The organism is Pseudomonas sp. TMB3-21 (genome assembly GCF_054898145.1).
This window is the reverse complement of the sequence record NZ_CM142718.1, coordinates 679,909-794,555: the sequence shown is the minus strand read 5'-3', so window position 1 is coordinate 794,555 and position 114,647 is coordinate 679,909. Positions and strand designations below refer to the sequence as shown.

At 58.1% G+C, this 114,647-nt stretch carries 100 protein-coding genes, 3 tRNA genes, 1 other RNA gene and 2 pseudogenes (2 of these 106 only partly in view); 66 read left to right on the top strand and 40 right to left on the bottom strand.

Annotation, left to right across the window (positions count from 1 at the left end; translation table 11 throughout):
- The 15 genes from ACYZTS_RS03785 to ACYZTS_RS03715 form a co-directional block, all read left to right on the top strand.
- Positions 1–1,378 carry the final stretch of a phage tail tape measure protein gene (locus ACYZTS_RS03785; protein ID WP_461994108.1) on the top strand. Its footprint begins 2,288 nt before the window's first position, so only the last 1,378 of its 3,666 coding nucleotides appear in the window; its start codon lies off the left edge, out of view; its stop codon occupies positions 1,376–1,378.
- Between the two features lie 50 nt (positions 1,379–1,428).
- Complete coding sequence (locus ACYZTS_RS03780) at positions 1,429–1,941, top strand: hypothetical protein (protein WP_461994106.1); 513 nt, start codon at positions 1,429–1,431, stop codon at positions 1,939–1,941.
- The gene (locus ACYZTS_RS03775) at positions 1,941–3,662 is read left to right on the top strand and encodes a hypothetical protein (RefSeq protein WP_461994104.1); all 1,722 of its coding nucleotides are present in this window, start codon (positions 1,941–1,943) and stop codon (positions 3,660–3,662) included. Before ACYZTS_RS03780 ends, ACYZTS_RS03775 begins: the two co-directional genes overlap by 1 nt.
- A 2-nt stretch (positions 3,663–3,664) precedes the next feature.
- Complete coding sequence (locus tag ACYZTS_RS03770) at positions 3,665–4,129, top strand: hypothetical protein (protein ID WP_461994102.1); 465 nt, start codon at positions 3,665–3,667, stop codon at positions 4,127–4,129.
- Between the two features lie 12 nt (positions 4,130–4,141).
- The gene (locus tag ACYZTS_RS03765) at positions 4,142–4,681 is read left to right on the top strand and encodes a hypothetical protein (protein ID WP_461994100.1); all 540 of its coding nucleotides are present in this window, start codon (positions 4,142–4,144) and stop codon (positions 4,679–4,681) included.
- A gap of 60 nt (positions 4,682–4,741) precedes the next feature.
- Complete coding sequence (locus tag ACYZTS_RS03760; protein ID WP_461994099.1) at positions 4,742–5,563, top strand: hypothetical protein; 822 nt, start codon at positions 4,742–4,744, stop codon at positions 5,561–5,563.
- 7 nt (positions 5,564–5,570) lie between these two features.
- Entirely contained in the window at positions 5,571–7,097 is a 1,527-nt protein-coding gene (locus tag ACYZTS_RS03755) for a hypothetical protein (RefSeq protein WP_461994097.1), read from the top strand.
- Between the two features lie 33 nt (positions 7,098–7,130).
- Positions 7,131–7,682: a hypothetical protein gene (locus tag ACYZTS_RS03750; RefSeq protein ID WP_461994095.1), complete on the top strand. Its 552-nt coding sequence runs from the start codon at positions 7,131–7,133 to the stop codon at positions 7,680–7,682.
- The gene (locus ACYZTS_RS03745; protein ID WP_461994093.1) at positions 7,679–7,933 is read left to right on the top strand and encodes a hypothetical protein; all 255 of its coding nucleotides are present in this window, start codon (positions 7,679–7,681) and stop codon (positions 7,931–7,933) included. Before ACYZTS_RS03750 ends, ACYZTS_RS03745 begins: the two co-directional genes overlap by 4 nt.
- Before the next feature lie 2 nt (positions 7,934–7,935).
- Positions 7,936–8,481, top strand: coding sequence for a hypothetical protein (locus ACYZTS_RS03740; RefSeq protein ID WP_461994091.1), 546 nt, complete (start codon positions 7,936–7,938; stop codon positions 8,479–8,481).
- Positions 8,482–8,484: 3 nt separating this feature from the next.
- On the top strand, positions 8,485–9,699 hold the full coding sequence (locus ACYZTS_RS03735) for a pyocin knob domain-containing protein (RefSeq protein ID WP_461994089.1): 1,215 nt from the start codon (positions 8,485–8,487) through the stop codon (positions 9,697–9,699).
- On the top strand, positions 9,699–10,025 hold the full coding sequence (locus tag ACYZTS_RS03730) for a hypothetical protein (protein ID WP_461994087.1): 327 nt from the start codon (positions 9,699–9,701) through the stop codon (positions 10,023–10,025). The genes ACYZTS_RS03735 and ACYZTS_RS03730 overlap by 1 nt, the downstream gene beginning before the upstream one ends.
- A complete protein-coding gene (locus tag ACYZTS_RS03725) occupies positions 10,022–10,405 on the top strand; it encodes a DUF4376 domain-containing protein (protein ID WP_461994085.1) in 384 nt (127 codons plus the stop codon). The genes ACYZTS_RS03730 and ACYZTS_RS03725 overlap by 4 nt, the downstream gene beginning before the upstream one ends.
- Before the next feature lie 67 nt (positions 10,406–10,472).
- Positions 10,473–10,910, top strand: coding sequence for a cell wall hydrolase (locus ACYZTS_RS03720; RefSeq protein WP_461994083.1), 438 nt, complete (start codon positions 10,473–10,475; stop codon positions 10,908–10,910).
- 288 nt (positions 10,911–11,198) lie between these two features.
- Entirely contained in the window at positions 11,199–11,615 is a 417-nt protein-coding gene (locus ACYZTS_RS03715; protein ID WP_461996339.1) for a response regulator, read from the top strand.
- A gap of 489 nt (positions 11,616–12,104) precedes the next feature.
- Here ACYZTS_RS03715 and ACYZTS_RS03710 read toward each other — a convergent pair whose 3' ends face one another.
- The 14 genes from ACYZTS_RS03710 to ACYZTS_RS03645 form a co-directional block, all read right to left on the bottom strand.
- Positions 12,105–12,614: a ferritin-like domain-containing protein gene (locus ACYZTS_RS03710; RefSeq protein WP_461994081.1), complete on the bottom strand. Its 510-nt coding sequence runs from the start codon at positions 12,612–12,614 to the stop codon at positions 12,105–12,107.
- 899 nt (positions 12,615–13,513) lie between these two features.
- Complete coding sequence (locus ACYZTS_RS03705) at positions 13,514–13,723, bottom strand: hypothetical protein (protein ID WP_461994079.1); 210 nt, start codon at positions 13,721–13,723, stop codon at positions 13,514–13,516.
- A gap of 49 nt (positions 13,724–13,772) precedes the next feature.
- A complete protein-coding gene (locus ACYZTS_RS03700; RefSeq protein ID WP_461994077.1) occupies positions 13,773–13,958 on the bottom strand; it encodes a helix-turn-helix transcriptional regulator in 186 nt (61 codons plus the stop codon).
- Positions 13,959–14,221: 263 nt separating this feature from the next.
- Positions 14,222–14,647, bottom strand: a complete 426-nt coding sequence (locus tag ACYZTS_RS03695) for a hypothetical protein (protein WP_461994075.1) — start codon at positions 14,645–14,647, stop codon at positions 14,222–14,224.
- A gap of 429 nt (positions 14,648–15,076) precedes the next feature.
- The gene (locus ACYZTS_RS03690) at positions 15,077–15,658 is read right to left on the bottom strand and encodes a hypothetical protein (RefSeq protein ID WP_461994073.1); all 582 of its coding nucleotides are present in this window, start codon (positions 15,656–15,658) and stop codon (positions 15,077–15,079) included.
- 114 nt (positions 15,659–15,772) lie between these two features.
- Positions 15,773–16,180, bottom strand: a complete 408-nt coding sequence (locus tag ACYZTS_RS03685; RefSeq protein WP_461994071.1) for a hypothetical protein — start codon at positions 16,178–16,180, stop codon at positions 15,773–15,775.
- Complete coding sequence (locus ACYZTS_RS03680; protein WP_461994069.1) at positions 16,164–16,988, bottom strand: hypothetical protein; 825 nt, start codon at positions 16,986–16,988, stop codon at positions 16,164–16,166. Before ACYZTS_RS03680 ends, ACYZTS_RS03685 begins: the two co-directional genes overlap by 17 nt.
- A 202-nt stretch (positions 16,989–17,190) precedes the next feature.
- Positions 17,191–17,584: a transfer-messenger RNA gene (gene ssrA, locus ACYZTS_RS03675) on the bottom strand.
- Positions 17,585–17,684: 100 nt separating this feature from the next.
- Positions 17,685–17,963, bottom strand: a complete 279-nt coding sequence (locus ACYZTS_RS03670) for a hypothetical protein (protein ID WP_028624572.1) — start codon at positions 17,961–17,963, stop codon at positions 17,685–17,687.
- 129 nt (positions 17,964–18,092) lie between these two features.
- On the bottom strand, positions 18,093–20,903 hold the full coding sequence (locus tag ACYZTS_RS03665) for an FAD-binding and (Fe-S)-binding domain-containing protein (RefSeq protein ID WP_461994067.1): 2,811 nt from the start codon (positions 20,901–20,903) through the stop codon (positions 18,093–18,095).
- Entirely contained in the window at positions 20,900–21,571 is a 672-nt protein-coding gene (locus ACYZTS_RS03660) for a LutC/YkgG family protein (RefSeq protein ID WP_461994065.1), read from the bottom strand. Before ACYZTS_RS03660 ends, ACYZTS_RS03665 begins: the two co-directional genes overlap by 4 nt.
- Positions 21,568–23,025, bottom strand: a complete 1,458-nt coding sequence (locus tag ACYZTS_RS03655; protein ID WP_461994063.1) for a LutB/LldF family L-lactate oxidation iron-sulfur protein — start codon at positions 23,023–23,025, stop codon at positions 21,568–21,570. Before ACYZTS_RS03655 ends, ACYZTS_RS03660 begins: the two co-directional genes overlap by 4 nt.
- Complete coding sequence (locus tag ACYZTS_RS03650; protein WP_461994061.1) at positions 23,022–23,846, bottom strand: (Fe-S)-binding protein; 825 nt, start codon at positions 23,844–23,846, stop codon at positions 23,022–23,024. Before ACYZTS_RS03650 ends, ACYZTS_RS03655 begins: the two co-directional genes overlap by 4 nt.
- A 148-nt stretch (positions 23,847–23,994) precedes the next feature.
- Positions 23,995–25,689, bottom strand: coding sequence for a lactate permease LctP family transporter (locus ACYZTS_RS03645; protein ID WP_461994059.1), 1,695 nt, complete (start codon positions 25,687–25,689; stop codon positions 23,995–23,997).
- A gap of 261 nt (positions 25,690–25,950) precedes the next feature.
- On the opposite strand from ACYZTS_RS03645, the gene ACYZTS_RS03640 reads away from it, so the two are divergent.
- Entirely contained in the window at positions 25,951–26,718 is a 768-nt protein-coding gene (locus ACYZTS_RS03640; protein WP_461994057.1) for an FCD domain-containing protein, read from the top strand.
- 133 nt (positions 26,719–26,851) lie between these two features.
- Here the strand turns inward: ACYZTS_RS03640 and smpB are convergent, their stop codons facing one another.
- The gene (gene smpB, locus ACYZTS_RS03635) at positions 26,852–27,334 is read right to left on the bottom strand and encodes an SsrA-binding protein SmpB (RefSeq protein WP_461996337.1); all 483 of its coding nucleotides are present in this window, start codon (positions 27,332–27,334) and stop codon (positions 26,852–26,854) included.
- 118 nt (positions 27,335–27,452) lie between these two features.
- On the opposite strand from smpB, the gene ACYZTS_RS03630 reads away from it, so the two are divergent.
- The 3 genes from ACYZTS_RS03630 to ACYZTS_RS03620 are packed head-to-tail and all read left to right on the top strand — an operon-like array spanning position 27,453 to position 29,605.
- Positions 27,453–28,856 (top strand): sodium-dependent transporter, encoded by a 1,404-nt coding sequence (locus ACYZTS_RS03630; RefSeq protein ID WP_461994055.1) that lies wholly within the window; start codon positions 27,453–27,455, stop codon positions 28,854–28,856.
- A gap of 7 nt (positions 28,857–28,863) precedes the next feature.
- Positions 28,864–29,298: a type II toxin-antitoxin system RatA family toxin gene (locus ACYZTS_RS03625; RefSeq protein ID WP_028623115.1), complete on the top strand. Its 435-nt coding sequence runs from the start codon at positions 28,864–28,866 to the stop codon at positions 29,296–29,298.
- Positions 29,291–29,605 carry an RnfH family protein gene (locus tag ACYZTS_RS03620; RefSeq protein WP_028623116.1) on the top strand — a complete coding sequence of 105 codons (315 nt, stop codon included), beginning with the start codon at positions 29,291–29,293 and terminating at the stop codon, positions 29,603–29,605. Before ACYZTS_RS03625 ends, ACYZTS_RS03620 begins: the two co-directional genes overlap by 8 nt.
- A 62-nt stretch (positions 29,606–29,667) precedes the next feature.
- Here ACYZTS_RS03620 and ACYZTS_RS03615 read toward each other — a convergent pair whose 3' ends face one another.
- Positions 29,668–30,195, bottom strand: coding sequence for an outer membrane protein assembly factor BamE (locus tag ACYZTS_RS03615; RefSeq protein WP_028623117.1), 528 nt, complete (start codon positions 30,193–30,195; stop codon positions 29,668–29,670).
- Positions 30,196–30,292: 97 nt separating this feature from the next.
- Here ACYZTS_RS03615 and fur point away from each other — a divergent pair, with 97 nt between their 5' ends.
- Positions 30,293–30,697, top strand: a complete 405-nt coding sequence (fur, locus tag ACYZTS_RS03610) for a ferric iron uptake transcriptional regulator (RefSeq protein WP_003197684.1) — start codon at positions 30,293–30,295, stop codon at positions 30,695–30,697.
- A 75-nt stretch (positions 30,698–30,772) separates the two neighbouring features.
- Here fur and recN read toward each other — a convergent pair whose 3' ends face one another.
- The gene (gene recN / locus ACYZTS_RS03605) at positions 30,773–32,446 is read right to left on the bottom strand and encodes a DNA repair protein RecN (protein ID WP_461994052.1); all 1,674 of its coding nucleotides are present in this window, start codon (positions 32,444–32,446) and stop codon (positions 30,773–30,775) included.
- A 236-nt stretch (positions 32,447–32,682) separates the two neighbouring features.
- On the opposite strand from recN, the gene grpE reads away from it, so the two are divergent.
- The 7 genes from grpE to greA all read left to right on the top strand — a co-directional run bounded on the left by grpE (position 32,683) and on the right by greA (position 42,715).
- On the top strand, positions 32,683–33,249 hold the full coding sequence (gene grpE, locus ACYZTS_RS03600) for a nucleotide exchange factor GrpE (RefSeq protein WP_461994050.1): 567 nt from the start codon (positions 32,683–32,685) through the stop codon (positions 33,247–33,249).
- Between the two features lie 102 nt (positions 33,250–33,351).
- Positions 33,352–35,268 carry a molecular chaperone DnaK gene (dnaK, locus tag ACYZTS_RS03595; RefSeq protein WP_461994048.1) on the top strand — a complete coding sequence of 639 codons (1,917 nt, stop codon included), beginning with the start codon at positions 33,352–33,354 and terminating at the stop codon, positions 35,266–35,268.
- 298 nt (positions 35,269–35,566) lie between these two features.
- The gene (gene dnaJ / locus ACYZTS_RS03590) at positions 35,567–36,691 is read left to right on the top strand and encodes a molecular chaperone DnaJ (RefSeq protein ID WP_033050695.1); all 1,125 of its coding nucleotides are present in this window, start codon (positions 35,567–35,569) and stop codon (positions 36,689–36,691) included.
- 9 nt (positions 36,692–36,700) lie between these two features.
- Entirely contained in the window at positions 36,701–37,507 is an 807-nt protein-coding gene (gene dapB, locus ACYZTS_RS03585) for a 4-hydroxy-tetrahydrodipicolinate reductase (protein ID WP_028623122.1), read from the top strand.
- A gap of 258 nt (positions 37,508–37,765) precedes the next feature.
- Positions 37,766–38,902: a glutamine-hydrolyzing carbamoyl-phosphate synthase small subunit gene (gene carA / locus ACYZTS_RS03580; RefSeq protein WP_028623123.1), complete on the top strand. Its 1,137-nt coding sequence runs from the start codon at positions 37,766–37,768 to the stop codon at positions 38,900–38,902.
- Between the two features lie 118 nt (positions 38,903–39,020).
- Positions 39,021–42,242 (top strand): carbamoyl-phosphate synthase large subunit, encoded by a 3,222-nt coding sequence (gene carB, locus ACYZTS_RS03575; protein ID WP_461994045.1) that lies wholly within the window; start codon positions 39,021–39,023, stop codon positions 42,240–42,242.
- Entirely contained in the window at positions 42,239–42,715 is a 477-nt protein-coding gene (gene greA, locus ACYZTS_RS03570; protein ID WP_028623125.1) for a transcription elongation factor GreA, read from the top strand. Before carB ends, greA begins: the two co-directional genes overlap by 4 nt.
- A 141-nt stretch (positions 42,716–42,856) precedes the next feature.
- On the opposite strand, the gene ACYZTS_RS03565 is transcribed toward greA, so the two are convergent.
- Positions 42,857–43,165 carry a YhbY family RNA-binding protein gene (locus tag ACYZTS_RS03565; RefSeq protein WP_461994043.1) on the bottom strand — a complete coding sequence of 103 codons (309 nt, stop codon included), beginning with the start codon at positions 43,163–43,165 and terminating at the stop codon, positions 42,857–42,859.
- A 105-nt stretch (positions 43,166–43,270) separates the two neighbouring features.
- Here ACYZTS_RS03565 and rlmE point away from each other — a divergent pair, with 105 nt between their 5' ends.
- From rlmE to ACYZTS_RS03480, 17 genes are all read left to right on the top strand, one after another.
- Entirely contained in the window at positions 43,271–43,900 is a 630-nt protein-coding gene (rlmE, locus tag ACYZTS_RS03560; RefSeq protein WP_461994042.1) for a 23S rRNA (uridine(2552)-2'-O)-methyltransferase RlmE, read from the top strand.
- A gap of 202 nt (positions 43,901–44,102) precedes the next feature.
- A complete protein-coding gene (gene ftsH / locus ACYZTS_RS03555) occupies positions 44,103–46,013 on the top strand; it encodes an ATP-dependent zinc metalloprotease FtsH (protein ID WP_028623128.1) in 1,911 nt (636 codons plus the stop codon).
- A gap of 8 nt (positions 46,014–46,021) precedes the next feature.
- On the top strand, positions 46,022–46,873 hold the full coding sequence (gene folP, locus ACYZTS_RS03550; protein WP_461994040.1) for a dihydropteroate synthase: 852 nt from the start codon (positions 46,022–46,024) through the stop codon (positions 46,871–46,873).
- A 16-nt stretch (positions 46,874–46,889) separates the two neighbouring features.
- Positions 46,890–48,227, top strand: coding sequence for a phosphoglucosamine mutase (glmM, locus tag ACYZTS_RS03545; protein ID WP_461994029.1), 1,338 nt, complete (start codon positions 46,890–46,892; stop codon positions 48,225–48,227).
- Between the two features lie 66 nt (positions 48,228–48,293).
- A complete protein-coding gene (gene tpiA, locus ACYZTS_RS03540; RefSeq protein ID WP_461994027.1) occupies positions 48,294–49,049 on the top strand; it encodes a triose-phosphate isomerase in 756 nt (251 codons plus the stop codon).
- A 4-nt stretch (positions 49,050–49,053) separates the two neighbouring features.
- Complete coding sequence (gene secG, locus ACYZTS_RS03535; protein ID WP_010463489.1) at positions 49,054–49,437, top strand: preprotein translocase subunit SecG; 384 nt, start codon at positions 49,054–49,056, stop codon at positions 49,435–49,437.
- Positions 49,438–49,458: 21 nt separating this feature from the next.
- Positions 49,459–49,544 (top strand) — tRNA-Leu (locus tag ACYZTS_RS03530).
- Positions 49,545–49,640: 96 nt separating this feature from the next.
- A tRNA-Met gene (locus ACYZTS_RS03525) sits at positions 49,641–49,717 on the top strand.
- A 138-nt stretch (positions 49,718–49,855) separates the two neighbouring features.
- The gene (gene rimP / locus ACYZTS_RS03520; RefSeq protein WP_010463487.1) at positions 49,856–50,314 is read left to right on the top strand and encodes a ribosome maturation factor RimP; all 459 of its coding nucleotides are present in this window, start codon (positions 49,856–49,858) and stop codon (positions 50,312–50,314) included.
- Positions 50,315–50,373: 59 nt separating this feature from the next.
- Positions 50,374–51,855 (top strand): transcription termination factor NusA, encoded by a 1,482-nt coding sequence (gene nusA, locus ACYZTS_RS03515; RefSeq protein WP_028623132.1) that lies wholly within the window; start codon positions 50,374–50,376, stop codon positions 51,853–51,855.
- A 27-nt stretch (positions 51,856–51,882) separates the two neighbouring features.
- Positions 51,883–54,414 carry a translation initiation factor IF-2 gene (gene infB, locus ACYZTS_RS03510; protein WP_028623133.1) on the top strand — a complete coding sequence of 844 codons (2,532 nt, stop codon included), beginning with the start codon at positions 51,883–51,885 and terminating at the stop codon, positions 54,412–54,414.
- A 159-nt stretch (positions 54,415–54,573) separates the two neighbouring features.
- The gene (gene rbfA / locus ACYZTS_RS03505; protein WP_028623134.1) at positions 54,574–54,975 is read left to right on the top strand and encodes a 30S ribosome-binding factor RbfA; all 402 of its coding nucleotides are present in this window, start codon (positions 54,574–54,576) and stop codon (positions 54,973–54,975) included.
- A gap of 3 nt (positions 54,976–54,978) precedes the next feature.
- Complete coding sequence (gene truB / locus ACYZTS_RS03500; RefSeq protein ID WP_461994025.1) at positions 54,979–55,896, top strand: tRNA pseudouridine(55) synthase TruB; 918 nt, start codon at positions 54,979–54,981, stop codon at positions 55,894–55,896.
- A gap of 142 nt (positions 55,897–56,038) precedes the next feature.
- Complete coding sequence (gene rpsO, locus ACYZTS_RS03495; protein WP_028623136.1) at positions 56,039–56,308, top strand: 30S ribosomal protein S15; 270 nt, start codon at positions 56,039–56,041, stop codon at positions 56,306–56,308.
- A 195-nt stretch (positions 56,309–56,503) separates the two neighbouring features.
- Positions 56,504–58,609: a polyribonucleotide nucleotidyltransferase gene (pnp, locus tag ACYZTS_RS03490; protein WP_461994023.1), complete on the top strand. Its 2,106-nt coding sequence runs from the start codon at positions 56,504–56,506 to the stop codon at positions 58,607–58,609.
- Between the two features lie 145 nt (positions 58,610–58,754).
- Positions 58,755–58,827 (top strand) — tRNA-Thr (locus tag ACYZTS_RS03485).
- Positions 58,828–58,966: 139 nt separating this feature from the next.
- Positions 58,967–59,272, top strand: coding sequence for a DUF6388 family protein (locus ACYZTS_RS03480; RefSeq protein WP_028623138.1), 306 nt, complete (start codon positions 58,967–58,969; stop codon positions 59,270–59,272).
- A gap of 117 nt (positions 59,273–59,389) precedes the next feature.
- Here the strand turns inward: ACYZTS_RS03480 and nadC are convergent, their stop codons facing one another.
- Positions 59,390–60,238, bottom strand: coding sequence for a carboxylating nicotinate-nucleotide diphosphorylase (gene nadC / locus ACYZTS_RS03475; RefSeq protein ID WP_028623139.1), 849 nt, complete (start codon positions 60,236–60,238; stop codon positions 59,390–59,392).
- A gap of 289 nt (positions 60,239–60,527) precedes the next feature.
- Between nadC and ACYZTS_RS03470 the strand changes: the two genes are divergently transcribed.
- From ACYZTS_RS03470 to ACYZTS_RS03450, 5 genes and pseudogenes are all read left to right on the top strand, one after another.
- Positions 60,528–62,720, top strand: coding sequence for a DUF1631 domain-containing protein (locus tag ACYZTS_RS03470; RefSeq protein WP_461994020.1), 2,193 nt, complete (start codon positions 60,528–60,530; stop codon positions 62,718–62,720).
- Positions 62,721–62,783: 63 nt separating this feature from the next.
- Complete coding sequence (gene ampD / locus ACYZTS_RS03465; RefSeq protein ID WP_028623141.1) at positions 62,784–63,359, top strand: 1,6-anhydro-N-acetylmuramyl-L-alanine amidase AmpD; 576 nt, start codon at positions 62,784–62,786, stop codon at positions 63,357–63,359.
- Positions 63,356–64,192 carry a regulatory signaling modulator protein AmpE gene (gene ampE / locus ACYZTS_RS03460; protein ID WP_461994018.1) on the top strand — a complete coding sequence of 279 codons (837 nt, stop codon included), beginning with the start codon at positions 63,356–63,358 and terminating at the stop codon, positions 64,190–64,192. Before ampD ends, ampE begins: the two co-directional genes overlap by 4 nt.
- 330 nt (positions 64,193–64,522) lie before the next feature.
- Positions 64,523–65,662, top strand: a pseudogene (locus ACYZTS_RS03455) (HAMP domain-containing protein); the annotation flags it as partial.
- Between the two features lie 144 nt (positions 65,663–65,806).
- Positions 65,807–66,520, top strand: a complete 714-nt coding sequence (locus tag ACYZTS_RS03450; RefSeq protein WP_412072145.1) for a methyl-accepting chemotaxis protein — start codon at positions 65,807–65,809, stop codon at positions 66,518–66,520.
- A 129-nt stretch (positions 66,521–66,649) separates the two neighbouring features.
- On the opposite strand, the gene ACYZTS_RS03445 is transcribed toward ACYZTS_RS03450, so the two are convergent.
- Positions 66,650–67,426 (bottom strand): TatD family hydrolase, encoded by a 777-nt coding sequence (locus ACYZTS_RS03445; protein ID WP_461994016.1) that lies wholly within the window; start codon positions 67,424–67,426, stop codon positions 66,650–66,652.
- 3 nt (positions 67,427–67,429) lie between these two features.
- Entirely contained in the window at positions 67,430–68,425 is a 996-nt protein-coding gene (cra, locus tag ACYZTS_RS03440; protein ID WP_461994014.1) for a catabolite repressor/activator, read from the bottom strand.
- A gap of 288 nt (positions 68,426–68,713) precedes the next feature.
- Here cra and ptsP point away from each other — a divergent pair, with 288 nt between their 5' ends.
- From ptsP to ACYZTS_RS03420, 4 genes are all read left to right on the top strand, one after another.
- Positions 68,714–71,575, top strand: coding sequence for a phosphoenolpyruvate--protein phosphotransferase (gene ptsP, locus ACYZTS_RS03435; protein WP_461994012.1), 2,862 nt, complete (start codon positions 68,714–68,716; stop codon positions 71,573–71,575).
- Positions 71,575–72,516: a 1-phosphofructokinase gene (gene pfkB, locus ACYZTS_RS03430; RefSeq protein ID WP_461994010.1), complete on the top strand. Its 942-nt coding sequence runs from the start codon at positions 71,575–71,577 to the stop codon at positions 72,514–72,516. The genes ptsP and pfkB overlap by 1 nt, the downstream gene beginning before the upstream one ends.
- 11 nt (positions 72,517–72,527) lie before the next feature.
- Positions 72,528–74,267: a PTS fructose-like transporter subunit IIB gene (locus ACYZTS_RS03425; RefSeq protein WP_461994008.1), complete on the top strand. Its 1,740-nt coding sequence runs from the start codon at positions 72,528–72,530 to the stop codon at positions 74,265–74,267.
- Between the two features lie 144 nt (positions 74,268–74,411).
- The gene (locus ACYZTS_RS03420; protein WP_461994006.1) at positions 74,412–74,822 is read left to right on the top strand and encodes a hypothetical protein; all 411 of its coding nucleotides are present in this window, start codon (positions 74,412–74,414) and stop codon (positions 74,820–74,822) included.
- A gap of 61 nt (positions 74,823–74,883) precedes the next feature.
- Here ACYZTS_RS03420 and ACYZTS_RS03415 read toward each other — a convergent pair whose 3' ends face one another.
- Entirely contained in the window at positions 74,884–77,412 is a 2,529-nt protein-coding gene (locus ACYZTS_RS03415) for a PepSY domain-containing protein (protein ID WP_461994004.1), read from the bottom strand.
- Between the two features lie 242 nt (positions 77,413–77,654).
- Positions 77,655–79,970 carry a TonB-dependent receptor gene (locus ACYZTS_RS03410; protein WP_461994002.1) on the bottom strand — a complete coding sequence of 772 codons (2,316 nt, stop codon included), beginning with the start codon at positions 79,968–79,970 and terminating at the stop codon, positions 77,655–77,657.
- Positions 79,971–80,177: 207 nt separating this feature from the next.
- Between ACYZTS_RS03410 and ACYZTS_RS03405 the strand changes: the two genes are divergently transcribed.
- Both ACYZTS_RS03405 and ACYZTS_RS03400 read left to right on the top strand, forming a co-directional pair.
- Positions 80,178–80,858, top strand: a complete 681-nt coding sequence (locus ACYZTS_RS03405; protein WP_028623152.1) for a Fe2+-dependent dioxygenase — start codon at positions 80,178–80,180, stop codon at positions 80,856–80,858.
- Complete coding sequence (locus tag ACYZTS_RS03400; RefSeq protein WP_461994000.1) at positions 80,855–81,622, top strand: tetratricopeptide repeat protein; 768 nt, start codon at positions 80,855–80,857, stop codon at positions 81,620–81,622. Before ACYZTS_RS03405 ends, ACYZTS_RS03400 begins: the two co-directional genes overlap by 4 nt.
- Before the next feature lie 156 nt (positions 81,623–81,778).
- Here ACYZTS_RS03400 and ACYZTS_RS03395 read toward each other — a convergent pair whose 3' ends face one another.
- The 5 genes from ACYZTS_RS03395 to ACYZTS_RS03375 form a co-directional block, all read right to left on the bottom strand.
- On the bottom strand, positions 81,779–82,942 hold the full coding sequence (locus tag ACYZTS_RS03395; protein WP_028623154.1) for a type III PLP-dependent enzyme: 1,164 nt from the start codon (positions 82,940–82,942) through the stop codon (positions 81,779–81,781).
- Between the two features lie 496 nt (positions 82,943–83,438).
- On the bottom strand, positions 83,439–84,590 hold the full coding sequence (locus ACYZTS_RS03390; protein ID WP_028624148.1) for an osmoprotectant ABC transporter ATP-binding protein OsmV: 1,152 nt from the start codon (positions 84,588–84,590) through the stop codon (positions 83,439–83,441).
- Entirely contained in the window at positions 84,587–85,240 is a 654-nt protein-coding gene (locus ACYZTS_RS03385; RefSeq protein WP_028624147.1) for an ABC transporter permease, read from the bottom strand. Before ACYZTS_RS03385 ends, ACYZTS_RS03390 begins: the two co-directional genes overlap by 4 nt.
- A 12-nt stretch (positions 85,241–85,252) precedes the next feature.
- The gene (locus ACYZTS_RS03380) at positions 85,253–86,146 is read right to left on the bottom strand and encodes a glycine betaine ABC transporter substrate-binding protein (protein WP_461993997.1); all 894 of its coding nucleotides are present in this window, start codon (positions 86,144–86,146) and stop codon (positions 85,253–85,255) included.
- A 20-nt stretch (positions 86,147–86,166) separates the two neighbouring features.
- Complete coding sequence (locus ACYZTS_RS03375; RefSeq protein WP_028624145.1) at positions 86,167–86,883, bottom strand: ABC transporter permease; 717 nt, start codon at positions 86,881–86,883, stop codon at positions 86,167–86,169.
- Between the two features lie 454 nt (positions 86,884–87,337).
- Here ACYZTS_RS03375 and ACYZTS_RS03370 point away from each other — a divergent pair, with 454 nt between their 5' ends.
- Positions 87,338–88,921 carry a peptide chain release factor 3 gene (locus ACYZTS_RS03370; RefSeq protein ID WP_028624144.1) on the top strand — a complete coding sequence of 528 codons (1,584 nt, stop codon included), beginning with the start codon at positions 87,338–87,340 and terminating at the stop codon, positions 88,919–88,921.
- Between the two features lie 123 nt (positions 88,922–89,044).
- On the opposite strand, the gene ACYZTS_RS03365 is transcribed toward ACYZTS_RS03370, so the two are convergent.
- Positions 89,045–89,413: a nuclear transport factor 2 family protein gene (locus tag ACYZTS_RS03365; protein ID WP_028624143.1), complete on the bottom strand. Its 369-nt coding sequence runs from the start codon at positions 89,411–89,413 to the stop codon at positions 89,045–89,047.
- Between the two features lie 218 nt (positions 89,414–89,631).
- On the opposite strand from ACYZTS_RS03365, the pseudogene ACYZTS_RS03360 reads away from it, so the two are divergent.
- The 4 genes and pseudogenes from ACYZTS_RS03360 (at position 89,632) to ACYZTS_RS03345 (ending at position 93,690) form a co-directional block, all read left to right on the top strand.
- A pseudogene (locus ACYZTS_RS03360) lies at positions 89,632–91,071 on the top strand (DUF6002 family protein).
- The gene (locus ACYZTS_RS03355; protein ID WP_461993994.1) at positions 91,068–91,916 is read left to right on the top strand and encodes a hypothetical protein; all 849 of its coding nucleotides are present in this window, start codon (positions 91,068–91,070) and stop codon (positions 91,914–91,916) included. The pseudogene ACYZTS_RS03360 and the gene ACYZTS_RS03355 overlap by 4 nt, the downstream one beginning before the upstream one ends.
- 196 nt (positions 91,917–92,112) lie before the next feature.
- Positions 92,113–93,315: an MFS transporter gene (locus ACYZTS_RS03350; RefSeq protein ID WP_461993992.1), complete on the top strand. Its 1,203-nt coding sequence runs from the start codon at positions 92,113–92,115 to the stop codon at positions 93,313–93,315.
- A 156-nt stretch (positions 93,316–93,471) separates the two neighbouring features.
- Complete coding sequence (locus ACYZTS_RS03345; RefSeq protein WP_461993990.1) at positions 93,472–93,690, top strand: hypothetical protein; 219 nt, start codon at positions 93,472–93,474, stop codon at positions 93,688–93,690.
- A 201-nt stretch (positions 93,691–93,891) separates the two neighbouring features.
- Here ACYZTS_RS03345 and ACYZTS_RS03340 read toward each other — a convergent pair whose 3' ends face one another.
- The 9 genes from ACYZTS_RS03340 to ACYZTS_RS03300 form a co-directional block, all read right to left on the bottom strand.
- On the bottom strand, positions 93,892–94,872 hold the full coding sequence (locus ACYZTS_RS03340) for a peptide ABC transporter ATP-binding protein (protein WP_028624138.1): 981 nt from the start codon (positions 94,870–94,872) through the stop codon (positions 93,892–93,894).
- On the bottom strand, positions 94,872–95,840 hold the full coding sequence (locus ACYZTS_RS03335) for an ABC transporter ATP-binding protein (protein ID WP_028624137.1): 969 nt from the start codon (positions 95,838–95,840) through the stop codon (positions 94,872–94,874). The genes ACYZTS_RS03340 and ACYZTS_RS03335 overlap by 1 nt, the downstream gene beginning before the upstream one ends.
- A gap of 12 nt (positions 95,841–95,852) precedes the next feature.
- The gene (locus ACYZTS_RS03330; RefSeq protein WP_028624136.1) at positions 95,853–96,764 is read right to left on the bottom strand and encodes an ABC transporter permease subunit; all 912 of its coding nucleotides are present in this window, start codon (positions 96,762–96,764) and stop codon (positions 95,853–95,855) included.
- Between the two features lie 10 nt (positions 96,765–96,774).
- Positions 96,775–97,785 (bottom strand): ABC transporter permease subunit, encoded by a 1,011-nt coding sequence (locus ACYZTS_RS03325; protein WP_028624135.1) that lies wholly within the window; start codon positions 97,783–97,785, stop codon positions 96,775–96,777.
- A 74-nt stretch (positions 97,786–97,859) separates the two neighbouring features.
- Positions 97,860–99,455 carry an ABC transporter substrate-binding protein gene (locus tag ACYZTS_RS03320; protein ID WP_461993987.1) on the bottom strand — a complete coding sequence of 532 codons (1,596 nt, stop codon included), beginning with the start codon at positions 99,453–99,455 and terminating at the stop codon, positions 97,860–97,862.
- Between the two features lie 78 nt (positions 99,456–99,533).
- Positions 99,534–100,967 (bottom strand): OprD family porin, encoded by a 1,434-nt coding sequence (locus ACYZTS_RS03315; RefSeq protein ID WP_461993985.1) that lies wholly within the window; start codon positions 100,965–100,967, stop codon positions 99,534–99,536.
- 168 nt (positions 100,968–101,135) lie between these two features.
- Positions 101,136–102,737, bottom strand: coding sequence for an ABC transporter substrate-binding protein (locus ACYZTS_RS03310; protein ID WP_461993983.1), 1,602 nt, complete (start codon positions 102,735–102,737; stop codon positions 101,136–101,138).
- A gap of 302 nt (positions 102,738–103,039) precedes the next feature.
- The gene (locus ACYZTS_RS03305) at positions 103,040–104,665 is read right to left on the bottom strand and encodes an ABC transporter substrate-binding protein (RefSeq protein ID WP_028624131.1); all 1,626 of its coding nucleotides are present in this window, start codon (positions 104,663–104,665) and stop codon (positions 103,040–103,042) included.
- A gap of 827 nt (positions 104,666–105,492) precedes the next feature.
- Entirely contained in the window at positions 105,493–106,209 is a 717-nt protein-coding gene (locus tag ACYZTS_RS03300; RefSeq protein ID WP_028624130.1) for an SIMPL domain-containing protein, read from the bottom strand.
- Between the two features lie 373 nt (positions 106,210–106,582).
- On the opposite strand from ACYZTS_RS03300, the gene ACYZTS_RS03295 reads away from it, so the two are divergent.
- From ACYZTS_RS03295 to ACYZTS_RS03285, 3 genes are all read left to right on the top strand, one after another.
- Complete coding sequence (locus ACYZTS_RS03295; protein WP_461993980.1) at positions 106,583–107,845, top strand: ATP-binding protein; 1,263 nt, start codon at positions 106,583–106,585, stop codon at positions 107,843–107,845.
- Positions 107,838–108,398 (top strand): response regulator transcription factor, encoded by a 561-nt coding sequence (locus ACYZTS_RS03290; protein WP_007901386.1) that lies wholly within the window; start codon positions 107,838–107,840, stop codon positions 108,396–108,398. The genes ACYZTS_RS03295 and ACYZTS_RS03290 overlap by 8 nt, the downstream gene beginning before the upstream one ends.
- A gap of 97 nt (positions 108,399–108,495) precedes the next feature.
- Positions 108,496–110,223 carry an ABC transporter ATP-binding protein/permease gene (locus ACYZTS_RS03285; protein ID WP_461993978.1) on the top strand — a complete coding sequence of 576 codons (1,728 nt, stop codon included), beginning with the start codon at positions 108,496–108,498 and terminating at the stop codon, positions 110,221–110,223.
- 120 nt (positions 110,224–110,343) lie between these two features.
- On the opposite strand, the gene ACYZTS_RS03280 is transcribed toward ACYZTS_RS03285, so the two are convergent.
- Entirely contained in the window at positions 110,344–110,694 is a 351-nt protein-coding gene (locus ACYZTS_RS03280; RefSeq protein WP_461993976.1) for a hypothetical protein, read from the bottom strand.
- Positions 110,695–110,926: 232 nt separating this feature from the next.
- Between ACYZTS_RS03280 and ACYZTS_RS03275 the strand changes: the two genes are divergently transcribed.
- A complete protein-coding gene (locus tag ACYZTS_RS03275) occupies positions 110,927–111,676 on the top strand; it encodes a FadR/GntR family transcriptional regulator (RefSeq protein ID WP_461993975.1) in 750 nt (249 codons plus the stop codon).
- Positions 111,677–111,726: 50 nt separating this feature from the next.
- Here the strand turns inward: ACYZTS_RS03275 and ACYZTS_RS03270 are convergent, their stop codons facing one another.
- The gene (locus tag ACYZTS_RS03270; protein ID WP_461993973.1) at positions 111,727–112,104 is read right to left on the bottom strand and encodes a hypothetical protein; all 378 of its coding nucleotides are present in this window, start codon (positions 112,102–112,104) and stop codon (positions 111,727–111,729) included.
- Positions 112,105–112,401: 297 nt separating this feature from the next.
- On the opposite strand from ACYZTS_RS03270, the gene kdgD reads away from it, so the two are divergent.
- Together kdgD and ACYZTS_RS03260 are read left to right on the top strand one after the other, a co-directional pair.
- Positions 112,402–113,313, top strand: a complete 912-nt coding sequence (gene kdgD / locus ACYZTS_RS03265; RefSeq protein WP_461993971.1) for a 5-dehydro-4-deoxyglucarate dehydratase — start codon at positions 112,402–112,404, stop codon at positions 113,311–113,313.
- 72 nt (positions 113,314–113,385) lie between these two features.
- Positions 113,386–114,647 carry the 5' portion of an aldehyde dehydrogenase family protein gene (locus ACYZTS_RS03260; protein WP_461993970.1) on the top strand. The gene runs 184 nt beyond the window's last position, so only the first 1,262 of its 1,446 coding nucleotides appear in the window; its start codon is at positions 113,386–113,388; its stop codon lies beyond the right edge, outside the window.

Genomic DNA, 114,647 nt, shown 5'->3' with positions numbered 1-114,647 from the left:
GGTCACCGCCACGAAAGCCGCGCTCAAGGAAAGGGTGGCCGCCGAGAAAGCGGCTACGTCGGAACTCAAAAAAGCCAAGGATGCTCAGCTAGACACCGAAAAACGCTACACGTCCGCGCTCGCCAAGCTGCAAGCCGGACCTGCGGCCGAGGCGTCGTATGGCAGCGCCAGCGCGCTCAAAGCGGCCGCGCGTAAAGCGCTTTCGAATGGCGATATCGACGGCGCCAAGAAGAAGGCACAAGCCTCGCTTGCGGTGCTGCAACAGTTGGCCGATGCCGGGGAAAACACCTACGGGTTTGAGGGGTTTATAAAAGACCTGCAAGGCATCGAGAATCAAGCCGATCAGATGCTCGTCAGTCGCAACGAAGCCAAGCAAAAGGAACTCGGCGACCAGGTCACCGAGCTGAAAGCGGTGCTTGCTTCGCTGACAGCGATTCAGATCACGCCGGTGATGTCGGAGACGGCGAGGGCGCAGGCGGTGGCCGATATGCAGGCGCTCGCCAAGGAACTGGGGTCGCAAATGATCATCCCCGTTCGGATAACCCCTACGGCAGAAATGCAGACTATCGCCGGCGATTTGGGTGGGGGTAAAGTCACGTTCCCTGATGCAAACGCCCCGACCGCTGCGCTTGTTCCGCAACTGACTCTCACCCCGACGCCGGCCGCTGCCGCCAAGAAAAAAACCGGGCTGAATCAGCTGGGGACCAACGCCTACGGCCAGTTTCCTGCCACGGTCGTGGACGTCGACCCCGAGGTCGACGCGGCCGCCATGGAAAAATTGCGCCAGCAAATCACCGACGCGGCCAACTTGACCGTGCCGGTCGAGCCGGTGATCGCGACGGGTGTTCCGCCCCTTGAGCCGCCCGTGGTTGCCACTGTTGACCAGGCGGCGGTGACTGCCGCGCAAAACCAGCTCGCGATTGTGTCAGAGCAGTTGCGGCAACAGTTCGTGATTCCGGTGATCCTCAAGACCCCGGGCGCGCCGGCCGCAAATGATTTGACGATCCCCATCACCGGCTTTGCCCGGGGCGATATGGTGCGCGGCGCCGGTACCGGTACCAGTGACAGCATTTTGGCTCGACTCTCAAACGGCGAGTTCGTAATGAGGGCCGCGGCGGTGCAGCACTACGGCCCCGACCTGTTGCGTCAGCTGAATGAGCGCCGGTTGCCTCGGTTCGCCGAGGGTGGGTATGTCGGGTTTACGCCCTCGATCGATGCGCCGAATCCGGCTCTGTTGCAACAGCTTGCCCCGGCCGTGCCCGAGCCGTTCGCCAATCTGGCGCTGACCGTGGGCGGCAACACCTACAACGTCAGCGCGCCTAAGCAGGAATTTGACCGAATCATTCGTGATCAGCGAATCAAGTTCGGCAAGTCATAGGCTCGACGTGTCCGCCTCGGCGGATTCCTTTTTTGTTAGGAGTTCAAAGGATGAGCCTGCCACTTATCACCCTCGGCGGCATTCCGATTGTTCTGCATGCCGGCGCGCCCGACCAGACCGATACACCTTTGCTCGGCGAGGCCGTGGTGAGGTTGTCGGGTGGGGAGGGCGTAAAAATGACGCACTGGGGCAAGGCCGCCGGCACCATCAGCGGTCAAGGCTGGATGCCCCCGGGGCTCGACGGTCTGGATTACAGCCAGCCGCTAGAGCTGCGCCTGACCGCGCAGGAATGCATTGTCGGCGACGATCGCCTGTTTACCCTGACAAGTGTGCCGCGACCAGATCGAGCGCCGTGGGCGCTCGCCCTGGTGGGCGCGCAGTGGATTGAAACGCCTTGTGATTTGGTGGGCCTGGTCGTCACCGCCGAGCCGGTGATCGGTGCGTCGAAATATTTGGTCCAGTGGCAACCGGTCTACAGCGTTTTTGTAAGTCGCCCGCAGAAAAACCAAAGCGCAGGCGCGGGCGGTTCGTTCGGCTGGTCGATCAACTGGGAAGAAGTCTAATGTTGATCAACGCAACCCCGCTCAATTCGGGCGCCTTGAACAGCTTCGGCGGTGCTTCGGCGCCGCCTGATCCTCAGCCTATCGTGCCCGGTCGCGCCTATCGCTGGCGGTTGGTGGTAGTGGTGGGTGGACTGGATATGAGCGCGCGGCTTACCGGTACCGTGTCGGTCGACCGCGAACGCGGTGCGGCCGGCGTGGCGTCCTTTACTCTCCAGCTGGAGCCCGGCCCGGTGCTGCCGATGGACTGGGTAGGTCGTACCGTGACCGTGGATTACATGACCACGGCGCTCGGCCTGACCACGCAAACGCGGCGCTATAGTGGCCGCGTGATCACCACGGAATGGGATCCGCTAATGCGGCTGATGGTCTGCCACTGCGGCGACCAGCTCCAACAGCGTGTTGAGAAACTGACCATCACCCAAGTGGACGCGCTGACGCCGTCTCACTGGGCGCCCGAGGTGTTCGAATCGCCCGAGGGGCGCAGCCGCTGGGATTACCTACAGGAACGAATCAGCACGATTCAGGCGAGTCTCGATTCCTCACCGCTGGGCGATCTGCGCCTGACAAGTTGGTACGCCGCGTGGGCAGACTTCACCTTTGACGCCGGCAGTACGATTTATAACTCGGTCAAAGTGTCCTATGCCGACCTCACCAGTCTGACCAATACGGTCGAGGTCGAGGTGAACTATAGGTTTTCCCGGCTCCAGCAATCGAGCCAGCGCTACGTGTGGAATCTTGGCCTTGGTAACTTCTGCCAGTGGCGGCAATCCACGACGGAGTTGCCCGATGTCCCCATGGTAGTGGGTGCGGTCGAAGGCGCGGGCTTTAGCATGTTCAGCGTGGGCTATGACCGACTGCCGCTGTCGAGCCCTGACCCCTGCGGGAACGGGATTCCATGGACAAACATCTATCCCGATCTGTTGTTGGGCGCGAACTTTCTCGCCGGTCGCCGCTGGACTCAGGCGGTGACTGAGAAATACCCCCTGAGCGTGGTCGCCCCGGGTAGCGTGGCGCAGGCCGGCGCGGTGATTAATCGCAGCTCGCTGGCGGTTGAATACACCTCGGAATTGAGCAAGACGTGGGAAAGCACGCCGTTCGGGGTAGGGGTCGATAAGTGGTACACCCTTCCCGATCTAGGCACCGATAACGGCCATTACGACGACCGCGACCCGCTCCAGCGTGCCCGCGCGATCCGGTGTGTACTCAACCAGGCAAAGACCTCGATCATCCTGGCGCACACCGGCACCTCGGTCAGCTGGGACGTTCCCACCAGCATGGTGGTAGCGGTCGACCTGGTTCACACCCTGCGCATTTCTGACCAAGGAATCACCGCGCAAGCGCGTTGCAACCGCGTGTTGGACACGTTCGAACTGACTGCCGGCACCGCCGTCACGACGCTATCCATCGGCGTGATGCGCGGCGGGGGTGATGCCAATGATTCGTTGGTCGCGCCGCCCCCTTCGACGATCGAGCAGCCGGATAACCCGGACAACATCGGGTTGGCCACTCAGCTCGGGCGCCGCAACGACTCGCCGCCTTACGACGAAACGCTCGACGGTTTCGCCGGCAACTGGGACAACGGCAACCCGACATTGGAGGCCTTCCCGCGTCGGTTCCAGATCACAGCGCCGGAAATTGCAGCCACTGAAAGGGATGAATCCACCGTCGAGATTCCAGCGGTTTACCGCGTGGCCATCCCCAACGATATTTTGGAGCTGTAGTTATGTCCCTTGAAAGCGAACGCAAGGCCAGCGGGGCCGCTATCGCCTCCAGCCGCCGCGCCACTGGCCAACAGATCAACAGCGAGCGCCAGGCCACGGGCGCGGGAATGGAAGCCGAGCGCCGCACTATCGGCCGGCAGATCACCGAGGATCTGAACCGTCTGGTGATGACGCCGACCCAGCCCAAGAGGCTAGCGCCGCTGGAGAAACGCGGGGCGCTGGAGGCCAAGACCGGCCAAAGCGTGTACGACCCTAAGAACGCGCAGCGCCCTGGTGGTGGCGGAATTGCTAGCCCCCTGACCGAACCCGATTACAGCAAACGTGAATATTGGCCGGCCGGGATACTGAGCAGCGACGGCCTTTTTCAGTCGCCAGCCATCAAGGTTCTGAAACTGACCGACGCCGACGGCGCCGAGGTGGTCATAAACCTCGCTCAGCCGGTCACGCCGCCCCCGGTAACACCATAGGGAACCATCGCTATGCGCTACGTGAACAACTGGCTAACCCCGCTGACCGAAGGGTTTGCGCCGGGCGATACCGTATTGCCGGTTTCCGGCCAAGCGCTGGGGCAGATGGCCCCGGGTGACTACCTGCTAAGCCTGACCACCTCGACCAATCCGGCCGAGCAAACCGCGTGGGAAATCATCGCTGTGACGGTCACCGGTGGCCTTGCCTCGGTCACGGCCCGAGGTCAGGAAGGGACCATAGAACAGGAATGGTTTCCCGGCGCCTTGGTTTACTGCGCCGTCACGGCGGGCACTCTCAATGCGCTGTCAATCGGCCTTACGGATCTACAAACGCAGCTCACTGATTTGGTGACTGCAATCGGCAACGAGCTGGTGGGTGTAAGCCAACAAATACAAGCGCTGACCCTGCGGGTCGCTGCCCTCGAAAGCGGCACGCCACCAGATCCAGGCGGCGGCGACGGTCTGCTCGCCGACAGCGCCGGCAACGTCCTCACCGATGACCAGAACCGACCGCTTCAAGCGGCCGCCGCTGAGCCAGAAATTCCGACTTGAAGCGGGTAGCGCCAGACATCACGCCGCCCCGTCACCCCTCACTGCGCAGGAAAAACCCCCATGGCCAATATTCAACACACACAAGCCGGCAGCGCCAACCCACTCGATACGCCGCCCAGCATTGGCGCGCACTATGTAAACACCGCGACTGGTCAGCGCTGGATTTCCAAAGGCACCGCTGCGCCGAGTGACTGGGGGAAACCGCTGCCGGGCTCGCCTGTCGAAGTACCCAACAGCGTCATGGATTGGACTGTTGACCCCCTGTTGCCATCGGTTGTGTGGTCGATCACTGGCGGCGGAGCGCGCTCGATCGTTTTCCCCGCCACGGAAATACCCGGCCTGACCATCGTCGAGCTGTTGATCGACAACGCAAACGGGCAGGAGACCATAATCGACATTGACGCCGGCGGCGGCTTGCCGATCCTCGGTCGCACCCGGTTTGTGTTGTACCCCGACAGCCGGAACTATTTCCGGTTTGCCTGCTATGTCAACGCCTACGGCGCTGCGACTTGGCAGATCCTCGACGAAACAGCTTTGGGCATGCAGGCCAACACGGTGCGCTTTATTCCAGGTTCGTGGGAGACGGCGACCCTGACCCCGACCCCGCAAACCACGCTGTGGAACATCGACGGCAACCGGACGTTGACTCTGCCGGAAATCCCGCTCGATCAGTTCCCCATGTTCATCGAGCTGAACGTAATGTTTAACGCCAAGTACGCCGGCGAATGCGTGATCACCATCGACCCCAACGGCCTGCCGCTCAATGGACACGCGACGCTGACCATCCCGGCCGACAGCGCACAGCTCTACAAACTGGCGTGTTTTCTGGACAACGGGATTTACTTTTGGTCGGTCGTGAGCGTCGCAAACCTGACGGGGTAATGACCTTATGAATCGCTTGCTTGTAGCGCCTTGGCACGGGTTGATTTCAGACGACCTGATCCACTTGGCCAACGGCGAAACGAAAGCTGTTCGCCAGCCGCCGAATAATCCGTGGGGCGTCAACGGCCCGGGCGATACCCACAAAATCAGCGTTCCCGGGATTGCCGCTTTGACCCCTGAGGAAGTTGCGGCCACGCCGCTAGGCGGGTTTTACCGTGTGGGGGAGGCGCTGATTTCCGGTGATCAGTTGTATGGGGTGACCGGCCTATCGTGGATTTACCAGGATGAGGCCGGCGGCAAGTGGGCGATCCAGATTGACAACGCCAGCGTGTTGGCCACGTTTAGCAGCATCAGGTTGGATTTCAGCCGCTTCGGTGAGTTTGGCAAAGCGGCTGAGGTGTACAACCGGCCTTTCATTATTCCCAAGGGCCAGCCGAATGGCTCGGACCTAAACCGGATCTTTGTCCCGAAGGGGTTCAACACGGGCGCGGTGCGCCTGCATGCGGTAAGCGAGTCCGGCCGGACGGCCATCGTGACCTTGTCGGCATACAACGCCCCGGGCACAGAGGCCAACACCGCCAAGACTGACACCCGTCGCCGGGATTATTTCTACGTGAAGTTTTCACTGAGCGGCACCGGCCCGCAGGTCAACGCCGAAATGTCGATTCTGTACAGCGACGCGGCGATCTATTCCAACACCGAGCTGGAGTTTATCGGCGGCTGGGCGCAAATGCCTTATGGTGAGCCGCCATGGGAAGAAATCGACCGCGAGCCCCTGTATACCGAGGAAGGTGAACACTACGCCGACCGGGTTTCTTACGAGTCAAACGGCGCGGTTCCCATGCGTGAGGTCAATCCGTCTGGCAACTACTTACGAACATCGTGGCGTTATTCAACGCTGGAAAAATGGTTGGTGCGGGTGCAATTCGACGGCGAGACACCGGTGCCGTGCTACATCAAAAACCTGCGGATTCTCGACTCCAGTGAAATTGCCTTGAGTCAGCAAACGCTAGAGCCTCAGATTTCGATTCAGTACGTCAGAGGCGGTGACCAGACTGAGCAGTATATGAAGACTGTGAGAACAGGCGGCGGCAGTGTTACCGGTTCCAGCACGCTGAGTTGGGATGGCCCCGGCGAATCGTGGTCGCGGGTTATGGGGTTTGCCTCAAGTGCGATGTATGACGGCGCGGCTACGCATATCACCACCACGCGGGACGGGGTAACCGAGTCATTCGTTCAACCCTATCTAACCGACATGCACTATGAGGAATTCCCGCTCGACACTTCGCCGTTACCCAACTTCGTCGGCCAGCCCGGCGTGCGCGACTGGCGGCTCGTTTTCTACAGCAACAACCTGTTGGCGATCATCCGCACCAAGGCGGACAACACCGCGCGTTTTGACAGCGTGATCACGATCGAGGGCGCCGAATCCCACGACGCCCCGTGTCCGCAAGACCAACGCCATTTTGGAAGTTACAACCCGATCACCGGCGAGTTTGTGGTCGGTTCCCCGGTGCCCGTCAGCTGGGCGTGATCCCCCCCGAAACCATTGCAAGGAGTCGCCAGCATGCAGCCGGCCCGCCAAGACCTGCCCGTCACCCCGGGAACCACGTACCGCGACACCGTCAGGATCATGCAGCCGGTTAACGCCTATCGCTCGATAACCTCGATCGCCGGCGCCCCGGCTGTTTTCACCGTTCCCGCTCACGGACTTGATGCCGATTGGCCCGTGTGGGTGCGCGGTGTTCAGGCTATGCCCGAGGCCAACCGCGAACCCTTCCAGCAACTGCCGCACCGGGCCAAACGACTCGACGCTGACAGCCTGGAAATAAACCAGCTGTCGGCCACCGGTCACAAACCAAGAGGTGGGGAACTGATCTACCAACTGCCGGTTGACCTGACCGACGCGGCCGCGTGGTTTTCCGTTTACCGCGGCACTGAGCTGTTGTTCGAACTCACCGCCGGCAGCGGCCTCACCATGACCGCCCCGGGCACGCTCACGCGCACCATGACCACCGAACAAACGGCACTGCTCACCGGCGTCTCGCTTCACTACACGTTTGATATCCAGTACCCGGGTCAGACCACCGTCCGCTATGGCGAGGGGGCGATCCTATGAGCAGCTTTGCGCAAGTTATAGCGCTGGATTTTCAGAATCCCGAAACCGCCCAGCTTGAACGCGAGTACGCCGTGACGCTGGAAATCCCCGAGGTGACGGTCGTGGTTCAAGGCGAGCAGGGGCCGCCCGGCGTGGCCACCGTCAGCGCTGACCCCGACAACCGCCTCACCTACGGCACCGACGGAAAATTGTTTGTGCCCGACACGCTGTCGCCCGATCCCCTTATGTATTACATCCTTGCTCGGAGCTGAAAATGACTATTGAAACCAAACTGATTGCACTGGCGCAGGCTATCGGCGCGGATGTTAAAGCGCTCAAGGCGGCCGACGGTGACCTCACCGCCCTGTCGACCACTGCCAAGGGCAGCTTGGTCGCCGCACTCAATGAAGTGTTTAACCTGGTCGGTCAGGGCGGCCCCAGCGGCCCGCAGATCGACGACAACGCCGGCACGGGTGACACCTCCGTCGTTTGGTCGGCAGACAAAAGCGTAACGTTTGTCACCGACGCCGTGGCCACGCTTGAAGCCAGTTTGATGGGCGGCGCGGGCGAGGCTTACGACACCTTTAAAGAATTGCAGGATCTGATTCTCGCCGATCAGTCCGGCCTCGCGGCCCTCGCGGCTGACATTCAGAACCGCGTGCGCTTCGACGCCGCGCAGATCCTTACAGGCCCGCAGAGAACGCAAGCCCGGGACAACATCGGCGCGGTGTCTCAGGCCGATGTCGACGCCACGATCGTGGCCACGGTGGGCGACGTCGACCACGATTTTGTTGCGGACTATGTCGCCGCGAAGGCGTAAACCATGCCAACCCTAACCGAAAAAATCACCGCGTTAGCCAGGAGCATCGCCGCCGACGTCAAGGCGCAGACCAACGCTTTGACCGGCAAGCAACCTTTGCACGCAAAGCTGACGTCTTTGTCGGCAGCTGTGCTAGCAGCCAACCAAGTGTTGATTGCGACGGGCACCAACTCGGTGGGGACTTTGACCACTGGGGCCAAAGGCCGGGATCTGATTGCACTGAACACCACGGCAGAAGCCCAGGCAGCTTTAGACCTGGTGCCGATGTCGTCAACCATGGACGTTACGGCCAACCGTGTGGTGCGTGTGGGTGACTTTGGTGTGGGAGCGCCCATTAACCTGAACAGCCTGAGTATCAATAATCAGTTGCCGACCGGGTTTTACTACTGCAACAACGTCACGGGCGGCCCTCAGCCGTATGGGTGGTTGCTTCACCAGTCGATTTCTAGCAATTACATGACGCAGACCTTCACCGGCCAGAACGAAGGCAAGCAATACACTCGCAGCATGATCGCCGGAGTCTGGTCGGTATGGCGCGAAAACCTGGTGGTGACTTCTTTTGGTTTGGGGGCCCAGCCGTCAGAAATTCCGACAACCACCAATTTGAACGGAGCCACCTCGGTTGGCTTTTACAAGTTTGTGGGCGGTGCTACCGGCGCCCCTGTGGCAGGCGCCGGGGGTAGTTTGATCACCCATAGTTTGGGTGGTAACTACATTCAACAAATTGTCATGACGGTGACAGGCTCGACATCCAAACCCAACATGTACTATCGGCACTTTGACGGTATCGGTAACCCCGGGCCTTGGGTTTCTGTTATCAACTCGGCCACCGCAGTGGGGACAGTCTCTTTTAGCGGGGAAAGCAACGGCGCCGTCATTGAAACCGGCACCAATGCCAATGGCACCTATGTGCGGTACGCAGATGGCACCCAGATTATTCGGGGAGTTAGTCGCATGCCTACCGGGGGTATTTCGTCGCAGCTGTCGGTGGTGCCAACGTTCCCCGCCCTGATGTTCAACACCTCTTACGACGTGGTGTGGAGCGCTATCACCTGTGTGGGAACAGGGGCGCAACAGGACATTGGCCACTTGCATGCAAACGGTGTGTACCTCGCCAAGTACACCGACGGCATCATGTTCGCCTGTTACACCTACAAATTTCCCCAAGGTGCCCCGGTTGATTTTTCCTGGATTGCGATCGGTCGGTGGAGAGCGTAATGAAAATAAAACTGAGTCCTCAACGTCGTGACGACACGTTGGAAGTGAGAAAAAAAGGCGACCGTCTGACCTTGAACGGAGAGGACTTTGATTTCTCCTTTATGCAGGTCGGGGACACGTTGCCGAGAGCGGCGGTTTCATCGGTGTGGGTCGCGGGCGACGTACACAAAGACGCTACAGGCCTTCAGATCACCCTGTTTCTCCCGCTTACCAATCGGCCCAGTCTAGAGCAGCTGTACCCAGTCGACTTGCTGAATGTGCCGGATGGTTTGGTGGTATTGCCCCAGCCTGAGCCGGAGTCATCTCCAATAGAGGCGCCGGAATGAATATCGACCGTAGCCAAGTGATTACCCAAGTAATCAAAGACGCTGAAAAACAGGAACAGACCTTGGGGTTGATTGCCGCTCGCCGTTATGACGCGGAGGTCGGAGGCGTAGAGTTCAACGGCATCCAGCTCAACACTGAGCGAGACAGCCAAGGTTTGATCCTCGGCGCGGCGCTAGAGGCGTTTATGAACCCTGACTACCACGTCAATTGGAAAACCCCGGCCGGGTTCATCTCGTTGGATGCCTCGACGGTGTTGCTTGTTGCGAAGACCATCCGGGCGCATGTTCAGGCTTGTTTTGATCGAGAGGCCGCGCTGATCGCCGCGGTAGAATCAGGCACTTATACCGGCGCCATGCTCGATGAGGGTTGGCCGACGTAGCCCATGCAGAAAAATACAGAAATAAAGACACCGCCCTCGAGCGGTATTTTTTTGCCCGGAGAAAAGTATGACCGTCACTGAACGAGACCGAGACATCCTTGCGCGCACCCTGTGGGGCGAGGCTCGCGGCGAAGACTTCATCGGACAGATTGCCGTAGCCTGGACGATCCGCAACCGGGTGGAGATGGATTTGCACAACGATGGCAAACCGGATTGGTGGGGGGAGGGCTATGCCGTGGTGTGCCTGAAACCTTTGCAGTTCAGCTGCTGGAACCAGAACGATCCGAACTACGCATACCTGAGCGGCGCGAAGCCAATCCCTGCCCGCGAGTTCGCTCGAGCGCAAACTGCCGCTGACCATGTGGTCGACAGCACGGCGCCGGATCCAACCAACGGAGCAACGCACTATTACGCGACGACCATGCCGCGTTCGCCGACGTGGACGAAGGGCGCCAAGCAAACACTCAAGCTTGGGCAACACGTTTTCTTCAAGGATGTGCCGTGAGTTAACAGCGGTGTAGCGGTTTCAGCCGGGTGGTTCTAGCGATGGACGGCAGCGGCCTAGAGCGGACGTTGGTCAACGGTTCTGGGGGAACCGTCGGCCCAGCATAGCCCGGGTCTGTGCACAGGCGACGCAAAATATAAGCTCTTGAAGTCTCAGATTTGGTATATGTGCTGGGCGATGAGTTGATCTATACGCCCAATAAATAGCGGTAAATTTCGACTATTAGCACCTGCTGGAATATTATCAGGGGCGTCGCCGGTGAATTCGACGTTGGAGAGAATCGAGAAAGTGAATGTCAATTGGGAAGGTCTGCTACCGATTCTAGGTGAAATCGTTATCGTCGAAGATGACCCGACGCTCCGCGAACTGATGGTGCAGATCGTAGAGGAGGTAGGCGCAAGCGCTCAAGCATTTGAAACCGCAGATGACGCACTGACCTATCTTTTGCAAGCGCATTTTGAATGCCGGATGGTAATCGCCGATCACGGTCTTCCTGGGCAAGTCCAAGGCACAGAATTCATTGAAATGGTCAGAGGAAGGTGGCCTTCCATTACGGCGATACTGACTTCAGGCTACATGATAGATCCCGCATCAGTTCCAGCTTCAACCATCTACTTGCATAAGCCTTGGTCTCTGGATGAACTGATCGTTGCGATAGCATCCCTCCTCCAGCCTGGCTTAACGATCCATAAAGCACAGAATTAGAACGCTGCTGCTCAATTCGCTTTTGCTCGTCAGCGAGCACGGTCGAGTTCATCGGCAACGCCGCTTTAAGGCCTGGATCAGTTAGGGGCTGTAAAGCATCCTACCCTTGCCCCTGTGTGCTGCCATTTCAGACCGAAGCTCTCCAATCAAATTTGCAATGGCTCAGCTGGGCGTCAATTGACTGGTTGTAACCGCGCGTTTGATTGTTCCGTCCAACACTAGACGGATTGGGGCTGAGGAAACGTTCGCTATCGCCCTGGGGTCTCGGTATTCATAAGATCTCTTCCTATTCATACAAAAGAGCGGAGCAATAGACAAAAACTCAAAGCAATTTGCTGACTACGTAGACTGTGGGTTTTATGTTTCGGATTGCCTTCAGCATTCCGAGTGAGCGGTCTCGGAGTCCCACTTGGAATGCAACGTGCCAGAACGGCACAATGCTTGGACGCCCCAAATGAGAAGCGCAGCCTTGTAGGCTGCGCTGCTTATTCATTTCTTGGCTTCTAAATTCGGATCCTCTGAACGTACGAGGAATGCTTCAGTCAGTTCAGGAAGGTGTTCAAGTAGCCATTCGGCCATGGCAATTTCTTGCGGAAGGATTCGCTCGCACGCAACGAGTGTCTGCTTATCTCCTGCAGCTTTTGCCGCAGCAATCAGGACAGTGTAAGCCGCAATTTCAACATTCTCGAAAACATAGCCAGCCATTGCTCCTTTGATCACCTCGTCGCTCATCAAAGAACCGCCGACGGCCTGTCCAAAAGCCATGAGCTTGCCCGTCATATCTTTAATGGTAGATGAGTCTCCACCGAGTCGAGCAAGGCATTCGTCAATCAATTTTTGTTGGCCGAGAGTCTCTTGAATGTGCTGATCGATCCGTGCCTTCAGCTCAGGGTAGTGCTCTAAACGCTTGGACTGAGCCGTTAGCATGTTCTCAGCCTGTTGCTCCATCGCGTGCGCATCGCGCAGCCAGTCGAGCAGGTTTTCTTGTGGAGTTGCCATCATAAGATCTCCTCATCGGGGGTGTAATGAGGTGGATCGCCTGGTGAGCCCGACAGTTCATGATATTTGCTGCCTTCAGACGAACTGCCATGAACTTGCGCCTAAGCACTTGATAGAGCTATTTTATTACAGGCTGCTGCAGTGTGCGGCAGACAGTGGCGGGCAGGCATAAAAAATGCATCGTATAACTGCCGTTACCGTTGGTCTGTACGCGGCGCATTGTTCGAAAACTCAATGAACAGTTCTTACATGCCGGGTATCTCAAGACTAAGTCTGCCACGGTAAGCAGACTGCTCATGTAACTCCTCCTGTTGCCCGCACTTGTGCGGGCTTTTTAACTACGCTGGAGGATGACGCCTTCTTCCCAAGCTCGGTTTCAAACTTAGCGGGTATGGAGCGGCAAGATGGTCAGCACAAGCTCTAAACGAATTACGCATAACTGCGCGCATCCTTATATCCGCAAAGGATATTACTTAGGCTTGCAGGCGGACGTGTTTGTTTGCGTGAGTTGCGGGGAGCAACGGCCGGCTGCACATTGGGATAAATTTGACCTCCGTCGTGCTCCCCCTCGTGGGCTTATGAACGAGGCGAGAAGCTAATGCGCCCCGGTTTCAGGTTCTACCATTTTCTTTTGGGTTGCAGATTAGGGCGCCCGCCATACTGTTCACGGAGAGACTGATTGCGCCCCAGCAAGGTTTTGACTGGCGACACCATACGGCGTCTGCTTAGCTGCAAATACTCGATTACGCGTCTGTATTGCGTTGATCAGTCAACACCATCAGTGCTAACTAGCAGGAGATATATGGCTTGACTGAAACGCAGCGTGGGAACCGGCAGAAAATAACCGATTCATGCCTTCCGCCAATGACAGCTATGGGTCGACCGGGGCCCGTGAGGTTTCAGTCCGGTGTCATCAGTACCGCGAGCGTCAGCTTGATGAAATCTTCATTCTTATCGATGGTCTCCAGTGCGCCGCGCACGTTGTCGGCCACCTCGGAAGAACCTTGCTGCGCGACCCAGTTGGACAGCTCCATGATGGCCGCCTCGAGCGCGAGCTGGTTTTCGTTGATCTTGTAAAGCAGGGAAGGGAGCAGGTCTGAATTGGGCATGGATGTGTCCTCCTTGGAAGAGGACAGAATAGCAGTGGCTGGACTGATGCTACGGATTTGGATCTTTCATCCATTTATCAATTGCTGCCTGACGCCAAGCGACCGAGTTGGGACCTATTCTTACCTGCTGAGGAAAGGTGCCTTCTTTGATCCGGCGGTAAACTGTATTACGACCAAGGCCGGTGATGTGAATTACTTCGCTGAGCCGCAGAAAACGATCGGTGCCTTCTGTCATCTCTTTATATCTCTCAGCGCTAGCGGTGACTTCCGAGGCCTCCCGACCTTCGGGGCCTTATTCTCCCCATCCCGGCAGGCGCGCAGGAACTCCCGAACGTCCTCTTTTAGCCAGCAATGTCTGGTGCCCATCCTGAAACCCCTTGGCAGCCAGTCAACGCCACGGCGAATTCCCTCTCTGACCGATGCCTCAGTCCGGCCAAGCATCTTGCCCAAACCAGCAACGAACGCCACTTCGCAGTCATCGTCCATATCCGGTCCCAGTTAGCCCTCAGTGGGCAGCTTTTGGTTCTCGAGCTTTTTCCGCTGGCGATTTTTTTTGTTCCCCGACCTCCCCAAGATCTCATCCACCAATTTATAGAAAACCTCTGATGCGGGTGGTTTATAGGCGGCTTTGCCAGTGGGCCAGCCTGCCATATGCATGCTGGGCTTGTTACGCCCTACTTGCGGTGCGGCGACAGGAAGCGAGGCCGACTCTGGGTTCATTTGTTTATGGATCGAGTGCGCCGCGATGTACGCATCCGCCCACTTGTCGAGTTCCAAGCGGTCAAAGCCAATTCCTTGCTTGCCAATCGGAAACTCGCGCACGTATGGCCGCACTGCTTTGTTGAAGACCTCCCGGCACATGCCCAGATAGCTTGGCGCCTGGAAGGCTCGCAAAATCCGCGGCTGAGGAAGGAGCTTGGTCATAAGGCACCCATGTAGGAGCAGGCACGACCCCCAACTGCGCAGCGGGCGACAGAATTGAGAAACAGAGGAGGTCGTACCAGATCAGACGATATCACCGCCTTGGTCGTCAGGATAATAATCCGCCGGCCGGTAACCCGATAGAACTATGCAGGACGCCGAGTACGTTGTCGCCCACTATGGACGAACTCTACTGCTCGACCCAGTTGGACAGTTCCAAGATGGATGCGTGGAGCGCGAGTTTATTTTCGTTGATCTTGTAGCGTAGGGAAGGGAGCAGGTCTGAGTTGGGCAGTTCGCGTCCTCCGTTCATGGGGACAGAGTAGCAGTCAGGCCGAGCGAGAACACCGAATCGATGATTACTCAAGCCGTACCGCCTGGCGGACGGATTGTTGTCGCGATGACGGCGGCGCTGATGCTGAACGAACGTCTTTAAAGTGAGGTTTCCGAGAATGACGCCTCAATTTCTTGAGTGTCAAATTCGATAACGGCTAGTCCAGAGTTTATAAAGCCGCAAGTGTAACCGAATAGCTGTTTCGTTCCGAAAATCTGATGCAGTCGCCTAGCGGAAAAATCACCATCTTCAAGATCTTCAAGATTAAGCCCTGCGTCTAACAAAACCTCTGCCATAGTAGATATGATTGATTCATTCAGTTTAAATAAATTCTCTACTCTGCCTTTGACCGTATTAGTTGAAAATGAAAGGTTGCTAGATAAGTGAGCGAAGTCATTTCTCAATCGCCGGCATATTGTCAGTGATTGAACAAGATGTGGGTTTATCAGCTTGAGTCTTTCGGCTATCAATATTTTGGTGCCGAAGTCTCCTAATGCTTTTCCGGGACTTAGCAAATCTTCTTTGTCCGTTTCCTTGAATAGTTTTTTCAGAATATTTGTCAGAGATTCATCCAGCCAAGCTGCTGCCAGCACGACGGTTCCGCGATCAGACTCATCTTTGAGCGCGGTCACAATGTCACGGAAGCCGTTGGCCATAGCAATGTTGCGAGGTTCATCCACGATCAATCCCTTATCCGAGGTATCTGAAAGAGAAAGTTATCACAGTCTAGAATTTTTCTGCATGAGCTAAGGTCAGATTTACATTTGCATAGGTGCTAGTTAGGAAAGTGCACTTTATGCCGCGGTCTTCTTTACATCATTGGCAATTATCGAAAAAATACTTCGCACGTTCTTAACCTGCGACGCCGCTTCCCCGCTGCTGATATCGAGTTCAAAGAAATAGTCCGCCCGCACTCTTAAAGAGTGCATGACATGAATACGAGCCCCAATTCTACGTATCACGCTTTGAAGCGTTTTATCTTCGCATATGTAGCTGCTCAATGAGGAAGAGAGCTTGATGTGAGTGCCGCCAACCATGCTACTTACGCCTAGTTGCAGAGTGTTGTCTGCAAGATCGAGTGCTTCGTGGTATGCGCTATAATACGCTCGGCTCACAATAGAGCGATGATCAATCTCGGTCAGTTCTGAGGATTTTAATAAATTTTCAGACCAGTCCAGAAAACAACTATTGGATATAGGCATGCTTCAAATCCGTTGAGCAGTTCGGTGTCATTACTTCTTTTGTTATTGGCGTATGCGCGACAAAGACGTAGGTGAGATCCTTTAGAAGGTGAGACGCATCCATATCAACTATTCGATCACAAAAACACTCGTTCAATCCGTGAATGAACTCCGGTTCTCGAGAAAGCTCAGCATAGAAAGTGAGAGTAGAAGATCCGTACATTCCAGTCTTTCGAAAGTACCCAGACTCAATCTCTAAGTTGTGCTCTATGAATAGCTCTTCGGCTGCTGTATAGACGCTATTAGCGTCGTCATCCGACAGGCCAGCCTCTTCAAACAGATTAGAAATTCGTATAATTCGCTTTACATCAATATTCTTTGAGAGCGTTTCTTCATCGGCTTTATGCTTGTTTCGTTTCAATACTTCCATAAACTCTTGAGGTCTACATATTATCTGCGACGTCTCAGCAAGGTCTATCAAGAATTCAGTGGACTCAGCCGCGCCATCTGCAGCGATACGATAGTGAACGTTGGCAGCGTTGGCCATGCGTAGTTTTGCGAGGGAATGCGCGTAGTTTTGATGAAGGTTTACATCGTCAGGTGTATATCTGAGAAGCTCCTCAAATTCAGACAAAGCAGCGTCAGCGTCACGCTCGATGGTGTACAAGATTCCCAAGCACAGGTGTGCTGCCATGAAATCGGCCTGCTCGAGTTTTGCAATTTCGCGACGCAGTCGAGCGGCGGTAAATCGGTCAGGACGTGTGGCAGACGTCGAGTATGCATTTAGCTCCTCGAGGACCGCTTCGCATATCGTCTTGGCTACAGCCATTAGCCGCTCCTGGCAAGTAAAAAAGTAGAACCTTCCACCCCGTGAGCAAGGTAGCTTGATCGCTCCAGCGCTGCAACACCGTAGTGGGGCCATTGGTCCTTCGTGCTGTCATAAAGCTGGCATTCCCCAGCCAATTCAGCCCATTAGGGCACAAAAAAAGCACCCGCGAGAATCGCTAAGTGCTTGATCTGTATAGCTAGTTTGGTGGAGCCGGGGGGATTTGAACCCCCGTCCGCCAGTACTCCGCTGTCGGTACTACATGCGTAGCCGTTTCTATTAAGTTAACCCTCAGCGACCCGAAGGGCAGGGTGCTTTGGGCGAGTTGTGTAAGTTTTAGCCGCTTCGTCCACAACGTACTGCACGGCGATTCTGTTCTATATGACAATCACTTTGGGTTTACAGACATCCCCTGGTGATTGCTGAACCCGAAGGTATCAGAAGGGAAGGGCTAAGGCTGCTTACGCAGCGAGAGCGTATTCCCCGTAGGTTTCGTCATTGGCAACTATAGAAAGTTGCAACAGTGGATTTACGAGTTCTGTTACCAACTCGGCATGCACCTAAAGTTTCGCAACCGGCGTCGAATCCTAAACGGCCCCGAGCTTGCTGCTGCGTGAATCAATGTGAGCAGCAAGCGTGTGCAGTGTACGACAACGACGCTCAGAAGGCCAACCCGAAGGTTGGCGCCCTGATCAAAGATCAGTTATTGGAGCTACTGGTTTTCTGCAATTCCTGGATGGTCCGCTGGGTTTCAGCGATGCATTTCTCAGTGCCATCCTTGGTGTTCATTGCCTGATGCGCCTTGGCTTGCTGGACGCTGGCGTCTACCTGGCTCTGCATATTCTTGGCTTGAATCTGCGCTTTGGCATTTTCGATGGTCTGCAGATTGGTTGCGCAGAGGTCTTCCGATGCCGCAAACGAAGTGGAAGCCATCATGGAAGCAGTAACGAACAGACCTAACAGTACAGAACGGTTCATGTATTTCTCCTTGGTCTGAAGGTCCAGGCATCGCTGGCCGTCAGGACGGGCTGCCGATTGGGTAGGGCCTGGCATTTTGCCGGGCTTACTCAGTGGACTACAGCGACACGTCAGGGTTCTATTTTTTCTTCAGCCCGCCCTTGCCTGAGTGACGCGGTCTACCAAATAGACCAGCCCGTGGTAGTCGATTTCGCCGTGCTGCGTCAGACCGATCTCACAGGTGCGGCTGGTGGAAATACCCTCGCTGCAATATTGCACAGCGTCCTTCAACGACCTCAGCGCGTGTGCGTTTAACTCCGGCGTGGTGAAGCCTTTGTCGCCGGCAAATCCGCAACAGTGAATCCCTTCGGGGATGACCACGGTTTTGCTGCACTTGCGCGCCAGATCAATCAGCGCCTGGCTCTCTCCAAGATGCTGAGTGCTGCAGGTGACATGTACGGCAATCGGCGCTTCTTGCGGCGTGAAGTCCAGTCGATCCATCAGGTGCGTACGGATGAAACGCACTGGATCGTAAAGGTCGAGTCGAACCTCTCCCAGGTCTTGAATCAAGCGCAACGTGCACGGGCTGGTGTCGCAATAAATCGGATCGAGTCCGCCGCGACTGGCGTGCAGCAGTGCGCCGATCAGCTCCTGGCGTTTGTGTTCCGCCTGCTCAGCGTAGCCTTTGGACGCAAAGGGCTGACCGCAGCAGAGACTGTCCTGATTGTCTGGAAAAACGACCTGGTAACCGGCCTTTTCCAGCAATCCGCGGGTTTTGTCGTACAGGGACATTTGTTCTTTATCGCCGGCCGCCGGGCCCATGACGCGCGACACGCACGCCGCCAGATACACCACGCGCGGGCGCTCATCCGAGACGCTGGGGCTGAACCGAATCGCTCTCTCGGGCTGGGGCATGGCGCTGGACCATTGCGGGACACGCCCTCTGGACAGCTTCGTCAGTGTGGCGGAAAGTTTCGCCAGTCGCGGCGCTCCCAACAGCATTCGCGCGCCGTTGGCCGCATGCAACGTGAAGCGCGCGCCTTGCATGGCGGTGGCGAAATTTCCTTCAAGCCAGCTGGCGGTTTTCGTATGCGTCGCTTTACGGCTACGCAGCTTTTTCACCAGCTCGCCAGTATTGATGCCTACAGGGCAACGTTGAGCGCAGAGACCGGTCGCGGCGCAGGTGTCGATGCCTTGATAATCGTAAGCCGCTTCCAGTTCAGTGGTATCGACGCCCGCACGCTTCTTCGCCTGAATGTCGCGCCAGATGACGATGCGCTGGCGCGGGCTGAGGGTCAGTCCTTTGGACGGGCAGACCGGCTCGCAGAAACCGCACTCGATGCACTTATCCACAATCTCGTCGGCGGCCGGTAGCGGTTTCAGGTGTTTGAGGTGGATCTGCGGATCGTCGCTGAGCACCACGTCCGGATTGAGAATCCCGTTCGGGTCGAGCAGGCGTTTGAGCTGCCACATCAACTGGTAAGCATCGCTGCCCCATTCCAGTTCGACGAAGGGCGCCATATTGCGGCCGGTGCCGTGCTCGGCTTTCAACGAGCCGCCGAACTCCACCGCGACCAATTGCGCGACGTCGTCCATGAACGCCTGATAGCGGGCGATTTCCTGGGAATTGTTGAAGCCCTGGGTGAAGACAAAATGCAGATTGCCTTCCAGTGCGTGTCCGAAAAGGATCGCTTCGTCGTAGTGATGTTTGTCGAACAACTCGATCAGGCGGTTCACACCAATGGCCAGTTGTTCGACCGGGAAGGTCACGTCTTCGATGATCACCGTGGTGCCGGTTTTGCGCACGGCACCGACAGCGGGAAAGGTGTCTTTGCGGATCGCCCAGAGTCGGGCGTTTTCCAGCGGGTCCTCAGTGAAGTCGACTTGTTTTTCCACCGGGAATGACGCCAGCGACGTCATGATCTGCGCCAGTTGTTCACGCAGTAGCGTGGACGTTGCTGCGCGGGATTCGATCAGCAGCGCACAGGCATTATTCGACAATTGCTGTACGAAAGCGGGCATGCCGGGTTTGTCCTGAACCGAGCGCAAACTGCGCCGGTCGAGCAGTTCCACGGCGGACACCGGTTGGCTTTTCAGCACCGTGACGGCATTGCAGCAAGTTTCCACATCCGGGAAAACGATCAGGGCCGACGCCTTGTTCGGATGATCGATCACCGTGTCGTAAGTCACGGCGCTGATGAAGCCCAGCGTGCCCTCGGATCCCACCAGCAAGTGGCTCAAGATATCCACAGGCTCATCGAAATCCACCAGCGCATTGAGCGACAGGCCGGTGGTATTTTTCAGACGGTATTTGTGGCGGATTCGTGCAGCCAGTTCGGCGTTGGCGCGAGTCTCGCGACCGAGCGTCGCCAGGCTTTCAAGCAGTGAGGCGTGGCTCTCATGAAATGCGGCAACGCTGGCAGCGTCTTCGGTATCGAGGCGGCTGCCATCGGCCAGCACCAGACGAATGCCAGCCAGTGTGTGATAGGTGTTTTGCGCCGTGCCGCAGCACATGCCGCTGGCATTGTTGGCAACAATGCCACCGATTTTGCAGGCGTTGATCGAGGCCGGGTCAGGGCCGATCTTGCGTCCGAACGGTGCCAGCCACGCGTTGGCCTGTGCGCCGATCACACCGGGTTGAAGGCGGATCTGCGTGCCTTGCCCGCGTATTTCACGACCGTTCCAGTTATCCCCCAGGACGATCAGCACCGAATCACTGATCGCCTGGCCGGACAGGCTGGTGCCGGCGGCGCGGAAAGTCACCGCGACCTGATCGCGCTGCGCCAGTTGGAGCAACGCCACCACTTCATCTTCAGACTCGACGCGGATTACCAGCTGCGGAATCAACCGATAAAAACTCGCGTCGGTGCCGAAAGCCAGGGTCGACAGCGGATCATCGAAACGCCGCTGCGGTGGAATCAGTTGCTGCACATCACGCAGGAAAGCCGTCGGTAAACTCATTGGTCCTCCAGAATCAAAACCACCAGGTCTTTCGGACCGTGGGCGCCATACGCCAGCACCTGCTCGATATCGGCGGTCTTCGAAGGGCCGGACACCAGCAGCGCATTGGTCGGCATGCCGTCGGCCCAGCGCAACTCCTGCTGCACCTGATAGAAGTTGTCGCGGATCGCACTGGCCTTGAGCAGGGCGAAATGCACCGGCGGCACCAGGCTCATCAAGCGCGGTTCTTCCCGCGTCGGCCAGAGAATCAGACTACCGGTCGCAGCGATTGCTCCCAGCGTAGTCGTCAGGCTGGCCGGCGTGTCGTTGAACAACTCGGCTTTCCATTCTTCGACCGGTCGATCGTAGGGCGTCAGCGCTGGCAGACCAGGATTTTTCGCCCAGTGCTGAGTGACACGCGCTCCGTGAGGTGTCGTCGGTGCGATCAGCAGGCTCGGCAGCTGACGATCGTGCAGCAGTTGCGCCAGCAGTGCTGGCCACCCTTCGTCGCAGGTCAGATGGATTTCCGTGTGCACGGCCTCCATCAGTTTGCGCAATTGCGGGATGCGCTGTTCCGCCGTGTAGGTGTAGGGCGCCGTCACCAATTCGACGTCGAACTCGTCAGGGACCGGTGTAGTGCCTGTCAGACTTTTCCGTAGCTTGGTGAGGATATTTTGCTTGGCACTCATCGACGATCTCCCTGTTTGGTCAGATGCTCACGGGCCATGTCGTGCAGTGTGCGAGCGGCGGGTTTCGGGGCGCTGTGATTTTGCGTCCACGGGCCGACGTTGCCTGGCGTTAGAGCGCGTAACCGCGTGGCGAAAAATCCGAACAGGCGATACAGGGTGGGCGAGCTGTTGAGCCTGGCCCAGGCGTTCCAGATAAAGCGTTCCTTACGCGAATATTTGCTGCCCTGGCCGCGCATGATGTGCTTCGGATCATTCGGGGCTTTGACGTTTTCTTCGCGCAGTCGACGCAGCAGCGCCGGGATCGGAATCTTCACCGGGCAGACCTCACCGCACGCGCCACATAGCGACGAAGCGCTCGGATGGTCGGGGACTTTCGCCAGGCCGACCATGTGCGGGGTGATGATTTTTCCGATAGGCCCGGGGTAAACCTCCCCATAGGCGTGGCCGCCGATTCGGGTGTAGACCGGGCAATGGTTCATACACGCGCCGCAGCGGATGCAGTTAAGGGTCTGGCGCAATTCGCTGTCGGCAAACGCCTGGCTGCGACCGTTGTCCAGCAACACCAGATGCACTTCCTGCGGGCCGTCGAGTTCATGTGCCTTGCGCGGGCCGGAGATCATGTTGACGTAGGTGGTGATCGGCTGGCCGAGTGCCGAACGGGTCAGCAGCGACAACAGTGGCACCACGTCGCGAAGGTTTTCCACGACTTTTTCGATGCCGGTGACGGCGATGTGCACCGGCGGCACCGTGGTGGTCATCCGTCCGTTGCCTTCGTTTTCAACCAGCAGCAGCGTACCGGTTTCAGCCACGGCGAAGTTGACGCCGGAGACGCCGATGTCCGCTTCAAAGAATTTCTGTCGCAAGACTTTGCGACCGATCTGAATAAGTTGGTCAACGTCCTTGGTGTACTCCACGCCAAGTTTGTCGTGGAACAAGGACGCGACCTGACCGGCATTCTTGTGGATCGCCGGCATAATAATGTGTGAAGGCTTCTCGTGGTCGAGCTGGACGATGTACTCGCCCATGTCCGACTCCAGGCATTCAATGCCACGATCAGCGAGGAAATGATTCATTTCCATTTCTTCGCTGACCATCGATTTGCCCTTGATCACTTGCCGCCCCTCGTGAGCGCGGATGATCGACAAGACGATGCCATTGGCCTCGTCCACCGTTTCCGCCCAGTGCACTGTCACACCGTTGCGGGTCAGGTTCTGTTCAAGCTGCTCGAGCAGGTCGGGCAACTTGGATAAAGCACGGGCGCGGACTGCATTGCCCAGCGCTCGCAGATGTTCTCTTTCGTGGGCATCGCTGAAGGACGCTGCCCGTTTGGTCATCAATGAATCCATCGCGGTGCGAAAGTTGTTTCGCAACTGCTTGTCGTCCAGGGCCTTGTGAGCCCGAGCGCGGAAGTCTTCTTCTACGGCAACCGTAGGAATAATCGCGGAAGCGTTCATTGGACGCCTCCGGTTCTTTGCCAAAGGAAACTGGCCAGATGCTGGCCGCGCAGCGCTTCCTTTTGTTTCTCCAGCGCGCCGTTGATGTTCATCAGGCAACCACAATCGGCACTGAGCACCATGTGTGCGCCGGAGTCTTTCAGCGACCGGGTCTTGTCGGCCACCATGGCGCCGGAAATGTCTGGCATACGGACGCTGAATGTCCCGCCGAAGCCACAGCATTCACTTTCATGGCTGTGCTCGACCCGTTCCACGTTGCTCAACTGCGCCAGTAGTTCGCGGCCGTGCAGGTGAGTGTTCATCTCCCGACGTGCCGAGCACGATGTGTGCAACGCCACTTTCACCGGTTCGCCGCTGTCCTTGAGCTGCACCTTGCAGACAAACAGCAGAAACTCGGCCAATTCATAGGTTCGAGCGGCCAGCGCCTGAACCTGTTTCAGCATCTGCGGCTCGTCCTTGAACAAGTCGGCATAATGTTCGCGCAGCATGCCTGCGCACGATCCAGACGGCACCACCACCGGAAAATCACCGGCAAACAGCGCCAGTTGCGAGCGCGCCACGGTCCGGGCCTGATCGGTGTAACCGGAGGTGTACGCCGGTTGCCCGCAGCAACTCTGCCCTTGCGGATACTCGACACGAATGCCTTCGCGCTCCAGCAGACGAATCGCATCCATCCCGGCTTCCGGGTAGAACAAATCCACCACGCAGGTCCCGAACAGATAGACCCGCGACGGTTTCTCGCTGGGGTATTGCCGAGGTTCGGGCAGTGGCGGGGCGACACGGGTCGCGTTCGGCACGGCGTTGTAAAAAAGCTCGCTCATCAGGCGTCTCCGGGTGGGCCCGGTTATCCGTCTGCTGAGGCTGCTGAATATAAAGAGCGTTGCTTTCAGCAGCCTTACAGACCGGGTGGTGAATAGCTGACGCCGGAGTCGTGGTCCGGCGTCGGTTTACGTTTCTACCCGTAGTCCGTCAGTGCACCAGCATGCCGGTGAGCCAGTAGGCCTGGACGTAAGTAATCACGCCGACAATCGTTGCAAAGAACAGGCTGTGCTTAAGGGTGAAGCGAAACAGATCCGATTCTTTGCCCACCAGGCCGGTCGCGGCGCAGGCCACGGCAATCGACTGCGGCGAGATCATCTTGCCGGTTACGCCGCCGCTGGTGTTTGCCGCTACCAGCAAGGTATCGCTGACACCGATCTGGTGCGCAGTGGTCGCTTGCAGCGAACTGAACAGGGCGTTGGACGAGGTATCCGAGCCGGTCAGGAACACGCCCAGCCAGCCCAGGAATGGCGAGAAGAACGGGAACGCCGCGCCTGTACCTGCCAGTACCAGAGCCATGGTCGATGACATGCCGGAATAGTTGGTGACGAAAGCGAATGCCAGCACCATGCCGATGGACAGAATCGGCCAACGCAGCTCGTACAGCGTCTCTTTGAAAGTGGTAAGACCAGTTTTGACATTGATCTTCAGCACCAGCATCGAGATCAGCGCGGAAAAGAAAATCGCCGTGCCGGTGGCCGAGATCGGGTCGAGTTTGAACACCGCCGGGATTGCAGTGGGTGCAGTCACGATCGGCGCGACTTTGATGACCATCTGGTCCAGATGCGGAATCGCGAAGTTGAAGACCCAGCTGTACATCGAGCCGCCGGCGGCAAACATTGCCTTGAAGGGCTTCAGGGTCCAGATCGTCACAAGCACGGTGAGAATCAGGAAGGGTGACCACGCCTTGAGAATTTCGCCAAAGCTGTAAGGCGATACCACCGTGCTGCGCGGCAGGCCGAAACCACCGGCGCTGGCGCTCACCACGGAAGCCGAAACAGCGCCGGCAATGTGCTGGCCGGCAGCGCGTTTTGGCTGCCAGACCTTCAGGAACAATGTCAGAGAAATCAGGCTGGCCAGGGCCGAGGTGATGTCCGGCAGTTCCGGGCCAATGAAGTTGGAAGTGAAATACTGGGTGATGGCGAAGCTCAAACCCGCCACAAGCGCCGCTGGCCAGGTTTCCTTCACGCCGCGCATGCCGTCCATCATGAACACCAGCCAGAACGGCACGAACAGCGACAGCAATGGCAGTTGCCGGCCGGTCATGGCACCGATCTTGAAGGCATCAATGCCGGTCACTTGGCCGGCGACAATGATCGGAATCCCCAGTGCGCCGAATGCAACCGGTGCGGTGTTGGCGATCAGGCACAGGCCCGCGGCGTACAGCGGATTGAAGCCCAGTCCGACAAGCAGTGCAGCAGTAATCGCGACCGGTGCGCCGAATCCGGCGGCGCCTTCCAGGAAGGCGCCGAAGCAGAAACCGATCAGCAGCACCTGCAGGCGCTGGTCATCGGTAATCGACAGGACCGAGCTGCGGATCACTTCGAACTGCCCGCTCTTGACCGTCAGTTTGTAGAGGAAAACCGCCGCGACAATGATCCACGCAATCGGCCACAGGCCATACGCGAACCCGTATCCGGCAGCGGCAAATGCCATGTCAGCCGGCATTTGGAAGGCGAAAATGGCCACCGCGATCGACAAGGCCAGCGTGATGCTGCCGGCGACGTGACCCTTGAGGCGAAACACCGCCAAAGCCAGAAAGAAAAACACGATGGGAATGACGGCCGCGAGTGCGGACAAGCCAAGGCTGCCGAGCGGACTGTAGAGCTGTTGCCAGGTTTGCATATGGGGTGGCCCCTAATTGTTGTTGGTCAGGCACTGATCAGCGTGCTTGGATAATTGGTAATACCAATTTACAATCGCTGTTGGCTAGGGTAAAAGCCTTGTATGGGGTGTGTCAATTTGCCGCCCTAAAACTTTTGTCGAATAGGCGGTGCTGATGGCGTCCGGCTTTGTCATCGCTACGCTGTCTGGCAGGTGCCTGTGTCGGGCTGATAGGCCAGAATAGAGAGCCCGGCGAGCCGTCGGGATCGTGGAGAATGAGTTATGGCTTTTGATCAGATTCGTCAGCGCCGTTTGTCTGACGATATTGTCGAGCAGCTCGAGGGGATGATCCTTGAGGGCACGCTCAAGGCTGGTGAGCGCTTGCCGGCGGAGCGCGCGCTGGCCGAGCAATTCGGCGTTTCACGCCCCTCGTTGCGCGAGGCGATTCAAAAGCTGGCAGCGAAGGGGTTGCTGGTCAGTCGCCAGGGCGGCGGCAATTATGTCGTCGAGTCGCTGGGCACAACCTTCAGTGATCCCCTGCTGCATCTGCTCGAAAGCAATCCCGAGGCGCAACGTGATCTGCTGGAATTTCGCCATACGCTGGAGGCCTCCTGTGCCTACTACGCAGCGTTACGAGCGACCGATGTCGATCGTGAACGGCTGACGGCGGCGTTCAATGAGTTGCAGGATTGCTACTCGCGTCACGATGACGTCAGTCGCGTGGAAGAGGGCGCGGCTGACGCGAAATTTCACCTGGCGATCGCTGAGGCCAGCCACAACGCAGTTCTGCTGCATACGATTCGCGGGCTGTTTGATCTGCTCAAGCGCAACGTGGTGACCAACATTGGCGGCATGTACAAACAACGCACGGAAACTCGCGACATGCTGATCACTCAGCATCGAGAGCTTTACATGGCAATTATTGAGGGGCGGGCGGAACAGGCGCGAGAGGTTTCCAGCCGACACATTCTGTATGTGCAGGAAGTGCTCGAGGAGGTGCGTCAGGAAGTGCAGCGCATGGCCCGGGCAGAGCGGCGCAAGGGGATGTAGCAGCGATTGCGATTCAATGTGGCGAGGGAGCTTGCTCCCGCTCGGTTGCGCAGCAGTCGCAAAAGCGAGGGCTGCTTCGCATCCCAGCGGGAGCAAGCTCCCTCGCCACAGTCATCGCCACAGGCGCGGAAAATTAATCTTCCTTGCCCTTGTTCCGCACCGCGCGTTGCAGTTCTCGGCCGGCGTCGCGCTCGCGCTCGGTATCGCGCTTGTCGTATTCCTTCTTGCCCTTGCCCAAAGCAATTTCGCACTTGACCATGTGCTTGCTCCAGTACCAGGACAGGCATACGCAGGCGTAACCCTTTTGCTGCACGGCAGCGGCCAGCTTCTCCAGCTCGCGCCGGTTGAGCAGCAATTTGCGGGTGCGGGTCGGATCAGCGATGACGTGCGTACTCGCGGTCATCAGCGGCGTGATGTGGCTGCCGAGCAGCCAGGCTTCGCCATCCTTGAGCAGTACATAACTGTCAACCAGCAGTAGCTTGCTTGCCCGCAGACTTTTTACTTCCCAGCCGGCCAGGACCAGACCAGCCTCGAACCGATGTTCGATGAAGTAATCGTGTCGCGCCTTTTTATTCTGCGCGATGGTCCCTGTTGGGTGTTTCTTCTGTTTAGCCATAGGGGCGGTATTATAGGGAGTTGCGCGCGAGTCGGCTACGGTATCGCTACGTGCTTGAGCAGGTTGATTGAATCCCGGACAATGCGCCCTCTTTTTTGAACGCTTGGGCGTGATAACGATGTCGACAGACAAGGTTTCTGTCCACGGCAGTTGGGCTAGCCGCTGGGTCTTCATACTCGCCGCGACCGGTTCGGCCGTGGGCCTGGGTAGCATCTGGAAATTCCCGTACATGGTTGGCGTCTACGGCGGTGGCGCCTTTGTGCTGATGTTCCTGGCATGCATCGCGTTGATCGGTGTGCCGGTCATGCTGGCGGAAACCCTGATCGGCCGCCGCGCGCGGCAGAGTCCGGCCAACGCGCTGAAGGTGCTGGCGCTGGAAGCGGGGCATTCGGCGAAATGGTCCTGGGGCGCATTCGCCGGGATGATCACGGCGTTGCTGATCCTGTCCTTCTATAGCGTCGTCGGCGGCTGGTCACTGGATTACATCATCGACATGGGGCGTGGCGACTTCCAGGGCGTCACGCCTGATCAGGTCGGTGCGTATTTCGGCAATGTGATCGCCGATCCATGGCGCCTGACACTTTGGCACACGGTTTTCATGCTGCTTTCAGCACTGGTCATTGCCCGAGGAGTGGTTGCAGGTCTTGAACGAAGCCTGCGCATTATGATGCCGTTGCTGTTTGTAATGATTCTGGTGTTGCTGGGTTACAGCATGACCACCGGGCATTTCATGGAAGGCGTGCACTTCATGTTCGACTTCCACCCGGAAAAGGTCCTCGACGGTTTGCTGCCCGCCATGGGGCACGCTTTCTTTTCGCTGAGCGTCGGCGTGGGTTCGATCATGATCTACGGCGCTTACATGCCGAAGCATTCGTCGATTTCGGGTACCGTAGTTGGCGTCGCGCTGTTGGATACCTTCGTTTCGCTCGTGGCCGGTCTGGCATTGTTTCCGATTGTTTTTGCCGCGGGCCTGAATCCGAGTGAAGGGCCGGGTTTGATGTTCGTCAGCCTGCCTTTTGCGTTCGGTAACGTCGCGTTCGGCCAAGTGATGGGCGTGGTGTTTTTCGTTCTGGTGGCGATCGCCGCGTGGAGTTCGGCCATTTCCTTGCTTGAACCCATGGTGGCTTACCTGGTGGAGCGCTCTAAACTGAGCCGCGCCTGGGTGACGTTCTGGCTCGCATTTACGTGCTGGTTTGTTGGCTTGGGCACGGTGTTTTCCTTCAATATCTGGAAGGAAGCGAAGTTTTTCGTGAACGAAGGCGGGGCGTTTCATCTCTATCAATGGGGAGCGACTGGAGGTCTGGACTTCTTCGGCGTGATCGATTTCTTCACCTCGCGAATCATGTTGCCACTCGGTGGTTTGTGTTTCGTGGTGTTTGCAGGCTGGGTGATGGGCCGCGAGGCGGTGCGCGACGAATTGTCGATCCGCAGCCCGGTGTTGTTCGCCTTCAGTCTTTTCCTGATGCGCTATGTGGCGCCCATCGGCATTCTCGTAGTGTTTGCCGCCCAGCTGTGGAAGTGACGCTGACATGACGACACACATTCAACGTTCGGCCCTGCTGCCGTACCCGGCGCAAGCTCTGTATGACCTGGTAAACGATGTGGCGCGGTATCCGGAGTTTCTGCCGTGGTGCTCGTCGGCCGAAGTTCTGGAGAGCTCTGACGAACATATGCGCGCCAGTGTTGGCGTGGCCAAGGGTGGCCTCAGTCAGCATTTCGTCACGCGCAATACGCTGGTGCCGGGGCAATCGATCGAAATGAATCTTGAAGAAGGCCCCTTTACTCAGTTGCATGGCATTTGGGTATTCAAGGCGCTCACCGACAAGGCCTGCAAAATCAGTCTTGATCTGTCATTCGACTACGCGGGGCCGATCATTCGCGCGACGCTGGGGCCGTTGTTCAATCAGGCGGCCAACACGCTGGTCGATGCGTTTTGTCAGCGGGCGAAGCAGATGCATGGCTGAGGCGACGGTGGAAGTTGAGGTGGTCTACGCCGCTGTGGAGCGGCAGGCGCTCCTCACTGTCGCGGTGCCTGCTGGCACCGCTGTGCGTGCGGCGGTTGCGATGTCCGGAATAGGTGACGCGTTCCCGGAGCTGGACCTGAGCAATTGTCCGGTCGGTATTTTTGGCAAGGTCATTACCGATGCCGACACTCGAATCGTGCAGTCGGGGGATCGGATCGAGATCTATCGTCCGCTACTGGCAGATCCCAAAGAGATCCGCCGGCTTCGCGCCGCCAAGGCTGCCGAGGCTAAAGCGCGTAATCAGTAAGCCCGAGCAATCGCCAGACAATAAAAAACCCGGACATGCCGGGTTTTTTATTGCGTCGCAAATTATTGCGGCGAGGTGTCCAACGGTTCTGGAGTCGGGACCGGAACGGTTTCTACACCGTCGACGTCCTTCTGGATTTGATCCAGCAACGAGCCTGGCTTGGCCGGAGTCTCCGGTTTCGGCTGCTCGGCGTTCTGCGCAGGATCAGTGACGGTTGTGTCAGTGTCCTTGCCGAGAATGGCATCGTCGCGACTCACGCCTGGCATGAAATCACCAGAGAGGCTGACAAGTTGGTCATTTGGGTTGAAGATAACGCTAATGCGTTCCTGTTGGCGTTCACCGCCACCCGGTTGCAGGCTGTACAGATAATCCCAGCGATCGGCATGGAACGTGTCGGTCAGCAGAGGGTTACCCATGATAAACCGTACTTGCCGACGGGTCATTCCCGGGCGTAACTGGTCTATCATGTCCTGCGTGACGACATTGCCCTGCTGGATGTCGATTTTGTAAACCCCGGGGAATGAACAACCGGCGAGTGCGAGCAGTCCCACAAAGGTGAAACTGGTTAGCAAGAGCTTGGTGTTTTGCATCGGTGGGCGACTTCCACTATCTTGGCTGGGACAACGTAAACGCCGATCATACCCGCATTAAGAGAAGCTGCGAAGCAGCATCGCGAGAAAGCTGACCATGGTTGAAAATAGCGAACTACGCAAAGCCGGCCTCAAAGTGACCCTTCCAAGGGTCAAGATTCTGCAAATGCTCGATTCCGCCGAGCAACGCCACATGAGTGCCGAGGACGTTTACAAGGCGCTCATGGAGGCTGGTGAGGACGTCGGTCTGGCCACGGTTTACCGTGTTCTGACTCAGTTCGAGGCAGCTGGCCTTGTGGTGCGGCACAACTTCGACGGAGGCCACGCGGTCTTCGAACTGGATGACGGCAAGCATCACGACCACATGGTCAACGTCGAAACCAGTGAAGTGATCGAATTCTTCGACGAAGAAATCGAGCGTCTGCAGAAAGCCATCGTCGACAAGTATGGCTTTGAGATGGTTGATCACAATCTTGTGCTGTACGTGCGCAAGAAAAAGTAAGCATGTCGCGCGAACATGGTGTTCGCGAAACGAGCGAAGGCGACCCCAGGGTCGCCTTCGTGCTTTTTGCCGTCTTTAAATTTTCGCGTTGACGACCATTTTCTTCGCGTGCGCCAAGGATTCCTTGGTCAGGTCGATCCCGCCCAGCATCCTCGCCACTTCCTCCACGCGATCATTTTTACTCAGTTTGGAGACGGCGGTGCGAGTGGCATCTTCACCTCGTACCTTGTGCACAAACAGATGTTGATGCCCTTGAGCTGCCACCTGCGGCAGGTGAGTCACTGTCAGCACCTGGCCACGTTCGCCCAGGCGGCGCAGCAACTGACCAACGATCTCGGCCGTCGGGCCGCCGATGCCTACGTCCACTTCGTCAAATACCAGCGTTGGGACGCGTGACGTTTGTGCGGTGATCACCTGAATCGCCAGACTGATTCGCGACAACTCACCGCCCGACGCCACCTTGGCCAAGGCTTTCAACGGCTGACCAGGGTTGGCACTGACCAGTAATTCAACTTGTTCGAGGCCGTTCGGCAGCAGCTCGTCGCTGCTGTTGGGGTGCAACTCGATGGTGAAGCGGCCGCCCGGCATGCCAAGGCGCTGAATTTCCTGCTCGACCGCGCTGGCCAGACTGCCGGAGGCCTGATGACGCAGATCGCTCAGTTCCCTGGCTTTCTCCTGATAATGGCGGGCATAAGAGGCCAGTTCATCGCTGAGACGTTCGATCGATTCATCATTTGCATTGAGGGTTTCTATTTCGCCCAGCAGGCGCTGTTGCATCTCGGCAACCTCGGTCGGCTGGATGCGGTGCTTGCGCGCCATGGTGTAGATCGAATCGAGACGCTCCTCCAGGTATTGCAGGCGCGCCGGGTCGGCGTCGAAATTGTCGAGGAAGCGGTTCAGCTCGCCAACGGCTTCTTCCACCTGAATCTGCGCGCTGGTCAGCAAGCTGCTGGCTTCGCCGAGCGCGCCCACCGAGGTGGTAACGCTCGACAGACGGTTAAGGCTGGCGGTCAGCGCATTCAAGACATTGCCGGAATCACTTTCACTGCATTGCTCAACCACTTGCCGGCAGATACCGAGCAGGGTTTCCGCGTTCGTCAGGTTCTTGTGTTCCTGTTCCAGCTGCTCCAGTTCGTTTTCACCGAGACCGAGGTTCTCCAGCTCTTCGAGCTGATAGCTGAGCAACTGATGGCGAGCACGTTGTTCGTCGCCGGAATTGGAAAGGCGTTCCAGTTCCTGGCGGGTCTGGCGCCAGCGTTGGGCTGCAAGTTGCACTTGGCGGGCAAGGTCCGTGGCACCAGCGTATTCATCGAGCAGGCGGCGGTGCGTATCGGTCTTGAGCAGCGATTGATGCTCATGCTGACTGTGGATATCAATCACCAGTTCGCCCAAGGCTTTGAGGTCGCCGAGCGGGCAGGGTGTGCCATTGATATAGCCTCGCGAACGCCCTTCGGCAGTGATGACCCTTCGCAGGATGCACGGGCCGTCGCTCTCCAGATCACGCTCAGCGAGCCAGGCGCTGGCTTCCGGGATGTCGACCAGATCGAACGTAGCAAGGATGTCTGCCTTGTCCGCGCCTGGACGGACCACGCCGCTGTCGGCACGGTCGCCGAGCGTCAGGCCCAGTGCGTCGAGCATGATCGACTTGCCGGCGCCGGTTTCACCCGTGATCACGCTCATCCCGCGATCAAGTTCGAGATCGAGATGTTCGACGATGGCGTAGTTGTGTACGGACAGGTGCACCAGCATAAAGGCCGCTCCCAGGCTTGAGGTCTGGTTATTTATACAGTGTTTTGTTTTGGCCTGACAATGCCCATTTTCAGCATGATTTGTACGGACCGACGAAATGCCGGCGGCGGTGACGGGCAATGTAGCTGTTTTTGTAGGGTTAATCGCGACGGACCCTTGAAGCAGGATTTTGCGGCCCCATATATCGGGACAGAAGCGCGGGTTGAGCTCGCGGACGTTATTGAAAGGAGAAATCTATGGCTGACGAACAGACAGTGGATACGCAAAATCTAGACGGCGACCAGACTGCCCAGGATTCGGGCAACGATCTGGCGGCTCGTGTACAAGTGCTCGAAGAGCAACTGGCTGGCGCTCAGGATCAAGCCTTGCGTGTAGCGGCTGATCTGCAAAACGTCCGCCGTCGCGCCGAGCAGGATGTAGAAAAAGCGCACAAATTCGCTCTGGAAAAATTTGCAGGCGATTTGCTGCCGATCATCGACAGCCTCGAGCGCGGCCTGGAACTCTCCAGCCCGGATGACGAAAGCATCCGTCCAATGCGCGAAGGCATCGAGCTCACCCTGAAAATGTTCCAGGACACCCTGAAGCGTTATCAGCTGGAAGCGATAGATCCGCACGGCGAACCGTTTAACGCTGTTCAGCATCAGGCCATGGCCATGCAGGAAAGCGCCGACGTCGAGCCGAACAGCGTACTCAAGGTGTTCCAGAAGGGCTATCAGCTCAATGGTCGCCTGCTGCGCCCGGCCATGGTCGTGGTCAGCAAGGCCCCGGCACCGCTTTCGCCTTCTATTGATGAGCAGGCTTGAAATCGGCCACAAGGCCCCCATTTATAAGTCAAGCGTTTAAGTGCTACCGCAGTTAGCCACCACTGCTGCGGCAACCAAATCCAAAGTTTCGGGAGAGTTAACATGGGCAAAATTATCGGTATCGACCTGGGGACTACCAACTCCTGCGTCTCCGTGCTGGAAAACGGCAAGGCTAAAGTTATTGAAAACGCTGAAGGCGCGCGTACCACGCCGTCGATCATCGCTTACGCCAACGATGGCGAGATCCTGGTCGGCCAGTCCGCCAAGCGTCAGGCAGTGACCAATCCGCATAACACCCTGTACGCGGTGAAGCGTCTGATCGGTCGCAAGTTCGACGAAGAAGTCGTACAGAAAGACATCAAAATGGTCCCTTACAAAATCGCCAAGGCTGACAACGGCGACGCGTGGGTAGAAGTGAACGGCCAAAAGATGTCGCCGCCACAGATCTCGGCTGAAATTCTGAAAAAAATGAAGAAGACCGCCGAAGACTACCTCGGCGAGCCTGTGACTGAAGCGGTAATCACCGTTCCGGCCTACTTCAACGACAGCCAGCGTCAGGCGACCAAAGACGCCGGCCGCATTGCCGGTCTGGACGTTAAGCGCATCATCAACGAACCAACCGCAGCCGCACTGGCTTACGGTATGGACAAGGCCAAGGGCGATCACACCGTGATCGTTTACGACCTGGGCGGCGGTACGTTCGACGTGTCCGTAATCGAAATCGCTGAAGTTGATGGCGAGCACCAGTTCGAAGTATTGGCCACCAACGGCGATACATTCCTGGGTGGTGAAGACTTCGACATTCGCTTGATCGACTACCTCGTTGACGAATTCAAGAAAGAAAGCGGCATGAACCTCAAAGGTGACCCGCTGGCGATGCAGCGCCTGAAAGAAGCTGCTGAAAAAGCCAAAATCGAGCTGTCTTCGAGCAATTCGACCGATGTCAACCTGCCGTACATCACTGCAGACGCTACCGGTCCCAAGCACTTGAACGTGAAGATCTCGCGCGCCAAGCTCGAATCGCTGGTAGAAGACCTGGTTCAACGCACCATCGAGCCATGCCGCATTGCCCTGAAAGACTCCGGTATTGACATCGGCGCGATCAACGACGTGATCCTGGTAGGCGGTCAGACCCGTATGCCGCTGGTTCAGAAGCTGGTTACCGAGTTTTTCGGTAAAGAAGCTCGCAAAGACGTGAACCCGGACGAAGCCGTTGCCATGGGTGCTGCTATCCAGGGCGCAGTATTGGCCGGTGACGTGAAGGACGTTCTGCTGCTCGACGTCAGCCCGCTGACTCTGGGTATCGAAACCATGGGCGGCGTGATGACCGCGCTGATCGAGAAAAACACCACGATTCCTACCAAGAAATCGCAAGTGTTCTCGACTGCCGACGACAACCAGGGCGCTGTGACCATTCATGTCCTGCAGGGCGAGCGCAAGCAAGCCGCGCAGAACAAGTCTCTGGGCAAGTTCGATCTGGCCGAGATTCCACCAGCACCACGTGGCGTGCCACAAATCGAAGTGACCTTCGACATCGACGCTAACGGCATCCTGCATGTTGGCGCGAAAGACAAGGCTACCGGCAAGACTCAGTCGATCGTGATCAAGGCCAACTCCGGTCTGTCCGAGGAAGAGATTCAGCAGATGATCCGCGATGCGGAAACCAATGCTGACGAAGACCGCAAGTTCGAAGAGCTGGCCGCTGCCCGTAACCAAGGCGATGCACTGGTTCACTCGACGCGCAAAATGGTCGCCGATGCTGGCGACAAGGTGAGCGCTGAAGAGAAGACTGCGATCGAAGCGGCAGTGGTTGCGCTGGAAGTCGCTGTCAAAGGCGACGACAAGGCTGCCATCGAAGCCAAGGTTGAAGAGCTGTCGAAAGTCTCCGCTCCAGTGGCGCAGAAAATGTACGCCGAACAGGCCCAGCCTGCTGAAGGCGCTGCACCGCAGGACGAAAAGGCTGAAAAGGCTGACGACGTTGTCGACGCTGAGTTCGAAGAAGTAAAAGACCAAAAGTAAGTTGTTGGTCGCCCGGTTGACTGCCTTCAGGCGGTGACTGGTAGGATGTCGCCGCGCGGGAGCCTGCTCCCGCGTTGGCGTGTCTGGAGTACGCGAATTTTTACAGCATGCGACAAGCGTTCGTTTGCTGCTGGTATGGCCGGGAATGCTCCTGCTTTTCGTGCCGAAAGTACCGTATCGAAACAAGACCAGGATCGTTGAATTGACGTGAGTTGGGTCCGGGCCTGTATTGGGGCTCAACGAGTTTGGCGAAGCTCAGGAGGGGTTTGCCGAACGTCCTTAAGAGTGCAAAAGACTTATGGCAAAGCGTGACTATTACGAAGTATTGGGTGTTGAGCGCGGCTCAAGCGAAGCAGACCTGAAAAAGGCCTACCGTCGCCTGGCAATGAAACATCACCCGGACCGTAATCCCGATGACAAAGCGTCGGAAGAACTGTTCAAGGAGGCCAACGAGGCCTACGAAGTGCTGTCCGATTCCAGCAAGCGCGCAGCGTACGACCAGTATGGTCATGCCGGCGTCGACCCGAGCATGGGTGGCGGTGGTGCAGGCTTCGGCAATCAGAACTTCTCCGATATCTTCGGTGATGTTTTCAGTGACTTCTTCGGTGGCGGTCGCGGCGGCGCCCGTGGCGGTGCCCAGCGCGGCAGTGATCTGCGCTACACCCTGGAGCTGAATCTGGAAGAAGCGGTTCGCGGTACCACCGTGAATATCCGCGTTCCGACACTGGTCAACTGCAAACCGTGTGACGGTTCGGGTGCGAAGAAAGGCTCTTCGCCGGTTACCTGCCCGACGTGTGGCGGTATCGGTCAGGTTCGAATGCAGCAGGGCTTCTTCTCTGTGCAGCAGACCTGTCCGCGCTGCCATGGTCAGGGCAAGATCATTTCCGATCCGTGCGATTCCTGCCACGGCGAAGGTCGTGTCGAAGAGTACAAAACCCTTTCCGTGAAAGTGCCGCCTGGTGTCGATACCGGTGATCGCATTCGTCTGTCCGGTGAAGGCGAGGCGGGTGCGCAGGGTGGCCCAACGGGCGATCTGTACGTGGTGATCAACGTGCGCGAGCATGCGATCTTCCAGCGCGACGGCAAGCATTTGTTCTGCGAAGTACCGATCAGTTTCGTCGATGCTGCACTGGGCGGCGAGCTGGAGATTCCGACGCTCGATGGTCGGGTCAAGCTGAAGATCCCTGAGGGGACCCAGACCGGCAAGCAGTTCCGTGTTCGCGGCAAGGGCGTGGCCCCGGTTCGTGGCGGCGGTGCGGGCGATCTGATGTGTCGTGTGGCGGTAGAAACCCCGGTCAACCTGGGTCGTCGTCAGCGTGAACTGCTCGAGGAATTCCGCAGTTCTCTGGCGGATGACAACAGCCACTCGCCGAAAACCACCGGTTGGTTCGAAGGCGTGAAGCGCTTCTTCGGCGATTTGTAAGGAGTCGGCATGCGACGTATAGCTGTGATGGGCGCTGCCGGGCGCATGGGTAAAATCCTCGTCGAGGCGGTGCAGCAACGCGCGCCGCTGACTGGTCTGACGGCGGCCATCGTCCGCCCTGGCAGCACGCTGATCGGTGTGGATGCTGGTGAGCTGGCGTCGCTGGGCCGTATCGGCGTGCCGCTTTCGGGGCACATCGAAGCGGTGGCTGAAGAGTTCGACGTGTTGATCGACTTCACGCTGCCGGAAGTCATGCTGAAAAATCTCGCATTCTGCCGCAAGGCTGGCAAGGCGATGGTCATCGGCACGACCGGGCTGGACGCTGCGCAGAAGCAATTGCTGGCTGAAGCGGGCAAGGTCATTCCGATCGTGTTCGCGGCCAACTTCAGTGTCGGTGTGAACCTGTCGCTGAAACTGCTCGAGATGACCGCTCGCGTGTTGGGCGATGATGCTGATATCGAGATTATCGAAGCGCATCACCGGCACAAGATCGACGCCCCATCAGGAACGGCGTTGCGCATGGGCGAAGTGATCGCCACTGCGCTGGATCGCGATCTGCAGGAAGTGGCGGTCTACGGTCGAGAAGGTCACACTGGCGCGCGCGCGAGGGAAACCATTGGATTTGCCACCGTGCGCGGCGGCGATGTGGTCGGCGACCATACGGTGTTGTTTGCCTGTGAAGGTGAGCGCCTGGAAATCACTCATAAGGCATCGAGCCGGATGACTTTTGCCAAGGGCGCGGTCCGTGCAGCCTTGTGGCTGGATGGGCGTGAGCCTGGTCTCTACGACATGCAAGACGTGCTCGACCTGCGTTGAGATGCGCCTGAAACAGGGTTCAAACTTACGGTTTGAGCCCGGTTTTAATCCGCCAAGCGACGGCCTGTCGCATCCAAGGGTCTTTAAGGCTCATTGGCGGTAGACCAAAAATGCCTTTTTCTGTAAGCTACAGCTTTAGTGTGTTCACTAAAAGCGCGCAGAATAATTCAGTGAATGAGCGGGGTGACGTGTCCATACGTCACTCCGCTTTTTTACACCTGCGATCGCCCTTTCAGGCTTTATTTACGGGAGGTCTTCTTGACTAAGCCAGCCATACTCGCCCTTGCTGACGGCAGCATTTTCCGCGGCGAAGCAATTGGAGCCGACGGTCAAACCGTTGGTGAGGTGGTGTTCAATACCGCCATGACCGGCTATCAGGAAATCCTTACTGATCCTTCCTACGCCCAACAGATCGTTACCTTGACGTATCCGCACATCGGCAACACCGGTACTACACCGGAAGATGCCGAGTCCGACCGCGTCTGGTCCGCAGGCCTGGTCATCCGTGACCTGCCACTGGTTGCGAGCAACTGGCGTAACACGATGTCCCTGTCCGATTACCTGAAAGCCAACAACGTGGTGGCTATCGCCGGTATCGACACCCGCCGCCTGACCCGCATCCTGCGTGAAAAGGGCGCGCAGAACGGTTGCATCATGGCCGGTGACAATATTTCCGAAGAAGCTGCGATCGCCGCCGCTCAGGGGTTCCCTGGCCTGAAAGGCATGGACCTGGCGAAAGTCGTCAGCACCAAGGAAACCTACGAATGGCGCTCGACTGTCTGGGATTTGAAAACCGACAGCCACGCGACGATCGAAGCCTCCGAGCTGCCTTACCACGTAGTGGCCTTTGACTACGGCGTGAAGCTGAACATCTTGCGCATGCTGGTCGAGCGCGGTTGCCGCGTTACTGTAGTGCCGGCGCAAACGCCAGCCTCTGACGTGTTGGCACTCAACCCGGACGGCGTGTTCCTGTCCAATGGCCCGGGCGACCCGGAGCCTTGCGATTACGCCATCCAGGCGATCAAGGATGTGCTGGAAACCGAGATTCCGGTGTTCGGCATCTGCCTCGGCCACCAGTTGCTGGCCCTTGCTTCCGGCGCCAAGACCGTAAAAATGGGCCACGGCCACCACGGTGCCAACCACCCGGTCCAGGATCTGGACAGCGGTGTGGTTATGATCACCAGCCAGAACCACGGTTTTGCGGTAGACGAAGCGACCTTGCCAGCCAACGTCCGGGCGATCCACAAATCGCTGTTCGACGGCACCCTGCAAGGCATCGAGCGTACCGACAAGAGCGCGTTCAGCTTCCAGGGTCACCCGGAAGCCAGCCCTGGCCCTAACGACGTAGCACCATTGTTCGATCGCTTCATCAACGAGATGGCCAAGCGACGCTGATCGCTGGCCTTGATGCAGCAACGCTTGAGGGCGGTCCCGAAACCGGCGGCCCCCTCAAGGTCTCACAGATTGAACAAGACGGCTTGCCGACTGACCTGCGGATTTGAGTGACAAACCCATGCCAAAACGTACAGACATTAAAAGCATCCTGATTCTCGGCGCTGGCCCGATCGTTATCGGCCAGGCTTGCGAATTCGACTACTCCGGCGCCCAGGCCTGTAAGGCCCTGCGCGAGGAGGGTTACCGCGTCATTCTGGTGAACTCCAACCCGGCGACCATCATGACCGACCCGGACATGGCCGACGCCACCTACATCGAGCCGATCAAGTGGCAGACCGTTGCCAAGATCATTGAGAAAGAGCGTCCGGACGCGTTGCTGCCAACCATGGGCGGGCAGACCGCCCTGAATTGCGCACTGGACCTGGAGCGCGAAGGCGTTCTGGAGAAGTTCGGCGTAGAGATGATCGGCGCCAATGCCGACACCATCGACAAGGCTGAAGACCGCTCGCGCTTTGACAAGGCGATGAAATCCATCGGCCTGGACTGCCCGCGCTCCGGCATCGCCCACAGCATGGAAGAAGCCAGCGCAGTGCTCGAGAAGCTCGGCTTCCCGTGCATCATCCGTCCGTCCTTCACCATGGGCGGCACCGGTGGCGGTATCGCTTACAACCGTGAAGAGTTCGAAGAAATCTGCGCCCGTGGCCTGGACCTGTCGCCGACCAAAGAGCTGCTGATCGACGAATCCCTGATCGGCTGGAAAGAGTATGAGATGGAGGTTGTCCGCGATAAGAAGGACAACTGCATCATCGTCTGCTCCATCGAAAACTTTGACCCGATGGGCGTGCACACCGGTGACTCGATCACTGTTGCGCCGGCACAGACCCTGACGGACAAGGAATACCAGATCATGCGTAACGCCTCTCTGGCGGTACTGCGCGAGATCGGCGTGGAAACCGGCGGCTCCAACGTCCAGTTCGGCATCTGCCCGGACACTGGCCGCATGGTCGTCATCGAAATGAACCCGCGGGTATCCCGTTCCTCGGCCCTGGCCTCGAAAGCCACCGGTTTCCCGATTGCGCGGATCGCTGCCAAGCTGGCGATCGGCTATACCCTGGACGAGCTGCAGAACGAAATCACCGGCGGCGCTACCCCGGCGTCTTTCGAGCCGTCGATCGACTACGTCGTCACCAAACTGCCACGCTTCGCTTTCGAGAAATTCCCGAAAGCCGATGCGCGCCTGACCACTCAAATGAAGTCGGTCGGCGAAGTCATGGCGATCGGCCGCACATTCCAGGAATCCCTGCAGAAAGCCCTGCGCGGTCTGGAAGTCGGCGTTTGCGGTCTCGACGAGAAGCTCGATCTGAGCAATCCGGAAAGCATGAGCGTGCTCAAGCGTGAGCTGACCGTGCCGGGCGCCGAGCGTATCTGGTACGTCGCTGACGCCTTCCGTGCCGGCCTGTCGGTCGAAGACATCTTCGGCATGAACATGATTGATCCGTGGTTCCTGGTGCAGATCGAAGATCTGATCAAGGAAGAAGAGAAGATCAAGACCCTGGGTCTGGCCAGCATCGACCGCGACATGATGTTCAAGCTCAAGCGCAAAGGCTTTTCCGACATGCGTCTGGCCAAGCTGCTGGGTGTCACCGAGAAAAACCTGCGTCGCCATCGTCACAAGCTCGAAGTGTTCCCGGTCTACAAGCGCGTCGACACCTGCGCAGCCGAGTTCGCCACCGACACCGCTTACCTCTATTCGACGTACGAAGAAGAGTGCGAAGCCGCGCCGTCGGGCCGCGACAAGATCATCATCCTCGGCGGCGGTCCAAACCGTATCGGCCAGGGCATCGAGTTTGACTACTGCTGCGTACACGCGGCACTGGCCCTGCGCGATGACGGTTACGAAACCATCATGGTCAATTGCAACCCGGAAACCGTTTCCACCGACTACGACACCTCCGATCGCCTGTACTTCGAACCAGTGACCCTGGAAGACGTGCTGGAAATTTGCCGCGTCGAGAAGCCAAAAGGCGTCATCGTCCAGTACGGTGGCCAGACCCCATTAAAACTGGCTCGTGCCTTGGAAGAAGCCGGCGTGCCGATCATCGGCACCAGCCCTGATGCCATTGACCGTGCCGAAGACCGTGAGCGCTTCCAGCAGATGGTCGAGCGTCTGAATCTGCGTCAGCCGCCTAACGCCACCGTGCGCAGCGAAGACGAAGCTATTCGTGCTGCCAGCAAGATCGGTTATCCGCTGGTGGTTCGTCCGTCCTATGTACTGGGCGGTCGCGCGATGGAAATCGTCTACGAAGAAGAAGAACTCAAGCGCTACCTGCGAGATGCGGTGAAAGTGTCCAACGACAGCCCGGTGCTGCTCGACCACTTCCTGAACTGCGCCATCGAAATGGACGTGGATGCAGTCTGTGACGGCACCGACGTGGTGATCGGCGCAATCATGCAGCACATCGAGCAAGCGGGTGTTCACTCCGGTGACTCCGCGTGCTCCCTGCCGCCGTACTCGCTGCCTGCGCACATCCAGGACGAAATGCGCGAGCAGGTCAAGAAAATGGCTCTGGAACTGGGCGTTGTCGGCCTGATGAACGTTCAGTTGGCGCTGCAAGGCGAAGACATCTACGTCATCGAAGTCAACCCCCGCGCTTCCCGTACCGTACCGTTCGTGTCCAAGTGCATCGGTGTTTCCCTGGCGATGATCGCGGCTCGCGTGATGGCCGGTAAAACCCTGAAAGAAATCGGCTTCACCAAGGAAATCATTCCTAACTTCTACAGCGTGAAAGAGGCGGTGTTCCCGTTCGCCAAATTCCCTGGTGTGGACCCGATCCTGGGCCCTGAGATGAAGTCCACCGGTGAAGTGATGGGCGTCGGCGATACCTTCGGCGAAGCTTTCGCCAAGGCGCAGATGGGTGCCAGCGAAGTGCTGCCAACCGGCGGTACCGCCTTCATCAGCGTGCGTGACGACGACAAGCCATTGGTTGCAGGCGTGGCCCGTGATCTGATCAACTTGGGTTTCGAAGTGGTTGCCACCGCCGGTACTGCCAAGCTGATCGAAGCCGCAGGCCTGAAAGTGCGTCGTGTGAACAAGGTGACCGAGGGTCGTCCGCACGTGGTCGACATGATCAAGAATGACGAAGTCACTCTGATCATCAACACCACCGAAGGTCGCCAGTCGATCGCCGATTCGTACTCCATTCGTCGTAACGCGCTGCAGCACAAGATCTACTGCACCACGACTATTGCTGCTGGCGAAGCCATCTGTGAAGCGCTGAAGTTCGGTCCAGAGAAGACTGTACGCCGCTTGCAGGATCTACACGCAGGATTGAAGGCATGATCAAGTACCCAATGACTGTCCAGGGTGCGAAAGCCCTGGAAGAAGAACACGCTCACCTGACCAAGGTCATCCGTCCGAAGCTCAGCCAGGACATCGGGACAGCCCGTGAACTGGGTGACCTGAAGGAAAACGCCGAATACCACGCTGCTCGCGAGCAGCAAGGGATGGTCGAGGCGCGGATTCGGGACATCGAAGGCCGGATTCAGAATCAGGTCATTATCGATGTCACGAGCATTCCGCACACTGGCAAGGTGATTTTCGGCACTACTGTGGAAATCGCCAACGTCGAGACGGATGAGCGCGTCACTTACCACATCGTGGGTGAGGACGAAGCTGACTTCAAACTCGGCAAGATTTCCGTCGGCTCGCCACTGGCTCGCGCCTTGATCGCCAAGGAAGAGGGTGATGTGGTTGCGGTGAAGACGCCGGGCGGCGTCATCGAATACGAGATTGTCGAAGTTCGCCACATTTGAAAGCTCGCGCCCGCTTCGTGCGGGTGCCATGCTTTGGTGGCAGATCTGCAAGCGGTGTCGGGTCAAGTTGGCCCGGTGCTGCTTTCGATCAGTTGAAAGTGGAGTGGCAGGGTGCGCGAAGCACACCCATGACCCTTGTCATCACTTGAAGCGATGGACGTTCGACAGCTGCTTGTTGACGCTGAAGTTCTTGCGGTAAATCAGTGCCATCTTGCCGATGACCTGAACCAGATCCGCTTTGCCGACCTTGCACAGTTCTGCAATGGACGCCAGGCGAGCCTCGCGGTCGAGGATGTTAACTTTGATCTTGATCAGCTCGTGATCCGCCAATGCGCGTTCAAGTTCGGCTACCACACCTTCAGTCAAACCGTTGTCTGCCACGATCAAAACCGGTTTCAAATGGTGGCCAATGGATTTGTACTGTTTCTTCTGCTCTTGAGTGAGCGGCATAATCTGACCCCTGCGTCTGATCTTGTAAAAAGCGGCGGCCAGTTTACCCGAGCGAGTCCGGGACCGCCCAGTTAATCACGACCCGTTTTATTTTCGAGGTGGCCTGTGGCCCGTTCCAAGACAAGCCTTAAGTGGTTGCAAAGACATGTCAATGATCCCTATGTGAAGCAGGCGCAGAAGGATGGTTACCGCTCGCGTGCGAGTTACAAGCTTCTGGAGGTCCAGGAGAAATACAAGCTGATCCGTCCGGGTATGAGTGTCGTTGACCTGGGCGCGGCCCCCGGCGGCTGGTCGCAGGTGACTAGTCGGCTGATCGGTGGTCAGGGACGTCTGATCGCCTCGGACATCCTGGAAATGGACAGCATTCCGGACGTGACTTTCATCCAGGGTGACTTTACCCGGGACGAAGTGCTCGCTGAGATCCTCGAAGCCGTGGGTAATTCGCAGGTGGACCTTGTGATTTCCGATATGGCCCCCAATATGAGTGGTACGCCTGAAGTGGATATGCCTAAAGCCATGTTCCTATGTGAACTGGCTCTTGATCTGGCGGCTCGGATACTCAAGCCGGGTGGTAATTTTGTGATCAAGGTGTTTCAGGGCGAAGGGTTTGACGCTTACGTGAAGGATGCTCGTCAGAAATTCGACAAGGTCCAAATGATCAAGCCGGATTCCTCCCGTGGCAGTTCCCGCGAGCAATACATGCTGGCTTGGGGCTACCGCGGTCGTAGTGAGTAAATCGAGGTTTTTCTGCGGGTCGATAGGATTTTCGTATTTCGCCCTGTAGGAAATAGCGAATATTGTGTAGGAAGTGTTTCACAAAGGGTTACAGACGGCGTCTGCCAGAGTCGTGGGTAATGTAGTAAGTTAGGCCGGTGAATATCATGCGAAGCACGCGCCATTAGCGGAGCTTGCTTCAGAGGGTAGTTAATTGAACGATATGGCAAAGAATCTGATCCTGTGGTTGATCATCGCGGCTGTCCTGGTGACGGTGATGAACAACTTCTCCAGCCCTAACGAGCCGCAGACCCTCAACTATTCCGACTTCATCCAGCAGGTCAAGGATGGCAAGGTCGAGCGCGTAGCCGTCGATGGCTATGTGATTACCGGCAAGCGCAGCGATGGCGACAGCTTCAAGACCATCCGTCCGGCAATCCAGGATAACGGTCTGATCGGCGACCTCGTTGATAACAACGTCGTGGTCGAAGGCAAGCAGCCTGAGCAGCAAAGTATCTGGACTCAACTCCTGGTCGCGAGCTTTCCGATCCTGGTGATCATCGCTGTCTTTATGTTCTTCATGCGGCAGATGCAGGGTGGTGCCGGCGGCAAGGGCGGGCCGATGAGCTTCGGTAAGAGCAAGGCGCGCCTGCTGTCCGAAGATCAGGTAAAAACTACGTTGGCTGACGTTGCCGGTTGCGACGAAGCCAAGGAAGAAGTCGGCGAGCTGGTCGAGTTCCTGCGCGATCCGGGCAAGTTCCAGCGCTTGGGTGGCCGTATTCCTCGCGGTGTGCTGATGGTCGGTCCTCCGGGTACCGGTAAAACCTTGCTGGCCAAGGCGATTGCCGGTGAAGCCAAGGTGCCGTTCTTCACCATCTCCGGTTCCGATTTCGTTGAAATGTTCGTCGGCGTCGGTGCCAGCCGTGTTCGCGATATGTTCGAACAGGCCAAGAAACACGCTCCATGCATCATCTTCATCGACGAAATCGATGCTGTTGGTCGCCATCGTGGCGCTGGCATGGGCGGTGGTCACGACGAACGTGAGCAGACCCTCAACCAGTTGCTGGTAGAGATGGACGGTTTTGAGATGAATGACGGCATCATCGTTATCGCCGCTACCAACCGTCCGGACGTGCTCGACCCTGCATTGCTGCGTCCAGGCCGATTCGACCGTCAGGTCGTGGTAGGTCTGCCGGATATTCGCGGTCGTGAACAGATCCTTAAAGTTCACATGCGCAAAGTACCGATGGGCGACGACGTTGCTCCGGCAGTAATTGCCCGTGGTACCCCGGGTTTCTCCGGTGCCGATCTGGCGAACCTGGTCAACGAGGCGTCGCTGTTCGCCGCTCGTACCGGTAAGCGCGTCGTCGAGATGAAAGAGTTCGAACTGGCGAAAGACAAGATCATGATGGGCGCTGAGCGCAAATCCATGGTCATGTCTGAAAAAGAGAAGCAGAACACTGCTTATCACGAAGCTGGCCACGCCATCGTGGGGCGTGTCGTGCCTGAACATGATCCGGTCTACAAAGTGTCGATCATCCCGCGCGGTCGTGCGCTGGGTGTGACCATGTTCCTGCCGGAAGAAGATCGTTACAGCCTGTCCAAGCGAGCGTTGATCAGTCAGATTTGCTCGTTGTACGGTGGCCGTATTGCCGAAGAGATGACGTTGGGCTTCGATGGCGTTACCACGGGGGCCTCGAACGACATCATGCGCGCCAGTCAGATTGCGCGGAACATGGTCACCAAGTGGGGTCTGTCGGAAAAACTCGGTCCATTGATGTACGCCGAAGATGAGGGTGAAGTATTCCTCGGTCGCGGCGGTGGTGGTCAGAGTGCAAGCTTCTCCGGTGAGACAGCCAAGCTGATCGACTCCGAAGTGCGCAGCATCATTGACCAGTGCTATGGCACGGCCAAGCAGATCCTCACGGATAACCGTGACAAGCTGGATGCCATGGCAGATGCCCTGATGAAGTACGAAACAATTGATGCCGAGCAGATCGACGACATCATGGCGGGTCGTGCGCCTCGCGAACCTCGCGATTGGTCGGGCGGCACCGGTACTTCCGGGACACCTCCAGCAGTACAGGGCGAGCGTCCGGAAACCCCGATCGGCGGACCTGCTGCTGACGTTTAAGGTTTGAAATGACTTCTGTTCAGTCCTCAACCCGGTTACCTTGCGGCAACCGGGTTCTTGATTTAACCCAGACGCATGTCATGGGTATTCTCAATGTCACTCCCGATTCCTTCTCCGATGGCGGCCTGTACAGTCAGCTGGACGCCGCAATGCGCCACGCTGAAGCAATGGTTGTCGCCGGCGCGACGCTGATTGATGTCGGTGGTGAATCGACCCGGCCCGGTGCCAGAGCGGTTTCTCCCCTTGAAGAGCTGGAGCGTGTAGCGCCGATCGTCGAGCGCATCAATCGCGAGCTTGATGTGATCATATCTGTTGATACCTCGACGCCAGCGGTCATGCGCGAAACTGCGCGGCTGGGTGCGGGATTGATCAATGACGTGCGCTCTCTGCGCCGTGATGGTGCACTGGATGCAGCGGCAGCAACCGGTTTGCCGGTCTGTCTGATGCACATGCTTGGTGAGCCGGGCGATATGCAGGACAATCCGCATTATCATGATGTGACCAGAGAAGTAAGCGAGTTTCTCGCCGAGCGCATGGCGCAATGTGAACTGGCAGGGATTCCCGCAGATCGGATCATCCTTGATCCGGGCTTCGGCTTCGCAAAAAACCTGCAGCACAATCTAAGCTTGTTCAAACACATGGAAGCCTTGCATGTTCTCGGGCGACCCCTGCTGGTCGGGGTTTCGCGCAAGAGCATGATCGGTCAGGCCTTGAATCGCCCGGTCGGAGAGCGACTGCATGGCGGTCTGGCACTCGCGGCGCTGGCTTCATTCAAGGGTGCGCGTATATTGCGCGTGCATGATGTCGCCGAAACCGTCGATGTAGTGCGGATGATCGCCGCAGTGGAATCAGCCGAATAAGAATGATGGAGCAGTTATGAGCAAAAAATACTTTGGCACCGACGGCATTCGCGGTCGCGTCGGCGAATATCCGATTACTCCTGATTTCATGCTCAAGCTTGGCTGGGCGGCAGGCATGGCGTTCCGCAAAATGGGCGCCTGCAAAGTCCTGGTCGGCAAAGACACGCGAATTTCCGGCTACATGTTCGAGTCGGCGCTTGAGGCCGGCCTGACCTCGGCAGGCGCAGATGTCATGCTGCTGGGGCCGATGCCTACCCCTGCCATCGCTTACCTGACGCGTACCTTTCATGCAGAAGCCGGTATCGTGATCAGTGCCTCGCACAACCCTCACGATGACAACGGCATCAAATTCTTCTCCGGCAAGGGCACCAAGCTTCCTGACGAAGTCGAGCACATGATCGAAGAATTGCTCGATACCCCGATGACTGTGGTTGAGTCGAGCAAGATCGGCAAGGTATCGCGAATCAATGACGCGTCGGGCCGCTATATCGAATTCTGTAAAAGCAGCGTGCCTACCGGAACCAGTTTCGCCGGTCTGAAGATCGTGCTCGACTGTGCTCACGGCGCTACCTACAAGGTGGCTCCAAGCGTATTCCGCGAGCTGGGCGCAGACGTCGTGGTCCTCTCTGCACAGCCGAACGGTCTGAACATCAATGAAAACTGTGGTTCGACCCACATGGGTCAGCTTCAGGCTGCCGTGCTGGCTGAGCACGCGGATCTGGGTATTGCCTTTGATGGCGATGGCGATCGGGTTCTGATGGTCGATCACACGGGCGCCATTGTTGATGGCGACGAGCTGTTGTTCATCATCGCTCGCGATCTGCATGAGCGTAACAAATTGCAGGGCGGTGTCGTAGGCACCTTGATGAGCAACCTGGGACTTGAGCTGGCCCTTGCGGATCTGTCGATCCCATTCGTGCGCGCCAATGTCGGTGACCGTTATGTCATCGCCGATCTGCTGGAGCGTAACTGGGTGGTGGGTGGCGAGAACTCGGGCCATATCGTCTGCTTCAATCACACCACCACCGGTGACGCGATCATTGCTGCGCTGCAGGTGCTGATGGCATTGAAGAGGCGCTCGGAAGGCCTGGCTCAGAGTCGTCAGGCGCTGCGCAAGTGCCCGCAGGTGCTGATCAACGTGCGCTTCGGCGGCGGTGTGAACCCGCTTGAACATCCTGCGGTCAGGGAAGCCAGTGATCGCGTTACCCAGGCCATGGCTGGTCGTGGGCGGGTGCTGTTGCGCAAGTCCGGGACCGAGCCATTGGTGCGTGTGATGGTCGAAGGCGAAGACGAAACGCAGGTTCGTGGTTACGCTGAAGAGCTGGCAAAACTCGTTACTGAAGTTTCTGCCTGAATTCGGCTTGCCAGCCATGATTGTGTTGGGTAACATCTGCGCCCACTTTGACCGACGAGGTACAGCATGCGTCGCCCTATGGTAGCTGGTAACTGGAAGATGCACGGTACCCGCGCCAGCGTCGCTGAGCTGATCAACGGCCTTAGTCACCTGGCCTTGCCGAGCGGTGTTGATGTTGCGGTATTCCCGCCCTGCCTGTACATCAATCAAGTGATTGATGGTCTGGAGGGCACGTCGATTTCGGTCGGCGCGCAGAATTCTGCGGTGGAATCGAAGCAAGGTGCGCTGACCGGTGAAGTTGCACCGAGTCAGTTGGTGGATGCAGGGTGTTCCCTGGTACTTGTCGGGCATTCCGAGCGCCGCCAGATTATGGGCGAGCAGGACGGGATGCTGATTCGCAAGTTCGCAGCGGCACAGGCATGTGGCTTGATTCCGGTGTTGTGCATAGGGGAAACCCTGGAGCAGCGTGAAGCCGGTAAAACTCTTGAGGTTGTCGGGCGTCAGCTGGGCAGCATCATCGAGCAGCTGGGTGTCGGTGTCTTTGCCAATGCAGTCATAGCTTACGAGCCGGTCTGGGCCATTGGTACCGGGCTGACTGCTTCGCCGCAACAGGCGCAGGATGTGCACGCAGCCATCCGCGCGCAGTTGGCGGCAGAAAATTCTGAGGTCGCGCAAGGTGTGCGGCTTCTATACGGCGGCAGCGTGAAGGCGGCCAATGCGGTCGAACTGTTCGGCATGCCGGATATCGATGGGGGGCTCATTGGTGGAGCTTCCCTGAATGCAGATGAGTTCGGTGCGATTTGTCGCGCCGCGGGAAACTGAAAAAATGCTGGAAACAGTCGTAGTCGTTTTTCATCTGCTGGGTGCATTGGGCGTAGTTGCTCTGGTATTGCTGCAGCAGGGTAAAGGTGCGGATGCTGGTGCGTCTTTCGGTGCAGGTGCTTCAAATACTGTATTCGGAAGCCAAGGTTCCTCTACCTTTCTTAGTAAGTTTACTGCTATACTTGCCGCCGGTTTCTTCATAACCAGCTTGGGGTTAGGTTACTTTGCTAAAGAGAAGGCTCAACAGCTGACTCAAGTAGGTTTGCCAAATCCAGCAGTGTTGGAAGTTCCAAAGCAGCAACCGGCTTCTGATGATGTCCCGGTGCTTCAAGAGCAAAAGTCGGCTACTCCAGCGACTGACGTGCCTCCAGCTCAAGAGCAGAAGTAAGAAGGTTTCAAACGTTGTATTGCCGAGGTGGTGGAATTGGTAGACACGCAACCTTGAGGTGGTTGTGCCCATAGGGTGTAGGGGTTCGAGTCCCCTTCTCGGTACCAATTATCAGGAAAGCCCGCTGTTGCGGGCTTTCTTGTAGGTGGAAGGTTACATTGATTCTTTAGAGGATCGGTCGTATACTTCCGCCCCAGCTTTGTCGCGGGGTGGAGCAGTCTGGTAGCTCGTCGGGCTCATAACCCGAAGGTCGTCGGTTCAAATCCGGCCCCCGCAACCAGTTTAAAGAGCCCCTTTTAAGGGGCTTTTTGTTAGCTGGACACTTTCAACGCCGCTGTTCGACGGCGTTTCAAGGATGGGCGTTTCGCCCATTTTTTTATTTTGCATAGCATGCACATACATGCACGAGGGGGTTCAGGTGTCGAGCAAGCTAGAAGAGTTGCAGGCCTTGCTGGCCCCGGTGGTCGTGGCCCTGGGCTATGAATGCTGGGGTATTGAGTTTTCGGCTCAAGGTCGCCACTCAATGTTGCGCGTTTATATCGATAAAGAGGGCGGTGTGCTGGTGGACGATTGCGCCATTGTCAGCCGTCAGATCAGCGGTGTTCTGGATGTTGAAGATCCGATCGCCGTTGAATACACCCTCGAAGTTTCCTCGCCTGGCATGGAACGCCCACTGTTCACTATTGAGCAGTTCGCAAAATTTGCCGGTGAACAAGTGAAGATCAAGCTGCGCTCGCCTTTTGAAGGTCGACGCAACTTTCAGGGCCTTCTGCGCGGTGTAGAAGAGCAGGACGTCGTGGTGCAGGTAGAAGACCATGAATTCCTGTTGCCGATCGATATGATCGACAAGGCCAACATTATTCCCAGTTTTGACTGAGACGTGCCAGAAACTGCGGATCCCGCGGATCCAATGGCTTGCGAAAGGCGAGGCGTACGATGAGCAAAGAAGTACTGCTGGTTGTTGAGTCGGTATCCAATGAAAAGGGCGTACCGGCCAACGTAATTTTTGAAGCGCTGGAGCTGGCTCTGGCCACTGCTACCAAAAAGCGTTTCGAGGACGAAGTCGATCTGCGTGTGGAAATCAATCGCCACACTGGTGCTTACGAGACATTCCGTCGCTGGACTGTCGTCGAAGAAGCAGATCTTGACGATCCGGCCATTGAAACCTGGCCGAGCAAGGTTGCTGAAACGCATCCTGGTGCTCAGGTAGGTGACGTAGTCGAAGAGAAAATCGAATCCATCGAGTTCGGTCGCATCGCAGCACAAACTGCCAAGCAGGTCATTGTGCAGAAAGTACGCGAAGCCGAGCGCGCTCAAGTCGTTGATGCTTATCGCGAGCGCCTGGGGGAAATCATCTCCGGCACCGTGAAAAAAGTGACCCGCGACAATGTGATCGTCGACCTGGGCAACAACGCTGAAGCGTTGCTGGCTCGTGAAGACATCATTTCTCGCGAAACTTTCCGGGTCGGCGTGCGCTTGCGTGCGCTGCTCAAGGAAATCCGCACCGAGAACCGCGGCCCGCAGCTGATCCTGTCGCGTACCGCGCCGGAAATGCTGATCGAGTTGTTCCGCATCGAAGTGCCGGAAATTGCTGAAGGCCTGATCGAAGTGATGGCTGCGTCCCGTGACCCGGGTTCGCGCGCCAAGATCGCGGTCCGCTCCAAGGACAAACGCATCGACCCGCAAGGCGCTTGCATCGGCATGCGCGGTTCGCGTGTCCAGGCAGTGTCCGGCGAGTTGGGCGGTGAGCGTGTTGACATCGTGCTGTGGGACGATAACCCGGCCCAGTTCGTGATCAATGCAATGTCGCCGGCTGAAGTGGCGGCAATTATCGTTGACGAAGATGCCCATGCAATGGACATCGCCGTTGGCGCAGACAATCTGGCTCAGGCCATCGGTCGCGGTGGTCAGAACGTGCGTCTGGCTAGCCAGTTGACTGGCTGGACCCTGAACGTGATGACCGAATCGGACATCCAGGCTAAGCAGCAAGCAGAAACCGGCGACATCCTGCGCAACTTCATCGACGAGCTGGAAGTCGACGAAGACCTCGCACAGGTGCTGGTAGATGAAGGCTTCACCAGTCTGGAAGAGATTGCCTACGTACCGTTGGAAGAAATGCTCAACATCGACGGCTTTGACGAAGAAACCGTCAACGAGCTTCGCGCTCGTGCCAAGGATCGTTTGTTGACCAAAGCCATCGCTACTGAGGAAAAGCTGGCAGACGCCCATCCGGCCGAAGACCTGCTCTCGCTTGAGGGTATGGACAAGGATCTGGCGATGGAACTGGCGGTGCGCGGCGTAATTACCCGCGAAGACCTGGCCGAGCAGTCTATTGACGATCTGCTCGACATCGACGGCATTGACGAAGATCGTGCCGGCAAGTTGATCATGGCCGCCCGAGCCCATTGGTTCGAGTAATTAGGCGCGGCCTGAGGAGAGAAGTGCATGACGCAAGTCACGGTGAAACAACTGGCCGATGAGGTCAAAACACCGGTAGAGCGCCTGTTGCAGCAGATGCGTGAGGCAGGTCTGCCGCACACCGCCGCCGAAGAAAATGTGACTGACAGTGAGAAGCAATCTTTGCTGACTCACTTGAAAAGCAGCCACAAGGCGAAAGTGGAAGAACCACGCAAGATTACACTGCAGCGTAAAACCACCAGCACCCTGCGTGTTGCTGGCAGCAAAAGCATCAGTGTTGAAGTCCGCAAGAAGAAAGTTTTCGTACAGCGCAGCCCGGAAGAAATTGAAGCCGAACGCAAGCGCGAACTGGATGAACGTCGTGCAGTAGAAAATGCTGCCCGTCAAAAGGCTGAAGAAGAATCCAAGCGTCGCGCCGAAGAAGACGCGCGTCGCCAGCCTGCTGCTGCGCAAACCGCGACTAACGACGCTGTTGCTGCACCGGCTGCAGTTGCCGAACCAGTACGTGAAAGCGCACCGGTGACCACTGCGCCAGCGCCTTCTGCAGATGTGCGTAACAAGCAGAACGAACAGCGCCGTCCGGACAAACCACGTGCAGACGATAACAATCGTCGCAGCGGTGGTGGTGGCGACGGCGAGCGTAAAAACGCTCCGCATCGTGCCTCGGTTAAAGAGAAAGCGCCTGCTCCACGCGTTGCCCCACGTACTACCGACGAAGAAAGCGACAGCTTCCGTCGCGGTGGTCGCGGCAAGGCCAAGCTGAAGAAACGCAACGCTCACGGTTTCCAGAGCCCAACCGGCCCTGTCGTGCGTGATGTGCAGATCGGCGAGACCATTTCTGTTGGCGATCTCGCCAATCAGATGTCGGTCAAGGCAGCTGAAATCATCAAGTTCATGTTCAAACTGGGTACTCCAGCGACGATCAACCAGGTACTCGATCAGGAAACTGCTCAGCTTGTAGCTGAGGAGTTGGGCCACAAAGTGACCCTGGTCAGCGACACTGCCCTGGAAGATTCCCTGGCCGAGTCCCTGAAGTTTGAGGGTGAGACGTTCTCCCGTGCGCCGGTTGTGACCGTAATGGGTCACGTTGACCACGGTAAAACTTCGCTGCTCGACTATATCCGTCGTGCGAAGGTAGCTGCTGGCGAAGCCGGCGGTATCACCCAGCACATCGGTGCGTACCACGTTGAAACCGAACGCGGCATGGTCACCTTCCTCGACACCCCGGGTCACGCTGCGTTTACCGCAATGCGTGCTCGTGGTGCCAAGGCGACCGACATCGTGATCCTGGTAGTTGCAGCGGACGACGGCGTAATGCCGCAGACCATTGAAGCTGTCCAGCACGCGAAGGCTGCTGGTGTTCCACTGGTTGTTGCAGTGAACAAGATCGACAAGCCGGGCGCTGATCTCGACCGCATCCGTAGTGAACTGTCGGTTCACGGCGTGACCTCGGAAGAGTGGGGCGGCGACACCCCGTTCGTATCGGTTTCGGCGAAAGTCGGTACCGGCGTGGACGAGTTGCTCGAAGCTGTCCTGCTGCAAGCTGAAGTTCTCGAACTGAAAGCGACGCCTTCGGCTCCTGGCCGTGGCGTCGTGGTTGAATCGCGTCTCGACAAAGGTCGTGGCCCGGTTGCAACCGTTCTGGTTCAAGACGGTACCCTGCGCCAAGGCGACATGGTGCTGGTCGGTTCGAACTATGGTCGCGTACGTGCCATGCTCGACGAGAACGGCAAGCCGATCAAGGAAGCCGGTCCATCCATCCCTGTCGAGATCCTCGGCCTGGACGGTACCCCGGACGCTGGCGACGAGATGAGCGTGCTGTCGGACGAGAAGAAAGCCCGTGAAGTGGCTCTGTTCCGTCAAGGCAAGTTCCGCGAAGTCAAACTGGCTCGCGCTCACGCTGGCAAGCTGGAAAACATCTTCGAAAACATGGGTCAGGCAGAGAAGAAGACGCTTAACATCGTCCTCAAATCCGACGTCCGTGGTTCGCTGGAAGCGTTGAACGGTGCCTTGAACGGCCTGGGTAACGACGAAGTGCAAGTGCGTGTAGTGGGCGGCGGTGTCGGTGGTATCACCGAGTCCGACGCTAACCTGGCACTGGCTTCCAACGCTGTACTGTTCGGCTTCAACGTGCGTGCCGATGCTGGTGCACGGAAGATCGTCGAGCAGGAAGGTCTGGATATGCGTTACTACAACGTCATCTACGACATCATCGAAGACGTCAAGAAAGCCCTCACCGGTATGCTGGGCAGCGATGTTCGCGAGAACATCCTGGGTATCGCTGAAGTGCGTGACGTGTTCCGCTCGCCGAAGTTTGGCGCGATCGCCGGTTGCATGGTTATCGAAGGTGTTGTTCACCGTAACCGTCCAATCCGTGTACTGCGTGAAGACATCGTTATCTTCGAAGGCGAGCTGGAATCCCTGCGCCGCTTCAAGGATGACGCTGCCGAAGTACGTGCCGGCATGGAATGCGGTATCGGCGTCAAGAGCTACAACGACGTCAAACCTGGCGACAAGATCGAAGTCTACGAGAAGGTTCAGGTTGCTCGCAGCCTCTAACTCGCGCACTTCAAGGGTCACTCGGGGCCGTTGCATGAAAATGCACGGCGCCGCGTCAGGACTCTAAACGCAACGCCCGGTCTGGCTTTTGTCAGGCCGGGCGTTTGCCGCTTTCAGACCCGTCGGGTTTCACCGTCGGGCAGTAACAGGTAACAAGACATGGCAAAAGAATACAGCCGTACCCAACGTATCGGCGATCAGATGCAGCGTGAGCTGGCACAGCTGATCCGTCGTGAAGTCAAAGACCCGCGCGTCGGCCTGGTCACCATTACCGCTGTTGAGGTCAGCCGTGACGTCGGTCATGCCAAGATCTTCATCACCGTGATGGGACAGGACAGCGCCGAAGACATCGCGCAAAGCATCAAGGTGCTCAACTCGGCCGCCGGTTTCCTGCGCATGCAGCTGGCCCGCGAAATGAAGTTGCGCAGCGTTCCACAGTTGCACTTCCACTACGACGAAAGTGTCGTGCGTGGCGCGCATCTGTCGGCCCTGATCGAACGTGCGGTGGCTGAAGACAGCCAGCGCCCGGAAGCGACAGCACCCGAAGACACCAAGGAGTAATCGGTGGCTCAGGTCAAACGTATCCGTCGTAACGTCAGCGGCATCATCCTGCTCGACAAGCCGTTGGGGTTTACCTCCAACGCCGCGTTACAGAAGGTTCGCTGGTTGCTGAACGCCGAGAAAGCCGGGCACACCGGCAGTCTTGATCCGCTAGCCACCGGTGTATTGCCGCTGTGCTTCGGTGAGGCCACCAAGTTTTCGCAGTATTTGCTCGACTCCGACAAGGGTTACGAGACCCTGGCGCAACTGGGCAAGACCACCACCACGGCAGATGCCGAGGGTGAGGTTTTACAGGAACGTCCGGTGACCGTTGGTCGTGCCGACGTTGAAGCGGTGTTGCCGAAATTTCGCGGCCAAATCAGCCAGATACCGCCCATGTACTCGGCTCTCAAGCGTGATGGCCAGCCGCTGTACAAGCTGGCGCGTGCAGGCGAAGTAGTGGAGCGCGAACCGCGTTCTGTTACTATTGCGCGCTTGGAATTGCTGGCCTTCGAAGGTGATACTGCGCGGCTCGCGGTGGATTGCAGCAAAGGCACCTATATCCGCACCCTGGTGGAGGATATCGGTGAGCAACTCGGTTGTGGCGCTTACGTTGCTCAATTGCGACGTACCCAGGCCGGGCCTTTCACGCTGGCGCAGACGGTAACGCTGGAAGAGCTGGAAGCGGTCCATGCCGAAGGTGGCAACGAAGCGGTTGATCGCTTCCTGATGCCTTCGGACAGCGGGCTGCTGGACTGGCCATTGTTGCAGTTCTCGGAGCACAGCTCGTTCTACTGGCTTAACGGCCAGCCGGTACGAGCCCCGGATGCACCGAAGTTCGGCATGGTACGGGTACAGGATCACAACGGTCGCTTCATTGGAATCGGTGAAGTGAGCGAAGACGGGCGCATCGCGCCGCGTCGACTGATTCGGTCGGAATGACCGAAACCAGTCTGTGTCAAAGCAGGCTGGCGAGGGTGGCTGTCAACAGGCACGGTCACTACTCATTTATAGATACAGGGATTTGTCCCTGGCCTGTTGAAACTGTTTTTCTGAAACAGTTTCCTGATAAAAGGATTGCCTCATGGCTCTCGACGTTCAAGAAAAAGCTCAAATCGTTGCTGACTATCAGCAAGCTGTTGGTGACACTGGTTCGCCAGAAGTGCAAGTTGCACTGCTGACCCACAACATCAACAAACTGCAAGGTCACTTCAAGGCCAACGGTAAAGATCACCACTCCCGTCGTGGTCTGATCCGCATGGTTAACCAGCGTCGCAAGCTGCTGGACTACCTGAAAGGCAAAGACGTGAGCCGTTACAGCGCTCTGATCGGTCGCCTGGGTCTGCGTCGCTAATAAGCGATTGCGCTATGAGGTTGGTTGTTTGCTGTGCGTCAGCGGGTTTCCCGCTGGCGCATGGCAGGCTCCCAGCCTCAAGTTTTGTCTGGATACACGTTTTACCCTGGACAGGCGTTGGGCCGATTCCCGACATTGCCCAAGAATTTCGCAAGAAGACAAGTTCCCCAAGAGCCACAAAGAAGGTAGGACACCGTGAACCCGGTTATCAAAAAATTCCAGTTCGGTCAGTCGACCGTTACCCTCGAGACAGGCCGTATCGCCCGTCAAGCCTCCGGCGCAGTGCTGGTTACCGTTGATGATGACGTCACCGTATTGGTGACCGTTGTTGGCGCCAAAACCGCTGACCCAAGCAAAGGCTTCTTCCCTCTTTCCGTTCACTACCAGGAAAAAACTTACGCTGCCGGTAAGATCCCTGGCGGTTTCTTCAAGCGCGAAGGCCGTCCTTCCGAGAAAGAAACCCTGACTTCCCGACTGATCGACCGTCCGATCCGTCCGCTGTTCCCAGAAGGCTTCATGAACGAAGTGCAGGTTGTGTGCACCGTCGTTTCCACCAGCAAAAAAACCGATCCGGACATCGCGGCGATGATCGGTACCTCGGCTGCGCTGGCGATCTCCGGCATTCCTTTCGATGGCCCGATCGGCGCTGCCCGCGTTGCGTTCCACGAAAGCACTGGCTACCTGCTGAACCCGACTTACGAGCAACAGAAAGCATCGAGCCTGGACATGGTCGTTGCCGGTACGTCGGAAGCTGTGCTGATGGTTGAATCGGAAGCCAAAGAGCTGACCGAAGACCAGATGCTGGGCGCCGTACTGTTTGCTCACGACGAGTTTCAGGTGGTGATCAACGCCGTTAAAGAATTGGCTGCCGAAGCTGCCAAGCCGACCTGGACCTGGGCTCCACAGCCTGAAGCCACCGCTCTGCTGGGCGCTATCCGTGCCGAGTTCGGCGACGCGATCTCCCAGGCTTACGCCATCACCGTCAAGGCCGACCGTTACACTCGCCTTGGCGAGTTGAAGGATCAGGTCGTTGCCAAGCTGTCCGGTGAAGAAGGCCAGCCTTCCGCAAGCGAAGTCAAAGCGGCGTTCGGCGAAATCGAATACCGCACCGTTCGCGAAAACATCGTAAACGGTAAGCCGCGTATCGACGGTCGCGACACCAAGACCGTACGTCCGTTGAACATCGAAGTCGGCGTGCTGCCAAAGACTCACGGTTCGGCACTGTTCACTCGTGGCGAAACCCAGGCGCTGGTCGTTGCAACACTGGGCACCGCCCGTGACGCGCAACTGCTGGATACTCTGGAAGGCGAGAAAAAAGACCCGTTCATGCTGCACTACAATTTCCCTCCGTTCTCGGTGGGCGAGTGTGGTCGCATGGGTGGCGCTGGTCGTCGCGAAATCGGTCACGGCCGTCTGGCCCGTCGCTCGATTGCAGCCATGCTGCCTGCTGCCGACGTGTTCCCGTACACCATCCGTGTTGTGTCGGAAATCACCGAGTCCAACGGTTCGAGCTCCATGGCTTCGGTCTGCGGCGCTTCCCTGGCTCTGATGGATGCCGGCGTTCCAATGAAAGCACCGGTTGCCGGTATTGCCATGGGTCTGGTTAAAGAAGGCGAGAAATTCGCCATCCTGACCGACATCCTGGGTGACGAAGACCACCTCGGCGACATGGACTTCAAAGTAGCGGGTACCGCCAAGGGTGTTACCGCGCTGCAGATGGACATCAAGATCAAAGGCATCACCGAAGAAATCATGGAAATCGCTTTGGGCCAAGCCCTTGAAGCGCGCCTGAACATTCTCGGTCAGATGAACCAGATCATTGGCCAGTCGCGTACCGAGCTGTCGGAAAACGCTCCGACCATGATCGCGATGAAAATCGACACCGACAAAATCCGTGATGTCATCGGTAAAGGCGGCGCGACCATCCGTGCGATCTGTGAAGAGACCAAGGCTTCGATCGATATCGAAGACGACGGCTCGATCAAGATCTTCGGCGAAACCAAGGAAGCGGCTGAAGCAGCACGTCAGCGCGTTCTGGGCATCACTGCCGAGGCCGAGATCGGCAAGATCTACGTCGGCAAGGTTGAGCGCATCGTCGATTTCGGCGCATTCGTCAACATCCTGCCTGGCAAGGACGGCCTGGTTCACATCTCGATGCTGAGCGACGCTCGCGTTGAAAAAGTGACCGACATCCTGAAAGAAGGCCAGGAAGTGGAAGTACTGGTACTGGACGTGGACAACCGCGGCCGTATCAAGCTGTCCATCAAAGACGTAGCAGCAGCCAAGGCTTCGGGCGTTTAATCGCGCCCCACGCCTGATCGCTTCAACGTTGTAAAAAATGCCCCGCCGTGCAAACGGCGGGGCATTTTTTGTGTCCGGAAAAGATTTGTTTTTAAAGGTAAGTGAAGTTGCCTGACCTGTTGGTCAGTGCTAGGTTTAGCCCACCGCCCGTGTAGCTCAGCTGGTAGAGCAGCGCACTCGTAACGCGAAGGTCGCAGGTTCGATTCCTGTCTCGGGCAAAAAAGCGACACGTTGTTTTCAGATGATCCCCGAATGGTTCTGAAGGCCAGAAAAACCGGGCTTCACCCGGCTATTTGCGTCAGAGAGATCCTTGATGATCCAGTTCCATCTTCCATTCCCCCGATCAGCGAGAACGCCATGACCGTTAAAGAATTGACCCAGGAAGCACGTCACGAAGAAGCGCTGAAGAAGTACGTGCAGGACACGCCTCAGCTAGCTGACGAGATCAAAGACCTGCCCGCCGACGACCAGAAAGACCAGATCCAGTGGGCATTCGAGGATGAGGCAGAGTCTCAGGGCTTGCAGCCTTGGGAACTGACGCTCAAGTACACCTCCACCCCGGAAGAGTTTGAGGCACAGCGCCTGGTATTGCATAAAGAGGCGGCCGAAGTGCTAGGCGTCGAGTGGGACGAGTACTGCGAGATGAATAATCTGGTGGTCTGACCCGGTATCAACGCAACACCTGTGGGAGCGGGTTTGCTCGCGAAGAGGTCGACACATCTGACAATGATGGTGCCTGACACAACGCCTTCGCGAGCAAGGCCGCTCCCGCATTTTTCGTCAGAGGCTCAAGCGCATCGACAGGTCCACGGCCTTCACATCCTTGGTCATCGCACCAATCGAAATGTAATCCACCCCGGTTTCCGCGATCGGCAACAGTGTGTTCTCGTTGATCCCGCCACTGGCTTCCAGTTTTGCCTTACCGGCATTCAGGCGCACTGCTTCGCGCATATCGTCCAGGCTCAGTTCGTCGAGCATGATGATATCGGCACCCGCCGCCAGCGCTTCTTTCAGCTCCCCCAGACTTTCCACTTCGATCTCCACCGGTTTGCCCGGCGCGATCCTGTGCGCTGCGTTGATGGCTTCAGCGATGCCACCGCAGGCGGCGATGTGGTTTTCCTTGATCAGGAACGCGTCGTACAGGCCGATGCGATGGTTGTGGCAACCGCCGCATGTCACCGCGTACTTTTGCGCCAAGCGCAGGCCAGGGAGGGTTTTGCGGGTATCGAGCAGCTTCACTTGGGTTTCGGCAACGAAATCCGCCAGGTATTGCGCTCGCGTGGCTACACCGGAAAGCAATTGCAGGAAATTCAGCGCGCAGCGTTCGCCGGTTAACAACGAACGTGCCGGGCCTTCCAGATGAAACAGCGCCTGATTGGGATTCACCCGATCACCGTCGCGTACCTGCCAATGCACGGCAACACGCGGGTCCAGCTGCCGAAAAACCGCGTCGACCCACGACGTGCCTGCAATAACGGCGGCATCGCGGGTGATGATGGTGGCTTTGGCCAGGCGTTCGGCCGGGATCAGCTGTGCGGTGATGTCGCCGCTGCCGATGTCTTCGAGTAACGCGCGGCGCACGTTGGCTTCGATTTCGGCAGTCAAATCGGCGAGACGTAGGTTCGGCATAACGGACTCCACAAACAAAGTGGCCCGATTATAGGGCCATGGCCCGCAGCAACCCAAGGCATGCGGCCCTCTCAAATGGCTCTGAATGGTGCATTTGGTCGATTTCAGCGTGTGCGCTTGCTAACTTGTTGCCGGCAGCAGACGTCTGTTTCAATACAGGTCCAAAGCCCGCTGGCAAATGTAACGTCTTTTATCCGATAATTCGCCTCACATTTGACGTCATGACTTTGACAGGCTGTATGCTCGGTCATAGATGACGATCCCCGCATCATCGGTTCAGGAGGCCTGGATGCACAATGACGGCAATGTAGTGCCCCTGCGCAAGGCCGCAACCGAGCATTCGGATGACTCGCCGCTTGCCCGCATGCCGCTGATTCTGCTGCAGGTTCGCGACTCGGTCGCGCAACAGCTCGGGCATGGCCTCCAGCAACTTTTCGAAAATGCCGACGACACGCTGTTCGAAATGGCTGACCGGGCACGGAACGATGTCGACCAGAACATCTTCTTCGAAGCCATGCGCGATTTGCGCCTCAAACGCAAAAGTATCGAACGGGTATTTTTCGAGCAGTTTTTCGACTCTTTCATTCGCCTGACGCAAGACAAAAACAGCAAAACGCCCTCTGTGCTGGCAGTCGATGTGGCAGGGTGCTCACCCGATGACCTTGAACGAACAGTGGCGGTAGAGGCGATGGTCGGCAAAGTGCTGAACCGGGACGGCTACGCGCTTGACCAGTTGACCGCCAGACTGAGCATGCTAGTGGGCCGAAAACTCATCGCCGGGCATAACCCGATGGGGCCGGCGATGATCTGCGAGTATTTTGTGCAGGCCGCACAGACCCTTGGCGTGGTAATCCAGGTCAAGCTGGTCATCCTCAAACTCTTCGAGCGCTATGTCCTAGGCGACGTCGATCTGCTGTATTCGCAAGTTAATCAGTTGCTGATGAGCAACGGCATCCTGCCCGGCCTCAAACCGGCCCCGGCGCGACCTGTCAGCGATCCCGCGACTGCCGGTGTCCGTAGCAAATCCGTGGATGCCCACCCAGCCGTCAGCGTGCCCCTCGATAGCAGCGTTCAAGCGGTTTTCGCCGCCCTGCAGACGCTGTTGTCTCACGTGCGCGGCAGCGTGGCGCCCACTCTGGAAGCCAGTGCGCCCGCGCAACCGATTTCCACCCGCGACCTGTTGCGCATGCTCTCGCATTTGCAGCAATACGTGCCTGAACCTGCAATACAGGACGACTTCGACCTGCGCAACCAGCTCGAACAGTTATTGACCCGGGTCAGCGTCAAGACCGGCACGTCACGCGTGGTTGCCGTGGCTGACGAGGATGTCATCAATCTGATTGCGATGCTGTTCGACTGCATCCTTGATGACCGCAACCTGCCGGACTCGCTCAAGGCGCAGATCGCGCGTTTGCAGATCCCGATGCTGAAAGTTGCCGTCCTCGATAAAAGCTTTTTCAGTCGCAGTAGCCACCCGGCGCGGCGTCTGCTCAATGAGATCGCGGACGCTGCGAAGGGGTGGGGCGAGAGCGATGATGATGCACGCGACAGCCTGTATGTACGCATCGATCAGGTCGTGCAGCGCTTGCTGAGCGATTTCGTTGACGACCCGGCTATTTTTTCCGAATTACTGGCTGATTTTTTGGCGTTCACCAGCGACGAACGCCGGCGCAGCGAGCTGCTGGAACAACGTACCCGCGACGCTGAAGAAGGTCGCGCGAAAACCGAGCTTGCCCGTCAGCGCATCCGGCTGGCAGTGAATCGGGCCTTGCTGGGCAAGGTGTTGCCACAACGGGTTGTGACGTTCGTGCAGGAAGCTTGGGCTCAGGTCCTGTTGCTGACGTTTTTGAAGCACAGCGATCAGTCGGCTGAGTGGCACGCCGATGTGCACACCATGGAGCAATTGATCTGGAGTGTGCAGCGTCACGACGAGCCCGATGCGAACGTGCGTTTACTGGCGTTGGTGCCGAGCCTGCTGAAATCGTTGCGCGATGGCTTGAGCGCCTCGGCGTTCGATCCATTTGCTACCAGCGAGTTTTTCAGCGACCTGGAGACGTTGCATCTGCAATTGTTCGAGCGCGCGGACCAACCGCTGACACTTGTGAGAGCGGCCGATGCGGCGATGGTAGAAGTGCGCGAGGACGTCGTCCTGCAGAACGCTGAAGCCGCAGAGGCTTTGGCCCGATTGCCAACCGATGATGCCGGCCTCCAGCAGGTCGATCAACTGGTGCCGGGCAATTGGGTCGAGATCGAGGAAGACCAGGAAAACACGTTGCGCTGCAAGTTGACCGCAATCATCGACGCTACGGGCAAGTACATTTTCGTCAACCGCACCGGCCTGAAAGTTCTGGAGCGCAGCCGTACGGAGTTGGCGCACGATTTTCAGCGAGGCGCAGTGCGAGTCCTGGCTGACACGTTACTGTTTGATCGCGCGCTGGAGTCGGTGATAGGCAACCTGCGGCGGCTCGATCACGGCAAGTGATCGCCCGTTGAGGACTATCGCGGCATACTGAGCGCCAACACTGTCGTCGCTGAAGGAACCTGTATGCAGTTGGACCCCGCGAGTGGTTGGTGTCAGGAAGTGCAATCGTGCCCCTCACCCAACTTCAATGCGCGCCCCACGGACGAAATTTCCCTGCTGGTGATTCACAACATCAGTCTGCCTCCGGCGCAATTTGCCACCGGCAAGGTGCAGGAATTTTTCCAGAACCGGCTGGATGTCACAGAGCACCCCTACTTTGAGGGGATCGCTGACCTACGGGTGTCTGCGCATTTTCTGATAGAGCGAGACGGCACCGTCACCCAGTTTGTCTCTTGTCTTGAGCGCGCCTGGCATGCCGGCGTTTCGTGCTTTGAGGGGCGGGAAACCTGTAACGATTTTTCCATAGGCATCGAACTCGAAGGCACCGATGATCTGCCGTTCACCGATGCGCAATATGCTGCGCTGACGGCATTGACCGTGCTGTTGCAAAGGACCTTCCCGGCGATCACCACGCAACGCATTTGCGGGCACAGCGACATCGCGCCGGGGCGCAAGACCGATCCGGGGCCGGCGTTCGACTGGGTTCGCTATCGCGCTGCTTTGGCACAGGCTGTAAAGGAAAAAGAGGAAGGACAATGAGTTTTCTGGTGTTGCTGCTGGCGGTCTGGGTCGAGAAATTCTCGGCACTGCGCCATCGGATTCAACGTGACGGCGGCTGGGTGCGAGAGCTGCACAAGCTCGAATCCAGTACGCGTATGGCGCCCCGTCCCTGGCTGATCCTGACGATTCTGGTGTTGCTGCCGGTGGCGTTGCTGGGTCTGTTGTTGGTGGTGCTGGAACCGGTGGCGTATGGGCTTCTGGCACTGCCGGTGCATTTGCTGGTGGTGATTTACAGTCTGGGCCGCGGCGATCTGCTGGCCGGCCTCGGACCGTTTCGCGACGCCTGGCGCCGTGAAGACCTGCAAGCGGCCGCGCACGTGGCCCAGCGCGACCTGGATATCGGCGCCGACAGCGGTGAACAATTGCTGGAGAAGGTTCAGGGCCATTTGCTGTGGGAGGGTTATCAAAGCTTTTTCGCCGTCATTTTCTGGTACTTCTTGCTGGGGCCGGTCGCGGCATTGAGCTATCGACTGCTGGCGCTCGCCGAAGAGCACGGGCAAAACCCGGCGGTCGTGGAACGTGCGGGGCAATTGCGACATGCGTTCGATTGGGTGCCGGTGCGTCTGCTGGCCGCCAGTTTTGCCCTGGTCGGCAACTTTGTGGCGGTCAGCCGCGTGATGCTGCACGAACTGCTGAACTGGAACATCAGCGCCGCGCAATTGATCGAGAAAGTCGGTCTGGCGGCCGGTGAGATTCCCGCGCCGGTGGCGGGACCGGATGGCATCAACAGCCTCGACAGTCTTTGGGAATTACTGCTCCGCGCAGCTGTGCTCTGGTACGCCGGCTTCGCGCTGTGGACAGTTCTCCCCTGAACACCACAAATCCGTAGGAGCCGGCTTGCTGGCGAAGGCATCAACGCGGTGTTCCTGAAGCACCGAGGCGCAGCCATCGCCAGCAAGCCGGCTCCTACGGCCCGTGTTGTCACGCGCAGCATGTAATAGGCAGGTCCGTTTCCTTCAATGGCGGGACTCGCTTGGCCCCCGTTAACCTTAAGTTACAAAACCTCCTGCCGATTTAAGCTATACAGAGCTGGCGCAAAATAGTGGCTATCTGCCGCTGGTCTGCGCCTGCCATATAAAAACAAGAAAAATCAGAAAGGGAGACTTCCAGTGAAGAGCTTGCTCTATCCCGCCGTTGCACTGATGAACCGCCTGAGCTTCGGCATGAAGTTCAGCCTGATCAGCGTGCTTTTCCTCATCCCGATGCTGGTCACTAATTTTTATCTGGTGCGCGATTCCTATCGCGAGTTTCAGGGTACCCAGGTCGAACTGCAAAGCCTCGACCTGCTCGGTAGCAGCCTGACCCTGCGGCGTGATCTGGAAACCCTCAACAATCTGGTGCAGATCAACGTCTACCTTGGCCAGGCCGGCAAGGCCAGTAATGTCGAGGCGCAAATCGGCAGCCTTGAACAAAGTGTGTTGGCGCGTCTTGAGGGGCTGACGGCCATGACCACCGATCCGGAGCAGATCGCGGTTTTCGATGCCAAGCGCGATGAAATGATCACTGCGTTCAAGGTTCAGCAAACGGAAAACTCCCTGCAAAGCAAAAGCGCGCTGATCGGCAAGTTGCTCGGCAATGCGCAGATTTTCAGTCAGATCATCGCCAGTCAGGCCGGTTTGAGCCGCGACCATCAAAGTGACATACGCCAGCTCAGCGAACTGATCACCCACACTACGCCGGCAATCACTCAAACCCTGGGCGATGGTCGGGCGATGGGCTCCTACTCCCTCGGCCAGGGCTTTCTCAACTCGTCTTCGAGCACCCGTTTCGATGAGTTGATGGCGCAGATCGAAAAGCTGCAGGCCGAGTACGGCCTGAAGTTGCAGGACGCGCTGGGCTCAAGCAAAGCGGCGCGCGAGCATTTGAGTGCCCCTGCGCAAGGCAGCCAAGCGTCGCTCAAACAGGCCAGTGACCTGTTCGAAGAACAAGTGGTGATGGCCGATACGCTGGATGCACCGTGGCAGGCCTTTTATGATCAGGTCACCGGTCTCATGGACCAGACCTACCAACTCAACGAAGCCGCTCTGAAATTTCTTGGCACGCAGTTGCAACATCGGCTGGAGCAGAACCGCACTCACATGATTCTGCAGGCCGTCGCGTTGTCGGCGGTGTTCGTGCTGATTTTCTATCTTTACGGTGGCTTCTACGCGTCGACCCGCACCACCCTCAGGCGTCTTGGCGCGGTGATGGACAGGGTCGCGGCAGGCGACATGACGGTGACGTTCAGTGCCAACAGCCGTGATGAACTCGGCGAGTTGGGCGAGGTGTTCAACGGCACCGTGAAGAAAATTCACGACCTGATCGAGCGGGTCGGGCAGACAGTAGAGGAGGTCGAGCGTCAGGCCGGGCAGGTCGAAAGTGTCTCCTCCCAAAGTAACCAGGCCGTGGCGGGGCAGCGCTCGCAGATCGAGCAAGTCGCTACGGCGATGAACCAGATGTCGGCCACTTCGCTGGAGGTGGCGCGCAGTGCTGCTGCGGCCGTCAGCAGCGCTCACAGCGTCAACGACGAGACCCTCAGCGGTCGCACGCTGGTGGAGTCGCAACAGGGCAGTATTGCCGCACTGGCCAGCGAAATCGATCAGTCGGTGCTGGTGATCAATCAACTGGCCAGCGACAGCCAGTCGATCAGCCGCGTGCTGGAAGTGATCAAAAGCATCGCCGAACAAACCAACCTGCTGGCGCTCAACGCGGCCATCGAGGCGGCGCGCGCCGGTGAGCAGGGGCGAGGTTTTGCGGTGGTGGCGGACGAGGTGCGCACGCTGGCCAAACGCACGCAGCAGTCGACCGAGGAAATCGAGCAGATGATCGCCAAGCTCCACAGCGGTGTCGGCGCGGCGGTGAAAGCGATGGGCAGCAGTCATCAAATGGCCAATGGCACGGTCGGGCAATCGGAAAAAGTCCAGCAGGCGCTGGACAATATCCTTGGCGCCGTCGGCATGATCGTCGATCAGAACCAGCAGATTGCCGCTGCGGTGGAGCAGCAGACCGCCGTGGCGCATGACATTGATCAGAACATCGTCGAAATCAACCGCGCGGGCGAGCGCACGGCTGAAGGCGCGCACCAGACCGAAGATGCCAGCCGGGCGTTGTCTGTGCAGGTGGTGGAGCTGAAACAGCTGATCAGTGCGTTTCGGGTTTAGTTTGCCAACCGGTTTACTTGTGGGAGCGAGCCTGCTCGCGATGGCGGTGTAACAGTCAACAAAGAAGCTGACTGTTATGCGCTCATCGCGAGCAGGCTCGCTCCCACAGGATTTGTGTGGGGCAGCAAGTTACCAGTTGAACACCTCACACGCATTCGCCGTGCTGACCGCCGCCAACTGCTCGGGACTCACCGCCATGATCCCCGCCAGTGCGGTGCAAATCGCCGGCAAATGCACCGGGCTGTTGCGTTGGCCGGGGAACATCACCGGCGCCATGTCCGGCGAGTCGGTTTCCAGTACCACTGATTCCAGCGGCAATTCTGCCAGCACGCGGTGCATACGCAGCGCTTGCGGCCAGGTCGCGGCGCCGCCGAGGCCGAGTTTGAAGCCTAACTTGATGTATTCGCGGGCTTCCTCCCTGCTGCCGGCGAACGCGTGGATGATGCCTGCGCGCTTCAACTTGAAACGCTTGAGCGTCGCAACCACCGCTGCATGGCTGCGCCGCACATGAATCAACGCCGGTAGATTGAAGTCCGCCGCCAGTTGCAGCTGTGCTTCGAACAGCGTCTGCTGCCGTTCGCGATCAAGCGATTCGATGAAGTAATCCAGACCGATTTCGCCCACTGCACAGAGCTGTCGATGTCCGGCGAGCCGCTTCAGCCAATCGGCGAGTTCGGACAAATGTTCAGGCCGGTGATCATCCAGAAATACCGGGTGCAGACCAAACGCCGCGTGCAGGTCCGGATCGCTTTGAACCAGTTCCCAGACCCGCTGCCAATTGCCCTGATCAACGCCCAACACGACGATTCTGCGGACACCGACGGCGCGACTGTCGGCGAGCAGCGCCGAGCGATCGGCATCGAAGTCCGGAAAATCCAGATGCGTGTGGGTGTCGATCAGCTCCACGGGCTACTCCTGACGGATACGCTGCTTGAACGTTCGCGCAATGGCGTGCACGCCGGGCTGATAGTCGGATTGCTCAATGGCGGCCAAGGCCAGGTCCAGCGCTTTGTCGGCGATCAACTGATGCTGCTGGGCCATGGCATTGACTGGCAGCGGCAAAAAATCCAGCAGTTGCGTATCGCCGAATGTGCCAAGACGCAGCGGTCGGTTCTTCAGCGGGAAATCGTGCAACGCATCGAACACACCCTGAAGCAGCACGTAGGACGTCGTCACCAACGCTTCCGGCAAATGACCCAGGCGTTGCAGCAATTCTTCCATCAGTTGTTTGCCGCACTCGCGGCTGAACGATTCCGCATGTTCGATGAGGATTTCGCCGGTGAAGCCGGCCAGCGCCTCTTTGAAACCAGCGGCGCGCTCCTGACTGATGCTCAGTTCAGGCCGCGCGCCGATCAGGACGATCTGCCTGGGCAGCGGCTCGAGCAGACTGCGCGTGAGTTGCAGGCTGGCTTCACGGTCGTCGCTGATCACCGAGCAGAAATGCTCGGGCTTCATGACCCGGTCGATGGCAATGATCGGAGTGCCCTTGGCCTGCAACTGACGATAACTGTCATCGTCAGCCGGCAGGCAACTGGCGACGATCAACGCGTCGCAACGACGGGCGCGAAACAATTGCAGCAACTGTCGTTCGCTGTCCGGGGCGTCATCGGAGCTGGCAATCAGTAATTGATAGCCGCGCGCCCGGGCGCCTTGTTCCAGCAATTTGGCAATGCGCGCGTAACTGGGGTTTTCCAGGTCCGGCAGGATAAAGCCCAACGTGCGAGTGTGCCGACTGCGCAACCCGGCGGCCTGCGGGTTGGGCGTGAAGCCATGCTGTTCGACCACCGCGCGCACGCGCTCCACGGTGGCGCTGCTGATCCGCTGCTGCTGGGCCTTGCCGTTGATGACATAACTGGCGGTGGTCACGGACACGCCGGCCAACTGTGCGATATCACTGAGTTTCAACTCGGGTTTCCTTGTTTTGTCGAGCTTGCCCGATAGTTTCGCCAATCCTAACCGATTCACGCACACGACCACTGTCGCAACGCTTCCGACAAGTTGGACTTCAAGGATGGGACATAATCGAGTAACGTGCCAATCATTCTAGATTAAACGTTTCAGCATTAGCGTTTTCTACCAGATAAGGGCATTTGGCCGGTTCTGCCGTGAAACCGCCAAAAGTGAAGCCCAAGCGCCTAAGCTGAAACAGTCAAAACAATACCTGGCGTCATCAGGCGCCAAAAAGGAGAACGCATGCTCGAGCTCACCATAGAGCAGATATCCATGGGCCAGTCGGCCGTGGACAAGCCCGCCGCGCTGCAATTACTGGCTGCACATCTGGTCGCCGACGGCCTGGTTGCCGAGGGTTACCTCGCCGGGTTGCAAGCGCGCGAGGTGCAGGGCTCGACCTTTCTCGGGCAAGGTATTGCCATCCCCCACGGTACCCCGGAGACCCGCGATCAGGTGTTTTCCACCGGCGTGCGCCTGATGCAGTTTCCCGAGGGCGTGGATTGGGGCGATGGTCAGATCGTTTATCTGGCGATCGGCATTGCGGCCAAATCCGATGAGCACCTCAGACTTCTGCAACTGCTCACCCGCGCTCTTGGCGAGACCGATTTAGGTCAGGCTCTGCGCCGTGCCGGTTCCGCCGAAGCACTGCTGAAACTGCTGCAAGGCGCGCCGCAGGAACTGGCGCTGGATGCGCAGATGATCGGCCTCGGTGTGTCCGCTGACGACTTCGAAGAACTGGTCTGGCGCGGCGCCCGTTTGTTGCGCCAGGCCGATTGTGTGAGCAATGGCTTCGCGGCCGTGCTGCAACAAGTCGAAGCGCTGCCGCTGGGCGACGGCTTGTGGTGGTTGCACAGCGAGCAAACGGTGAAACGTCCGGGGCTGGCCTTCGTCACTCCGGACAAACCGATGCGCTACCTCGGTCAACCGCTGAGCGGTCTGTTCTGCCTGGCCAGCCTGGGTGAAGCGCATCAGGCATTGCTCGAACGTCTGTGCGCGTTGCTGATCGAGGGGCGCGGCCACGAATTGGGCCGTGCGACCAGCAGTCGAAAAGTCCTCGAAGTGCTTGGCGGCGAACTACCCGCCGATTGGCCGAGTGCGCGCATCGCCCTGGCCAATGCCCACGGTTTGCACGCACGACCAGCGAAAATCCTCGCGCAGTTGGCGAAAAGTTTTGACGGCGAAATTCGCGTGCGGATTGTCGATGGCCAGGACAGCGCGGTATCGGTGAAGAGTCTTAGCAAGCTGCTCAGCCTTGGCGCCCGTCGCGGTCAGGTGCTGGAATTCATTGCCGAGCCGAACGTTGCCGCCGATGCGTTGCCGGCCTTGCTGGCTGCGATCGAAGAAGGCCTCGGCGAAGAAATCGAGCCATTGCCTGCCGTCAGCCAACAGCCCGAAATGCTCGCAGACATCGCCGAAGTACTGCTCGCGCCGGCGTCCGGCAGCCTGGTTCAAGCGATCCCCGCGGCCCCGGGCATCGCCATCGGCCCGGCGCATATTCAAGTGCAGCAAATCATCGAATACCCGCTGCGCGGCGAATCGGCGACCATCGAGCGCGAGCGACTGAAGCAGGCGCTGGCGGACGTTAGACGCGACATCGAAGGACTGATCGAACGCAGCACCTCCAAAGCGATTCGCGAGATTTTCATCACGCACCAGGAAATGCTCGACGACCCGGAATTGGCCGATGAAGTCGAGACCCGCCTCAAGCAAGGAGAGAGCGCCGAAGCAGCGTGGATGGCGGTGATCGAAGCCGCTGCGAAACAACAGGAAGCGCTGCAGGATGCGTTGCTGGCTGAACGCGCCGCCGACTTGCGTGACGTTGGTCGCCGGGTGCTGGCGCAACTGTGCGGCATCGAAAACCCGGGCGAGCCCGAGCAGCCGTACATTCTGGTGATGGACGAAGTCGGTCCGTCCGACGTTGCGCGGCTTGATCCGGCACGTGTAGCTGGCATCCTCACCGCACGCGGCGGCGCCACCGCGCACAGCGCCATCGTCGCCCGTGCGCTCGGGATTCCGGCGCTGGTGGGGGCGGGCGCAGCCGTGTTGCTGCTGGCGCCGGGCACGCCGTTATTGCTCGACGGTCAGCGCGGTCGCCTGCACGTGGACGCCGACGCGGCCACCCTGCAGCGCGCCACGCAAGAGCGCGACACCCGTGAGCAACGCCTCAAAGCGGCCGCCGAACAGCGTAATCAACCGGCACTGACCCGCGATGGTCACGCGGTGGAAGTGTTCGCCAATATCGGTGAAAGCGCTGGCGTGATCAGCGCAGTCGAGCAGGGCGCTGAAGGCATTGGCCTGCTGCGTACCGAACTGATTTTCATGGCCCACTCGCAGGCGCCGGACGAGGCCACCCAAGAAGTTGAATATCGTCGCGTCCTCGATGGCCTCGCAGGTCGGCCGCTGGTGGTGCGCACGCTTGACGTCGGCGGCGACAAACCGCTGCCTTACTGGCCGATCGCCAAGGAAGAAAATCCGTTCCTCGGCGTGCGCGGCATTCGCCTGACCTTGCAACGTCCGAAGATCATGGAAGCGCAACTGCGCGCCTTGCTGCGTGCCGCCGACAACCGTCCGTTGCGGATCATGTTCCCGATGGTTGGCAGCGTCGACGAGTGGCGCCAGGCGCGAGACATGACCGAGCGTTTGCGCCTGGAAATCCCGGTCGCGGATCTCCAACTGGGAATCATGATCGAAGTTCCGTCGGCGGCATTGCTGGCGCCAGTGCTGGCCAAAGAGGTGGACTTCTTCAGCGTCGGCACCAATGACCTGACCCAGTACACCTTGGCCATCGACCGTGGCCATCCGACCTTGTCGGCCCAGGCGGACGGTTTGCACCCGGCGGTTTTGCAACTGATCGACATCACCGTGCGAGCGGCGCACGCCCATGGCAAATGGGTTGGCGTCTGCGGCGAGCTGGCGGCCGATCCGCTCGCGGTGCCGGTGCTGGTCGGCCTGGGTGTCGATGAATTGAGCGTGTCGGGGCGCAGCATCGCCGAGGTCAAGGCGCGCATCCGCGAACTCAGCTTGACCCAGTCTCAAACCCTTGCCCGACAGGCCCTGGCCGTCGGCAGCGCTAATGAAGTGCGCGCATTAGTGGAGGCCCTGTAATGGCCAGGATTTTAACGCTGACCCTCAACCCGGCGCTCGACCTCACGGTCGAATTGCCGCGTCTGCAGCCCGGTCAAGTCAACCGCAGTGAAGCGATGCACACCCACGCGGCCGGTAAAGGTGTCAACGTCGCGCAAGTGTTGGCCGACCTCGGGCATCAGCTCACGGTCTGCGGTTTTCTCGGCGAGGATAATCAGCAAGCGTTCGAGGCATTGTTCGCCAAGCGCGGGTTTGTCGATGCCTTCATCCGCGTCCCCGGCGAGACCCGCAGCAATCTGAAACTCGCGGAAAGCGACGGCCGTATCACCGACATTAACGGCCCCGGGCCGATGGTCAGCGACGCGGCGCAACAGGCGTTGCTGGATCGTATCGACCAGATCGCGCCGGGGCATGACGCGGTGGTCGTCGCCGGCAGCCTGCCGCAAGGCATCAGTGCGCAGTGGTTGCAGGCGTTGATCGTGCGCTTGAAAGATCTCGGCGTGCGGGTGGCGCTCGACACCAGTGGCGAGGCCTTGCGCGCCGCGCTTGAAGCCGGACCGTGGCTGATCAAGCCCAACACCGAAGAGCTTGCCGATGTGCTCGGCATCGAGGCGACTTCGGTGACGGCGCAAGCGCAGGCCGCGAGTCGTCTGCACGCCCAAGGCATCGAGCACGTAGTGATTTCCGACGGCGCCGAAGGGGTGAACTGGTTCAGTGTCGGCTCGGCCCTGCATGCCACGCCGCCCAAGGTCACTGTCGCCAGTACGGTCGGTGCCGGCGACTCGTTACTGGCCGGCATGCTCCATGGTCTGCTCAGTGCCGACACGCCTGAACAGACCCTGCGCACCGCCACGGCGATTGCCGCGCAGGCGGTCACCCAGATTGGTTTCGGAATCGCCGATGCGGCGCAATTGGCGCAGCTCGAACAGGGTGTGCGCGTGCGTCCCCTGACAGAACAATAAGAGGGTTTGTGATGAAGTTAGCCATTGTTACGGCCTGTCCGAACGGCATGGTCACCAGTGTGCTGTGCGCCCGTTTGCTTGACGCTGCAGCGCAACGTCAGGGCTGGAGCACCAGCGTAGAAGTGGTGGATGCGGCGCATCCCGAGCGCGAGTTGTCGGCGGCCACAATCGAGGCGGCCGAGTGGGTATTGCTGGTCGCCACCGGAGCGGTGGACATGACCCGGTTCGTCGGCAAACGCGTCTTTCAGATTGCCCCGGCGCAAGCCCTGCAAGATGTCGAAGCAGTGCTGCGGCGCGGTGCAGAAGAGGCGCAGGTTTACGTCGCGCCCGATGCGCTCGACGCACCTGAAACCATCGCCAAGAATGCACCGCGTCTGGTCGCTATTACGGCGTGCCCGACCGGTGTAGCCCACACCTTCATGGCGGCCGAAGCCTTGCAGCAAGCGGCCAAGCGTCTGGGTTATGACTTGCAGATCGAGACCCAGGGCTCGGTCGGCGCGCGTAATCCACTGAGTGCAGCTGCGATTGCCGATGCCGACGTGGTGCTGCTGGCGTGCGACATCGAAGTGGCGACCGAGCGTTTTGCCGGCAAGAAAATCTACCGTTGCGGCACGGGCATTGCCCTCAAGCAAGCCGAAGCGACGCTGAACAAAGCCTTGGCCGAAGGTCGTCAGGAGAGCGCGGCAAACGCTGGAACAGGTCCGGTTAAACAGGAGAAAACCGGCGTCTACAAACACCTGCTGACTGGCGTCTCGTTCATGCTGCCGATGGTGGTGGCGGGCGGTTTGATGATCGCGTTGTCGTTCGTCTTCGGCATCAGCGCCTTCAAGGAGGAGGGCACGCTGGCCGCCGCGCTGATGCAGATCGGTGGCGGCACCGCGTTCAAGCTGATGGTGCCGCTGCTGGCGGGTTACATCGCCTACTCGATTGCTGACCGTCCGGGCCTAGCGCCGGGAATGATCGGTGGCCTGTTGGCGAGCACCCTGGGCGCCGGGTTTATCGGCGGGATCATTGCCGGTTTCATCGCCGGGTATGCGGCGCAGGCGATCAATCGTTATGCGCGTTTGCCGCAGAGCCTGGAAGCGCTGAAACCGATTCTGATCATCCCGTTATTTGCCAGCCTGTTCACCGGCCTGGTGATGATTTATGTCGTCGGCAAACCGGTCGCCGGCATGCTGGCGGGGCTGACGCAGTTCCTCGACAGCATGGGCACCACCAATGCGATTCTGCTCGGTGTGTTGCTGGGCGGCATGATGTGCGTCGACCTCGGCGGGCCGATCAACAAGGCGGCTTATGCCTTCTCGGTGGGGCTGCTGGCCTCGCAGAGTTATGCACCAATGGCCGCGACCATGGCCGCCGGTATGGTGCCGCCGATTGGCCTGGGCATCGCCACGTTCATCGCCCGGCGCAAATTCGCTCAGACCGAGCGCGAGGCCGGTAAGGCCGCGTTGGTGTTGGGCCTGTGCTTCATCTCCGAAGGCGCGATTCCGTTTGCCGCCAAGGACCCGTTGCGGGTGATCCCGGCGAGCATTGCCGGCGGCGCGCTGACCGGTGCCTTGTCGATGTATTTCGGCTGCAAACTGATGGCGCCGCACGGCGGGCTGTTCGTGATGCTGATCCCGAATGCGATCAACCATGCGCTGCTTTATCTGCTGGCGATTGTGGCGGGGAGTCTGGTGACGGCGGTGGCCTATGCGTTGCTCAAGCGGCCGGAGGTTGTTGAGCTGTCAGTTGAGCCGGTCAGCGCCTGACGCCCTGTGTTGCAGAGGTTCATTCCCAGGTGGACTGATCCAATGGTTTATAGCCAAACAGTATAAATTACTGTCATTTGTTACAGGTTCATTGTGAAGGAGCCTGCTTGAAGATTTGGTTTCAAACTTGGCAGGTATCAAAAAATGAAACCTATGAACGGAATGAAAATCTGCGCATGGAAGACAGTTCTAACGCTGATCTTCTCCACTTTTTTCTTGACGGCTTGCAAGCAATCCAACGAAGCAAGTGCCGGAATATGTAATGGCAATTGGGCTATCGCCGGAGGGTATTACTGCGACTTGTTGCCAATCGGTGGAGGGCAAGTACTGTGTATTTTCCTTGGCCAGGATAATGATCGAAACGGGAAATTCCAAAGTGGTACTAGCGATAAGTGCGTTGTTGATTCAGGCGATGGGGCTGCTCCCATCGACTGCAACAGAATGTGCGAGCTGAACAATGATTGCTCCAGGATCCAATGTCCTGCGGGCGAGAAACTTGAGGAGCTCAACAATCGACTAAGTAAGCCATCGATAGATTTGATCAAAAAGCCCTGAGTCCGTTTGTGTCTTGAAACATCGCCCCCCGCAGAAGCGGGGGACGATGGGTTTGGACGGGTCAGTAAACATCCCGGCGGTAGCGACCCTGCTCAATCAGGCGATCGACTTCTTCAATGCCGAGCAGCTCGTTGAGCGCGTGATCCACGCCCGAAGCCATGCCTTGCAAACTTCCGCAGATGTATATCACCGCGCCGTCCGCCAGCCACTGCTTGAGTAAATCAGCCGACTCGCGCAATCGATCCTGCACGTAAATCTTATCCGCCTGATCCCGCGAAAACGCCAGGTCCAGCCGCTCCAGATCGCCTGAAGTCAGCCATTCCTCCAACTCGTCGCGGCACAGGTAATCGAATTCGCGATTACGTTCGCCAAACAACAGCCAATGGCGTTGTTGCCCATCGGCGATACGCGCCTTGAGCAAACTGCGCAACCCCGCCAGGCCGGTGCCGTTGCCCAGCAGAATCATCGGCACCGGTTCGACCGGCAGATGGAAGCCGCTGTTGCGCCGCACCCGCAGGCTGATGGCGCTGCCCACCGGTGCGTGTTCGGTCAGCCAGCCTGAGGCGATACCGAGGCTGCCGTCGGGGTGCAGTTCCTGACGCACGATCAGCTCCAGCACACCGTCGGCGGCAATCGAGGCGATCGAGTATTCGCGCATCGCCAATGGCACCAGCGCATCGACCAAGGCTTGCGCATGCAGGCCGACCAGGTGAGTTCGATTCTCCGGCAATTGGCGAGTGGCGAGCGCTTGCTCCAGCGGTTGTGAGAAACCCTCCAGCGTCACCGCCGCGCGACCATCGATCCCCAGACCATCCAGGAAATGCTCGATCGCCCACGGGCAGTTGCGCGGCAGGACTTCCACCAGGTCACCGGCCAGCCAGCTGCTGGTGGTCGGAGCGCTGAGGCCGAGCAGATAGACCGGCCCGCCGCTGCTGCCAGGGTTCATCAACTCGCGGCGGGTTAGCGTCCAGTTGTCGTAGCTGGGTGCCTGCCAGGTGTCTACGGGCGCCTGTCCGGTCAGCAGGCCGAGTTGCTGCTGCCAGTGACGCAAAGCGTAGGGGTCGCCGCAGTCGACTTCCACCGGGGCGAACAGATGCTTGCCGCCGTGTTCGCTAAGCCAGGTGTGCAGGCGTCGAGCGAAACCGCAGAAATGCTGGTACTGCCGGTCACCCAGTCCGAGCACGGCGTAGTTGAGGCTGCCCAGGCTCGAGTCCTGGCTCAGCACTTTGCGTTCGAACCCACGGGCGCTGTCGGGTGCTTCGCCGTCGCCGAAGGTGCTGACCACGAACAGCGCATTGCTTGAGTCCAGCAGATCCTGCTCGCTGACTGTCGCCAATGGCTGAACCTTCACCGGCAGTCCGGCGGCCTGTAATTGCCCGGCGGTCTGCCACGCCAGTTGTTCGGCAAACCCGCTCTGGCTGGCAAAACCGATCAGCCATGCCGGTGTGTCGCTGCCCGGTTGCATAAGGCCTTGGCGCGCGTCCCTGATCTGCTTTTTCTTGCGTCGACGGTCCAGGTAGAGCAACCAGCCGGTGATGAAAAACAGCGGCATGGTCAGCGCACTGAGCGTCAGGATGATTCGCCCGATCATGCCGAAATAACTGCCGACGTGCAGCGCGTAGATACTGGTCAGCAGTTGCGCCTTGAGGCTTTTGTCGCTGTAGCGATCGTGACGTTTGACGATGCCGGTCGCCGGATCGAGGCTGATCTGGTTCAGCGCGCGGTCATGCGGCGAGGAGTTCAGCAGGTAGAACACCGTGGCTGGTTGGCTGGCCACGGGTGGCATGCGGATGTTGTAGGAGCTCAATGCCGGGCCGGCAGCGCTGTAGATGCTGCTCCACATCGCCGCGTAATCGGCGGTCGGCGCCGGACCGCTGGGGGCCGGGCCGCGACCACCACGAACACGCTCGCTCTGTGGCGAATCGGAGAGCAAGCGGGTCAGGCCTTTGTTGTACCACTCGTAGGACCACGACAACCCGGTCAACGCTGCCAGCAGGTAAAACACCAGGCACCATGTGCCGGCGACCGAGTGCAGGTCCCAGTTGAAGCTACGGCCTTTTTTCTTCCAGTCGAGGGTCAGCCAGGCGCGCCAGTTTCTCCACTGGCGTGGCCAGCGCAGGTACAGGCCGGACAGGCAAAAGAAAATCAGGATCAGCGTACAGGCACCGGTGATTTGCCGACCGGTGTCGCCGATGGCGAGGAAACGGTGCAGGCGCAGCATCAGGCCGAAGAGTTCCTGGCCGGTGGCAGCGCCCATGAACTCGCCGGTGTAGGGATCGAAGTAACGCATCTCGCCACGCCGCTCGCCGGGCGGCGGAGTGAAGAACACCCGCGCGGCATTGCCGCTGTCGGTCTCGACCGTGAGCATCGAGACTTTCTTGCCGGACGCGCCTTCGATTTTTTCCACCAGTTCGGCGGGCGGCAGGACGCCGGCAACCTGCTTCTCCACCTGCAACACCGAGGGGTTGAGGGCGCGCAGGATTTCATCCTGGAACGACACCGTCGCTCCGGTGATGCCCATCAGGGCCAGGACCAGCCCGGCACTGATGCCGAAGAACCAGTGCAACTGGAACAGGGTTTTCTTCAACACATCACTCGCCTTGTTCGTTCGAAAATGATCATCACGGCGGGCATTATGCCGTGGGTTGTCGAGAAGCTTGGTGTTTACGCACAAAAGCCCCGTTCATGCAGATGAACGGGGCCTGGCTCTGATCTGCGATCCATGTAGGAGTGAGCCTGCTCGCGATAGCGGTGTGTCAGCCAACATTGATATTGCCTGACCCACCGCGATCGCTGGCAAGCCAGCTCCTACTTGGGTTGCGTGGCTGACAATCAAAAGTGGAAGTTAGTGCTCACCAACGCTGTACGGCCCGCCGCCTGATTGGCGAAGTGGGTCGAGAACGCTTTGTCGTAGTAGGTTTCGTCGGTCAGGTTCTGCACGTTCAGCTGCAGGTCGAGGTTTTTGCTGACCTTGTAGCTGGCCATGGCGTCGTAACGCACATAGGAGTCGACCATGGTGGTATTCGCTGTACTGCCGTACACGTCGTCGACATAGAACGCGCCGCCGCCGATGGTCAGCTTCGGCGTGATGGCGTAAGTCGTCCACACGCTGGCGCTGTTCTTCGGCGTGTTAGGCAACTGGTTGCCGTCGTTCGCTGCACCCAATGGGCCACCGTCAACCTGCTTGCCGTCGAGGTAGCTGTAACCGGCGAACATTTGCCACTGTTCGGTGATCTTGCCGGTGGCCGACAATTCCAGACCGTCGACGCGGGTGGTCCCGGCGTTCTCGTACGAAGTGGTATCGACCTGCACGCGAGCGTTGTCTTTCTCAGTGCGGAAGATCGCAGCGGTCAGCGACAGACGATCATTGAGCAGGTCCCACTTGGTACCGATCTCGTAGTTCTTGGTGGTTTCCGGCTCCATGTCGCTGCTCAGCAGATTGCCGGCCCGATCGGTGGAACCGCCCAGCGGATTGCCTTCCTGACCTTCGCCCAAGGTCGCGCCCGGTGGCGTTGCCGACGTGGCGTACGACGCATAGATGCTGCCGTTCTCGGTAGGCTTGTACACCACGCCGAACTGACCGGTGACGAACTCGCTGACATCATCGCCCTTGGCGGTAGTGGTGCCGGCGGCGTTGTAGGTTTTGTAATCGGTGTCGAAATGGTCGTATCGCAGGCCCATGTTCACCAGCCATTGCTCGGACAACTCCAGGGTGTCGAAGGCGTACAGCGCGTAGGTGTCGGACTGGGTCTCGGTGCCGGCGTAGTTGCGCGAGATCGCACCATTCCACGGATCGTTGGCGTTCGGGTTCGACAGCGAGGTGCAGTTGTAACCGCTCGGCGCACCGATGATTGCCGGACGGCAGTTGGTGGTGACGGCAGCTGTCGCCGGCGTCGTATCAGTGTTGACGTTGTAAGAGGATTTCTCGCTTTGTTCACGGCTCAATTCGATGCCGGTGGAGAAGCTGTTCTTGAAGCCGGCGATGTACACATCACCAAACAGATCGGTCTGGTTGGTGGTGGTCTGAGTATTGCTCACGCGGGTATTCGCCCGACGCCAGACGGTGCCGTTGTTGACGTTGCCCTTGCTGTCGTCCGGCTGGGTGAGGATGTAATCCTGCATGCTGTTGCCGTGGCGCAGGGTGTTCTTGACGGTGAGCGCGTCGCTCAGGTCATGCTCGATGGCGAAGGTCGCGGTGTCGGTGCGGCCCTTGCGGAAATCGCGGCCCAGGCCATAGAAGTTGCTGTCATCGCCACCGGCATAAGGCTTGTCCGGGTTGGATTTTGTGCGCGCTGCGGAACCTGCTACAGGAATGGAATACGGAATGCCCGAGTCCGGCGTGTCGTTGCTTTCCAGATGGTAGTAATCGAGATTCACGCGGATGTCGGTGCCCAGGCCGAAGACCAGCGATGGCGCGACGCCCCAGCGGTCGTAATCGACGCTGTCACGGCCGGCGACGTTGCTTTCGTGGCTCATCAGGTTCAGACGGCCAGCGGCGGTGTCGGTGAACTGATAGTTGCCGTCCATGGTGTAGCGCTGGGTCTGATCGGAACCCCAGGTGAAACCGCCATCGAACGAGTTGCCGGCGTGCGCTTTCTTGCTCACCAGGTTGATCGTGCCGCCCGCCGAGCCACGGCCACCGATGGCCGAGTTCGGGCCTTTGCTGACTTCGATCGATTCAACGGCAAAGATTTCGCGGCTCTGCGAACCGGTATCACGCACGCCATCCAGGTACGTGTCGCCCTGGGCATCAAAACCACGAATGAACGGACGGTCGCCCTGCGGGTTGCCACCTTCACCGGCACCGAAGGTAATGCCCGGCACAGTGCGCAGCGCGTCCTGCATGTTCAGCGCACCGGTGTCCTTGAGCACTTGCTGCGGGATCACCGTGACCGAACGCGGCGTGTCCACCAGCGGCGCGGTGTACTTCGGTGAGGAAGCTTTTTCGACGTTGTAGCTGGTCTCATCCTGGGTCTCGCCGGTGATGGCGGTCGCGTCCAGGGAAATCGCATTGTTCGGCGCTTTGTCGTCAGTCTTCTCGGCGGCGAAAACCATGTGGCCCGCGGAGCCGGCGGTGATAGCCACGCCAATTGCAGAAGCGAGCAAACGCGGTGAGCTGACAGGTAGTTGTGGTTGTTGGCGTGACATGTGGATTTCCCCTCCCCAAGGATTTGAGGTCGCGGAATATAGGGTAGACGCGTATGGGTATCAATTGCGAAACGTTACTATTTGCACTGAATTTACATTCTTTACATTTTGCCCTTACGGTTTTGGATGATTCGTTCGTCGCGATGGTTTTACATGGGCAATAAGAATCAATACCATTGCCATCCTTTCGATATCAGGTGTCGTCTCATGCTGCTGCACATTCCCGGCCTGTTCGCTAAAGAAGAAGTGCAGCGTATCCGTGAGGCACTGGAACAGGCGGATTGGGCCGACGGCAAAATCACCGCGGGTTTCCAGTCCGCCAAGGCCAAGCACAATCTGCAATTGCCCGAGGGGCATCCGCTGGCCAAGGAAATTGGCGCGGCAATGCTGGAACGGCTGTGGAAAAACCCTTTATTCATGTCGGCAGCGTTGCCGCACAAGGTCTTCCCGCCGTTGTTGAACTGTTATACCGCCGGTGGCAGTTTCGATTTCCACATCGACAATGCCGTGCGCCAGCCCAAGGGCAGCATCGAGCGCGTACGCACCGATCTGTCGGCGACGCTGTTCTTCAGCGAGCCCGAGGATTACGACGGCGGCGAACTGGAAATCCAGGACACTTACGGCACCCAGCGCGTGAAGTTGCCCGCCGGTGACATGGTTCTGTACCCCGGAACCAGCCTGCACAAGGTTAACGCGGTCACACGTGGCACACGCTTCGCTTCATTTTTCTGGACGCAAAGTCTGGTGCGCGAAGACAGCCAGCGGGCGCTGCTGTTCGAGATGGACGCAGCGATCCAGCAACTGACCCGGGACGTGCCGGACCATCCTTCGCTGATTCGCCTCACCGGTACGTATCACAACCTTTTGCGCCGCTGGGTCGAGGTATGACGTTTCAATTGCGCCGCGAAGAAGTGCTTGATGGTGATCAGCTGAAATCCATGCTTGAGGAAAGCCCGGCGCGGGCGGCTCAGGCCATTCTGATGGCTGCCGGTGAAGGGGTGGTCGATGCCCAAGCGTTGCTCGGGCAGATTCTGTTGGACGGGCGTGGCATTTCCCAGGACCAGCCGCTAGCCGTGCGCTGGTTCAACATTGCCGCGCAGCGCGGGCATCTGATGGCGCGCAACATGCTCGGGCGTTGTCATGAGCATGGTTGGGGATGTGTGGCGGATGCTGCGGTGGCTGCGCGGCATTATCGAATGGCAGCCGAAGCCGGGCTGGATTGGGCGATGTATAACTACGCAAACCTGTTGGCGACCGGCCGCGGTGTGACGGCCGACCCGTTGCGGGCGTTGAACCTCTATCGCCGGGCTGCGGAACTGGGCCACGGCAAATCGATGAATCTGCTCGGACGTTATCTGGAGGAGGGGCAGGTTTGTCCGGCTGACCCACAAGCCGCACGCGATTGGTATCGACGTTCGGCGCTCGCTGGAGATTTTCGTGGGCAATTCAGTCATGCCGCAGTGCTGGCGGATGAAGGTCTTATCGATGAGGCAATGGTCTGGTTGCGTGCGGCGCTGGCCGGCGGAAATCTGAATTTCCTGCGGGTGGCGAGTAAAGCCTTATTGAATGCAGCCGATCCGCAGATTCGCACTCTTGCCACCGACTACGATCAGCGTCACGCCGAGCTGAAGCTGGAATCCGATCGCTTGTAGGAGCCGGCTTGCTGGCGATTGACGAACACGCGGTGTGTCTGGTGTACCGCGGGGTCTGGATCGCCAGCAAGCCGGCTCCTACGGGGATTGCGTTTAATTCCATATACAAAAAAGCCCATGACAGGTCATGGGCTTCTGATTTTTACGTGCAGCGCTTTACAGGTAAAACGACTTCAGCGGCGGAAAGCCATTGAATTCCACCGCGCTGTAACTGGTGGTGTAAGCACCTGTCGACAGCCAGTACAGACGATCACCAATGGCCAGATTCAGTGGCAAACCGTACTTGTAGTTTTCATACATGATGTCGGCGCTGTCGCAGGTAGGGCCGGCGATGACGACTTCTTCCACTTCGCCTTTCTTCTCGGTCCAGATCGGAAACTTGATGGCTTCGTCCATGGTTTCGATCAGGCCGGAGAACTTGCCCACATCCGTGTACACCCAGCGCTCTACGGCAGTACGGGATTTGCGCGCCACCAGCACCACTTCGCTGACCAGAATACCCGCGTTGGCAATCAACGAACGGCCGGGCTCAAGAATGATTTCCGGCAGGTCATCACCGAAATCTTCCTTGAGGAAACGGATGATTTCTTCAGCGTACGTTTCCAGGCTGTTGGTGCGGGTGATGTAGTTGGCCGGGAAGCCGCCGCCCATGTTGATCAACTTGAGAACGATGCCGTCTTCTTCTTTCAGACGCTCGAAAATAACTTTGACCTTGGCAATAGCCGCGTCCCAGACGCTGATGTCACGCTGTTGCGAGCCGACGTGGAACGAGATGCCGTAAGGGACCAGGCCCAGGTCACGGGCAAGAATCAGCAGGTCCATCGCCATGTCGGTCTGGCAACCGAATTTGCGCGACAGCGGCCAGTCAGCCGTGGTCGAGCCTTCGGTGAGAATGCGCACATAGACTTTTGAACCCGGCGCAGCCTTGGCGATGTTGCGCAGGTCGGCTTCGGAGTCGGTGGCGTAAAGGCGCACGCCCTTCTCGTAGAAGTAACGAATGTCTTTGGATTTCTTGATGGTGTTGCCGTAGCTGATGCGATCCGGGCCAACGCCCTGATTCATCACTTTGTCGAGCTCATAAATAGAGGCGATGTCGAAGTTCGAGCCTTTTTCCTTGAGCAGATCGATGATCTCGACGGCCGGGTTGGCCTTGACCGCATAGTAGACCTTGGCGAATTCGAAACCGGCGCGCAGGTCGTCATAGGCCTTGCTGATCATCGCGGTGTCGATCACCACGAACGGGGTTTCCTGCTGGTCGGCGAACGCCTTCATTTTCTGAAAGGTATCGCGCGCAAAATAGTCATCGACGTTGATCGACATGCTGGGATCTCCTGCTGGCAAACTTGAATGAACAATGGGTGCAATGAACGTCCTCCGTATCCCCACTTTGGTTCGCCTACTTCCCAAGGCATGTCGCCGAAAGCAAAAAGGCCACGGGAGGCGGTGCTGCCCTTGGCCTTGCTGTCTCGTCGTCAGTACTTGAGCCGGATGGATCGTTTCCAGCATGGACGTTCGGCGCGAACTTTAGGGCGTGAGAGGCTCGAGATCAACAAAAAATGTCGCGTTTTTGCACGGTTCCGTCGTGCGGTCGTGATCAGCTATTGAAGTAACTGACCTGCATGACAGAGTGATGTCCCCGTAGGGAATATGCACCGCGTCCATTGTGGCGAGGGGATTTATCCCCGCTGGGTTGCGAAGCAGCCCCATAAACTGAAACTACGGCGTGTCTGATACACCGCATTCTTTAGTTTTGGGACTGCTCCGCAACCCAGCGGGGATAAATCCCCTCGCCACAGGCTTCATCCAAGCCTCAGGCTTACGCAGTCTCGGCCGGCGAAACAATGCTGGTTTTGCCGCCACGGGATTTACCGGAACTCAGGTACTCGGCAATCGACTCCTGCGTCACTTCTCCGAGGAACACTCGCTCGGCATCCATCACCGGCAACCATGAGCGGTTGAACTCGTACATGCGCGACAGCAGGATGCGCAGGTGCTCGTCGTACGCCGCTGTGGCGTTGAACTCGCGAAGGTATTGCGCGCAGGTACCGGTCTGACGGTGCAGGTCGCGACGTCGTACATAACCCAGTGCCTTGTTCTCACCATCGGTGACCACGACATAACGACGGTCATGTTCATCCATCAACTCCAGCGCATCGGCCACCGGGGTTTCCGGGCTGACCGACGGCGCGTTGTCCGCGGCGTCCTCGGCTTTCACCAGCAGCAGACGCTTGAGCGTGCTGTCCTGGCCGACGAAGTTGCTGACAAATTCGTCTGCCGGGTGGGCGAGCAAGGTGTCCGGGTGATCGATCTGCAGCAGCTTGCCTGCACGGAAAATCGCAATCTTGTCGCCCAGCTTGATCGCTTCGTCGATGTCGTGGCTAACCATGATCACCGTCTTGTTCAGCGCGCGTTGCATCTCGAAAAATTCGTTCTGGATCATCTCGCGGTTGATCGGGTCGACCGCACCGAACGGTTCGTCCATCAACAGCAAAGGTGCATCTGCCGCCAGCGCCCGAATCACACCGATTCGCTGTTGTTGGCCGCCGGACAATTCACGTGGGTAGCGCGTCAGGTACTGCTTGGGTTCAAGCTTGATCATGCTCATCAACTCGCGGGCGCGGTCGTGGCATTTCTGTTTGTCCCAGCCGAGCAGGCGCGGAACGATGGTGATGTTTTCTTCGATGGTCATGTTCGGGAACAGACCGATCTGCTGGATCACATAACCGATGTTGCGACGCAGGGTCACGGCGTCGAGGTCGGTGGTGTCTTCGCCATTGATCAGGATCTTGCCCGAGGTCGGTTTGATCAGGCGGTTGATCATTTTCAGCGTGGTGCTTTTGCCGCAGCCCGATGGCCCGAGGAACACGCAGATCTCGCCTTCATTGACGGTCAGGCTTACCGAGTCCACGGCTTTGACATCTTTGCCGTTGCTTTGGAAAGTCTTGCTGAGGTTTTGAAGTTCGATCATTTCAGGAGTCCTTTTGGAGTCAGCGTGCGTTGCAGCCATTGCAAAAGCAGGTCGGCGAAGATGGCCAGAAGACTGACCAGCACGGCACCGACGATCAGCATCGACATGTCGCTGCGGCTGATGGAAGCAAGAATGAGTACACCGAGGCCACCGGCGCCGATGGTCGCGGCGATGGTCATCACACCGATGTTCATGACCACAGCGGTGCGCACGCCGGCGAGAATGACCGGCACGGCGATCGGCAGCTCAACCATGCGCAAGCGCTGGCCGAACGTCATGCCGATGCCGCGAGCGGCTTCGCGAATACCCGGTTCCACGCCAGTCAGGGCCAGGTAGGTGTTGCGCATGATTGGCAGCAGCGAGTACAGAAACACCGCGGTGATGGCCGGCATCGGGCCGAGGCCCTGACCAAATTTCGAGTAGAACGGCAGCAACAGACCGAACAGGGCAATCGATGGCACAGTCAGCAGTACGGTGGCGCTGGCTTGCAAGGGACCGGCGAGCGTCGGGAAACGCGTCATCAAAATGCCCAGAGGCACACCGACGACGATTGCCAGGGTCACGGCGATGCCGACCAGGGTGATGTGCTGCCAGGTCAGGTGTGCGACCTGTGCCCAGTCGAGGTGGGAAAAGGCGTTCAGAAATTCCATGTCTTTTCCTCCTTAGTTGAGGGGATGCTGGCGCAGGAAATCTGCGGCAACCGATGAAGGGCTCTCGTGATCGACATCGACCCGCGCGTTGAGTGCACGCATGGTTTCATCATCGAACAGTTCAGCCAGTGGCTTCATTTGTTCGGCGAGTTTCGGGTTGGCGTCGAGGAATGCCTGGCGCACCACCGGGGCAGCGGTGTAGTCGGGGAAGTAATGCTTGTCGTCTTCCAGCAGCTTCAATTTGAAGGCATTCAAACGCCCGTCGGTGGTATAGACCAGACCGGCAAACACCTGGCCATTGCGCAGCGCGGTGTAGACCAGCCCGGCATCCATCTGGCGGATGTTCTTGCGGGTCAGGTTCATGCCATACAGCTCGACCATGCCAACGAGACCGTCAGAGCGGTTGGCGAACTCGGTATCCAGCGCGACCAGGTGATTTTTCTTCGCCTGCGCCTGCAGCACTTCGTTGAGTTGGCTGATGGTGTTGATCTGCGGGTATTCATCCGCAACGTTTTTCGGCAGCGCCAGCGCGTAGGTGTTGCTGAACTTCGACGGGGTGAGCCAGACCAGGCCTTTTTTCGCGTCGAGTTCTTTCACTCGGGCGTAGGACTGTCCGCTGTCGAGTTTTTCCGTGACGTGGTTGTAGGCCACCAGCGAAACACCGGTGTATTCCCAGAGCATGTCCAGCTGGCCACTTTCATGAGCACTGCGCGCCAGGTTGCTGCCCAGTCCGCCTGTTACCTGAACGTCGTAGCCTTTGGTGCGCAGGTATTGCGAGGTGATTTCCGCCAGCAGGGTTTGTTCGGTGAACACCCGGGCGCCGATGCGCAGCACCGGTTTTTCAGCGGCTTGGGCGATTCCTGCGAACAACAGGACGCAGCCCAGCAATAAGGTCAGTCTTTTCATAAATATTCCTTTGCCGAGGCTTAAGACGGGCGTAAGCCGCGTTCGAGCCAGAGGCGGCTGGTGAGTGTCACCAGACCGTCGAGCAGCAAGGCCAGCAAGGCGGTGCAAGCCGCGCCGAGCAGCAGCTGCGGCTGATTGTTCAGGGCGATGCCCGGGAAAATCAGGCTACCCAGACTGTTCGCGCCAATCAGGAAGGCCAGCGGGGCGGTCCCGACGTTGATCGCAAGGGCCACGCGCACGCCACCGATAATGATCGGCACCGCGTTCGGCAATTCGACGCGCCAGAGCACCTGAGCGGGTGTCATGCCAATACCGACAGCGGCTTCCTTGAGCGAACCCTGAACGTTTTTCAGGCCTTCATAGGTGTTGCGCACGATGGGCAACAACGAGGCGAGGAACAGGGCAAAAATCGCCGGGCCGCTGCCGATGCCGAGGATGCCCAGGGCGATCGCGAGTACGGCGAGAGGCGGCACGGTGTTGCCGATGTTGAAGATCTGCATGAAGCGTTCGGCGCGGCCAACCATGCTTGGGCGGCTGAGGAAGATGCCGGCGGGGATGCCCACGACAAGGGCGGCCAGCATGGAAGCGAGGACGAGAATCAGATGAGCTTGCAGGTAAAACAATAAATCGTCGCGGTAATGTTCGATCGTGTCGATGCCGATCCAGTGGACCAGCAGGGCCAGAAGGGCGACGACAACCGCTCCTCCTATCAGCCCTTTGCCATAGCGAATAGCCACAGGCAGACTCCTTTTTCTTTGTCGGCGAACGCAGTCCTGCTTGGCATGCCATTGCTGGCTGCCGGATTAAACGTTCGCGAGATGCAGCTCTACCATCACCGGTAAGACGGGATGACATCGAGCCATAAGCGCAGCCTCGTCAGGCCAACTTGCAGGTTTTTCAAACCCTGCTACGAGAGCTGTAACAGGGGAGTGGACGCCTCCACCTTTTAAAAGGTTCCATAGTTAGCAGCATTTAGCCACCCTTAATGCCAGGCCACATTTCTGTAGGAGCCGGCTTGCTGGCGATGCCATCCCCTCGGTGCGTCTGTCGGATGAAGGCGCGCCTATCGCCAGCAAGCCGGCTCCTACAAGGCGATGCGGTGTTTGGGGAAGCCTACGGGCGGTGGTTCGTGACGGTCGGTTTGCGCTATACTCGCCGCCCTTTTTTGAATCACCTGCCAGGCGATTTCCCATGACCAAACAGGCCGCCGAAGTCGCGAAACGCCGCACTTTCGCCATTATTTCCCACCCCGATGCCGGTAAAACCACCATCACCGAGAAGCTCTTGCTGATGGGCAAGGCGATTGCGGTTGCCGGCACGGTGAAGTCTCGCAAGTCCGACCGCCATGCCACCTCCGACTGGATGGAAATGGAAAAACAACGGGGTATTTCCATTACCACGTCGGTCATGCAGTTCCCGTATCGTGATCACATGATCAACCTGCTCGACACCCCGGGCCACGAAGACTTCTCCGAAGATACCTACCGCACCCTGACAGCGGTCGACTCGGCATTGATGGTTCTCGACGGCGGTAAGGGTGTAGAGCCTCGGACCATCGCGCTGATGGACGTCTGCCGACTGCGCGATACGCCAATCGTCAGCTTCATCAACAAACTCGACCGCGACATCCGTGACCCGATCGAATTGCTCGACGAGATCGAAGCGGTCCTCAAAATCAAGGCAGCGCCAATCACCTGGCCGATCGGCTGCTACCGCGATTTCAAGGGCGTTTACCACCTCGCCGACGACTACATCATTGTCTACACCGCTGGCCACGGCCACGAGCGTACCGACATCAAAATCATCGAGAAGCTCGACTCCGATGAAGCCCGCGCTCATTTGGGTGACGAGTACGATCGCTTCGTTGATCAGCTGGAACTGGTGCAGGGCGCCTGTCACGAATTCAATCAACAGGAATTCCTCGACGGCCAATTAACCCCGGTATTCTTCGGTACTGCGCTGGGCAACTTCGGTGTCGATCACGTGCTCGACGCCGTGGTCAACTGGGCGCCGAAACCCTTGGCCCGTGTTGCCAACGAGCGCACCGTGGAACCGGTCGAAGAGAAATTCGCCGGCTTCGTGTTCAAGATCCAGGCGAACATGGACCCGAAACACCGCGACCGTATCGCCTTCATGCGCATCTGCTCCGGCAAGTACGAAAAAGGCATGAAGATGCGCCACGTGCGCACCGGCAAAGACGTGCGGATCGGCGACGCGCTGACGTTCTTCTCCTCCGAGCGTGAACAGCTTGAGGAAGCGTTTGCTGGCGACATCATTGGCCTGCACAACCACGGCACCATCCAGATCGGCGACACCTTCACCGAAGGCGAAGTCCTCGGCTTCACTGGCATCCCGCACTTCGCCCCGGAACTGTTCCGCCGCGTGCGTCTGCGCGATCCGCTGAAATCCAAGCAACTGCGTCAAGGTCTGCAGCAGCTTGCGGAAGAGGGCGCGACTCAAGTGTTCTTCCCTACGCGCAGCAACGACATCATCCTCGGCGCCGTGGGTGTGCTGCAGTTCGATGTGGTCGCCAGCCGTTTGAAAGAGGAATACAAGGTCGAGTGCTCATACGAGCCGATCACCGTGTATTCCGCACGCTGGATCGATTGCAGCGATAAAAAGAAGCTCGAAGAATTCCAGATCAAGGCCGTGGAAAACCTCGCCATCGACGGCGGCGGTCACCTGACCTACCTGGCCCCGACCCGAGTGAATCTGGCGCTGATGGAAGAGCGCTGGCCGGACGTGAAATTCCGTGCGACGCGTGAGCATCATTAAGCGCTGAGTGGTTACACCGAAAACCCCGGTCGCGAAAGCATCGGGGTTTTTTGTTGCTTGCTCAAAGATCAAAAGATCGTCCGAACGTCGTCCGAGCCTTCGGGCGATCTTTTTATTTTTGATTCATCCACCGTCAGGGATTTTTGTCCCCTGATGAAAAACCATTTTCCATTGCTCGCGCTGCATCTGCCAGATTGAACTGCGCAAGCTGTTGGCGGGCCGGCGCTGATCTATTGAACCTGTCTGGCAGCGGTAAGTCACCAAGACCGTGTTTTCAGATAAAGATCTAACTTCGAATTCGCTAATTGTGCGCGGTGTAAAAGACTGATGGGGTAGTTGCTCAACCACTTGTTGTTTGTTCCAAATGCTGCCGCTTGCGCCGAACTCAATGAATTCTTCAGCGAGTAAGTAGGAGATTTCTGCGGGATTACATCGTGTGAGCTGTGCCAAGAGGCGCTGCTCCAGCAGCAGGAGGGTTTGAATCAGCTCCATGGCGGTTTGCCTTTTTTCCAAGAGGTAGGTTTCACCATAACTTACTGAGCGCTGGATTACATCGGTATCTCAGGAGCAGTCGGAACTTACCATGGACCAAGCCCTACCAGATTTGCGTGTAGGATAATTCTGTAAGCGGCTTTTCCGAATTATGTAGCTCGTGTCTGGTTTTCAGTTCTGCCTGTTTTTGCCAGCGACAAGGAAATGTTCGACGTCTAATGTTCGTCGGACATTCGCTGCAGCGACTTTTCCATGCGCAGGAGCACAGGGTAATGGCTGTTATAAAAAAAAATATGGATGTGCTTGAGAATCCGCGACCTCAGATTCCCTTTCCAGTTATCGAACACTATTACGATCTAATCGTCAGCAGTGCTTCTGCCTACCAAGTCAGCGGCAGCGACGAATCTTTTGAGCCTTCCATGAGGCTGGCTGAGCTGGATTCCCGCATGCGAAGCTTTCTTTCGGTAGCCACAGCCCAGTTTTTTGAGCTGGGCAAATACAGGGATATGCCTCTGCGTTTATTCGACCTCAGGCAAAATGCCGGTACTCAGACTACAAAGACTTTTGCCTCAACGTTGATCGTAGCGAGAGCCATTAGGCATATTCAGGAAACAGGCGAAAATGTCCTCTTGTTCTCCCCGTCCTCGGGCAATAAAGCAATTGCACTGCGAGATGCGGTATTGCGTGCGGTACAGACAAAGCTAGTGCACCGGGAACAGTTACGTATTATCACGCTAACGCCCGCTCAGACTGTCAGCAAATTGCGAAAAACCGAGCTCTACGATGATCCCGGCTTGCGGATTTTGAATCCTGTATTCGTGCTTGATACCTAATCGCCGGAAGCAGTGAAGGTCGTCGGGCAGCGATTCAAGGAGCTGTTCAATCATAGTCCGTTAATGGATTCGAAATTGTGGCATTCACTGCGACTTGAGAACTACCGGTTTTCCGACCAGGCCCGTGCATTTTTTGACTTCGAGTATGGCGACGCATGGAACACAGATCGCAAGACTGCACATGTGCATGCGGTGTCGAGCGCATATGGGCTGCTGGGTTATTGCTCAGGCATAGAAGAGTTGAAGCGGCAGAGAACCCAAGTTTCCAGCCCTGCGTTTTTGTTAGTCCAGCATCTGGCCACTAGTGACATGGTTCTGCACTTGCTCGACGGGAATTTCGAGAGAGGGTCTTTCCCGCGTTACACGCAGACAGTTAACGGCCTGTGGGAGCAGTCGGAATCTGCGCACTTTCCGGCGACAACCTGGGATCCTGACGAGGTTCTTGAACCTACGTTTTACACACACCTGCCACCTACCGCAGTAGAAATGACTGCGTTGGTCAAAGCGAATGGCGGGTCAGGAATTGTAGTCTCGCTGCATGAGTGCATGCAACGGTATGCCGAGTGCGTTCAGTTGCTGGCAAATACGCCTGTCAGGTTGCCTAACGATCCTCGAGACTTGAAAGAGTGGTCTTTGGCGATGGCCATGACGGGCTGCTTGAACGCAATTGATCGAAAACTTCTAAAGGGAATAGACGGTTGCACCATTCACGCATCGGGCAGCTACTGCCGTGGGGAATATGAAGCCATCCCGGCTGACGGCTTGACCGTTATAGGCAGCGCTGAAGAGATGATGGATTGGTTTCGCAGTCCCGTTCACCTATGAGCACTGAACCCTTCGCACGTTTGGAAGTTGTATGCCATTTCTGCATTTACAAGGGCCGGTCTAAAACCGGATCGGTTGCATCCCTTGTTTATGTGGGGCTGGAGGAAGGCTTGGTCTATATCGCCCCGTTCGTGGCGCAGTGTTTTTTTGAACATTCAATTTCAGAGAGGGAAGGCATCCTGGAGTGGAGCGAGCTTGATGATTTCATAGCGCATCAACAGACCGAGATTTGCTTATTGCTGGCCCCTAAGGAGCTTGTTCGGCATTGCCACCGCAGTGGCGATATCTTGGGAGTAAGCAGGATACATCAGAAAGTCGATGTTTCTTCGGGATGGGAGCACACAATTCGCCAGCTCTCCAATCGGGAAAATAAGCGTCGCGTTCAATTGATAGGTCAAGGCTTCGATTTTGATGTGTCACATGATGATGGAGACTTCTTGGTTTTCTATCGCTCCATGCATGTTCCAACAATGCAGACTCGCTACGGCTGCCACGCCCGCAGCGTGCCGGAGGAAAAAGCGTATCTCGACCTGTTTAAACGGGGAGTGTTGTTTCGAATTAGTTTGAAGGGGGAATGGGTGGCAGGGAGTATCTCGCAGATAGATGAGGCAACACGCACGCTTAACGCCCGCCTTATTGGCGTAAAAAATGGAGCGACCATTTACCGATCAAACGGGGCACAGAATTACGTCTATCACTCGATCCTTGAGTGGGCATCCAGCCAGCCGTCGATAGATTGTGTCGACTTTCAAGGATGCGAACCATTTCTAAGCAAAGGAACTTTCCAATACAAGAAGCGCTTCGGTGCGATGGCGGTTATTCCTGAAAATGCATTCGGTGCATAGCGTTTATTGATACGAGCAAAGATGGAGTCCTCATCCGTCAGACAATTTCTCATAAACAACCCGCTGATCGGTGTAGACGGCGCGGGTCATTTGCAGGCGCAGTACTTTTTTGACTCACAGCATAAGGCTCGATTGGACATCCCTTGCGCGTCAAAAGGCATCGCCAGCGAAATCCTGCACAACCTGGATCAATGGCATGTCTGATCGGTTCATGCACGTATTCCGGCCGGAGGGCTATTTCTGTTCAATGGCCTGGGTGTTGGCTGCGTTGATATTCATCAGCCGGTTGAGCGCCATGGTCAAACTGTTCATGGCGCTATATCTACGCCAGGCGCTGGGGTTGCCGATTGAAACAGTGGGCTGGATGTTGTCCGGGTACGGTGCAGGGTTACTGATCGGGTCGATGGCTGGAGGAGTGTTGAGTGATTATTTCTCGACAACTCGCCTCACAGCCGCACTGTTTTTTAACTCTGCCTGGATTCTGGTTTTGTTGGGACTGGTCACTGATGTGTTCTTGCTGGCCGCATTGCTTATTGTCAGCGGGGTACTTGATGGGGCGATTCGCACACTCCATCAGCGGTTGATCATGGAGTATTGCGAGACCGAACGACAGGCTCGTGCGCAATCATTGAACCGGGTTGCGAGCAATCTCGGCATGGCTGTCGCGGGAGTCGTGGGGGGCAGTCTTGCGCACGTTGATTTTCGCTGGGTATTTTATCTCAGCGCCGCAATGACCCTGTTGGCGTTAGCCTGGTTTGTCAGGGCGACACTGCATCGAGGGGTCATGCGGGCGGATGAGATGCGTCCAAGTGCAGCGGGGTCGAACGTACCTTTCAGAGATAAGCCTTTCCTCTGGTTAGTGAGCGCAGCAGTTTTGCTTGGCCTCGCGTTCGAGCCCGTCTACAGCATGCTGGGCAACTACTTACTTGACTATTACCGACTCGGTACTGAAGTCATCGGATGGCAATTCGCGCTCAATGCAGTGCTGGTGGTGGTACTGCAAATTCCGATCTCTCATTGGAGTGAGCGATGGGGGCCCCGCTGGCAACTGCTGGCGGGCAGTATGCTGCTGGCCTGTGGTCTCGGTATGTTGCCCTTAGGCTCGGGGGTAGTTTTTCTCTGCCTCTCAACGGTTATCTGGACACTGGGCGAGATTCTCTTCATGCCGACCTTGAACGTGCTGGTGATGCAGCACGCACAATCCCGGAAAAGCGGGCAGTACTTTGGGCTTTTCTCGATGTGCTGGAGCGCGAGCGCGTTGCTTTCACCGACGCTGGGCGGTCAACTTTACGGTCACTTCGGCGGGCACAGCGTCTGGGTGGCAAGTGCACTTTTGGCGCTTCTGTCTACACCGCTGATCTACATGGCCACTGCCAGGAAACATCCAGTCTTTACCTGATCTGGCTATACCCATTATTCCAAACCATTCTGCCGATGCATTAAATTCACGCCCATCATCACAGTCCTACTCTGAGAACCCGAAGCGGTTTACAACCAGATTTCTTGCAACGTCACGGCGTACGGGTTCGCTGCTGACAAGCAGGAGGGATCGGCTATGAATATGTTTGTACGAGGTGTGGTGTTGCTGAAGGTGTTGGTGCTGTTGGCGCTGGGTTCGTCATCGGCCTGGGCCGAGTGCCCGGATCATGACAAGCAGGCGTCGAACGGGCAGAGCACTTACAGCGAAATGATGATCGCCGCGACGACCACTGATACGGACGATGAAAGCGGGGATGATGACGATACGATGGACGATGACGATAGCCAGACTTGATTTGCGGGCAAAAGAAAACCTCTGCTATCCCGGCTTATTTCCAAAGTCGGAGTAGAAGAGGTTTTTTGAGCAGGACACCAATCCCTGTAGGAGCTAGCCTGCTAGCGATTACGGTGTGTCAGTCGGCAGAATTATTGACTGATTTATCGCCATCGCTAGCAGGCTAGCTCCTACAGGTTTTGCATCTGCCTCCGGACTTGCTTACGCAGCACCATCCACAAATTGCTCGGCGTAATGACACGCCACCTGCCGACTGTCGACCAGACGTAACAGCGGCTCTTCCGTGCTGCACCGCTCTGTCGCATACGGGCAACGCTTATGAAACGCGCAACCCGACGGCGGATTCAGCGGATTCGGCAATTCGCCTACAATCTTGATTTTCGGTTTGTCCGGATCCGGGTGGATGGTCGGAGTTGCCGACAACAGTGCCTGGGTGTACGGGTGCAGGGGACGGGTATAGATATCCTCTTTCGGGCCCATTTCCACGGGGCGGCCGAGGTACATCACCATCACATGGTCGGCGACGTGACGCACCACCGCCAGGTTGTGCGAAATGAACACGTAGGCGGTGTTGAATTCCTGCTGCAGATCCATGAACAGGTTCAGCACCTGCGCCTGAATCGACACGTCCAGCGCCGAAGTCGGTTCGTCCGCCACCAGCACTTTCGGCTGCAGCATCATGGCGCGGGCGAGGGCGATCCGCTGGCGCTGGCCGCCGGAGAACATGTGCGGATAACGCTGGTAATGCTCAGGGCGCAAACCAACCTGCTTCATCATCGCCTGGACTTTCTCGCGACGTTCGCTGGCGCTCATGTTGGTGTTGATCAGCAGCGGTTCGGCAAGTTGATCACCGACTTTCTGTCGTGGGTTCAACGAAGCGTACGGGCTTTGAAACACCATCTGCACGTCTTTGCGCAGCTGTTTGCGTTGAGCCTTGTCGGCGCCGGCCACTTCCTGCCCGGCGATTTTCAAAGAGCCCGAGGACGGTTCTTCGATCAGCGTCAGGGCACGGGCGAGGGTGGATTTGCCGCAACCGGATTCACCAACGACAGCGAGGGTCTTGCCGGCTTCCAGTTCGAACGACACACCGTTCAAGGCGCGCACGGTCGCATGGCCCTTGAACAGGCCGCGGGACACTTCGTAGTGACGGGTCAGGTCGCGGGCGGTAAGTACGACGGCCATTACGCCACCTCCTGATTCAGCGGGTAGAAGCAGCGGGCGAGGCTGTTGCTTTTCGGGTCGAGGGCCGGACGTTCGGTGCGGCAGTTGTCCCGCACGTAGGGGCAGCGTGGCGACAGCAGGCAACCTTGCGGGCGGTCATAACGGCCAGGAACGATGCCCGGCAGCGTGGCCAGGCGCGACTCGCCGAGGCTGTGTTCCGGAATCGCCTTGAGCAGCGCTTCGCTGTAAGGGTGCGCCGGAATGTCGAACAGTTGCGGCACCTGACCGACTTCCACCGCTTGCCCGGCGTACATCACGCATACGCGCTGAGCGGTTTCGGCAACGACCGCGAGGTCGTGGGTGATCAGCACCAGGCCCATGTTCTGTTCTTTCTGCAACGCCAGCAGCAGGTCCATGATCTGCGCCTGAATCGTCACGTCGAGGGCCGTCGTCGGTTCGTCGGCGATCAGCAGTTTCGGTTCGCCGGCAATCGCCATGGCGATGGCGACACGCTGGCTCATGCCGCCGGACAGTTGATGCGGGTAAGCGTCCATACGGCTCGCGGCGCCCGGGATCTCGACTTTTTCCAGCAGCTCGATGGCACGTTTACGCGCCTGCTTGCCCGACATTTTCAGGTGCAGACGCAGCACTTCTTCGATCTGGAAGCCGACGGTGTAGCTGGGGTTCAGCGCGGTCATCGGGTCCTGGAAAACCATCGCCAGGTCCTTGCCGACGATTTGCCGACGCTGACGATTGCTCAGCTTGAGCATGTTCTTGCCGTCGAAATTCAGCGCGTCAGCGGTGACGATGCCCGGGTGCTCGATCAGGCCCATCAGCGCCATCATGGTCACGGATTTACCCGAACCCGATTCGCCAACGATGGCCAGCACTTCGCCCTTGTCGACGGAGATGTCCAGCCCGTCGACCACCGGCACGGCATTCTTGTCGCCAAAGCGAACGTTGAGATTCTTGATTTCCAACAGTGACATTTTTGAATCTCCTCAGGCGGCGTTCTTGAGTTTCGGGTCCAGCGCATCGCGCAGGCCGTCACCCATCAAGTTGATTGCCAGCACGCTGAGCAAAATGGTCAGACCCGGCAGACTTACCACCCACCAGGCGCGTTCGATGTAGTCGCGAGCCGAAGCCAGCATGGTGCCCCACTCAGGCGTTGGCGGTTGTACGCCAAGACCAAGGAAGCCCAGTGCCGCGGCATCGAGAATCGCCGAGGAGAAACTCAAGGTAGCCTGAACGATCAGCGGCGCCATGCAGTTGGGCAGCACGGTGATGAACATCAGACGGGGCAGGCCGGCACCGGCGAGGCGGGCGGCGGTCACGTAGTCGCGGTTCAGTTCGCCCATCACCGCAGCGCGGGTCAGGCGCACGTACGACGGCAGGGACACCACGGCGATAGCGATCACGGTGTTGATCAGGCCAGGGCCGAGGATGGCGACAATCGCCACGGCCAGCAGCAGTGAAGGCAGCGCCAGCATGATGTCCATAAGACGCATGATGGTCGGGCCGAGCAAGCGCGGGAAGAAACCGGCAAACAGACCCAGCAGGATGCCCGGAATCAGCGACATCACCACCGACGACAAACCGATCAGCAGCGACAGGCGCGAACCTTCGATCAAGCGCGACAGCAGGTCTCGACCCAGCTCATCGGTGCCGAGCAGAAACTGGATCTGCCCACCTTCCAGCCACGATGGCGGGGTCAGCAGGAAATCGCGGTATTGCTCGCTCGGGTCATGCGGTGCGACCCACGGGGCGAAGATCGCGCAGAACACGATCAGGGTCATGAACATCAGGCCGGCAACGGCGCCTTTGTTCTTGGAGAAGGCTTGCCAGAATTCTTTGTACGGCGACGGGTACAGCAGGCTTTGATCGACTGCTACCGATGGAGTTGGAGTGGTCATGGTCATGATCTCAGCGCTGATGACGGATGCGTGGGTTGGCAAAGCCGTAGAGGATGTCCACCACGAAGTTGACCAGAATCACCAGGCAGGCGATGAGCAGGATGCCGTTTTGCACCACGGGATAATCCCGCGCGCCAATGGCTTCGATCAGCCACTTGCCGATGCCGGGCCACGAGAAAATGGTCTCGGTCAGCACCGCACCGGCCAGCAGCGTGCCGACTTGCAGGCCAACCACGGTCAGTACCGGAATCAGCGCGTTGCGCAAACCGTGCACGAACACCACGCGCGTGGGCGACAGGCCTTTGGCGCGGGCAGTGCGGATGTAATCTTCGCGCAGCACTTCGAGCATCGAGGAACGGGTCATCCGCGCAATAACCGCCAGCGGAATGGTGCCGAGCACGATGGCCGGCAGGATCAGGTGGTGCAGCGCATCAAGGAACGCGCCCGGCTCATCGGCCAGCAGCGTGTCGATCAGCATGAAACCGGTGCGCGGCTCGATGTCGTAGAGCAGGTCGATCCGCCCGGACACCGGGGTCCAGCCCAGGGATACCGAGAAGAACATGATCAGGATCAGCCCCCACCAGAAGATCGGCATCGAATATCCCGCGAGGGAGATGCCCATCACCCCATGGTCGAACAGGGATCCTCGTTTGAGTGCCGCGATCACACCGGCCAGCAGGCCCAGAATGCCGGCGAACAGCAGCGCGGCCAGGGACAGTTCCAGGGTCGCGGGGAACAGAGAACTGAATTCGTTCCAGACGCTTTCACGCGTGCGCAGGGACTCGCCAAGATCGCCTTGAGCCAGTTTGCCAATGTAATCCAGGTACTGGGCATACAACGGTTTGTTGAGACCAAGGCGTTCCATTGCCTGAGCATGCATTTCGGGATCGACCCGACGTTCGCCCATCATCACTTCCACGGGGTCGCCGGGGATCATGCGAATCAACGCGAAAGTCAGCAAGGTGATGCCGAAAAACGTGGGGATCAGTAACCCCAGTCGGCGGGCAATAAAACTAAACATCGTGTGGTGTACCTCATCAGCCGGTTAGGCGTGCCTGGCGTCCCTGGTGTCAGAGACGCCGGGAGTTTTCTTATCTACTTCACCTGGGTGGTGGCGAAGTTATTAGTGGTGAGGGGGCTAATCTGATAGCCCTCTACGTTGTTGCGCATTGCGGTGAACATTCTAGTGTGTGCGATGCTGATCCACGGTTGATCCTGATTAAAAATAACCTGGGCCTGTTCGTAGAGTGCTGCGCGTTCAGCCTGATCAACCTTGGCGCGGGCCTGATCAAGCAGGGTTTGAAACTTGTCATTGCACCAGCGCGCGTAGTTTTCGCCGTTCTTCGCCGCTTCGCAACTGAGCATAGGCGTGAGGAAGTTATCCGGGTCACCGTTATCGCCCGCCCATCCGGCAGACACCAAATCATGCTCGCCGTTCTTCGCGCGCTTGAGCATTTCGCCCCACTCCATCACGCGGATGTCGATCTTGATGCCGACCTTGGCGAGATCGGCCTGCATCATTTGCGCGCCGAGCATAGGATTCGGGTTGGTGGGACCGCCGCCGTTACGGGTGAACAGGGTTAACACCGTGCCTTCCGGTACGCCGGCTTCCTTCAACAGGGCACGGGCCTTGTCGAGATCACGCGGCGGGTTTTTGAGGCTGTGGTTGTAGCCCAGCAGGGTGTCCGGGTACGGGTTGACCGCGACCGTCGCATTACCTTTGCCAAACAGCGCGTTGACCGCCGCTTCCTTGTCGAAGGCGATGTCGATGGCTTTACGCACGCGCACATCACTCAAATATTTGTGGGTGGTATTCATGGCGATATAGGCGACGGTCATCGCGTTCATTTCATCGACTTTCAGGTTGCTGTCTTTCTTGATGCTCGGAATGTCGTCTGGTTTTGGATACAACGCCACCTGACATTCGTTGGCCTTGAGTTTCTGCAGGCGCACATTGTTGTCGGTGGCAATCGCCAGGATCAGCGCATCGGCCGGTGGCTTGCCGCGGAAGTATTCCGGGTTGGCCTTGAAGCGCACCTGCGCGTCTTTGTTATAGCGCTGGAAAATGAACGGCCCGGTGCCGACGGGTTTGTTGTTGAGGTCACCGGTCTTGCCGGCCTTGAGCAACTGGTCGGCGTATTCGGCGGAGTAGATCGACGAGAACGCCATGGCAATGTCTGCCAGGAAAGGCGCTTCGCGACGGGTCAGGGTGAACTTGACGGTACTGTCGTCAACCTTCTCGACACTTTTCAGCAGCTCCTTGAAGCCCATGCTTTCAAAGTACGGAAAGCCCACGCTCGACAACTTGTGCCACGGGTGATTCGGGTCCAGCTGACGCTGAAAACTCCAGACCACATCGTCGGCGTTCATGTCGCGGGTCGGCTTGAAATATTCGGTGGTGTGAAATTTGACGCCTTTGCGCAGGTGAAACGTGTACGTCAGCCCGTCTTCACTGATGTCCCAGGAATCGGCCAGCGCTGGGATCACGTCCGTAGTGCCCGGCTTGAAGTCGGCCAGACGATTGAAGATGGTCTCGGCCACGGCATCGGCGGTGACTGCAGTGGTGTACTGGACCATGTCGAAGCCTTCCGGGCTGGCTTCGGTGCAAACCACCAGCGGTTTGGCCGAAACGCCGACCGCCACACTCAGCAACGCGGCCGCAATGGCCGCACGTAGGGGAAGCATTTTCATCAAGAACCCTCTGCAATCAGTTGAAGGACAAAAGCCGAACGGCCGACTCATCACTGAATCCGCCGTTCGGCAGGGGTCTTACAGAATGTTGAACGGGATGGTCGTCACGAGACGGAACTCGTTGATACTGCCATCGGACTGGTTCTCGCTGGCGCGGTGAGCGGTGTAGGTTGCGCGCACAGTGGTGGCTTTGAGCGGGCCGCTTTGCACGGCGTATGTAGCACCAATACCGTATTCGTAATGGTGTTCGCCATCCTGCTCCTGGACACCGTCGTAACCTTTGCCAATCACGCCTTTGTTGCCGGTGTAGTGCGTGCCGTCGATGCCCCAGCCGCGTGCCTGATAGATGTTGAACTTCAGGCCCGGCACACCGTATTCAGCCATGTTCAGACCATAGGCGACCTGGAACGATTTCTCGTTCGGGCCGTTGAAGTCGGACAGCAGGGAGTTGGCCAGGTAGATGCCGTTGGTTTCGTTCAGGTAATCGAAGTATTCGTTACCGTTCACTTCCTGATACGAGAAGGTCAGGCTGTGGGCCTGGTGGGTCAGACCGAACGAGAGGGAGTAGGTGTCGTTGTCGATGTCGCCGATCAGCGCTTTGCCTTCTTCCTGAGTCTTGTAGTAGTTGAAGCCGGTGGTCAGGCTCAGCACCGAGCTGTCGCCCAGCACGTGAGTGGCGCCGAAGTAGTACTGGTTCCAGATATCTTCGGCCTGGGTCGCCCACAGGCTGGTGGTCAGGCTGGCGAATGGCGTATAGGTGATGCCGCCGGTGTAGATGTGATCAGCTTCTGCACGACCGTTTGCGTACTCGGTGCGGAATTTGCGCAGGCTCTGCTCGGTACGCGGCGAGACGCGGTCGAAGGTCGCGGCGTCAAACGTCAGGTTTTCCAGCTCCGCGACATTGAGGCTCACGCCCTGGAAACTCGAAGGCAGTGCGCGGTTGCCGATGGTGTCGACTTGCGGGCTGCTGTAGCTCTGGCGGCCGGCGGTCAGGGTGGTGCCGGAGAAGCGCGCCTTGACGTTGGCCAGACCGAGTTTGCTCCACTGGCCCACGGCATCGCCGCCTTTTTCGGTCAGCGTACGGTTGTTACCCGAAGCAACGCCGGTTTTCGGTGCGCCGCCATTGCCTGAAGCCATGTTCTCGCGATCGCGCTCCAGCGCAACAGCGTTGTACGCGGCGACTTCAGTGCTGAAACCGACTGTGCCTTCAGTGAAGCCCGAGTTGTACTTGAGGATGGTGCCCTGGACCCAGTTGATACGGCGATCAGTCTCGGCCAGCGAACCGTTTTTGGTGTAGGCAAATTTACCGCCACGCTTGAGTTGCTCGTTCGCATACCAGTTACGCGTGGTGCCGGTGATCGATTGACCTTCGACGAAGCCGGTGGCTTCGCTCTGGGCGCTCTTTTCCTTCACGGTTACCGGAGTGAAAGCCTGGCTTTGAGATTCTGCGTAGGCCGTAGCGGTTACGCTGCTGATGGCCAGGGCCAATAATGCGGTGCTGCTCAGTTTCATGGGTAAAGCTCCTTGGTTTCTTTTTTTTATTGCCGGTCTTCTTGGCGATCCGGCTTATTGGTGTGGAACTCTTCAGGCATCGCAAACGTTTGCTCAACGCCAAACTGGCGAATTGCGGCAATACGCTCGCTTGGGGGCGCACTGCGCCCCCGGCGTTTCAAATGACGATTATTTTTCCAGGCTGACACCCGAGAACACGTTGCGGCCGAATGGACTCACTTTGAATCCTTCAATTTTGGCGCTCAACGGCTGGTTGACCGTTGAGTGCGCGACCGGTGTGATCGGTACTTGCTGCTTGAGGTACTGTTGCGCCTGTTTATAAAGCACGGTGCGCTGGTCGCGGTCGGTGACAATCTTGGCCTGCTTGATCAACTTGTCGTAAGCCGGATCGCACCACATGGAGTAGTTGTTGCCGCCGATGGCGTCGCAGCTGTACAGCGTGCCGAGCCAGTTGTCCGGGTCGCCATTGTCACCGGTCCAACCGATCAGGCTGACGTCGTGCTCGCCATTCTTGGTGCGCTTGATGTACTCGCCCCATTCGTAGCTGACGATTTTCACCTTGAGGCCGATTTTCGCCCAGTCGGCCTGCAGCATCTCGGCCATCAACTTGGCGTTCGGGTTGTAAGGACGTTGCACAGGCATCGCCCACAGAGTGATCTCGGTGCCTTCCTTGACGCCGGCAGCCTTGAGCAATTCCCTGGCTTTTTCCGGGTTGTAGGCGGCGTCCTTGATCGTCTCGTCGTAGGACCATTGCGTCGGCGGCATGGCGTTGACGGCCAGTTGGCCAGCACCTTGGTAAACCGCGTTGAGAATGCCTTGCTTGTTCACCGCCATGTCCAGCGCCTGACGCACTTCAAGCTGATCGAACGGCTTGTGGCGCACGTTGTAGGCGATGTAGCCGAGGTTGAAGCCAGGCTTCTCGATCAGTTTAAGTTTGCTGTCGTTCTTCAACGCCGCGACATCGGCCGGGCGCGGGTGCAGCGTGATCTGGCACTCGTTGGCCTTGAGCTTTTGCACACGTACTGAAGCGTCGGTGTTGATCGCGAAAATCAGGTTGTCGAGTTTGACCCGGCTCGGGTCCCAGTACTGCTTATTGCCGGTGTAACGGATGTTGGAATCTTTCTGATAGCTCTTGAACACGAACGGGCCAGTGCCGATCGGCTTCTGGTTGATGTCGCTCGGCTTGCCTTCGGCCAGCAACTTGTCGGCGTATTCGGCGGACAGGATCGCTGCGAAGCTCATGGCGATGTTCTGGATGAACGCAGCGTCAACGCTGTTGAGCGTCATCACCACGGTCAGCGGCCCGGTCTTCTCGACCTTGGCGATGTTCTTGTTCAGGCTCATTCCGTTGAAATACGGGAATTCGGTCGGATAAGCCTTACGGAAAGGCTGTTGCGGATCAAGCATGCGATTAAACGTGAACAGCACGTCGTCGGCGTTGAAATCACGGGTCGGCGTGAAGTACTTGGTTGTGTGAAATTTCACGCCTTCGCGCAGGTGGAAGGTGTACTTGAGGCCGTCCTCGGAAATGTCCCAGCTTGTCGCCAGGCCTGGTACGACATTGGTCGCGCCTTTTTCGAATTCGGCCAGGCGGTTGTACAACGGCTCGGCGGCATCGTTATCGGTCGCGGTCGTGTATTGCGCGGTGTCGAAACCCGCCGGGCTGCCTTCGGAGCAGAACACCAGGCTGTTGTTGGCGGCCTGGCTGAACGAACTGGCGGCCAGCAGGCCAGTGCACAGCAGTGCGGAGAAAACCAAGGAATGGCGCATATCGCTCTCTTATTCAGTGTTTTGACAATGTGCTGACCTTCCGCCCGGAGACGCAGGTCGGCACCATTGATTTCAAGCCATGCCACGCAGCGAAAACCGAGAATCCACAAGAGCACTGGTCGGATCCCGACGGTATGAACCGTGGCTCCGGCAGTAAATGCGAAAAGTCCGAATGACTTGTGGGAAAAAGCGACGCGTCCTAGAACCTGGCTGATTGCGCAGAGGATTTGGACGTAGGCGTATTCCTACATTCTCGACAGAAAAAACAACGGCGACGTCATAAACGCCGCCGTTGCCATCTCTTATTTGCTGACGCTGACGCCGTAGAAGGAGTTCAAGCCAAATGGGCTGATCTTGAAGTCCTGCACATTGTTGCGCATGGGTTGGAACACCGTCGAGTGAGCGATAGGTGTCATCGGCACGGCGTCCTTGAGGACGTGTTGCGCCTGTTTGTACAGCTCAGTGCGTTTGCCCTGATCCGAAGTGCGCTTGGCTTGTTTAACGATGTCGTCAAACTTCTTGTCGCACCATTTGGAGAAGTTGTTGCCTTCCAGCGAGTCGCAGCCGAACAGCACGTTGAGCCAGTTGTCCGGGTCACCGTTGTCGCCGCTCCAACCAATCAGCATCGCGCCGTTTTCGCCGCCCTTGGAGCGCTTGATGTACTCGCCCCATTCGTAGGTCACGATCTTCGCCTTGATGCCAACCTTGGCCCAATCGGACTGCAGCATTTCAGCCATCAGTTTGGCGTTCGGGTTGTAAGGACGCTGAACCGGCATCGCCCACAGGTTGATCTCGGTGCCTTCCTTGATGCCGGCTTCCTTGAGCAACTCTTTGGCTTTCTCAGGGTTGTACGGCGTGTCCTTGATGGTGGTGTCGTAAGACCACTGGGTCGGTGGCATGGCGTTGACCGCCAATTGACCAGCGCCCTGGTAAACGGAGTCGATGATCTGCTGTTTGTTGACGGCCATATCCAGTGCCTGACGCACTTTCAGTTGGGCCATCGGGTTTGGCTGATCACTGCCCTTGATCTTGTCCATCACGTTGTAGGCGATGTAACCCAGGTTGAAACCGGCCTGTTCAGGCAGCTTCAGGGTCTTGTCTTCACGCAATGCTTTCAAATCTGCCGGACGAGGGAACAGGGTGACCTGGCACTCATTTTTCTTCAGCTTCTGGATGCGCACCGACGGGTCGGTGGTGATGGCGAAGATCAGGTTGTCGATCTTGACGTCGTCAGGCTTCCAGTAATCCTTGTTGCCGGTGTAACGGATGTTGGAGTCCTTCTGGTAGCTCTTGAACACGAACGGACCCGTGCCGACCGGCTTCTGGTTGATGTCCGCAGCCTTGCCGTCCTTGAGCAGCTGGGCAGCGTACTCGGCGGATTGCAGCGAGGCGAAGCTCATCGCCATGTTCTGGATGAACGCGGCGTCGACATCTTTCAGAGTGAACTTGACGGTGTGGTCGTCGACTTTTTCGATATTGGTGATGTTGGTGTCCATCCCCATGTCGGTGAAGTACGGGAATTCGGTCGGGTACGCTTTGCGGAACGGGTCATCCTTGTTAATCATGCGATTAAAGGTGAACAGCACGTCGTCTGCGTTGAATTCGCGAGTGGGCTTGAAGTACGGGGTGGTGTGGAACTTGACGCCTTCACGCAGGTGGAAGGTGTACGTCAGGCCATCGTCAGAGATGTCCCATTTGGTCGCCAGGCCAGGAATCACGGCGGTGCCGCCGCGCTCAAACTGGGTGAGGCGGTTGAACATGGTTTCTGCAGAGGCGTCGAAGTCGGTTCCGGTGGTGTACTGACCAGGATCGAAACCGGCCGGGCTCCCTTCGGAGCAGAACACCAGGTTAGTCGCCGCTTGGGCGAAAGGTGCGCTGGCTAACAAGCTTGCGCCGACTAAAAACGGAATGACCGCGTGTTTAAGCATGGTGGCCTCATGATTTGTTGTCATTTTTGGAATTAGAGGACGACCTCGTGAGTCGTGCCTGCGGATACTTATGCAGGGGCCATACCCAATGCAAGTTCCAGAGCGGTTGCGGGCCTTAAACAGTGGCACGGGCGTACCTTAATGTCGCATATCTGTAAATTTTGGCGCATTTGACCGTTTGCGCGGGTTTTTTTCGGTGCAACCTGTGCGCTTGGGAGGGGCAACCGGGGTGGCTTATGCACTGTCATGGCGCGGGGTGTTACTTATTTATACCTGGGTGGGGGGAGGGTTTTTGTCCCTTTTTCGGTGTGACGATGTCTGCGGAGTTGGTGTGTCAGGTGGCCGTGAGTTTGGTTCCGGTGTGCATATCCGTTTTTTCAGTGAAGCGGATATGGGTTCCGCTTTTACAGCGGGTCACTTGGAGAAGCGCCAAGTAACCAAGCGCTCTTGTTCCTGACGTCCGGTGGCTCGCTTAGGCTCGCCATGCCCTCGCTCCGGTCCTGCTCCGTGGGCCCGGCGCGATCGGCCATCCTTGGCCGTGCGCGCCTAACCCGGCATCCATGCCGGGTTACCCACTGCGCAGAACCTCCACTCGGCCTTCCGAGGGGACGCCAAGATCAAGGGCGACAGGCGAGCTAACGCTCGGCCTTGAGTGGTTAGAAGGGGGGGCACGCGGGATGCATTTGATCTGTAGGAGCAAGCTTGCTCGCGATGGCGTCATTCGCCCCTCCGAAATCTCCAGCCACAGCGCACTCTTCAATCCCAACCGTGCAAAAAAAAACGGCGATCACCTCGGTGATCGCCGTTCTGTCATGCGGGTAATGAAATCAAGGCATCAACACTTCAATCGACCCATCCGCCGTCATGCTGACCTGGCTGGTGCCGGCTTCAACTTCAGGGGTGACCGGGGCGGAATCCATGCTGGCCGCTTTCATCATCATCGGCCCACGCATGTACGGTTGTGGGTAGCCGTTGCTGTTGAGATTCAGGTTGACGATTTTGTAGCTCTTGCCGCCGAGTGCATCGGTAGCCAGTTGCGCGCGGGCCTTGAAGGCGCTGACGGCTTCTTTAAGCAGTGTGTCTTCGCTGGCTTTGCGGGTTGGTGTGGCGATGGCGAAATCCATGCCGCCCATTTTCAGGTCGGTCAGCAGTTCGCCGGTCAGTTTCGACAGGGCGGCGAAGTCGGAGCTTTCGAGGCGCAGTTCGGAGCGCTCGCGCCAGCCGGTGATTTTCTGGCCTTTGGTGTCGTAGATCGGGTAGCTGTTGCGGCTGCCCTGGCGCAGGGTGATGTCTTTGACTTGCTTGGCCTGGGCCAGGGCCTTATTCATAGTGGTGCTGACGTCGGCAGCGAGCTTGGCCGGGTCGGTGTTTTGTTCTTCGGTATAGAGCGTCACGATCATCAGGTCGCGGGCGACTTCCTGACTGACTTCGGCACGCAGGGAGATCTGGTTGTAATGCAGCTCGTCGACGGCCAGGGCCGGGAGGCTGGCGACGGTGCCAGCGCTGAGTGCAAGAAGGGCGGCGCTGCGGCGGAAACTGTGCATGAAAACTCCTTGGACATTGCGCAGGGGTAAGGTCCCAACCTGCGTCAAAACCATCAGACTCTAGCGTTATTGATCCGGTTCGCACAGTTACAACTTCTATACAGATGATTCGGCTGGTGGTGGTGGCTTTTTGTGGCGAGGGAGCTTGCTCCCGCTGGACTGCGAAGCAGGCCTGAACCGGCTTCGGCGATCCAACAGTCGAACCGAGCCAGCCGATTTGCGTCTGCTGCGCTGCCGAACGGGAGCAAGCTCCCTCGCCACAGTGAAAATACTTCGCGGGCACCATGTGGCCGTTTGCCGCACTTTTGCCTGCCAGCCCCCGCGCTTGGTTATACTCCCTGCGATCCGCCTGCAGCGCTCATCAGGAGAGCTCATGCTCGCCCCCGTTCAAATCACTTCCGCGACTCGTCAGAACCTCTGGCGCCTGACCTTTATCCGCACGTTGGTCCTGGCCGCGCAGGCCGGTTCGGTGGGTCTGGCTTACTGGCTCGACTTGCTGCCGCTGCCCTGGTTCCAACTGGCCGCCACCCTCGGCTGCTCGATGCTGCTGTGTGCGTTCACCGCGATTCGCCTGCGCACCAGTTGGCCGGTCACCGAGCTTGAATATGCCGTGCAACTGGCGTGTGACCTGTTTATTCACAGCGCCTTGCTGTACTTCTCCGGCGGTTCGACCAACCCGTTTGTCTCTTATTACCTGGTGCCGCTAACGATTGCTGCGGTGACGTTGCCGTGGCGTTATTCGGTGATCCTCTCGGGCATTGCGCTGACGATGTACACCTTGCTGCTGGCGCGCTTCTACCCGCTGCAGACTTTTCCGATCGCTCGGGAAAACCTGCAGGTCTACGGGATGTGGCTGAGTTTTGCGCTGGCTGCTGCCGTCATCACCTTTTTTGCTGCACGCATGGCGGAAGAGCTGCGTCGTCAGGACGAACTGCGTGCAATTCGTCGCGAAGAAGGCTTGCGCGATCAGCAATTGCTAGCCGTCGCGACCCAGGCTGCAGGCGCCGCCCATGAGTTGGGCACGCCGTTGGCGACCATGAGCGTGCTTCTCAAAGAGATGCGTCAGGACCATCACGACCCCTTGCTGCAAGACGACCTCAGCGTGCTGCAGGATCAGGTCAAACTGTGCAAGGAAACCCTGCAGCAGTTGGTGCGCGCCGCCGAGGCAAATCGTCGTTTGGCCGTGGAAATGCAGGACGTCACCGACTGGCTCGACGAAGCGCTGAACCGCTGGCACCTGATGCGTCCGGAGGCCAGCTATCGCTTCCAGCGTCTCGGTCAGGGCGCCGTGCCGCGCATGGCGCCGCCGCCGGACCTGACACAGGCGCTGTTGAATCTGCTGAACAACGCCGCCGACGCCTGCCCCGACGGGCTGCAGGTGACGCTGGACTGGAATGCCGAAGACTTGACCATCAGTATTCGCGACCACGGCGCCGGCGTGCCGCTGGCCATTGCCGAACAGATCGGCAAACCGTTTTTTACCACCAAGGGCAAAGGTTTCGGCCTGGGCCTGTTTTTGAGCAAAGCCAGCGTGACACGCGCTGGCGGCTCAGTGAAACTCTATAGTCATGAGGAAGGCGGCACGCTCACCGAGCTGCGCCTGCCCCGTGTCGCCCGAGGAGACGAACATGAGTGACGAGATCCAAGTCGAAGGTGAAGAACTGCCGCATTTGCTGCTGGTAGATGACGACGCCACGTTCACCCGCGTGATGGCCCGCGCCATGGCCCGTCGTGGTTTTCGCGTGAGCACCGCCGGTTCCGCCGAAGAAGGCCTGACCATCGCCCAGGCTGACATCCCGGATTACGCCGCCCTCGACCTGAAAATGGACGGTGATTCGGGCCTGGTGCTGTTGCCGAAACTGCTCGAACTCGACCCGGAAATGCGCGTAGTGATCCTCACCGGTTATTCGAGCATTGCGACCGCCGTCGAGGCGATCAAGCGTGGTGCCTGCAATTATCTATGCAAGCCGGCGGATGCCGATGACGTTTTGGCCGCACTGCTTTCCGAGCATGCCGACCTCGACACGCTGGTGCCGGAAAACCCCATGTCGGTGGACCGCCTGCAGTGGGAACATATCCAGCGCGTCCTGACCGAACACGAAGGCAACATCTCCGCCACTGCACGGGCCTTGGGCATGCACCGCCGTACCCTGCAGCGCAAACTGCAGAAGCGCCCGGTCCGTCGCTGAACCTGCGCTGAACGAATGCCGGTCACGCCTCGCGACAATCCGAACCGATCATCTATGATCGGTTCGTGTGCGTTTCCTTTCTTATCGAGCCTTCACCATGAATCAGAACGCTGAGTATTCCGCGGTCAACGATCGCGTGCGCGGGGATTTTTTTCGCAAGGTCTGGGCAATGATCACGCCTTACTGGCGCAGCGAAGAGAAGGGCAAGGCCTGGACGCTGCTGATCGCCGTGATTGCACTGTCGTTGTTCAGCGTGGCGATTTCGGTGTGGGTCAACAGCTGGTACAAGGATTTTTACAACGCGCTTCAGAAAAAGGACGAGGCAGCGTTCTGGCAGTTGATCCTGTATTTCTGCGGCATCGCCACGGTGGCGATTCTGGGCGCGGTATATCGGCTCTACCTGACCCAGATGCTGACCATTCGCTGGCGCGCCTGGCTGACCGAAAAGCATTTCACCCGCTGGCTCAGCCACAAGAATTATTATCAGCTGGAGCAGGGCGGTTACACCGATAACCCGGACCAGCGAATTTCCGAAGACATTAACAAATTCACCGCCAATACCTTGGGCCTTGGCCTTGGGTTGATCCAGAACATCGTTAGCCTGGTGTCGTTCTCGATAATACTTTGGGGCGTGTCCGGCAGCATCGAAGTGTTCGGCTACACCATTCCCGGCTACATGTTCTGGTGTGCGTTGGTGTACGCCGCCGTCGGCAGCTGGCTGACGCATCTGATCGGGCGTCGCCTGATCGGCCTCAGCAACAATCAACAACGCTTCGAGGCGGACCTGCGTTTCTCCATGGTGCGCGTTCGCGAGAACGCCGAAAGCATCGCGCTGTACAACGGCGAGCCGAACGAAAACCGTCGTTTGAGCGATCGCTTTAGCCTGGTCTGGCATAATTTCTGGGACATCATGCGCGTCTCCAAGCGTCTGACTTTCTTTACTTCCGGCTACGGCCAGATCGCAATCATCTTCCCTTTCATTGTTGCCGCGCCGCGCTACTTCACCGGCAAGATCGAGTTGGGCGAACTCATGCAGATCAACTCGGCTTTCGGCAACGTCCAGGAGAACTTCAGCTGGTTTATCAGCGCGTATCAAGTCCTCGCCGAATGGCGCGCTACCTGTGATCGCTTGCTGAGTTTCCGACAGGCGATGACTGACAATGAAGAGCGGGCACCGGCTATTGATGTGCAGCATGCCGGTACTACGTTGCAGGTTCAGAACCTGGGGCTTGATCTGGCCGATGGTCGCCATCTGCTGACCGATGCAGACATGACGGTGGAGGAGGGCGACCGGGTAATGGTCAGCGGTCGTTCCGGCAGCGGCAAATCGACCTTGCTGCGTGCGATGGGTCATTTGTGGCCGGCGGGCCACGGCAGCATTCGTCTGCCGGCGGCGCGGTATCTGTTCCTCCCGCAAAAGCCTTATCTGCCGATTGGCACGCTGCGCGAAGCGTTAAGTTATCCACAGGCTGGCGATTCTTACCCGGACGAGCGTTACGTTCACGTTTTGGAAACTTGCCGCCTGCCGCATCTGTTATCGCGTCTGGATGAAGCCAATCACTGGCAACGCATGTTGTCGCCCGGTGAGCAACAGCGTCTGGCCTTCGCCCGGGCGCTGCTGTTTGCTCCGCAGTGGCTGTACATGGACGAAGCCACATCGGCGATGGATGAAGAGGATGAAGCAAGCTTGTATCAAGCGCTGATCGATGAAATTCCGGGGTTGAGCATCGTTAGCGTCGGCCATCGAAGCAGTTTGAAACGATTCCATCCGCGGCACGTGCGAATCGAGAACGGGAATTTGGTGGACCAGACTGTGATCGCGTAATTGTCGCGACTGCTACAAAGTACGTCGCCTGTCTCACAGCCACCCACCCAAACGGTATTGTTCCGTTTTGGTGAGTGGCGGATATTCTGACCATTCTAATCAAATGGGCGCTTGGTTCATTCAGGGATTGATATGCAGGCCGCGGTATCCTGATTTTCCTAGCGGGTCGTTGCCGATCCTGACTTCATACGAAATCCTGACGGACTGATCCACTCGCTTCTCAAATATTTCTTTGGACACCTCATACGTGATGGTTTTGCCTACGTCCTGCTCGGCTACAGGGCGCTCATAAGTTATTGTTTCGCTATGGCTAAGAAACTCCAGAGTCACTTTGAGCAAATGTTCTTTAGCCATGTCGTCGTATGGCGGAATCAAAACACCGACAGAGCCTTTAACCTCGCTTAAGTAGAGGTCAGAATTTGAAGTTTCTCTAATGTCAGGTCGTTTTAGAGTCGCTAATTCGCTTGTCATGCTTAAGTCCTTTTGAATGTCGCACGCCATATTGAGGAGATGTGAAAACGAGTCGGCGGCTTAACTCCTGATCAAGTAGAGCTTCCGCATCCACAAGCAGCTACTGTCAGAAATACCAGTTCAGACAACAGGTAGTTTGAGGGTTGCCTGCTGTACTATTTTGCCGGGTGATCGTACAACCCGCATGAGATATGATGCGCTTTCAGCCGAATCCTCGAGACAGACGTTCACCATGGAAAACCCGATCGACGTGCCACGCCTCCCTCGCAAGCGCCGCAGCCTCGCACAGGAATTGGTGACGGTGCTGTCCGAGCAGATTCGCGACGGACAACTCAAGCGTGGCGACAAATTGCCTACCGAGTCGGCGATCATGGATGCCCATGGCGTCAGCCGCACTGTGGTTCGCGAGGCGATTTCCCGTTTGCAGGCGGCCGGGCAGGTGGAAACCCGTCATGGCATCGGCACCTTTGTGCTCGATACGCCGAGCCCGAGTGGCTTCCGTATCGACCCGGCCACGGTGGTCACCCTGCGTGACGTGCTGGCAATTCTGGAACTGCGCATCAGCCTTGAAGTGGAATCTGCCGGGCTCGCTGCGCAACGCCGCAGCCCCGAGCAGTTGGCTCTGATGCGCGCCGCGCTGGATGCGTTGAACGAAAGCGCGGCTCACGCCAGCGATGCCGTGGCGTCGGACTTCCAGTTTCACCTGCAAATTGCCCTGTCCACCGGCAACCGCTACTTCACCGACATCATGACTCACCTCGGGACCAGCATCATTCCGCGCACGCGCCTTAACTCTGCGCGCCTGGCCCATGACGACCAGCAACACTACATGGGTCGCCTGAGCCGTGAGCACGAAGAAATCTATGAAGCCATTGTCCGCCAGGATTCCGATGCCGCACGCGCGGCAATGCGCCTGCACCTGACCAACAGCCGCGAACGCCTGCGCCATGCGCATGAAGAGGCTGAGGCCCAGCGAGGCTAATGGGGGTAAGAGAGACCGTGCCCATGCACTGCATGGGAACGATCACATCATCAGGGCCTGATATGCAGCAGTACAGGCTCCGAGTAGGGTTCCAGGCTCGACTCGTCGGCGAATTTGTAACGTAATTCGATTTCCATATTCCGGTAATCCTCCAGTACTGCTTTCGGGATTTTCAGCTCAATCCCGGTGAGTTTCACCGCTTCATCAATTCTGTCGTTCCAATACCCGGCCGGCTCCTCGACACCCGTCCAGTCGGGTTCGTCCGGATCCATCCCGAGGATCGGGTACACATCCCAGTTGGGCGCGATGCCCTCATGATCCGGCACCTCGACGATCAGGTAATCCTCCAGCATCGACAGGCTGATAACAGCTGACACGTCGATGTCGTCGACGGTGAATCCGGTAAGGGTCGGTGACAGAAAGTCCATGTTCGATACGCTCCGTGCGAAGTTTCCACGATCCATTCGTGGCAGGGGCTCGACTTTACCGGGCGATTTCAGCGCGTGCAGCAATGGAGTTTGACCAAGCGTTTCTGACGCCCATGGCGGCTGCCAAATCCAGAATGCGCGGCCAAAAAAACACGATGAGCGGTGCAAATTTCACTCACAACGATGAAATGCAGTTGACGGTTGTTTTTTAAGTTGTACGATGACCTACAACTTCAGCGCAGGCTGACGGTTTATCCACACACAAACAACAACGTAGCTACTCAGGGTGTTCGAATAATGAATCCACAAGAACTGAAGTCCATCCTCTCTTCCGGTCTGCTGTCTTTCCCGGTTACCGATTTCGATGCTCAGGGCGATTTCCATCGCGCGGGCTACATCAAGCGTCTCGAATGGCTGGCCCCATACGGCGCCTCTGCGCTGTTCGCCGCAGGCGGCACCGGTGAGTTCTTCTCCCTGGCAGCCAGCGAATATTCTGAAATCATCAAGACTGCCGTCGACACCTGCGAAACCAGCGTGCCTATTCTGGCCGGCGTCGGCGGTTCGACCCGCCAGGCCATCGAATACGCACAGGAAGCCGAGCGTCTGGGCGCCAAAGGCCTGTTGCTGCTGCCGCATTACCTGACTGAAGCCAGCCAGGACGGCGTTGCCGCTCATGTTGAAGCCGTGTGCAAATCGGTAAAAATCGGTGTGGTGGTTTACAACCGTAACGTCTGCCGCCTGACCGCTCCGCTGCTGGAACGCCTGGCCGAGCGCTGCCCGAACCTGATCGGCTACAAGGACGGTCTGGGCGATATCGAATTGATGGTGTCGATCCGTCGTCGCCTCGGCGATCGCTTCAGCTACCTGGGTGGTTTGCCGACCGCTGAAGTCTACGCCGCTGCCTATAAAGCACTGGGCGTGCCGGTCTACTCCTCGGCGGTGTTCAACTTCATCCCGAAAACCGCGATGGATTTCTACCACGCCATTGCCCGCGAAGATCACGCCACTGTCGGCAAGATCATCGATGACTTCTTCCTGCCTTACCTGGACATCCGTAACCGCAAGTCGGGCTACGCGGTGAGCATCGTCAAGGCCGGGGCGAAAATCTCCGGCTATGACGCAGGTCCTGTGCGCGCGCCGCTGACCGATTTGACTGGCGAAGAGTATGAAATGCTCGCCGCGCTGATCGACAAGCAAGGCGCGCAGTAATCCGGTTAAACAAGGCCGCTGAGCAATCAGCGGCCTTTTGTCTTCAGGACTACTTTCAAAGGGGTAAGCCACGTGGCTGATACAAAGCGTTTCGATAACTACATTAACGGTGAATGGGTTGCGGGCAGTGATTACTGCGCCAACATCAACCCGTCCGAATTGAGCGACACCATCGGCGACTACGCCAAGGCTGATCTGGCTCAGGTTCACGCCGCCATCGACGCCGCCCGCGCTGCGTTCCCGGCCTGGTCCACTTCAGGCATTCAGGCACGTCACGATGCACTGGACAAAGTCGGTACGGAAATCCTCGCCCGCCGCGAAGAACTCGGCACCTTGCTGGCCCGGGAAGAGGGCAAGACCTTGCCTGAGGCCATCGGCGAAGTGACCCGCGCCGGTAACATTTTTAAATTTTTCGCCGGTGAAACCCTGCGACTGTCCGGCGACTATCTGCCGTCGGTGCGTCCGGGTGTGAACGTTGAAGTCACTCGCGAAGCCTTGGGCGTGGTTGGCCTGATCACCCCGTGGAACTTCCCGATCGCGATCCCGGCATGGAAAATCGCCCCGGCCCTGGCCTACGGCAACTGCGTCGTGCTGAAACCGGCCGATCTGGTGCCGGGTTGCGCCTGGGCGCTGGCTGAGATCATTTCCCGCGCAGGCTTCCCGGCTGGCGTGTTCAACCTGGTGATGGGCAGCGGTCGTGTGGTTGGCGATGCGTTGGTGCAGAGCCCGAAAGTCGACGGCATCAGCTTCACCGGTTCCGTGGGCGTTGGTCGTCAGATCGCCGTCAGCTGCGTCACGCGCCAGGCCAAGGTCCAGTTGGAAATGGGCGGCAAAAACCCGCAGATCATTCTCGACGACGCCGACCTCAAGCAAGCGGTCGAGCTGTCGGTGCAGAGCGCGTTCTACTCCACCGGTCAGCGTTGCACCGCGTCCAGCCGCTTTATCGTTACCGCCGGCATCCACGACAAGTTCGTTGAAGCCATGGCCGAGCGCATGAAGTCGATCAAAGTCGGCCACGCGTTGAAAACCGGCACCGATATCGGCCCGGTCGTCTCGCAAGCGCAGCTTGACCAAGACATGAAGTACATCGATATCGGCCAGTCCGAAGGTGCACGTCTGGTCAGCGGCGGCGGACTGGTGACCTGCGATACCGAAGGCTATTACCTGGCGCCAACGCTGTTTGCCGACAGCGAAGCCGGGATGCGTATCAGCCGCGAAGAGATTTTCGGCCCGGTGGCCAACGTGGTGCGCGTAGCGGATTACGAAGCGGCACTGGCCATGGCCAACGACACCGAATTCGGTCTGTCGGCGGGCATCGCCACCACCTCGCTGAA

What these genes read in the sequence shown, in the direction of transcription:
- ACYZTS_RS03780 (WP_461994106.1), top strand. Translation starts at nt 1,429, where the DNA reads ATGAGCCTGCCACTTATCACCCTCGGCGGCATTCCGATTGTTCTGCAT.
- ACYZTS_RS03775 (WP_461994104.1), top strand. Translation starts at nt 1,941, where the DNA reads ATGTTGATCAACGCAACCCCGCTCAATTCGGGCGCCTTGAACAGCTTC.
- ACYZTS_RS03770 (WP_461994102.1), top strand. Translation starts at nt 3,665, where the DNA reads ATGTCCCTTGAAAGCGAACGCAAGGCCAGCGGGGCCGCTATCGCCTCC.
- ACYZTS_RS03765 (WP_461994100.1), top strand. Translation starts at nt 4,142, where the DNA reads ATGCGCTACGTGAACAACTGGCTAACCCCGCTGACCGAAGGGTTTGCG.
- ACYZTS_RS03760 (WP_461994099.1), top strand. Translation starts at nt 4,742, where the DNA reads ATGGCCAATATTCAACACACACAAGCCGGCAGCGCCAACCCACTCGAT.
- ACYZTS_RS03755 (WP_461994097.1), top strand. Translation starts at nt 5,571, where the DNA reads ATGAATCGCTTGCTTGTAGCGCCTTGGCACGGGTTGATTTCAGACGAC.
- ACYZTS_RS03750 (WP_461994095.1), top strand. Translation starts at nt 7,131, where the DNA reads ATGCAGCCGGCCCGCCAAGACCTGCCCGTCACCCCGGGAACCACGTAC.
- ACYZTS_RS03745 (WP_461994093.1), top strand. Translation starts at nt 7,679, where the DNA reads ATGAGCAGCTTTGCGCAAGTTATAGCGCTGGATTTTCAGAATCCCGAA.
- ACYZTS_RS03740 (WP_461994091.1), top strand. Translation starts at nt 7,936, where the DNA reads ATGACTATTGAAACCAAACTGATTGCACTGGCGCAGGCTATCGGCGCG.
- ACYZTS_RS03735 (WP_461994089.1), top strand. Translation starts at nt 8,485, where the DNA reads ATGCCAACCCTAACCGAAAAAATCACCGCGTTAGCCAGGAGCATCGCC.
- ACYZTS_RS03730 (WP_461994087.1), top strand. Translation starts at nt 9,699, where the DNA reads ATGAAAATAAAACTGAGTCCTCAACGTCGTGACGACACGTTGGAAGTG.
- ACYZTS_RS03725 (WP_461994085.1), top strand. Translation starts at nt 10,022, where the DNA reads ATGAATATCGACCGTAGCCAAGTGATTACCCAAGTAATCAAAGACGCT.
- ACYZTS_RS03720 (WP_461994083.1), top strand. Translation starts at nt 10,473, where the DNA reads ATGACCGTCACTGAACGAGACCGAGACATCCTTGCGCGCACCCTGTGG.
- ACYZTS_RS03710 (WP_461994081.1), bottom strand. Translation starts at nt 12,614, where the DNA reads ATGGCAACTCCACAAGAAAACCTGCTCGACTGGCTGCGCGATGCGCAC.
- ACYZTS_RS03705 (WP_461994079.1), bottom strand. Translation starts at nt 13,723, where the DNA reads ATGCCCAATTCAGACCTGCTCCCTTCCCTGCTTTACAAGATCAACGAA.
- ACYZTS_RS03700 (WP_461994077.1), bottom strand. Translation starts at nt 13,958, where the DNA reads ATGACAGAAGGCACCGATCGTTTTCTGCGGCTCAGCGAAGTAATTCAC.
- ACYZTS_RS03695 (WP_461994075.1), bottom strand. Translation starts at nt 14,647, where the DNA reads ATGACCAAGCTCCTTCCTCAGCCGCGGATTTTGCGAGCCTTCCAGGCG.
- ACYZTS_RS03685 (WP_461994071.1), bottom strand. Translation starts at nt 16,180, where the DNA reads ATGCCTATATCCAATAGTTGTTTTCTGGACTGGTCTGAAAATTTATTA.
- ACYZTS_RS03680 (WP_461994069.1), bottom strand. Translation starts at nt 16,988, where the DNA reads ATGGCTGTAGCCAAGACGATATGCGAAGCGGTCCTCGAGGAGCTAAAT.
- ACYZTS_RS03670 (WP_028624572.1), bottom strand. Translation starts at nt 17,963, where the DNA reads ATGAACCGTTCTGTACTGTTAGGTCTGTTCGTTACTGCTTCCATGATG.
- ACYZTS_RS03665 (WP_461994067.1), bottom strand. Translation starts at nt 20,903, where the DNA reads ATGAGTTTACCGACGGCTTTCCTGCGTGATGTGCAGCAACTGATTCCA.
- ACYZTS_RS03660 (WP_461994065.1), bottom strand. Translation starts at nt 21,571, where the DNA reads ATGAGTGCCAAGCAAAATATCCTCACCAAGCTACGGAAAAGTCTGACA.
- ACYZTS_RS03655 (WP_461994063.1), bottom strand. Translation starts at nt 23,025, where the DNA reads ATGAACGCTTCCGCGATTATTCCTACGGTTGCCGTAGAAGAAGACTTC.
- ACYZTS_RS03650 (WP_461994061.1), bottom strand. Translation starts at nt 23,846, where the DNA reads ATGAGCGAGCTTTTTTACAACGCCGTGCCGAACGCGACCCGTGTCGCC.
- ACYZTS_RS03645 (WP_461994059.1), bottom strand. Translation starts at nt 25,689, where the DNA reads ATGCAAACCTGGCAACAGCTCTACAGTCCGCTCGGCAGCCTTGGCTTG.
- ACYZTS_RS03640 (WP_461994057.1), top strand. Translation starts at nt 25,951, where the DNA reads ATGGCTTTTGATCAGATTCGTCAGCGCCGTTTGTCTGACGATATTGTC.
- smpB (WP_461996337.1), bottom strand. Translation starts at nt 27,334, where the DNA reads ATGGCTAAACAGAAGAAACACCCAACAGGGACCATCGCGCAGAATAAA.
- ACYZTS_RS03630 (WP_461994055.1), top strand. Translation starts at nt 27,453, where the DNA reads ATGTCGACAGACAAGGTTTCTGTCCACGGCAGTTGGGCTAGCCGCTGG.
- ACYZTS_RS03625 (WP_028623115.1), top strand. Translation starts at nt 28,864, where the DNA reads ATGACGACACACATTCAACGTTCGGCCCTGCTGCCGTACCCGGCGCAA.
- ACYZTS_RS03620 (WP_028623116.1), top strand. Translation starts at nt 29,291, where the DNA reads ATGGCTGAGGCGACGGTGGAAGTTGAGGTGGTCTACGCCGCTGTGGAG.
- ACYZTS_RS03615 (WP_028623117.1), bottom strand. Translation starts at nt 30,195, where the DNA reads ATGCAAAACACCAAGCTCTTGCTAACCAGTTTCACCTTTGTGGGACTG.
- fur (WP_003197684.1), top strand. Translation starts at nt 30,293, where the DNA reads ATGGTTGAAAATAGCGAACTACGCAAAGCCGGCCTCAAAGTGACCCTT.
- recN (WP_461994052.1), bottom strand. Translation starts at nt 32,446, where the DNA reads ATGCTGGTGCACCTGTCCGTACACAACTACGCCATCGTCGAACATCTC.
- grpE (WP_461994050.1), top strand. Translation starts at nt 32,683, where the DNA reads ATGGCTGACGAACAGACAGTGGATACGCAAAATCTAGACGGCGACCAG.
- dnaK (WP_461994048.1), top strand. Translation starts at nt 33,352, where the DNA reads ATGGGCAAAATTATCGGTATCGACCTGGGGACTACCAACTCCTGCGTC.
- dnaJ (WP_033050695.1), top strand. Translation starts at nt 35,567, where the DNA reads ATGGCAAAGCGTGACTATTACGAAGTATTGGGTGTTGAGCGCGGCTCA.
- dapB (WP_028623122.1), top strand. Translation starts at nt 36,701, where the DNA reads ATGCGACGTATAGCTGTGATGGGCGCTGCCGGGCGCATGGGTAAAATC.
- carB (WP_461994045.1), top strand. Translation starts at nt 39,021, where the DNA reads ATGCCAAAACGTACAGACATTAAAAGCATCCTGATTCTCGGCGCTGGC.
- greA (WP_028623125.1), top strand. Translation starts at nt 42,239, where the DNA reads ATGATCAAGTACCCAATGACTGTCCAGGGTGCGAAAGCCCTGGAAGAA.
- ACYZTS_RS03565 (WP_461994043.1), bottom strand. Translation starts at nt 43,165, where the DNA reads ATGCCGCTCACTCAAGAGCAGAAGAAACAGTACAAATCCATTGGCCAC.
- ftsH (WP_028623128.1), top strand. Translation starts at nt 44,103, where the DNA reads ATGGCAAAGAATCTGATCCTGTGGTTGATCATCGCGGCTGTCCTGGTG.
- folP (WP_461994040.1), top strand. Translation starts at nt 46,022, where the DNA reads ATGACTTCTGTTCAGTCCTCAACCCGGTTACCTTGCGGCAACCGGGTT.
- glmM (WP_461994029.1), top strand. Translation starts at nt 46,890, where the DNA reads ATGAGCAAAAAATACTTTGGCACCGACGGCATTCGCGGTCGCGTCGGC.
- tpiA (WP_461994027.1), top strand. Translation starts at nt 48,294, where the DNA reads ATGCGTCGCCCTATGGTAGCTGGTAACTGGAAGATGCACGGTACCCGC.
- secG (WP_010463489.1), top strand. Translation starts at nt 49,054, where the DNA reads ATGCTGGAAACAGTCGTAGTCGTTTTTCATCTGCTGGGTGCATTGGGC.
- nusA (WP_028623132.1), top strand. Translation starts at nt 50,374, where the DNA reads ATGAGCAAAGAAGTACTGCTGGTTGTTGAGTCGGTATCCAATGAAAAG.
- infB (WP_028623133.1), top strand. Translation starts at nt 51,883, where the DNA reads ATGACGCAAGTCACGGTGAAACAACTGGCCGATGAGGTCAAAACACCG.
- rbfA (WP_028623134.1), top strand. Translation starts at nt 54,574, where the DNA reads ATGGCAAAAGAATACAGCCGTACCCAACGTATCGGCGATCAGATGCAG.
- rpsO (WP_028623136.1), top strand. Translation starts at nt 56,039, where the DNA reads ATGGCTCTCGACGTTCAAGAAAAAGCTCAAATCGTTGCTGACTATCAG.
- ACYZTS_RS03480 (WP_028623138.1), top strand. Translation starts at nt 58,967, where the DNA reads ATGACCGTTAAAGAATTGACCCAGGAAGCACGTCACGAAGAAGCGCTG.
- nadC (WP_028623139.1), bottom strand. Translation starts at nt 60,238, where the DNA reads ATGCCGAACCTACGTCTCGCCGATTTGACTGCCGAAATCGAAGCCAAC.
- ACYZTS_RS03470 (WP_461994020.1), top strand. Translation starts at nt 60,528, where the DNA reads ATGCACAATGACGGCAATGTAGTGCCCCTGCGCAAGGCCGCAACCGAG.
- ampD (WP_028623141.1), top strand. Translation starts at nt 62,784, where the DNA reads ATGCAGTTGGACCCCGCGAGTGGTTGGTGTCAGGAAGTGCAATCGTGC.
- ampE (WP_461994018.1), top strand. Translation starts at nt 63,356, where the DNA reads ATGAGTTTTCTGGTGTTGCTGCTGGCGGTCTGGGTCGAGAAATTCTCG.
- ACYZTS_RS03450 (WP_412072145.1), top strand. Translation starts at nt 65,807, where the DNA reads ATGAACCAGATGTCGGCCACTTCGCTGGAGGTGGCGCGCAGTGCTGCT.
- ptsP (WP_461994012.1), top strand. Translation starts at nt 68,714, where the DNA reads ATGCTCGAGCTCACCATAGAGCAGATATCCATGGGCCAGTCGGCCGTG.
- pfkB (WP_461994010.1), top strand. Translation starts at nt 71,575, where the DNA reads ATGGCCAGGATTTTAACGCTGACCCTCAACCCGGCGCTCGACCTCACG.
- ACYZTS_RS03425 (WP_461994008.1), top strand. Translation starts at nt 72,528, where the DNA reads ATGAAGTTAGCCATTGTTACGGCCTGTCCGAACGGCATGGTCACCAGT.
- ACYZTS_RS03420 (WP_461994006.1), top strand. Translation starts at nt 74,412, where the DNA reads ATGAAACCTATGAACGGAATGAAAATCTGCGCATGGAAGACAGTTCTA.
- ACYZTS_RS03410 (WP_461994002.1), bottom strand. Translation starts at nt 79,970, where the DNA reads ATGTCACGCCAACAACCACAACTACCTGTCAGCTCACCGCGTTTGCTC.
- ACYZTS_RS03405 (WP_028623152.1), top strand. Translation starts at nt 80,178, where the DNA reads ATGCTGCTGCACATTCCCGGCCTGTTCGCTAAAGAAGAAGTGCAGCGT.
- ACYZTS_RS03400 (WP_461994000.1), top strand. Translation starts at nt 80,855, where the DNA reads ATGACGTTTCAATTGCGCCGCGAAGAAGTGCTTGATGGTGATCAGCTG.
- ACYZTS_RS03395 (WP_028623154.1), bottom strand. Translation starts at nt 82,942, where the DNA reads ATGTCGATCAACGTCGATGACTATTTTGCGCGCGATACCTTTCAGAAA.
- ACYZTS_RS03390 (WP_028624148.1), bottom strand. Translation starts at nt 84,590, where the DNA reads ATGATCGAACTTCAAAACCTCAGCAAGACTTTCCAAAGCAACGGCAAA.
- ACYZTS_RS03385 (WP_028624147.1), bottom strand. Translation starts at nt 85,240, where the DNA reads ATGGAATTTCTGAACGCCTTTTCCCACCTCGACTGGGCACAGGTCGCA.
- ACYZTS_RS03380 (WP_461993997.1), bottom strand. Translation starts at nt 86,146, where the DNA reads ATGAAAAGACTGACCTTATTGCTGGGCTGCGTCCTGTTGTTCGCAGGA.
- ACYZTS_RS03370 (WP_028624144.1), top strand. Translation starts at nt 87,338, where the DNA reads ATGACCAAACAGGCCGCCGAAGTCGCGAAACGCCGCACTTTCGCCATT.
- ACYZTS_RS03365 (WP_028624143.1), bottom strand. Translation starts at nt 89,413, where the DNA reads ATGGAGCTGATTCAAACCCTCCTGCTGCTGGAGCAGCGCCTCTTGGCA.
- ACYZTS_RS03355 (WP_461993994.1), top strand. Translation starts at nt 91,068, where the DNA reads ATGAGCACTGAACCCTTCGCACGTTTGGAAGTTGTATGCCATTTCTGC.
- ACYZTS_RS03350 (WP_461993992.1), top strand. Translation starts at nt 92,113, where the DNA reads ATGTCTGATCGGTTCATGCACGTATTCCGGCCGGAGGGCTATTTCTGT.
- ACYZTS_RS03345 (WP_461993990.1), top strand. Translation starts at nt 93,472, where the DNA reads ATGAATATGTTTGTACGAGGTGTGGTGTTGCTGAAGGTGTTGGTGCTG.
- ACYZTS_RS03340 (WP_028624138.1), bottom strand. Translation starts at nt 94,872, where the DNA reads ATGGCCGTCGTACTTACCGCCCGCGACCTGACCCGTCACTACGAAGTG.
- ACYZTS_RS03335 (WP_028624137.1), bottom strand. Translation starts at nt 95,840, where the DNA reads ATGTCACTGTTGGAAATCAAGAATCTCAACGTTCGCTTTGGCGACAAG.
- ACYZTS_RS03330 (WP_028624136.1), bottom strand. Translation starts at nt 96,764, where the DNA reads ATGACCACTCCAACTCCATCGGTAGCAGTCGATCAAAGCCTGCTGTAC.
- ACYZTS_RS03325 (WP_028624135.1), bottom strand. Translation starts at nt 97,785, where the DNA reads ATGTTTAGTTTTATTGCCCGCCGACTGGGGTTACTGATCCCCACGTTT.
- ACYZTS_RS03320 (WP_461993987.1), bottom strand. Translation starts at nt 99,455, where the DNA reads ATGAAAATGCTTCCCCTACGTGCGGCCATTGCGGCCGCGTTGCTGAGT.
- ACYZTS_RS03315 (WP_461993985.1), bottom strand. Translation starts at nt 100,967, where the DNA reads ATGAAACTGAGCAGCACCGCATTATTGGCCCTGGCCATCAGCAGCGTA.
- ACYZTS_RS03310 (WP_461993983.1), bottom strand. Translation starts at nt 102,737, where the DNA reads ATGCGCCATTCCTTGGTTTTCTCCGCACTGCTGTGCACTGGCCTGCTG.
- ACYZTS_RS03305 (WP_028624131.1), bottom strand. Translation starts at nt 104,665, where the DNA reads ATGCTTAAACACGCGGTCATTCCGTTTTTAGTCGGCGCAAGCTTGTTA.
- ACYZTS_RS03300 (WP_028624130.1), bottom strand. Translation starts at nt 106,209, where the DNA reads ATGCACAGTTTCCGCCGCAGCGCCGCCCTTCTTGCACTCAGCGCTGGC.
- ACYZTS_RS03295 (WP_461993980.1), top strand. Translation starts at nt 106,583, where the DNA reads ATGCTCGCCCCCGTTCAAATCACTTCCGCGACTCGTCAGAACCTCTGG.
- ACYZTS_RS03290 (WP_007901386.1), top strand. Translation starts at nt 107,838, where the DNA reads ATGAGTGACGAGATCCAAGTCGAAGGTGAAGAACTGCCGCATTTGCTG.
- ACYZTS_RS03285 (WP_461993978.1), top strand. Translation starts at nt 108,496, where the DNA reads ATGAATCAGAACGCTGAGTATTCCGCGGTCAACGATCGCGTGCGCGGG.
- ACYZTS_RS03280 (WP_461993976.1), bottom strand. Translation starts at nt 110,694, where the DNA reads ATGACAAGCGAATTAGCGACTCTAAAACGACCTGACATTAGAGAAACT.
- ACYZTS_RS03275 (WP_461993975.1), top strand. Translation starts at nt 110,927, where the DNA reads ATGGAAAACCCGATCGACGTGCCACGCCTCCCTCGCAAGCGCCGCAGC.
- ACYZTS_RS03270 (WP_461993973.1), bottom strand. Translation starts at nt 112,104, where the DNA reads ATGGACTTTCTGTCACCGACCCTTACCGGATTCACCGTCGACGACATC.
- kdgD (WP_461993971.1), top strand. Translation starts at nt 112,402, where the DNA reads ATGAATCCACAAGAACTGAAGTCCATCCTCTCTTCCGGTCTGCTGTCT.